This window comes from Cohnella sp. CFH 77786 (genome assembly GCF_019400745.1).
In the GTDB taxonomy this organism is placed as follows: Bacteria; Bacillota; Bacilli; order Paenibacillales; family Paenibacillaceae; genus Cohnella.
Window position 1 is genome coordinate 1 of record NZ_WJIB01000001.1, and the last position, 115343, is coordinate 115343.

Annotated in this window: 111 protein-coding genes (1 of these 111 running past the window's edge); 4 read left to right on the forward strand and 107 right to left on the reverse strand. The window is 58.5% G+C overall.

Translation table 11 applies throughout. The features are described 5' to 3' along the window. Positions 1 to 292 precede the first annotated feature (292 nt). From GE107_RS00005 to GE107_RS00160, 33 genes are all read right to left on the reverse strand, one after another. Positions 293 to 613: a hypothetical protein gene (locus GE107_RS00005; RefSeq protein WP_219637353.1), complete on the reverse strand. Its 321-nt coding sequence runs from the start codon at positions 611 to 613 to the stop codon at positions 293 to 295. Positions 614 to 898: 285 nt separating this feature from the next. Beyond that, positions 899 to 2476, reverse strand: a complete 1578-nt coding sequence (locus tag GE107_RS00010) for a helix-turn-helix domain-containing protein (protein ID WP_219637354.1) — start codon at positions 2474 to 2476, stop codon at positions 899 to 901. Continuing rightward, positions 2473 to 4230 (reverse strand): sensor histidine kinase, encoded by a 1758-nt coding sequence (locus GE107_RS00015; RefSeq protein WP_219637355.1) that lies wholly within the window; start codon positions 4228 to 4230, stop codon positions 2473 to 2475. The genes GE107_RS00010 and GE107_RS00015 overlap by 4 nt, the downstream gene beginning before the upstream one ends. Before the next feature lie 22 nt (positions 4231 to 4252). Then, a complete protein-coding gene (locus GE107_RS00020) occupies positions 4253 to 5581 on the reverse strand; it encodes an extracellular solute-binding protein (protein ID WP_219637976.1) in 1329 nt (442 codons plus the stop codon). A gap of 137 nt (positions 5582 to 5718) precedes the next feature. Then, positions 5719 to 7071 carry an extracellular solute-binding protein gene (locus GE107_RS00025; RefSeq protein WP_219637356.1) on the reverse strand — a complete coding sequence of 451 codons (1353 nt, stop codon included), beginning with the start codon at positions 7069 to 7071 and terminating at the stop codon, positions 5719 to 5721. A 41-nt stretch (positions 7072 to 7112) separates the two neighbouring features. Next, positions 7113 to 7943: a carbohydrate ABC transporter permease gene (locus tag GE107_RS00030; RefSeq protein ID WP_219637357.1), complete on the reverse strand. Its 831-nt coding sequence runs from the start codon at positions 7941 to 7943 to the stop codon at positions 7113 to 7115. Continuing rightward, entirely contained in the window at positions 7940 to 8833 is an 894-nt protein-coding gene (locus GE107_RS00035; protein ID WP_219637358.1) for a carbohydrate ABC transporter permease, read from the reverse strand. Before GE107_RS00035 ends, GE107_RS00030 begins: the two co-directional genes overlap by 4 nt. Before the next feature lie 777 nt (positions 8834 to 9610). Beyond that, positions 9611 to 9880: a class I SAM-dependent methyltransferase gene (locus tag GE107_RS26940; protein WP_370636222.1), complete on the reverse strand. Its 270-nt coding sequence runs from the start codon at positions 9878 to 9880 to the stop codon at positions 9611 to 9613. Between the two features lie 343 nt (positions 9881 to 10223). Continuing rightward, entirely contained in the window at positions 10224 to 10754 is a 531-nt protein-coding gene (locus tag GE107_RS00045) for an AAA family ATPase (RefSeq protein WP_219637360.1), read from the reverse strand. Between the two features lie 222 nt (positions 10755 to 10976). After that, complete coding sequence (locus GE107_RS00050) at positions 10977 to 11381, reverse strand: hypothetical protein (protein WP_219637361.1); 405 nt, start codon at positions 11379 to 11381, stop codon at positions 10977 to 10979. 121 nt (positions 11382 to 11502) lie between these two features. Further along, positions 11503 to 12282 (reverse strand): DUF3891 family protein, encoded by a 780-nt coding sequence (locus GE107_RS00055; RefSeq protein WP_219637362.1) that lies wholly within the window; start codon positions 12280 to 12282, stop codon positions 11503 to 11505. Positions 12283 to 12294: 12 nt separating this feature from the next. After that, positions 12295 to 13275, reverse strand: a complete 981-nt coding sequence (locus GE107_RS00060; RefSeq protein WP_219637363.1) for an MBL fold metallo-hydrolase — start codon at positions 13273 to 13275, stop codon at positions 12295 to 12297. Further along, positions 13268 to 13786, reverse strand: coding sequence for a GNAT family N-acetyltransferase (locus GE107_RS00065; protein WP_219637364.1), 519 nt, complete (start codon positions 13784 to 13786; stop codon positions 13268 to 13270). The genes GE107_RS00060 and GE107_RS00065 overlap by 8 nt, the downstream gene beginning before the upstream one ends. A 14-nt stretch (positions 13787 to 13800) precedes the next feature. After that, positions 13801 to 14424, reverse strand: a complete 624-nt coding sequence (locus GE107_RS00070) for a LysE/ArgO family amino acid transporter (RefSeq protein ID WP_219637365.1) — start codon at positions 14422 to 14424, stop codon at positions 13801 to 13803. Between the two features lie 19 nt (positions 14425 to 14443). Further along, positions 14444 to 15049: a LysE/ArgO family amino acid transporter gene (locus GE107_RS00075; RefSeq protein WP_219637366.1), complete on the reverse strand. Its 606-nt coding sequence runs from the start codon at positions 15047 to 15049 to the stop codon at positions 14444 to 14446. Between the two features lie 129 nt (positions 15050 to 15178). Then, complete coding sequence (locus GE107_RS00080; protein WP_219637367.1) at positions 15179 to 16738, reverse strand: amino acid permease; 1560 nt, start codon at positions 16736 to 16738, stop codon at positions 15179 to 15181. A gap of 44 nt (positions 16739 to 16782) precedes the next feature. Then, on the reverse strand, positions 16783 to 16911 hold the full coding sequence (locus GE107_RS26280) for a hypothetical protein (RefSeq protein WP_255570149.1): 129 nt from the start codon (positions 16909 to 16911) through the stop codon (positions 16783 to 16785). A gap of 48 nt (positions 16912 to 16959) precedes the next feature. Further along, complete coding sequence (gene eutC, locus GE107_RS00085) at positions 16960 to 17814, reverse strand: ethanolamine ammonia-lyase subunit EutC (RefSeq protein WP_219637977.1); 855 nt, start codon at positions 17812 to 17814, stop codon at positions 16960 to 16962. Between the two features lie 66 nt (positions 17815 to 17880). Beyond that, a complete protein-coding gene (locus GE107_RS00090; protein ID WP_219637368.1) occupies positions 17881 to 19242 on the reverse strand; it encodes an ethanolamine ammonia-lyase subunit EutB in 1362 nt (453 codons plus the stop codon). Further along, the gene (locus GE107_RS00095; RefSeq protein WP_219637369.1) at positions 19239 to 20774 is read right to left on the reverse strand and encodes an ethanolamine ammonia-lyase reactivating factor EutA; all 1536 of its coding nucleotides are present in this window, start codon (positions 20772 to 20774) and stop codon (positions 19239 to 19241) included. The genes GE107_RS00090 and GE107_RS00095 overlap by 4 nt, the downstream gene beginning before the upstream one ends. Next, a complete protein-coding gene (locus GE107_RS00100; protein ID WP_219637370.1) occupies positions 20747 to 21352 on the reverse strand; it encodes an ANTAR domain-containing response regulator in 606 nt (201 codons plus the stop codon). Before GE107_RS00100 ends, GE107_RS00095 begins: the two co-directional genes overlap by 28 nt. Then, positions 21349 to 22827: a sensor histidine kinase gene (locus GE107_RS00105; protein WP_219637371.1), complete on the reverse strand. Its 1479-nt coding sequence runs from the start codon at positions 22825 to 22827 to the stop codon at positions 21349 to 21351. The genes GE107_RS00100 and GE107_RS00105 overlap by 4 nt, the downstream gene beginning before the upstream one ends. Positions 22828 to 22882: 55 nt before the next feature. Beyond that, positions 22883 to 23362 carry a EutP/PduV family microcompartment system protein gene (locus GE107_RS00110; RefSeq protein ID WP_219637372.1) on the reverse strand — a complete coding sequence of 160 codons (480 nt, stop codon included), beginning with the start codon at positions 23360 to 23362 and terminating at the stop codon, positions 22883 to 22885. Between the two features lie 3 nt (positions 23363 to 23365). Then, positions 23366 to 23707, reverse strand: a complete 342-nt coding sequence (locus tag GE107_RS00115; protein ID WP_219637373.1) for a BMC domain-containing protein — start codon at positions 23705 to 23707, stop codon at positions 23366 to 23368. A gap of 24 nt (positions 23708 to 23731) precedes the next feature. Then, positions 23732 to 24010 carry a EutN/CcmL family microcompartment protein gene (locus GE107_RS00120; RefSeq protein WP_219637374.1) on the reverse strand — a complete coding sequence of 93 codons (279 nt, stop codon included), beginning with the start codon at positions 24008 to 24010 and terminating at the stop codon, positions 23732 to 23734. Positions 24011 to 24017: 7 nt separating this feature from the next. Then, positions 24018 to 24878, reverse strand: a complete 861-nt coding sequence (locus GE107_RS00125; RefSeq protein WP_219637375.1) for a hypothetical protein — start codon at positions 24876 to 24878, stop codon at positions 24018 to 24020. A 16-nt stretch (positions 24879 to 24894) separates the two neighbouring features. Next, entirely contained in the window at positions 24895 to 25671 is a 777-nt protein-coding gene (pduL, locus tag GE107_RS00130; protein ID WP_219637376.1) for a phosphate propanoyltransferase, read from the reverse strand. Positions 25672 to 25679: 8 nt separating this feature from the next. Next, the gene (gene eutM / locus GE107_RS00135; RefSeq protein ID WP_123040136.1) at positions 25680 to 25967 is read right to left on the reverse strand and encodes an ethanolamine utilization microcompartment protein EutM; all 288 of its coding nucleotides are present in this window, start codon (positions 25965 to 25967) and stop codon (positions 25680 to 25682) included. An 18-nt stretch (positions 25968 to 25985) separates the two neighbouring features. Beyond that, positions 25986 to 27479: an acetaldehyde dehydrogenase (acetylating) gene (locus tag GE107_RS00140; RefSeq protein WP_219637377.1), complete on the reverse strand. Its 1494-nt coding sequence runs from the start codon at positions 27477 to 27479 to the stop codon at positions 25986 to 25988. Positions 27480 to 27497: 18 nt separating this feature from the next. Continuing rightward, positions 27498 to 27968: a BMC domain-containing protein gene (locus GE107_RS26905; RefSeq protein WP_219637378.1), complete on the reverse strand. Its 471-nt coding sequence runs from the start codon at positions 27966 to 27968 to the stop codon at positions 27498 to 27500. A gap of 20 nt (positions 27969 to 27988) precedes the next feature. Beyond that, a complete protein-coding gene (gene eutL, locus GE107_RS00150; protein ID WP_219637379.1) occupies positions 27989 to 28645 on the reverse strand; it encodes an ethanolamine utilization microcompartment protein EutL in 657 nt (218 codons plus the stop codon). Positions 28646 to 28877: 232 nt separating this feature from the next. Next, the gene (locus tag GE107_RS00155; RefSeq protein WP_219637380.1) at positions 28878 to 31355 is read right to left on the reverse strand and encodes a DsrE/DsrF/DrsH-like family protein; all 2478 of its coding nucleotides are present in this window, start codon (positions 31353 to 31355) and stop codon (positions 28878 to 28880) included. Beyond that, entirely contained in the window at positions 31352 to 31642 is a 291-nt protein-coding gene (locus GE107_RS00160) for an ArsR/SmtB family transcription factor (protein ID WP_219637381.1), read from the reverse strand. The genes GE107_RS00155 and GE107_RS00160 overlap by 4 nt, the downstream gene beginning before the upstream one ends. 299 nt (positions 31643 to 31941) lie before the next feature. On the opposite strand from GE107_RS00160, the gene GE107_RS00165 reads away from it, so the two are divergent. Then, complete coding sequence (locus tag GE107_RS00165; RefSeq protein WP_219637382.1) at positions 31942 to 33258, forward strand: MFS transporter; 1317 nt, start codon at positions 31942 to 31944, stop codon at positions 33256 to 33258. 16 nt (positions 33259 to 33274) lie between these two features. Beyond that, a complete protein-coding gene (locus GE107_RS00170; RefSeq protein ID WP_255570068.1) occupies positions 33275 to 34180 on the forward strand; it encodes a polysaccharide deacetylase family protein in 906 nt (301 codons plus the stop codon). A gap of 81 nt (positions 34181 to 34261) precedes the next feature. On the opposite strand, the gene GE107_RS00175 is transcribed toward GE107_RS00170, so the two are convergent. The 5 genes from GE107_RS00175 to GE107_RS00195 form a co-directional block, all read right to left on the reverse strand. Then, a complete protein-coding gene (locus GE107_RS00175) occupies positions 34262 to 34828 on the reverse strand; it encodes a GNAT family N-acetyltransferase (RefSeq protein ID WP_219637384.1) in 567 nt (188 codons plus the stop codon). Between the two features lie 50 nt (positions 34829 to 34878). Beyond that, entirely contained in the window at positions 34879 to 35301 is a 423-nt protein-coding gene (gene fosB, locus GE107_RS00180; protein ID WP_219637385.1) for a metallothiol transferase FosB, read from the reverse strand. A gap of 10 nt (positions 35302 to 35311) precedes the next feature. Next, a complete protein-coding gene (locus tag GE107_RS00185) occupies positions 35312 to 35929 on the reverse strand; it encodes an NUDIX hydrolase (RefSeq protein WP_219637386.1) in 618 nt (205 codons plus the stop codon). Then, positions 35929 to 36324: a hypothetical protein gene (locus GE107_RS00190; protein ID WP_219637387.1), complete on the reverse strand. Its 396-nt coding sequence runs from the start codon at positions 36322 to 36324 to the stop codon at positions 35929 to 35931. The genes GE107_RS00185 and GE107_RS00190 overlap by 1 nt, the downstream gene beginning before the upstream one ends. A gap of 211 nt (positions 36325 to 36535) precedes the next feature. Beyond that, positions 36536 to 36892, reverse strand: coding sequence for a hypothetical protein (locus tag GE107_RS00195; protein ID WP_219637388.1), 357 nt, complete (start codon positions 36890 to 36892; stop codon positions 36536 to 36538). Positions 36893 to 37294: 402 nt separating this feature from the next. Between GE107_RS00195 and GE107_RS00200 the strand changes: the two genes are divergently transcribed. Further along, positions 37295 to 38521, forward strand: a complete 1227-nt coding sequence (locus GE107_RS00200) for an MFS transporter (RefSeq protein WP_255570069.1) — start codon at positions 37295 to 37297, stop codon at positions 38519 to 38521. Here the strand turns inward: GE107_RS00200 and GE107_RS00205 are convergent. Together GE107_RS00205 and GE107_RS00210 are read right to left on the reverse strand one after the other, a co-directional pair. After that, complete coding sequence (locus GE107_RS00205; protein ID WP_219637389.1) at positions 38492 to 40219, reverse strand: ATP-binding cassette domain-containing protein; 1728 nt, start codon at positions 40217 to 40219, stop codon at positions 38492 to 38494. The two genes, GE107_RS00200 and GE107_RS00205, sit on opposite strands and share 30 nt — an antisense overlap. Further along, complete coding sequence (locus GE107_RS00210) at positions 40188 to 41057, reverse strand: energy-coupling factor ABC transporter ATP-binding protein (protein ID WP_255570107.1); 870 nt, start codon at positions 41055 to 41057, stop codon at positions 40188 to 40190. Before GE107_RS00210 ends, GE107_RS00205 begins: the two co-directional genes overlap by 32 nt. A 102-nt stretch (positions 41058 to 41159) precedes the next feature. Between GE107_RS00210 and GE107_RS00215 the strand changes: the two genes are divergently transcribed. After that, positions 41160 to 41798, forward strand: a complete 639-nt coding sequence (locus GE107_RS00215) for a biotin transporter BioY (RefSeq protein ID WP_219637391.1) — start codon at positions 41160 to 41162, stop codon at positions 41796 to 41798. Positions 41799 to 42285: 487 nt separating this feature from the next. Here the strand turns inward: GE107_RS00215 and GE107_RS00220 are convergent, their stop codons facing one another. From GE107_RS00220 to GE107_RS00550, 67 genes are all read right to left on the reverse strand, one after another. Beyond that, positions 42286 to 43449, reverse strand: coding sequence for an iron-containing alcohol dehydrogenase (locus GE107_RS00220; RefSeq protein WP_219637392.1), 1164 nt, complete (start codon positions 43447 to 43449; stop codon positions 42286 to 42288). 227 nt (positions 43450 to 43676) lie between these two features. After that, on the reverse strand, positions 43677 to 44159 hold the full coding sequence (locus tag GE107_RS00225; RefSeq protein ID WP_219637393.1) for a YlbF/YmcA family competence regulator: 483 nt from the start codon (positions 44157 to 44159) through the stop codon (positions 43677 to 43679). Positions 44160 to 44187: 28 nt separating this feature from the next. Next, entirely contained in the window at positions 44188 to 45747 is a 1560-nt protein-coding gene (gene miaB / locus GE107_RS00230) for a tRNA (N6-isopentenyl adenosine(37)-C2)-methylthiotransferase MiaB (protein ID WP_219637394.1), read from the reverse strand. 170 nt (positions 45748 to 45917) lie between these two features. Further along, positions 45918 to 46496 carry a phosphate propanoyltransferase gene (pduL, locus tag GE107_RS00235; protein WP_219637395.1) on the reverse strand — a complete coding sequence of 193 codons (579 nt, stop codon included), beginning with the start codon at positions 46494 to 46496 and terminating at the stop codon, positions 45918 to 45920. Between the two features lie 90 nt (positions 46497 to 46586). Further along, positions 46587 to 47453 carry a 2-oxoacid:ferredoxin oxidoreductase subunit beta gene (locus tag GE107_RS00240; RefSeq protein WP_219637396.1) on the reverse strand — a complete coding sequence of 289 codons (867 nt, stop codon included), beginning with the start codon at positions 47451 to 47453 and terminating at the stop codon, positions 46587 to 46589. Position 47454: 1 nt separating this feature from the next. Then, a complete protein-coding gene (locus GE107_RS00245; protein ID WP_219637397.1) occupies positions 47455 to 49191 on the reverse strand; it encodes a 2-oxoacid:acceptor oxidoreductase subunit alpha in 1737 nt (578 codons plus the stop codon). Between the two features lie 184 nt (positions 49192 to 49375). After that, positions 49376 to 50311 carry a dipeptidase gene (locus GE107_RS00250; protein WP_219637398.1) on the reverse strand — a complete coding sequence of 312 codons (936 nt, stop codon included), beginning with the start codon at positions 50309 to 50311 and terminating at the stop codon, positions 49376 to 49378. Between the two features lie 153 nt (positions 50312 to 50464). Beyond that, positions 50465 to 50725, reverse strand: a complete 261-nt coding sequence (locus GE107_RS00255; protein ID WP_007430104.1) for a stage V sporulation protein S — start codon at positions 50723 to 50725, stop codon at positions 50465 to 50467. 167 nt (positions 50726 to 50892) lie between these two features. Beyond that, positions 50893 to 51687 carry a TIGR00282 family metallophosphoesterase gene (locus tag GE107_RS00260; protein ID WP_219637399.1) on the reverse strand — a complete coding sequence of 265 codons (795 nt, stop codon included), beginning with the start codon at positions 51685 to 51687 and terminating at the stop codon, positions 50893 to 50895. 164 nt (positions 51688 to 51851) lie between these two features. After that, positions 51852 to 53417, reverse strand: coding sequence for a ribonuclease Y (gene rny / locus GE107_RS00265; RefSeq protein ID WP_255570110.1), 1566 nt, complete (start codon positions 53415 to 53417; stop codon positions 51852 to 51854). A 272-nt stretch (positions 53418 to 53689) separates the two neighbouring features. Next, the gene (locus GE107_RS26945) at positions 53690 to 54619 is read right to left on the reverse strand and encodes a regulatory protein RecX (RefSeq protein ID WP_219637401.1); all 930 of its coding nucleotides are present in this window, start codon (positions 54617 to 54619) and stop codon (positions 53690 to 53692) included. A 62-nt stretch (positions 54620 to 54681) separates the two neighbouring features. Continuing rightward, complete coding sequence (recA, locus tag GE107_RS00275; protein ID WP_219637402.1) at positions 54682 to 55734, reverse strand: recombinase RecA; 1053 nt, start codon at positions 55732 to 55734, stop codon at positions 54682 to 54684. Between the two features lie 365 nt (positions 55735 to 56099). Beyond that, on the reverse strand, positions 56100 to 57353 hold the full coding sequence (locus tag GE107_RS00280; RefSeq protein ID WP_219637979.1) for a competence/damage-inducible protein A: 1254 nt from the start codon (positions 57351 to 57353) through the stop codon (positions 56100 to 56102). 2 nt (positions 57354 to 57355) lie between these two features. After that, entirely contained in the window at positions 57356 to 57985 is a 630-nt protein-coding gene (gene pgsA / locus GE107_RS00285) for a CDP-diacylglycerol--glycerol-3-phosphate 3-phosphatidyltransferase (RefSeq protein WP_219637403.1), read from the reverse strand. Beyond that, positions 57982 to 59310, reverse strand: a complete 1329-nt coding sequence (rimO, locus tag GE107_RS00290; protein WP_219637404.1) for a 30S ribosomal protein S12 methylthiotransferase RimO — start codon at positions 59308 to 59310, stop codon at positions 57982 to 57984. The genes pgsA and rimO overlap by 4 nt, the downstream gene beginning before the upstream one ends. A gap of 143 nt (positions 59311 to 59453) precedes the next feature. Next, positions 59454 to 59945, reverse strand: coding sequence for a YajQ family cyclic di-GMP-binding protein (locus GE107_RS00295; protein WP_219637405.1), 492 nt, complete (start codon positions 59943 to 59945; stop codon positions 59454 to 59456). A 140-nt stretch (positions 59946 to 60085) separates the two neighbouring features. Further along, a complete protein-coding gene (locus GE107_RS00300; protein ID WP_219637406.1) occupies positions 60086 to 60949 on the reverse strand; it encodes a helix-turn-helix domain-containing protein in 864 nt (287 codons plus the stop codon). A 181-nt stretch (positions 60950 to 61130) separates the two neighbouring features. Further along, complete coding sequence (locus GE107_RS00305) at positions 61131 to 61901, reverse strand: DUF3388 domain-containing protein (RefSeq protein WP_219637407.1); 771 nt, start codon at positions 61899 to 61901, stop codon at positions 61131 to 61133. A gap of 245 nt (positions 61902 to 62146) precedes the next feature. Beyond that, positions 62147 to 62401: a DUF3243 domain-containing protein gene (locus GE107_RS00310; RefSeq protein ID WP_219637408.1), complete on the reverse strand. Its 255-nt coding sequence runs from the start codon at positions 62399 to 62401 to the stop codon at positions 62147 to 62149. A 98-nt stretch (positions 62402 to 62499) separates the two neighbouring features. Then, on the reverse strand, positions 62500 to 63234 hold the full coding sequence (gene ymfI / locus GE107_RS00315; RefSeq protein ID WP_219637409.1) for an elongation factor P 5-aminopentanone reductase: 735 nt from the start codon (positions 63232 to 63234) through the stop codon (positions 62500 to 62502). Then, positions 63231 to 64517: an EF-P 5-aminopentanol modification-associated protein YfmH gene (gene yfmH / locus GE107_RS00320; RefSeq protein WP_219637410.1), complete on the reverse strand. Its 1287-nt coding sequence runs from the start codon at positions 64515 to 64517 to the stop codon at positions 63231 to 63233. Before yfmH ends, ymfI begins: the two co-directional genes overlap by 4 nt. 25 nt (positions 64518 to 64542) lie before the next feature. Next, positions 64543 to 65829 (reverse strand): EF-P 5-aminopentanol modification-associated protein YfmF, encoded by a 1287-nt coding sequence (yfmF, locus tag GE107_RS00325; protein ID WP_219637411.1) that lies wholly within the window; start codon positions 65827 to 65829, stop codon positions 64543 to 64545. Positions 65830 to 66168: 339 nt separating this feature from the next. Then, positions 66169 to 66936, reverse strand: a complete 768-nt coding sequence (sleB, locus tag GE107_RS00330; protein ID WP_219637412.1) for a spore cortex-lytic enzyme — start codon at positions 66934 to 66936, stop codon at positions 66169 to 66171. A gap of 94 nt (positions 66937 to 67030) precedes the next feature. Further along, positions 67031 to 69697, reverse strand: a complete 2667-nt coding sequence (locus tag GE107_RS00335; protein ID WP_219637413.1) for a DNA translocase FtsK — start codon at positions 69695 to 69697, stop codon at positions 67031 to 67033. A 38-nt stretch (positions 69698 to 69735) separates the two neighbouring features. Continuing rightward, a complete protein-coding gene (locus tag GE107_RS00340; RefSeq protein WP_219637414.1) occupies positions 69736 to 70008 on the reverse strand; it encodes a YlzJ-like family protein in 273 nt (90 codons plus the stop codon). After that, complete coding sequence (locus tag GE107_RS00345; protein WP_219637980.1) at positions 70005 to 70745, reverse strand: ClpP family protease; 741 nt, start codon at positions 70743 to 70745, stop codon at positions 70005 to 70007. The genes GE107_RS00340 and GE107_RS00345 overlap by 4 nt, the downstream gene beginning before the upstream one ends. Before the next feature lie 143 nt (positions 70746 to 70888). Beyond that, positions 70889 to 72568: a ribonuclease J gene (locus GE107_RS00350; RefSeq protein WP_219637415.1), complete on the reverse strand. Its 1680-nt coding sequence runs from the start codon at positions 72566 to 72568 to the stop codon at positions 70889 to 70891. Between the two features lie 287 nt (positions 72569 to 72855). Continuing rightward, on the reverse strand, positions 72856 to 73731 hold the full coding sequence (dapA, locus tag GE107_RS00355; protein WP_219637416.1) for a 4-hydroxy-tetrahydrodipicolinate synthase: 876 nt from the start codon (positions 73729 to 73731) through the stop codon (positions 72856 to 72858). Next, positions 73728 to 74975: an aspartate kinase gene (gene dapG, locus GE107_RS00360; RefSeq protein WP_219637417.1), complete on the reverse strand. Its 1248-nt coding sequence runs from the start codon at positions 74973 to 74975 to the stop codon at positions 73728 to 73730. Before dapG ends, dapA begins: the two co-directional genes overlap by 4 nt. 17 nt (positions 74976 to 74992) lie before the next feature. Continuing rightward, the gene (locus GE107_RS00365) at positions 74993 to 76033 is read right to left on the reverse strand and encodes an aspartate-semialdehyde dehydrogenase (RefSeq protein ID WP_219637418.1); all 1041 of its coding nucleotides are present in this window, start codon (positions 76031 to 76033) and stop codon (positions 74993 to 74995) included. Positions 76034 to 76068: 35 nt separating this feature from the next. Continuing rightward, positions 76069 to 76665: a dipicolinate synthase subunit B gene (locus GE107_RS00370; RefSeq protein ID WP_219637419.1), complete on the reverse strand. Its 597-nt coding sequence runs from the start codon at positions 76663 to 76665 to the stop codon at positions 76069 to 76071. Continuing rightward, a complete protein-coding gene (gene dpsA, locus GE107_RS00375; RefSeq protein ID WP_219637420.1) occupies positions 76662 to 77561 on the reverse strand; it encodes a dipicolinate synthase subunit DpsA in 900 nt (299 codons plus the stop codon). Before dpsA ends, GE107_RS00370 begins: the two co-directional genes overlap by 4 nt. Positions 77562 to 78079: 518 nt before the next feature. After that, positions 78080 to 78961 (reverse strand): EamA family transporter RarD, encoded by an 882-nt coding sequence (gene rarD / locus GE107_RS00380; protein WP_219637421.1) that lies wholly within the window; start codon positions 78959 to 78961, stop codon positions 78080 to 78082. A 51-nt stretch (positions 78962 to 79012) separates the two neighbouring features. Further along, a complete protein-coding gene (dut, locus tag GE107_RS00385) occupies positions 79013 to 79456 on the reverse strand; it encodes a dUTP diphosphatase (protein ID WP_219637422.1) in 444 nt (147 codons plus the stop codon). Beyond that, entirely contained in the window at positions 79419 to 80699 is a 1281-nt protein-coding gene (locus GE107_RS00390) for a M16 family metallopeptidase (RefSeq protein ID WP_219637423.1), read from the reverse strand. The genes dut and GE107_RS00390 overlap by 38 nt, the downstream gene beginning before the upstream one ends. A 336-nt stretch (positions 80700 to 81035) precedes the next feature. Continuing rightward, positions 81036 to 82037, reverse strand: coding sequence for a polysaccharide deacetylase family protein (locus tag GE107_RS00395; RefSeq protein WP_219637424.1), 1002 nt, complete (start codon positions 82035 to 82037; stop codon positions 81036 to 81038). 142 nt (positions 82038 to 82179) lie between these two features. Then, positions 82180 to 84279, reverse strand: a complete 2100-nt coding sequence (pnp, locus tag GE107_RS00400; protein ID WP_219637425.1) for a polyribonucleotide nucleotidyltransferase — start codon at positions 84277 to 84279, stop codon at positions 82180 to 82182. A gap of 252 nt (positions 84280 to 84531) precedes the next feature. Continuing rightward, positions 84532 to 84801: a 30S ribosomal protein S15 gene (rpsO, locus tag GE107_RS00405; RefSeq protein ID WP_219637426.1), complete on the reverse strand. Its 270-nt coding sequence runs from the start codon at positions 84799 to 84801 to the stop codon at positions 84532 to 84534. Positions 84802 to 84950: 149 nt separating this feature from the next. After that, complete coding sequence (locus tag GE107_RS00410; RefSeq protein WP_219637427.1) at positions 84951 to 85946, reverse strand: bifunctional riboflavin kinase/FAD synthetase; 996 nt, start codon at positions 85944 to 85946, stop codon at positions 84951 to 84953. A gap of 29 nt (positions 85947 to 85975) precedes the next feature. Then, positions 85976 to 86926, reverse strand: a complete 951-nt coding sequence (gene truB, locus GE107_RS00415) for a tRNA pseudouridine(55) synthase TruB (protein ID WP_219637428.1) — start codon at positions 86924 to 86926, stop codon at positions 85976 to 85978. After that, a complete protein-coding gene (locus GE107_RS00420) occupies positions 86923 to 87903 on the reverse strand; it encodes a DHH family phosphoesterase (RefSeq protein WP_219637429.1) in 981 nt (326 codons plus the stop codon). Before GE107_RS00420 ends, truB begins: the two co-directional genes overlap by 4 nt. Before the next feature lie 59 nt (positions 87904 to 87962). Then, positions 87963 to 88319: a 30S ribosome-binding factor RbfA gene (rbfA, locus tag GE107_RS00425; protein WP_219637430.1), complete on the reverse strand. Its 357-nt coding sequence runs from the start codon at positions 88317 to 88319 to the stop codon at positions 87963 to 87965. A 33-nt stretch (positions 88320 to 88352) separates the two neighbouring features. Further along, entirely contained in the window at positions 88353 to 91373 is a 3021-nt protein-coding gene (gene infB, locus GE107_RS00430; RefSeq protein ID WP_219637431.1) for a translation initiation factor IF-2, read from the reverse strand. Further along, positions 91366 to 91695 carry a L7Ae/L30e/S12e/Gadd45 family ribosomal protein gene (locus tag GE107_RS00435; RefSeq protein WP_219637432.1) on the reverse strand — a complete coding sequence of 110 codons (330 nt, stop codon included), beginning with the start codon at positions 91693 to 91695 and terminating at the stop codon, positions 91366 to 91368. Before GE107_RS00435 ends, infB begins: the two co-directional genes overlap by 8 nt. Then, positions 91682 to 92002, reverse strand: coding sequence for an RNase P modulator RnpM (rnpM, locus tag GE107_RS00440; protein ID WP_219637433.1), 321 nt, complete (start codon positions 92000 to 92002; stop codon positions 91682 to 91684). The genes GE107_RS00435 and rnpM overlap by 14 nt, the downstream gene beginning before the upstream one ends. Before the next feature lie 44 nt (positions 92003 to 92046). Continuing rightward, positions 92047 to 93144, reverse strand: a complete 1098-nt coding sequence (gene nusA, locus GE107_RS00445) for a transcription termination factor NusA (protein WP_219637434.1) — start codon at positions 93142 to 93144, stop codon at positions 92047 to 92049. A gap of 26 nt (positions 93145 to 93170) precedes the next feature. Then, entirely contained in the window at positions 93171 to 93632 is a 462-nt protein-coding gene (gene rimP, locus GE107_RS00450; RefSeq protein ID WP_219637435.1) for a ribosome maturation factor RimP, read from the reverse strand. A 208-nt stretch (positions 93633 to 93840) separates the two neighbouring features. Continuing rightward, positions 93841 to 98169, reverse strand: a complete 4329-nt coding sequence (locus tag GE107_RS00455; RefSeq protein ID WP_219637436.1) for a PolC-type DNA polymerase III — start codon at positions 98167 to 98169, stop codon at positions 93841 to 93843. A 353-nt stretch (positions 98170 to 98522) separates the two neighbouring features. Further along, positions 98523 to 99971 carry a proline--tRNA ligase gene (proS, locus tag GE107_RS00460; protein ID WP_219637437.1) on the reverse strand — a complete coding sequence of 483 codons (1449 nt, stop codon included), beginning with the start codon at positions 99969 to 99971 and terminating at the stop codon, positions 98523 to 98525. 27 nt (positions 99972 to 99998) lie between these two features. Beyond that, positions 99999 to 101258 carry an RIP metalloprotease RseP gene (gene rseP / locus GE107_RS00465; protein ID WP_219637438.1) on the reverse strand — a complete coding sequence of 420 codons (1260 nt, stop codon included), beginning with the start codon at positions 101256 to 101258 and terminating at the stop codon, positions 99999 to 100001. 96 nt (positions 101259 to 101354) lie between these two features. Further along, positions 101355 to 102500 (reverse strand): 1-deoxy-D-xylulose-5-phosphate reductoisomerase, encoded by a 1146-nt coding sequence (locus tag GE107_RS00470; RefSeq protein WP_219637439.1) that lies wholly within the window; start codon positions 102498 to 102500, stop codon positions 101355 to 101357. Between the two features lie 153 nt (positions 102501 to 102653). Beyond that, complete coding sequence (locus GE107_RS00475) at positions 102654 to 103457, reverse strand: phosphatidate cytidylyltransferase (protein WP_219637440.1); 804 nt, start codon at positions 103455 to 103457, stop codon at positions 102654 to 102656. Between the two features lie 4 nt (positions 103458 to 103461). Next, positions 103462 to 104271: an undecaprenyl pyrophosphate synthase gene (locus GE107_RS00480; protein ID WP_219637441.1), complete on the reverse strand. Its 810-nt coding sequence runs from the start codon at positions 104269 to 104271 to the stop codon at positions 103462 to 103464. Positions 104272 to 104392: 121 nt separating this feature from the next. Beyond that, positions 104393 to 104947 (reverse strand): ribosome recycling factor, encoded by a 555-nt coding sequence (gene frr / locus GE107_RS00485; protein ID WP_219637442.1) that lies wholly within the window; start codon positions 104945 to 104947, stop codon positions 104393 to 104395. Continuing rightward, positions 104947 to 105675, reverse strand: coding sequence for a UMP kinase (gene pyrH, locus GE107_RS00490; protein WP_219637443.1), 729 nt, complete (start codon positions 105673 to 105675; stop codon positions 104947 to 104949). The genes frr and pyrH overlap by 1 nt, the downstream gene beginning before the upstream one ends. A gap of 72 nt (positions 105676 to 105747) precedes the next feature. Beyond that, positions 105748 to 106398, reverse strand: coding sequence for a translation elongation factor Ts (tsf, locus tag GE107_RS00495; protein WP_219637444.1), 651 nt, complete (start codon positions 106396 to 106398; stop codon positions 105748 to 105750). Positions 106399 to 106592: 194 nt separating this feature from the next. Continuing rightward, positions 106593 to 107291, reverse strand: coding sequence for a 30S ribosomal protein S2 (rpsB, locus tag GE107_RS00500; RefSeq protein ID WP_219637445.1), 699 nt, complete (start codon positions 107289 to 107291; stop codon positions 106593 to 106595). A 1248-nt stretch (positions 107292 to 108539) separates the two neighbouring features. Next, positions 108540 to 109106 (reverse strand): hypothetical protein, encoded by a 567-nt coding sequence (locus tag GE107_RS00505; protein WP_219637446.1) that lies wholly within the window; start codon positions 109104 to 109106, stop codon positions 108540 to 108542. Beyond that, on the reverse strand, positions 109099 to 109701 hold the full coding sequence (locus tag GE107_RS00510) for a hypothetical protein (RefSeq protein ID WP_219637447.1): 603 nt from the start codon (positions 109699 to 109701) through the stop codon (positions 109099 to 109101). The genes GE107_RS00505 and GE107_RS00510 overlap by 8 nt, the downstream gene beginning before the upstream one ends. A gap of 33 nt (positions 109702 to 109734) precedes the next feature. Then, positions 109735 to 110058, reverse strand: a complete 324-nt coding sequence (locus tag GE107_RS00515; RefSeq protein ID WP_219637448.1) for a hypothetical protein — start codon at positions 110056 to 110058, stop codon at positions 109735 to 109737. A 31-nt stretch (positions 110059 to 110089) separates the two neighbouring features. Then, entirely contained in the window at positions 110090 to 111505 is a 1416-nt protein-coding gene (locus GE107_RS00520; protein ID WP_255570070.1) for a flagellar assembly protein A, read from the reverse strand. Positions 111506 to 111521: 16 nt separating this feature from the next. Then, positions 111522 to 112310: a FliA/WhiG family RNA polymerase sigma factor gene (locus tag GE107_RS00525; RefSeq protein ID WP_219637450.1), complete on the reverse strand. Its 789-nt coding sequence runs from the start codon at positions 112308 to 112310 to the stop codon at positions 111522 to 111524. Positions 112311 to 112322: 12 nt separating this feature from the next. Continuing rightward, the gene (locus GE107_RS00530) at positions 112323 to 112736 is read right to left on the reverse strand and encodes a hypothetical protein (RefSeq protein ID WP_219637451.1); all 414 of its coding nucleotides are present in this window, start codon (positions 112734 to 112736) and stop codon (positions 112323 to 112325) included. A gap of 1 nt (position 112737) precedes the next feature. Continuing rightward, the gene (locus tag GE107_RS00535) at positions 112738 to 113232 is read right to left on the reverse strand and encodes a chemotaxis protein CheD (RefSeq protein ID WP_219637452.1); all 495 of its coding nucleotides are present in this window, start codon (positions 113230 to 113232) and stop codon (positions 112738 to 112740) included. Next, the gene (locus GE107_RS00540) at positions 113229 to 113852 is read right to left on the reverse strand and encodes a chemotaxis protein CheC (protein WP_219637453.1); all 624 of its coding nucleotides are present in this window, start codon (positions 113850 to 113852) and stop codon (positions 113229 to 113231) included. The genes GE107_RS00535 and GE107_RS00540 overlap by 4 nt, the downstream gene beginning before the upstream one ends. Further along, on the reverse strand, positions 113849 to 114316 hold the full coding sequence (locus GE107_RS00545) for a chemotaxis protein CheW (protein ID WP_219637454.1): 468 nt from the start codon (positions 114314 to 114316) through the stop codon (positions 113849 to 113851). Before GE107_RS00545 ends, GE107_RS00540 begins: the two co-directional genes overlap by 4 nt. A gap of 30 nt (positions 114317 to 114346) precedes the next feature. Next, on the reverse strand, positions 114347 to 115343 hold the 3' portion of the coding sequence (locus tag GE107_RS00550) for a chemotaxis protein CheW (RefSeq protein ID WP_219637455.1). Its footprint extends 1070 nt past the window's final position; 997 of the gene's 2067 nt are visible here — the last part of the coding sequence; the start codon falls outside the window, past its right edge; it ends in the stop codon at positions 114347 to 114349.

Here is a 115343-nt window from a genome sequence, read left to right on the forward strand (position 1 = left end):
CAAACCTGCAAAAGTTGCCATAGTTGCTACTTCTAACAAGCTTCTGCGGCTCATTTACGGCATTTGGCGCAACCAAGAGATATTCTGCGCTGAATAACATCAAATTTATAGGGATATTTTACCACAAGCGTACTTCGGCAAGTAGGCTTATTTCGGTATACCCTATTTTGTTCTTATGAATGATTTGGACTTTCTCATTGACTTTGATTAGCTGGTTTAGCTGATGCTTCCGGCCTCTTCGAATTACTTGAAATTTTTTTAACTCCCTTTGATCCTGAGATAATCCTTTCGATTAGAAATCATAAGGATCTACGGTTTCAAAATCTTCTGGAGTCAATTGATCTCTTTCTCTTAACATCTTCAAGAAGTTTTTAATGGTATCTTGAAGAGCTTGTTCAATTGTTGAACCTTGCCCTACTCCACCTTCTTGCCCGAACTGACTCTTTAACTGCAAGTTGGTAAAGCCGTAAAACATTCCATTTGTGTCTTCATAAATCTTAATTTTAAATTTTGCCCATGGTGTTAAATTAAGCTCCCATATATTAAACTCAGCAACACATTTTTCGATTCTTGCAATACCTTCGATTTTTATGTCTTTCCAAAGATAATCCATTTCATCACCTATTAAATGTCTTTAATTGAGATCTCCCTACGAGCATTCCAACATATCTTTCGAGCTCTAGATTTTTCAATATTTGCTCTTGAACCCGGAAGTTTCAGCTAACTTCTTATTCGTGAACTTGTTCGCGAATCCCTCTTCCCCTTGTTATTCCCGAACCTTCTGAAACCCTGGCTAAAAAAATCAAACAAAATCAAAATAAATAAAGCATCGCCCCCCCTCCCCCGATTTATGAGTACGATAGCGGGCCACAACAAAAAGGAGATGGCGACCTGCTCGCTATCTCCCTTTCCTGACTCTCCCGGCTTCCTCGCGATACTCGCTGGGCGTTTTACCTGCATATTTCTTGAACATTTGCCCGAAATATTTGACGTCCTCGTAGCCGACCATCGCGGCCACCTCGCTGATTTTCGCGGGGGAAGAAAGCAGGATTTCCGCCGCGCGCTCCATCTTCTTCTTAACGACGTAATCGACGAACCGCATGCCCGTTTCCTTCTTGAACAAGTCGCTCAGATGGCTCGGATGCACATGCACGTGTTTAGCCACTTGCTGCAGCCCGATATCCTCGCCGAGCATTTCCTCGATGTATGCCAGAGCTTTGCGCACATGCGACGTTTGACCTCCCGCAAGTTTGCCGTGATACAGCTCCATTGCGGAGTACAAATGCTGGAAAAGCAACTCCCCCGGCGCCGTCACCAGTTTATGCGGCACCGCTATCGGCTGGTCTTCCAACGCAGAGCTTTGCCCAGTCGCGACCAACACGCGTTCCAGCCAGCGATGTGCAGCGATCGCGACGGATTGGAGCGCGGCTTCGAACGTACGCGGAGTCGCTTCTGCATCCTCTAGCAGTTGTCTCACGTATTGCTGCACCCATGCGTTCAAACGAACCGGATCGTTCTCCAGCAAGATCGCCGACAGCTCCTTCTCCTCTTCGGCCGAGCAGACGGATTTGCCGCCCCTGCGGCTTCGGATGTCTTCGAAGCTCCAATGCGATTGCTTCAACAACGGTTTATACGTGAACGCGATATCGGCCGCTTCATACGATTCGTTCAGCTTGCGGGGATGATCGACGTCGGTGCCGGCGACGACGATCAGCCTGCACTTAAGCAGCCGTTCGATTTTGTGGAACGCCGGCCGGAAATGTTCCCGTCCCGTGATCGGAGCTTCCGAGTGCAAAGCCGCCACAATCCGCCGGTCTTGAACAAAGCCGATGCCTGGCAGCGTATCCTTCATGGCATTATCGACCGCGAACAGAAGCAACGATTCTTCTCTCGCGGCAGGTCCCCATCCTTCGGCGGCCACCAGGACGACGCGCCAGACCAGGGCTCGCTTCGCTCCGTCCCCCGCAAGACAAGTGAACCACTCGGGCAGCTCGGCGCCTGCGTCTCCGCCCGGTCCTACCTCTCCCTCCACGATCCATCGCTCGAACCGGCGCAAGTATTCCTCGCGTTTTTTCCGCTCCTGAGAGGTGAACGAAGCGTGACGTTCCTCGATCCGCTTCTTTACCTTGAGCACGGCTTTAATGATTTCTTCGGGCCGGCTCGTCTTCAGCAAGTAGTCGCTCACATTCTGCCGAATCGCTTGCTGTGCGTAACTAAAATCGTCATAGCCGGACAGGATGATCACTTCAAGCTGCGGGAGCAGCTTCATCGCCTCTTCCGCAAGCTGCAGTCCGCTCCTGCCTGTCATTCGGATATCGGTCAGCATCATATCGGGCTGTTCCGCCGCCAGCCGCTCGAGCGCTTCCTCCGCGGATGCCGCCGGGGAAAGCAGCGTAATGCCGAGCTCGTGCCAATCGATGACGGTGGCCAGTCCCGTGCGAATGATGACTTCGTCATCCACGATCATGAGTTTCATTCGGGTCCCTCCAATATCGGGATGGAGAAGGAAATCCGGGTGCCGGCGTTCGGCCGACTGTCGATCTGCAGGCACGATTGCGGTCCGTAATGAAGCCGCAGCCGTTCGTTGACGTTTCGAAGCCCGTAGCCGGAAGCGCCCCCGTCAATCCCGGCCGGGTCGGGGCTGCGCAAGCTATCCCTGATTTGCTCCAGCCGTTCATCGGACATGCCGGCTCCGTCGTCGAGAATGAGAAATTGCATGTCGTTTCCCCGCCGTTCCAAATAAATCGCGATCGTACCTTTACCCGTTTTTTTCTGAATGCCGTGAATCATCGCGTTTTCGAGCAACGGCTGAAGCAGCAGCTTCAGCATGTATTTGTCCGACAGCTCCGGATCGATGATATATTCGACTTCGAATTGGTCCGGAAAACGGAGCGCCTGGATTTGCGTATAGTTGTGTATGTGCGCGAGTTCCTGCCGCACGGGACAGTAATCTCTGCCCTTGTTCAAGCTGAATTGCAGAAAATCGCTCAGAGCCCCCACCATTTCCGCGATGCGCTTCTCATCGGACATCAGCGCCATCCAATGGACGGAGGACAACGTATTGTATAGAAAATGCGGGTTGATTTGCGCTTGTAGCGCCCGAATGTCCGCTTCTTTTTTTCGCGTTTCGTTACGGATCAACTGTTCTTTCAATTGTTTGATGTGCCGGCCCAGCTTGTTGTAGCTCTCGCTCAATTGGCCGATCTCGTCGTGCGACGAAGGATGATATAAGGGCATCGGCTCGTCGGGATTGATTTTGCTAAGAAGACGCGACAGCACTTTAAGCGGATTGGTTACGCGCTGAATGACGAACAGAATAAGTCCCGTGTTCATCAGAATGGAGATGACGACAGCCGCCGCCGTTAATTGCAGGATATACGTGTTCTGTGTCCGTTTCAGGTCGTCGGGCGCCAGGCCCGCGAGCGTCCAGCCCGTCGTAGGCTCCGGGTAGAGAATCCCGTCCTTCCGTTCCGCATTTTGTCCGTAATGGAACAACGCGTATTTTCCCGTGATCGCCGGACGCGTTAATCCCGGAAACACCTCGTGAACGTTCCTGGACAACCAAGATCTCTCCGTTGACGACAGGATGCTTCCACCCTCATCGAACAGCAACACCTGCCCCTTTCCTTCGCCGAATCGCGGCTCCTTCCAGAACTCCGCGATGGCCGATTCCTCCAGACTGATGACCAACCAACCGATATCCTCGAACGTATAAATGCTTCGCATAGGGCGAATCAATGAGATGACCCGGTGTTTCCCGGCGTAATTGGTGATGTCGTACAATCCGGTCCATCTTTTTTCCTTCACTTGGGCGATGTCCACCTGCTCGCCAAGTGTCGATTCGTAGATATTCGTGGTGGATAAGACCGGATTGAACCGCCGGGGATAAATCGTGATATTGGAAATGTAGTTCTTGGAGCTGATCAAATCGCCCATGAAGCTGAGGATGCGGGTTTTGGCCTGTTCGCTCACCGCCGTCGTGCTCAAATAAAGCTGGATGTCGCTCTGGCCGGTCAACAGAATCGAAAGACTCTCCACGTCGGAAATGACGAACCGGAGCTTTCGCTGCATCTGCCCCATCGTGTCGATACTCGACTGCTCCAGCTTCTGCTCGGTTATGTCCGTCGACATCGCATACGTGAAAACGCCGAGCAGGGAAAGCGGAAGCAAGGTCGATACCAGCATCAAAAGCGAAAGCTTCCGCTGCAGCGAAGCCGCGATCCACCTCATCTCCTTGTCCCCTCCTGCTGCGTTATCTGCGAATGGCCGCCGCTTGCGTATCCTGCAGCTGTTGCGCGACTTTATACACATTGCCGCCCAGCAGAACTTCCTGGAGCCCGCTGTTGATCGACTCCACCGCGGGCAAGCTTAGGTTCGCGTCGTAAACGGGACTCATCCGGACGTTGCCCATAAGCTCATAGAGTTCAAGAAACAAGGGATGAGCGCGCTCCTTATCGGGCTCCATTCGGTAACTGACCAGCGTGCTGCTGGCCAGCGTCGCGGCTTGGCCTTCCGGACCAGCCAAGGCGTAGAACAGCTCCATGGCTGCTTCTTTCCCAGCGCCCTCCAGATTCTTGTTTACGCCAAGTCCCGTGCCGACGACTCCCGATACCGAACGGGGGTCTCCTCTTCCTCCCGGTATCGACGGCATGATGGCCAAGTGCGTATGCGCGAGCGCCTCCTTCGGCATGTTCTGGACGAGATAGGAAGTCGCCCACCCGCCGTTGAAGAACATCGCCGCTTTCCCGTCGATAAACAGCTGCATCATTTGATGTTCGTCCAGCAACTGAAAGTCGGTTGGAAAAGCGCCTGCCTTGCCGAAATCCTGCAGCAGCTTAAGCGCCTGGATGAATTGGGGATCGGTGAACTTGGCCCTATCCTGATTCACCGCTTTCAGAAACCACTCCGAACCCGTGATCCGGTCGGCCAACGTGCTGAAGATCGTGGACTGCACGACCCAATTCGCTTTGTTCCCCAAGGCGATCGGAATGACACGATGCTCGTTGAAGATGCGGACGGCCGCAAGCAGTTCCTCCCACGTTTGAGGCACTTTCACGAGATAGCGGTCGAACAGGGCTTGATTGTAATAGAGAATGGACGTCGGGGCCAAGTTCATCGGAACGGAGTAAATCTGGCCGTCCACGGTGTATCCGTCGAAAGCGTGCGGAATGAACCCGTCCCGCCATTGCGGCTTGCTGTCCAGGTAACCGCCGATCGGCTGCAGCAAGCCGCCTTTGACGAAATCCCGCGTCATCGACTCCGGCCACATGACGAATAAGTCGGGCATTTCGTCGGAGGCGGCAAGCGTTCGCAGCCGAACCCTCAAGACGTCCGTAGGCAAGCCGATGTCCTGAAGTTCAATTTCGGGATGGGCGGATCGGAATTCGTCCAGGATCGCCCGCATCGCTATCGCCTTGGCATCCAATCCAGTCCAATTATGCATGAGCGTCAAGCGGACTGGATTCGCATGGTCCCCATCATTCCGAGCGACACTGGAATTCCCGATGCCGCAGCCGGCCAGAGGAACGACAAGCATCGCCACGATCAGGACAACCCAAACCGCAACGCGCCGCGTTCCCATGTCCATGCCCCCCGCTCCTGAATCTTTTTAATCATTTTATCTAGAGATCGGCTCAAGTACAATCTTGCGAACGGGCGGCGCATAGGAAACGGGAATGAAGCCACCGGGAACGGTTCGTTCCGGTGGCCCGCCCTTGCTTACGGATTTTTCGCCGCGATTTGTTGACCGAGCTCGTTCAGTTTTTCATAAGCATCTTCGATCGAGGTTTTGCCGAACATGACGCCTTCCATGGTCGACTTGTACGTATCGACCCATTCCGTGAAGCCTTGCGCGATCGGATAGAACGGCAGCGCCTTCTCCAAGGCCATGTCGTACACTTTTTTGCCCAGCAGGTCTTTGGGCTCCATCGTGGGCTCCAGCGTTTTGTAGATTGCCGGATTGATCGGAATGCCGCGGGTCATCTTGAGCGCCTGCCCGGCTTCCGGATCGGTGATGAACCATTTCAGGAACGCCTTGGCCTCTTCCTTGTTCTCCGAATTCGCGCTCACGCTCAGGAAAATCGTCGACTGCGCCCAGCCGCCCCCGGCCACGCCGGTCGGAACGCCGACGACGTCAATTTGATCTGGCATCATCGAATAGAGGGCGGCTACGGAACCCGTCGTCGCTCCGCCGGTCATCACGATGCCGGTCGCCATCGGGTCGGCGTTCGGATCGTTCGGGACGAAAGAGAGAGATTTGTCGGCCGGAGGCACGGCTTGTTCTTTGCGCAGCTGCTCGAAAGTCGTATGGTATTTCATGAACAGATCTTTGTCGAGCGTGAACGTTTTGCCGTTGTCGCTCATGAGCGGTTTTGCTCCGTTCGCGGTTTGGTACCAGTTGTACCAATCCCACAAGTTGGTTGAATCGCCGATTCCGTACTTGCCTTTCGGAAGCTTGGCTCTCGCTTCGCGGGCGAAAGCGAAATAATCGTCCCACGTCCAATTCTTCTGCGGAAGCTTGATTCCGGCGGCTTCCAGAGCCGGTTTGTTGAAGGCGATGCCTTGCGCGTTCTGGCTCAGCGGGATGCCGTACAGCTTGCCGCCGATTTTTAGATTTTCGAGGACGGACGGATCTACGATGCCGGACAAATCAAGATCGGACAGATCCTCGAGCACTCCCTTGGCGGCATAATCCTGAATGTAGGCGGCGTCCATCTGCAGGACATCCGGGACCGTCTTGGACGCCGCAAGGGCGGGAAGCTTCTGCCAGTAACCGTCCCAGGCCATGTAATCCGGCGTGAAAGTAATGCTCGGATGCTGCTTCGTATAAATCTCGAGCGCCTTGAGCGTCGCTTCGTGACGGGCATCCGGCCCCCACCACATGATGCCTAACTTTTTGGCCTCGCCCGTTTTCTCCGCGTTTCCGCTCGGGCTGGCCGAACTGCCGCTTCCAGCCGGCGAATTCGAAGATGAATTGTCTCCGCCGCTCTTGCCGCCGCCTCCGCAAGCCGAGAGCGTCAGCATTAGAGCGATCATGAGAAGCATTAAACCTTTGAGCCCTTTTCTTTTCATCGTGTTTGCCCCTTTCGTTTTTTGGACTGCCTGAATTTCGGTTATCCTTTTAAACCTGTTGTGGCGATACCCTCGACAAAATGCTTCTGCGCGAGGAAGAACAGGACGACCGACGGGAGGACGGACAGCAGGGACATGGCGAGCAGCTGGCCCCACTGAATTTCGAACTGGTCGATGAACATCCGCAGCGCGAGCGCGACGGTGAATTTCTCGACCGAGCTCAAGTAGAGAATTTGCGCGAAGAAATCGTCCCAGCTCCAGACGAAGGTGAAGATCGCGACCGTGACGAGCGCCGGCTTGATCAGCGGGAATACGATCCTCAGGAAAATGCCGTACACGGAGGATCCGTCAATCGTCGCCGCTTCGTCCAAATCCCGGGGAATGCCGCGGATGAATTGCACGATCAGGAAGACGAAGAAGGCGCCGCCGCCGAAGAAATGCGGCAGGACGAGCGGAACGTAGCTGTCCACCAGCCCGATCGAATTGTACAGAATGTACTGCGGGATGATCGTGACCTGCGTCGGCAGCATCATGGTCAGCAGCAGAATCGCGAACCACATGCCCCGCAATTTGAAGTTCACCCTTGCGAACCCGTAGGCAACGAGCGCAGCCGTAACGACGCCGCCGAACACGTTTCCGATTTCCATCAGAAGCGTATTGGCGAAGAAGTGCGTGAATGAATACTGGGCCGAGAAGTTCCAGCCTTCCGAGTAATTGCTCCACATCGGAGCCGAGGGCCAGATGGCGGGCAATCTCATTTCATCCAGAGGCTTCAGCGAGGCGCCTACCCACCAGATGACCGGATAGATCATGATCAAGGAGAAAACGGTAAGGAACAGATGGCTTGACCATCTCGGACGAATCAGGGTCATCTGTCTCTACCTCCTTCGGTTTCGTAGAACACCCAGTATCGCGAAGCCAAGAAGTTGAGCGCCGTCAGCGCCGCCACGATCACGAGCAGAATCCAGGCCAATGCGGAAGCGTAACCCATTTGGAAATGCTTAAACGCTTTCTCGTAGAGGAACATTGCGTACATATAAGTGGATTGCACCGGCCCTCCCTTCGTGATGATGAAAGCTGCGGTGAACATTTGAAACGAGTTGATGATCCCCAGCACGAGGTTGAAGAACATGACCGGAGACAGCATCGGCAGCGTGATGTGGAAAAACTTGCGGATTCTGCCCGCGCCATCTACGGCGGAAGCCTCGTACAGCTCTTGCGGGATCTGCTTCAGCCCCGCCAGGAAGATGACCATCGTCGAGCCGAACTGCCACGTACCCAGCAGGATCAGCGTTCCGAGCGACGTATCCGGGTTGGAAATCCAGCCAGTGCCTTCGATGCCGAACCAGGCCAGAATCCCGTTGATGTAGCCGTCTGCGCCGAACATGTTGCGCCACAGCACGGAGACGGCGATGCTGCCGCCGATCAGCGACGGAAAATAAATCATCGTTCGGTAGAAGTTCATGCCCCGCAAATTTTTGGCCAGCAACATCGCGACCATCAGCGAGAAAAACAATTTCAGCGGCACGGAAACCAGCACGAAAGTGAACGTGACGGTTAACGACTTCTGGAACACGTCGTCGCCGGAGAAGATTTTCCGGTAATTGTCCATTCCCGTCCACACCGGATCGGCCAGCATGGAATAGTCGGTGAACGACAGATAGAACGACTGGGCGATCGGCCATAACGTCAGCAGCAGAAACCCGAGTAACCAAGGGGATATGAACAGATATCCCGCCAAGTTCCTCTCTTTGTATGCCATATATCTCTCCCCTCTCCATCGGATGATTGCTTGATAGACCTAACTATAATTGAGATCGCTTTCAAGGAGCAGGTGAATAATCCAGGGTCCAGGGTAGAATTTCTTATGATCCCTGCCGAAAATATGAAAAGACCGTCCACCGCGATCTCGACCCTCACCAAGCGGGGCGGCGCGGGCAAGAAATAAAAAAAAGAACCGCTGACGACGGCTCTTCGAACGATTTTGGTAAAGCCATTGGCGAAGTATTCGTTATTTATCAGATTATCATTGACTTGATCACTTCTTTTTTATTATCTGATTGATTTTATTCATTAACCATGCAGTAAGAAAAGAAATCTGCAAGGATACTATTATTCCGACAACTAATAATAAGCCTTCATCATTTGAGGGTTGAATAATCCAAGAAAATATTAAAAATAATATTATTGAACTGAAGACTGAAACCAATAACCAACCAATTGTCTTTGATTTAAGTTTTGATCTCATCATTTAACCTCACCAGCATTGATTTCTGATAACATTCCCAGTCAGCTTCCATGATTATACATCGGACGACCAAGGGCCACAGCGTGCACCGGCTTCTTCGATTCAGTTTTCATTTCTTCTTGCTAGATATATATAAAACTCCAAGTCCTCGTACCGTTTGTATGTCTTCATATCATTAATATTTATTTTCATTTTATTGCATATACTCTGAAAATTACTTGCTTTATTGTATTTCTCAAAATCCATATAGAAAAGGAGCCCTTCATTCTTTAATAGTCTCTGACATTGTTTTCATGTCTCCCCATAATTGCCGATTTGGTTCATTGTTGATCCGATTATAGTAATTAAATCGAAACTCTTATCGTCTATTGAATTGCTTAAGAAATCACAACAAACTACTTCTGAAGGATTATTATGTCCCTCTCTCAGCTGTCTATATTGAAATAGATCACAAATCTCCCTATCAATATCAATGCTTGTTAAATGACCATATCCATTTAGTTCATATCCAAGAAAGTCGTCCCAATCCCCGGTGCCGATACCAATATTACATACACTCATTCCTGGCTTCAGAACAATGTTTGATTGAAAATAATCTTTTGTTTCAAATTCTGTATATAACGACAACGGCGATAGATTCCATTTTCCGGCTTCTGGGTCCCGAAGTGATAGGTAATATTCAAATTACTTCATATCATCCATTAATTTTGTCCTCGCTTTTTTGGTTTTCGGTGTATGTCATATAACGTCTTTTGTATTCACGACGCGACCCGGCCTTAGATAACTCTTATCTTAGGCCGGGTCGTGTGTTGTCTGAATTCCACGATTATACATCTGACAACCAAGGGGCGAAAGCCTCCGCAGCGTGAATGCAGTGTTTATACGACGGAACCTCTTCTTCGAATTATCTTACAATGTATTTATCGTTCTTCACGATTTCTTCGATAATTTCTGATAATTGTTCTTCTTTATATAGATGTGTGTATAGCTTGTATCTATCCATTAATTCTACTTCGTTCTCAAACTCCGTTAACAAAATCAAACTACGATCTCCCATTCGAAACTCTACTGGTCTTAATTGATCCCTGAATATTATTGTTTCTTTATCTACCAACAATACGACATATACAATTCTGATATCTCTATCAATCAATTCCTGTGAAAGCCATTGCACTTCTTTTGGAAATGCCACATAGTCGATTATTACATCGTATTCATAGTCTAATAAATTCTTTGTTATGCTTAGAATATTCTTCCAAGTCAAATCTAGCGTATCTTTGTCAAGCCAAGGTTTCCCTCGCCCATTAACAGGAATAAGACTTACATCATCTCCTGATATATAAGCACTTCTATTTAATTCTTTAACCAGTCTTTGAGATGTTGTAGATTTCCCAACACCGGCAGGTCCTGAGATTATATATACTGTATTTTTCATTTTGGTCCTCTTTTATTTGGATTTAGGTTCTGTCGTATAACGTCTCTCGTATTCACGAACCCGAGAACCATAAGCCCCAACGGGGCGGCCGCGACGCGGTTAGGTTCGCAGGGTTGTCCGCCTGGATCATCTTCCTTGAAATTCCTCAGGCGGACCGAGCAGCCAACAGGCTGTGATGCGTGAATATGATGTTAGCTGAAGTTAATGTCTTCTTCGAATTGCCTACAAAATTCTTCTTCTCTTTAGAAAATCTTCTCCTTCTTTTTCAAACCAGTCTAGAAAGCTATTATCGATGTGATCATGGTTTAATGTCCCCATATAATCTGTACCCGATTTCATTGAAAAATAATCTGACTCGATAGAGTAAATGTTGAAATAAACATGGTCTTGATCTTCAACTCTGACGATACCTTTCATTGCTTTAATCATTCCGTCTTTATCCATATAGCTAAATGTTCTGTTAGATTCGATTATATAGAACGGAAATTCCAGGGGAGTCTCCACAATTGTTTGAATTACCCGAAGCTCATTCGGTATTGAATTAAAGTAATCCGTTGCTTTTTGCTCATCCTTGAAAATCCCAGAGACCCAAGAACTACGTTCATCTGATGCTTCTATGATATACACTTAGAGTTCTCCTTTATTTTTTCAATCACATTAATTTCAGCACTGACTGAATCAGCAAACTGCTTGTTGATCATAGTCGATATTCCGGATTTCTCACCTTTATTGAAGTTCATCTCTATCCCTAAACCTGTTCCCCAATAAACTCTATCTCCTGCTCTGTCCAATTCGTCTCACTGTATGCTTCCTGCAAACCAACCTGCCGGATTAAGGACTTTGAAACCCTCTTCTGCTGCAGTTTTGCCATGAAGCTCCCCTTGAACGGCCAAGGGCCCATCCGAATCTCCTTCTGACTAACCCAACTCGCGACCAATTTCGCTAGTCCGGCCGGAACCAGTGTCTCCGATTTCCCGAACCCGCCGGCATACCATGGATGCTCCTCGCTCTTGGTCGCTCCGGGCTTGTTCAAACACACGTACAGCGAAATATCGTCGCACAGCTGCAACAACCCGAAATGCCTTCTAACGACCTCATCCGTCGGCATCGCGATTCGATGCTTAATCTGCTTCTGCCGCTCGCGCTCCAATTCCAGAAACCGCACAATATCCGTCTGGTCCGCAGTTGCAGAGGTCATGAACGAGCAATAATGAATGCTGCACAACAGCGCCGCGTACTCGTTCATCTCCTGCACTTCGTCGATTCCAAGTTTATAGTGAGCCAACTTGGGAACCAACGGATAGTCCATGAACGTGAAGGGAAACGAACTCCGGTCGTTCCAGAGAGGAACGTCGTCCAGCCGGATCCATCCCCTGTCGTGCTCGTAGATCGCCGTCAGCACATCGGAGAAATACGTATCGTCCACGAAATAATGATCCGCAAAATGCTTCGCCACATCCCCGGATAATCGAGCGTGATCGTGCTGGGTCACCATCAAGAAATCGTCGTCGGTTTCGCGGACGATCATTCCCCAATCACCTCAGCCTTGAACGCTTTCTTCCCGCTGCTTGGACAACTCCCGGATCCGTTTCAGATTGTTCTTGAAATCGAACCGGAAAAGCCAATCGTCGTACTTCTCCGGGATCGTCACGCCATCCAGATTCTCGTCGTTCGGATCCAGCCCGGATGCCAAACCGATCGCAAACCGCAGATACTCCCGCACCTCGCGCAGCGTATCGATCGAACAAGGTTCGCCGTGACCGGGAATGATCGCGTCGATCTCCAGCTCCGCCTCAATGCGGTCAAGGATTTTCAGCCACTCCCACGGGTTGGCGTGACTCATCGTCGGGTGGAAGCCCGAGAGCACCAGGTCCCCGATCACCACCAGCTTCTCCGCCGGCAGATACAGGAACGCGTCGCTGTCCGAGTGGCCGCCCCCGAAAGTCATGAGCCGCGCGGACCGTTTGCTGCCGTGAACCCACATCTCCTCGTCGAACGTCAACCCAGGCAGCGTCAACCGAAACTCCGGCAGCGTACGGACGTACTCGCGTTCGGCCATGACTTCCCAACGCATTTCTTGCCGGATCTTCTCGTCTTCCTCTTGCTCGATATCCTTTTCCCATTGATCGATCATCCCGATCAACTCATCCGTTTTGGACCGATGTTGGGCCAGTCGATCCGCTACCGAACCAGCCAAGACTTCGCGGATTTTGCCCGTGGCGATGAACTGAGCTTCCGGCGCGAACATCTGGTTGCCGTTGACGTGATCCCCGTGAAAATGCGTGTTGAAGACATAAGCAACCGGTCGCCCCGTCAACTGCTCCGCAGCCTGCCGCAAATCCCGAGCCGCCTGCAGGCTGAGCGTCGTATCGACGACCAGCGTCGCGTCCCCCAGGTCCACGATGGCCGCATTGCCCAGCGAGCCGGAACCGGGCACGCAGATTGCCGCATAGACGCCCTCCGCCACTTCCTTCAACCGAAAATACGCAGAACCCGCGAACGCTTCAACCGTTTTACTCATGATCCGCATCCATCCTCTCCAATAGGGACTTCTCCATTTCGATAACGACGATCTTGCGCAAGCTCGGATGTTCGACGGTTTTGTATCCGCCGTTCGGCGCGAATCCGATCCGGATATAGAACAGCAGCGCCCTCGTATTCGGATTGTGGCAATACAGCTTCAGCCGATCCGCCCCCAGCTTCACCCGGGCCTGCTCCATCATGGCCTGCAGCAAAAATTCCGCCGCGCCCCCGCGGCCCCGCCACGACGGCGCAACGATGACGTTGCCGAGCCAGCATGACTTCTCTTCTTCATTCCAGTCGTACAAATTGGCGTAAGCGGCCACCTTGCCGGATTCGGCGTCGCACACGACGGTCGGATGAAACCGTTCCGATGCCGTCTGCCAAATCTGTTCCGGCGTCAGCGGATACGAGGCTTTCGGGCTGACATAGAACAACTCCTCCGCGCTCTGCGGAAATGAACAAATCGCCTCCAAATCGTCCGGGGCTAACGAACGATAAACCAGTTCCATCGCGCTATAACCTCCTATTCGCCACCCGCCTGCAAGAGTTCATAGAGATTCCAAAGTCCGTACCCGAGAAGTACTGCTCCGGATACATAATTAAACCCCCGCATTGCCTTCAGACTCACCATTCGGCGCAGCAGCCCTACCGTTGAACTAAGCAGCAGCCACCACAAAGCGGATCCGGCGAATACGCCCAAGACAAGCAGCATCGCGGACGCCTCGCTTCCGGCATTCCGCTTCATCCCGGCAAAGATGCCGACGAATGAAACGATGGTCATCGGATTGGTCAGCGTCAGAAACAGCGTAGTGAAATAGGTACCGGCGTAGGGGCTCGTCCCTCCGGATTCGATTTCTCCTTCTCTCTTCACGGGAGCCGTAATCGTACGATAGGCCAAGTAAACCAGGAAAACGGCACCCGCCGCTTGTATCCATGCGGATTGCCGCACGAGAATCTGCGTCACGAACGTCAGCCCCAGAACGGCGACCGCCCCGTAAATTCCGTCTGCCGTCGCAGCGCCGAGTCCGCACAAGAAGCCGTTTAGCTTGCCGCGGCTAAGCGTCGTACGGATGCACAATAGTCCGATCGGTCCGACCGGCGCCGCGATGGACAAACCCATGATGACCCCTTGCATCCACGCCGCCATGATCTACTTTCCCCCAAACCTACAGCGTCACCACCAAATATACTGCCGCAGCCCACATGACGAGCGCGGACACCTTGTTCAGCGCGCCGACCAGCTTGCCCGTCGGATCCTTGCTTCCCACGAAATGGCCGAGCGCGGCGAGCAGGAAAAACCACATCCACGAAACCGCCATGCAAGCGCCCGTGAAGGCAACTTTCTCGTAACCGCTATATTGGATCGAGCTCGTTCCGATCACGCCGATCGTGTCCAGGATCGCATGCGGATTCAGAATCGAGATCATCATCGTGTAGCTGATCAATCGAAGCGTCGAGGCGCCGCTATGTCCGTTGCTCTTATTCGTATCCGGCTTCGCCTTCCACGACATATACCCCATGTAGAGAAGGAACAGAGTGCCCAGCACGACCAGCACCGTTTTCATCCAGACGAAATTGAGCACCACGACGGAAACGCCGGAAACCGCCAACGTTATGAGCAGCATGTCGCATAATCCGGCCGCGGCGGCGATCGGGACGGCGCGCCCGAACCGGCGGACGGCGCCTTGCGAGAAAACGAAGAAGTTCTGAACCCCAAGGGGGATAATCAATCCGAATGCGAGAATAAAACCGTGTACGAATGCTGCGGCCATGTTGTCTCCTTTGCCGTCTATTAGCTCCGATGAAGCTCTCTCTATCATACCATATAGTGGAAACGCAACAATAGAAAGAACCGCCGTTCAAGAACGGCGGCCCCGGCCAACAAGGCGCAATCACTCGGATTATGCTTGGAACGGCATGCCGCCGCCCGAGGATTTTCCTTCGAGCTCTCTCTCCCGCTTCAGGATTTCTTCCATCGAAGTACCCAGCGCCGCCTGCGGACCGGGGAAATGGTTCTTGTAATACGCGAAATCCATGATGATGAGCAGCACGATCATGCCGGCCAAGGCGTACCCGGCGATTTCGTTCGGCGGAATGACCATGACCACGCAGATGAACGCGATCCACAGCAGCGAAACGATGGCGATGAAGTTGCTGTATTTGCCGAGGTGCCACGGGCCGCGGTGCTTATTCTGGAATCTCCCTTGGGACGTGGCGATCAGCTTGAGCAGGATCGGAATGCCGTAAGCGACGTAGAGACCGACGACGCTGACCGCGGTCAAGAAGGCAATCGTCGTGTAAGCCGCGTCCGGATTCGCCGTTTTGATCAGATAATCGATGAAAGCGAGCAGGAACGACAAGACGATCGACAGCCAGATCGCTTTGGCGGGCGTGCGGTATTTCTTCGAGATTTCGGCCCAGTGGCGACTGCCCGGCATGCCTTTGTCGCGGGAGAAAGCATACATCATCCGGGAGAAGGACGTGATGGACGACAACCCGCAGAACCACATGGCGAGCGTGACGAGCCACAGGATCACTTTGCCGAAGGTGCCGCCGAGCGCTTCGCTGATGACGTAGATGAAGGCGTTGTCCGCGCCGGTCGCGGCTCCCGCGTCCTTGATGGACAAGGTGACGAAAGCCAGCATGACGAAGCCGAAAACGAAGGAGTAAGCGACGGAAGTGAAAATGCCCCAAGGCGCGCGAACGCGGGGGTTGACGGTTTCTTCGATCGTATGGGCGGAGGCGTCGAATCCGGTGAAGGTCCATTGCGCCTGCAGGAGGCCGATCAGGAACGCGAACATGTACGGTTTGTCGGAGAACGTCTGGCCGACGTCGAACAGATAGCTCACGGGGTTCAGGCCGCCCTTGGTGAAGAGGGCCAGCGTCACGACCAGCACCGCAACGATGGCGATATGGTACCAGGCCGAGAAGTCGTTCAGGCGCGCCACGATTTTGATGCCGATGTGGTTGAAGATGCCGTGCGTGATCAAAATGACGGTGAAGGCGATGAGCGTCGTGGTCAGCGTAGAGTGGTAGCCGAAGACGCTGCCGAGCAGCGGATCCGCGAACAGCGCCACCGAATAATCGATGCCGGCGACGATCCCGATCTGGCCGATCAGGTTGATCCAGGCCGTGTACCAGCCCCAGCGTTTGTTTTTCAAGATAGCCGCCCAATGGTACAAGGCGCCCGCGGTCGGGATCGCCGAAGCGAGCTCAGCCATCGAAGCGGCGACGAACATGACGAACAGCGCCACGAGCGGCCAACCGAAGCCCATCATGCCCGGTCCTCCGTATGTAAGTCCATGGCCGTACAAGGATACGGCGCCCGTCAGGATCGAGATAATCGAGAACGAGATGGCGAAGTTGGAGAACCCGCCCATGCTGCGCATCAATTCCTGCGCGTAACCGAATTTGTTCAAGTCTTGTTTGTCCTTGTCAGGGTGAAGTTGCATCCCGCTCATCGGTTGACCTCCTCATCGTAAAGTGGAGCGATCCAATCGGAAACTCACTTGCCAAGGAAGCTTTCGTACTTGCTCTCGTCGAAATTGCGAACGTTGCTGCCCGCGACTTTCACGACGAATACCGCAAACAAACAGGTTACCGCGAGCAATGCGATGCCCAGCGCCAGTTCCACTCCGCTCACCTCCTTCGGTACGCCTGGCGTCCGCCCCTTGACCGCCGGCTACAATTCCAGATTGACGCCGCTCGTCCTCTGCTCGAGCATTTTTTTCAGAACCGTGCCGATGTAAGCGCCCGCCTCGACGGGAGGCGTTCCCCCGCGGTGAATGTTGGAAATGACGGTGCGGTCGCTCTCGACCGTCCCCCGGCGGGGCCGGTAGCACATATAGGCGCTCATGGATTGGGAGGTGACGAGGCCGGGTCTCTCCCCGATCAGCAACACGAGCACCTCAGGCTGCAGAATGTCGCCGATAGGGTCCATCACCGCCACGCGGCCGCCCCGGACGAAGAACGGAGTGCCGGCGCTGAGCCCATAAGCTTGCAGCGAGTCCATGAGCGAAGGGTAGACGTCCCTCAGGTTGGCCTCCACCGCGTTGGCGCTTAAGCCGTCGGACACGACGACCTGAACTTGAGGCTTCGCCGCGCAGCGGCTGCGGATCCGCTCAACGCCTTCGTCGGTCACGATCCGCCCCATGTCCGGCCTCTTCAAATAATTCTCCGTGTTTCCGAACCGCGTCTCGACGGTAAACAACCCGAATTCGTCCAACAGCGACGAATCCACCGTGCCGTATACCGAATCGATAGCCGCGGCATGGTCGCAGCGGAAACGGAGAACCTCCTTCGTCAAGGGCCGGGTCCCGCACCTCCAGACGCCGATTCGCGCCGGGGTGCTGGCCAGCAGCTCGCCCAGCCCTTCCTCCCACTTCGGATCCGGCACATGGGCGATACGTTCGCCGTCCGTGATCGATTCGGCGACCTCCGGCAGCGCGGCGGCGATATCGGGCATTGGATTCGCCGTTTTCGCCGTCTGGGCGGTGGCGGCATTGGACGGGGCGAGCTTACGTTCCAGCTCGGCCATGACTCGATCCACTAACTGATCGATCGGGATAACGGGATTCAAACCGAACTTCCTCCCTTCGCGCGCTCACATGAAAATGGTCGGGTCCCCGGCGATTTTCGTGAGACGGCCGTTCTCCATGATGCCCATGCGCTCCAGCCATTGCTCGAAAGCCGGCGCCGGACGAAGCCTCATCGTCTCCCGAAGCGTGGCGATATCGTGGTAGCTGGTCGATTGGTAATTCAGCATGCAATCGTCCGCCATCGGGACGCCGATGATGTAGTTGACGCCCGCCGCGGCGAGCAGGACGGCCAGATTGTCCATGTCGTTCTGGTCCGCTTTCATATGGTTCGTATAGCAGACGTCGACGCCCATCGGGAGCTGCTGCAGCTTGCCCATGAAATGGTCCTCGAGTCCGGCGCGGATGACCTGTTTGCTGTCGTACAAGTATTCCGGCCCGATGAAGCCGACCACGGTGTTCACGATAAACGGCTTGTACTTGCGGGCCAGCCCGTAGCACCGGGATTCCAGCGTCACCTGGTCGATGCCGTGATGCGCTTCGGCGGAGAGCTCGGAGCCTTGGCCGGTCTCGAAATACCACAGGTTCGGCCCCGTTCCCGTGCCCTCCCGCCGGATCAGCTCATCCGCTTCGTCCAGCAGCCGCACGTCGATGCCGAACGCCGCATTGCCGTCCTGACTGCCGGCGAGGCTCTGGAATACCATGTCCGCGGGCGCGCCGCTCCGGATCGCCTTCATTTGCGTTTTGATATGCGCCAGCACGCAGTTCTGCGTCGGAATCCGCCACTTGTCCATGATCTCCTTGGTGGTCGCCAGGATCGCCTTGACGCTGTCCGCGGAATCGATGACCGGGTTGATCCCGATCACCGCGTCCCCGATCCCGTAGCTGAGCGCTTCGTACAGGGAAGCCGTCATGCCCGGAATGCTGTCGGTCGGGTGGTTCGGCTGCGCCCGCCCGGCCAGGATGCCCCGCTGGCCGATCGTGATGTTGCAATGCGTCGTAACCTCGATTTTGGATGCGGCCTGGACCAGGTCGAGGTTCGTCATCAGCTTGGCGACGGCCGCGACCATCTCGCTGTTCAAGCCGCGGCTGATGCGGCGGATCTCCTCGTTGCCCGTGCTTTGCGCCAGCAGATATTCGCGCAGCTCGGCGACCGTCCAGTTGCGGACTTCCGCGAATATTTTCTCGTTTACCGCCTCTTCGATGACCCGGGACACTTCATCGGTTTCCGGCGGCAGCAGCGGATGCTCGCGGATATCCCCGAGCGTCAGGTCGGCCAGCACCAGCTTGGCCGCCATCCGCTCCTTGGCGTCCTCCGCCGCGATTCCCGCGAGCTGGTCTCCCGATTTCTCCTCGTTGGCCTTGGCCATGACTTCTTTCAAATCCTTGAATTGAAACGTTCTGCCGAATGCCGCGGCGGCCAGCTTCAACCGTCCGTCACCTCCTCTCCCCTGTGGAAAGCCAGCGTTTTGACGACCACGGGCACCATCGTCCCGGAGATCGGTTCGCCCAGATCGACGTAATCGCCCAGGTCGACCCGGATTTGATCGATGCAGATCACCTTGGGAGAAGGGCCGAAACGCCGTTCCAACGCTTGCCCCAGCGCTTTGGCGACATCCTCTCCGCAGATCGCGGCGAAAACGCGATTGCCGGGAAAAGACCTCTTGTAGCTTCCCGCGATTGCTTCCGCCAGACGCTGGATCTCCGCGTAACCCGCCTGCTGCAGACCGGAGATCGCCAGCGCGAACGGCGGGGAAGCTTCACTGCCGAACAGGCTGGCCCCTTCCCTCATCGTCCTCTCCAGCAAGTCTTCCAACGATTCGGAACGCTGGAGCATTGCCGGGGCGAGATCGACCTTCATCACGGGCAAATTGCGGATCGGCAGCAGCCCGGCGTCAAGAAACACGGTTGCCCCGCTGATCTCCGTGGTCTGCATGCCCGCGCCGATCACGGTGGCGCGCACCGTCTGCGCCGGTCGTCCGAGCCGGATGGCCGGATAGGACCCGGCTTGCTCCTTCAGCGAATGGGCGAGCAGCGGACCGATGTCGCCATGGACGGCCGCCTCCTCGACGTTCGAGGGTTTGGGGCTATCCATGAGCTGCCCGATGCCGCCCGAGATCGTCCACTCCTCCAGTACCGGCATCGGCTCCAGCGGCGCGCCGAGCAACAGCGCCGCAACGGACTCACGGCTGGCTGCCGCCTTCCCCGCCAGGCAATCGAGCATGTCGCGGCTCATCGCCAGGCAAAGCTCTTGCAGAAGGTCGAAGCTCGCTTTCCGTCCCGGTTCGAGCCGATATCCGCAGGCGTTCAGCCATGGCCTGAGCGAAGGGGATACCCCTTCTACGGTGCCGAAGGCGTCTAAGCGGATCAGCCTTCCGCCGACGTGGAAGGTTACGGTCCCGGCCGGCTTGCCCCGGCGGAAAACGGCCGCGTTCGCGGTTCCCCCGCCGACGTCGATGTTCGCGACGGCCTCCCGCGCGGCGCGCGAGCGATCGTCCGCGCCGGCGCCTTTGCCGGCTAGAAGCCCCTCCAAATCGGGACCCGCCGTCGCCACCACGAAATCGCCGGACCGCTCGGCGAGCAGGTGCAGGATTTGCCGCGCGTTTTTCTTGTTCGCCGTCTCTCCGGTGATGATCACCGCGCCGGATTTCAACTCCGCCGGTCGGATGCCGGCAGCTTCGTATTCCCGCTCGAGAATCCGCCAGATCCGCTCCGCGTCCACTTCGTCGCCGGTTCGCAGGGGCGTCTCGTAAATCGGACTCTGGTAGGCAAGCAGCCGTTCCGTAATGCCGTACCGGGGCAAGCTGAGCGCGCCGGAGGTGCGGGCCAGCTTCAAGCGGCTCACGATCATCTTGGTCGTGCTCGTGCCGATGTCGATCCCGACGCTCGTGATCCAGCGGTCTTCCGCCGACGCCGGCGGCTGCGTGCCCTTCGTTACCCGTTCTTCCGTTTGCCGAACCATCGCTCCGCTCCGTCCTCCAGGATGCTTCTCGCCATGCTGGGAATCGGAATCCGCTGCGCCATGCTGGTCTCCCGCAGCTTGCGGTACGCTTCATCCTCGCCCAGCAGCAAGTCCCGCATGAGGACTCCCTTCGCCCTCTCGACCATTTTGCGATCCTCGACCGATTGCTTGAGCGCCTCCAGGTCCTTCTTCAGCGACTCCAGCTTCTCCCGCTGACCAAGCGCGATTTCCACGGCGGGAATCAGATCCGCCTCCGACACCGGCTTAACCAGATAGGCGGACACCCCCGCTTCCCGCGCGTCCTGCACGAGTTCCCGCTGACTGTAGGCGGTAAGCAGCAGAATCGCCGCGTTCTGGTCCTGCAGGCTGCGAATGATCCGGGATGCCTTGATTCCGTTCATGACCGGCATCTTCACGTCCATGATGACGAGATCGGGCTTGAGCCGCGCCACGAGCTCGATGGCTTGCTCGCCGTTCTTGGCTTCCCCCGGCACCCGGTAACCCTCTTCCTCCAGCATCTCGCGGATGTCCATCCGGATGATCGGGTCGTCATCCACGACGACAATCGAATGGCTCATGGCCGATCGACCTCCTTGTGCCCTTTCTCCCGAAACGGGAAAGCGATCTGAACGCGGGTTCCGGCTGCGTCGGAACGGATCGTCATCGCACCGCCCAAGTTATCGGTGACGAGCGTCTCCACGATCCGCAGGCCGAGCCGGTTCCGCCCGGGCGCACCCGTTTCGGTATCCGCAACGAAACATGCTCCCGCTTCCTCCATGCCGCACCCGTTGTCCGAAACGATCAAGCTGGCCAGTTGGCCGTCGCAGCCGAACGTAATCGTGATCTCCCCGGTTTCCCTGTCCGCGAAAGCATGTTTGACGCCGTTATGGATCAGTTCGTTAACCGCGAGCGCGAGCGTCGTCGCCGCATCCGAAGGGAGGTCGAGCTCGCTGCCGTTTAAACGGACGCGGATCGACTGATCCGGCTTCGAGGTCGACGATATCGCGTTTCGGGCAATCCGTTCGGCGACGTCGCGGAAAGGAATCGTGTCCGTGCCTTCGTGAGCGAGCATCTCGTGGATTACGGCGATGCTGTTGATGCGGTTGATGCTGTCCCGGTAAACCTCCGCCACTTCGGCGTGTTTCGTCCGCCTCATCTGAAGCCGGAGCAGGCTGGATACGGTTTGAAGGTTGTTTTTGACCCGGTGGTGGATCTCCTTGATGACGGCGGATTGGATGAGAATCTGTTTCTCCTTCTCGATCAAATCCGAAATATCGTGGACGAGCATCAGCCCCCCGACCGCCCGCTGCTCCCGGTACAAGGATACCGCCTTCAGCACGAGCACGGTGTTTCCGAACCGGATCTCCTCGCTGACCACGCTTCCCTGACGGATGAAGCTGCCGGGTTCCAGACGGCCCGAAAACAATTCGCCCAACGCGCGGCCTTCCGCCGGACCGGTCTGTCCGATTCCTTCAAGCATTCCGCGAGCCTGAGGATTCGTATAAGTCACGATTTCCTTGTCGTCGAACAAAATAATGCCTTCGTGCATGAGCGACTGCATGCTGCCTTCCGACATGGCGACCGTGAGCAGCGTGCGGCTCAGCTGTTCGTTCGATTCCAACAGCCTCTCCACGTTCCGCTCCTGCTCGACCTTCTCGGAGATGTCCTGCTCCATGATCAGGACGCCGATCACCTTGCCGGCAGGGGAGCGGATCGGCACCACGTTCTGCTGAATGGCGATCTGCTCCTGGGAGATGCCCCGCGATCCGACGACCGGCTGGCCCGACACGAGCGAGAACAGCACGGCCGGCTCGTTGCGCGCGTACGCGAGCTGTCCGACGACCGATGTTCGGTAGAGCGAAGGAAAGGTTGCCGGGTGGGCTTGCGCCACGACGAGGGCCGCGCTCTTGTCGGCCGTCGGGCAGTCGATGAAGACGTCGGATTGCGAGACGTCCGCGATGAGCTGCAGGCAGCGCGCCAAATCCTCGATGTAACGCGTTTCTTCAAACGTCAGAACCGTTCCGGACGTGCACAATTCCGCGATCGTTGCCATGGCCAATCCTCCGTTGGCGTTGTCTACTCTCGCTTCCATTGTCACACAATTCGGACTATTCGTGATCCCCTTCTCTCGTATTTCCCTTATTTTTGTGATCTTGCACAAGGGAAAGCAGCTTTTCTCTCAATTCCCCGATCCCTTCCGACGTTTCGGAGGACGTCAGGAAGATATCCGCCGCCGGCAACGATTGCCTGAGCAAAGCAATCGCGCGCGGCACGTCCGCCTTGGGATGGTCGGTTTTCGTCACCGCGCCGAGCGCCGGCACCGGAAAACCGCTCGCGAACCCCGGCGGGAAATAATTGCGTTGGCGCGTGGCGTCGTGCACCATCAGAACGGCGGCCGCTTCGTGCGACGTGGCCATCAGCGAACGGTAATACAGCGGATTCTCGCTGTATTCGCCGGGCGTATCGATCATCCAATCGCGGTAGACGAGGCTTTGCGTTTTGGCCGCGGGCTTCTTCTCCCCGAACAGCGCCTTCACCAAGGTCGATTTCCCTGCCCCGACGGCTCCGATGATCATGATCTTCTTCATCCGTCAAGACCTCGTCAGGCGAGCAGTGGAGAACTGCAGCTTCTCTTGCAGAAAAACGTTCACCGCTTCGATCGCCGTCTCGACGGCGGCGACTTCCCCAACGATGACCAAGGAACCCGTGAAGCGGTCCAGGTAGCCGATCCCGACACCGGCGGCCTTCGTCGCGATGTCGGCGGCGATGATCGCCGTTTCCGTCGGCGTAAGCGTAAGGATGCCGAGGGCGCTCGCTTCCTCGATGCCGAGCTTCGTATAGAGAATCGGATCGGGATTGGCAATGACGTGCGCCAGCGTCAGCTGCTTGCCGGGCACGTACTCCTGGATCACCCTCTGTTTCTCCTGCTCCATGCGCGCGTCTCCTTTTAGGCCGTCCTATTCGGTCTGCTCGCCGATCTCGTAGCTGTCGACGATGCCGACGATCATCGCGTCCACCGGCACCTGTTTGCCGCTGAACAAGATGCGGGCCGGGCTTCCCCGGGAAACGATGACCTTCTCCCCGACGCCCGCGCCGATCCGGTCGGCCGCGATGACCGTCTGGCCTTCTTCTCGGCCCGTGAAATCCAATTGACGGACGATCATGAGCTTGAGGTTGTCCATGCCTTCCTCTTTCTGGGTGGCCCATACGCTCCCGATGACTTTGCCTAAAAACACGAAATGATCACCTCTCGTCCGCCACATGGACCGTGATGCCTTTCTCTCTGAGCAGATCCTTCGCCAGGGGCGTCAGAATCGTGCCATGCCCGACCGTCAGCCGAGTGAATGCCTTCTCCTTGAGCCGCCGCTCCACCCATTCCGCCGCAACGAGCCTCCCTTCGAACCGAAGCTCGGATTCCGTCTCCGCCGTCACCAAGGTAGACGCCGGCTTCTCCGCACCTTCCGCCGCCTGCTCCGCGTTTGCCGCGGACGTCCCCCACTCGCGAACCGCCATCTCCGCCAGCTGCGCCCGCGGCCCGAACCGAGCCCCGTACATCGCAAGCTCGTGCCTGTAGTAATCGAACAGATTGCGGTACGGCTTCGGAAGCGTCAACGTCTTCAGCGTGCGCCGGTCCGCCCGTTTCAGTCCGGACGCATCCTCGCCGATGAGCACCGGTTTGCCCGTTACGAGAGCGGCGAAGATGACCTCCGACAGAACGGTTCCCCGGATGGCGAGAGACGCCCTTCCCATGCTGTCCAAATCGATTTCCGGGATGACGATGCCGTCGTATTCGAGCGGAACCTCGATCGGCGCAGGGGCGAATTCGTCGACCGCGATCACCTTGCCCGGGCCCCCGCTTTCGATGCGGTGTTTGCCAAGCCAAGCCGACGTATCGCCGTCCAGGAACAGGAGGTCGAACGCGATGCCTCCGTTCCGGAGGGTGATGAAATCGTCGGAATACGCCTCGTGCGCGGTGCTGTCGGCGAAGACGTAGAGCACTTTGGGCGGTTCGGGCGGCGCGGTCCCCGTTGCCGTCAACCCTGAGCCGATGAGCTCGCGAACGATTTCGCGCGCGATCGATTCGGCCAATCGTTTGATTTCCATTCGATGGCTGCCTCCTTCAGGCACCCCGGATTTCCCCGTTCTTGCCGATCATGCGGACGGTGTCCCCCGTTCGCAACGAAGCGGCATTCGCTTCGTCCGTATCCAGATGCAAGTCGAGGGAGTAAGCGGGACTCACCCGGACGACCACGTCCGCGAACCATACCGGACGGTCCCCGGACGTCCGGACGATGATGCTGTCCCCGCTTGCGACCCGGAAGCGCGACGCGTCTTCGGGCGACATGTGGACATGGTTCTTCGCGACGATTAACCCTTCGTTCAGCACGACCGTGCCACGCGCGCCGACGATCGTTACGCCTGGCGTTCCTTGCAGGCGGCCGGACAACCGGACCGGCGGCTGGATCCCCAGCGCATACCCGTCCGTCCGGGAAATCTCGACTTGCGAAGCGCCCCGGGAAGGTCCGAGAATGCGAACGCCGGGGAGATAACCTTTCGGACCGACGAGCGTAACGGTCTCCATGGCGGCGAACTGGCCCCGCTGCGAGAGCTCGCGGTGCGGCGTCAGCGCATAACCGGGACCGAACAGCGCTTCCGCATGCTCCGGAGAGAGATGGACATGCCGGGCCGATACCCCGACGGGAATGCCTAGGTCCTCATCGGAATCGAACGGGCGAGCATTCGCCGCACGACTCGGAGTCCGTTTCACTTCGATGCCGCGGCTTCTCAGAAAGTCTGCCGCAGCCGGCGTCAATTTGTCGTCCTCCGCGACCGGCAGCGGATTCGGAATGCCGCCGGCCAGCCGGGCGCGAAGCTGCGTTTCCGTGATCAGCGCCATAGGCGCCCTTAACCTTCAAGCTTCGGAAGAATGAATTCGATATCCCCGTGCGGACGCGGGATGACGTGGACGGAGACGAGTTCGCCCACTTTCTCCGCCGCCGCGGCTCCCGCGTCGGTTGCCGCCTTGACGGCGCCGACGTCTCCGCGGACCATGACCGTGACGAGGCCGCCGCCCACATGGACCTTGCCGATCAGCTTGACGTTGGCCGCCTTGACCATCGCGTCCGCTGCCTCGATCGATCCCACCAGTCCTTTCGTTTCCACCATGCCCAATGCCGCGAGTTCTCCTGCCATTGATGATTCCTCCTCTGATTATTTAAACTGCAATTCCGTAAGAACGCTCTGCACGATCTTAAGCACTTCCTCGCGGGTAATGCCAAGCTTGCCTTGATCCTGCAGCGTCTGAAGCGCTTTGTCCGCCGCGGAATGCACGGCTTCCGCCTCCGCCGGCGTTTCCATTTCCCGGATGCCGAACGCGACCCTCTTGATATTCAGCAGATGCTGCGGCCCGATATTGTCCGACGTAATGTTGTTGCCGAACGAACCGCAACCCAGTGTCATGGAGGGCTGGATTCCCGTCGTGGCGCCGATGCCGCCGAACGTCGTGCCCGAATTGACGACGATGCGCGACGCCGGCTTCTCCAGCCCGAACGCCTCGATGACCGGCAGTTCCTCGCAATGGATGCCCAGCGTATGCCCGAGTCCGCCGAGTTCCAGCAGCTCGACGCATCGGCGGCAGCCTTCCTGCCAATCGCTCACCGTGTACAGCGCGAGCAGCGGACTCAGCTTCTCCACCGACCAAGGATAATCCAGACCGACTTCCGATTCTTCCGCGACGAGCGCCCGTGCGTCCGGCGGTACGGAGACGCCTGCCATTCCTGCGATCGCTTGCGGCGACTTGCCGACGATCTTCGGATTCAGCCCTTTGCCCGCCATGATGACCGAAGCGACCTTGCGCTTTTCCTCCTCATTCAGGAAGTGGGCGCCCTGTCGCTTCAATTCCTCCGCCAGGCGTGCCTTAACCTCACGGTCGACGACAATGGCCTGTTCGGAAGCGCAAATCGTGCCCCAGTCGAACATCTTGCTCTGGAGAATGAGCCGAACCGCCTTGGCGAGGTCCGCGCTTCGGTGAACGTACGCCGGGACGTTGCCCGGTCCGACGCCGTAAGCGGGTTTGCCCGAGCTGTAGGCGGCCTTGACCATCGCCGTTCCGCCGGTGGCGAGAATGAGGTCCGTCAGCTTGTGTTTCATCAGCTCGCCGCTCGCCTCGATCGAAGGCTGGGAGAGGCATTGGATGAGCCCGGGAGGCGCGCCCGCCTTCTCCGCCGCCTGCCGCATGATCTTCGCTGTCTCCAGGCAGCAGCGGACCGCTCCGGGATGCGGGCTGATGACGATGGCGTTGCGGGCTTTCAAAGCGATCAAGCATTTGAAAATGACGGTGGACGTCGGATTCGTCGAGGGGATGATGGCGGCCACGATGCCGACGGGCTGGGCGACTTCCCACACCCGGCGGTCTTCGTCCCGGCGAATGATGCCGACGGTCGGCATGTCCTTGATCGACCCGTAGACCTCCCGCGCGACGAACAGGTTCTTCGCCTTTTTATCCGCGGGTTTGCCATATCCCGTCTCTTCCGAAGCCATGGCGCCGAGGCGCTCGGCTTCCGCTTCCGCCGCCTCCGCCATCGACCTCACGATCGCATCGACCTGCGCCTGCGTCATCCGCTCCAGTTGCTTTTGCCCCGCCTTCGCTTCGTGGAGGCAATTTCTGACCTCCTGAATCGATTGCAGGTCGGAGTCCAGCTTCATGCCCTATCTTCACCCCCATTACTCTTGCTTCTCCTTCAGCAGACGAAGCAGCTCCGCCCTGCCTGCGGTGCTGATCTGCCTTCCCAGGAGCGGAAAACCGGGCGTGCTGCGCGCCAATCTGCGCAGTTCCTGTACCGGCAGGGCGTCCAAATCCGGCATTCCGCTCCCGGCCATGTTGCCGCGAGCCGATGCCGGCGCCGTCCCCCCCGGATCGGGCCGAATCATCGCGTCGATTCCCGCATCCGGGCGAGGAATCACATGCGCCGAGATCAGCTTGCCGACCCGGCGTGCGGCCTCCGATCCCGCTTCCACCGCCGCCTTCACGGAAGCGACGTCGCCCCGGATGTAGACCGTCACGAGTCCGGCGTCCGCTTTGTCATAGGCGGTAACCCGGACATCCGCGGTTTTCGCCGCCGCGTCCGCGGCCGCGACGAGGGCGGGCACGCCCCACGTCTCGATCATGCCTAGCGCGGATTGCTGGGCATCCATCTTCGCTCACCCGCTTCCTATTAGCGTAACTTTCTCGGTTCCGCCGCCACGCTCCGAACCGCGTCGGCGAACGCCTCTGCCGCCGCGGCGCAAGCCGACTGGCTGCCGGTCAGCAAGCCTCCGGCGAAGTTCGTTTCCGTCGGAGGGCCGTAGAACCGGCAAAGCCGGACGTCCGCGGCCTTCAGCGCCGCGTCCATGCCGTACACCGCTTCCAGCGGAGGCGCGATCAGGTAGGCAAGCGGTTCTCCTTCCCGAATTCCGGCTGTTTTGGACAGATACGAACCGGTTCGCGAAACGGTGTGCGCATAATACGCGTGCGTAGCTTCAGCGTTCAAAGCGTAGAAGCACGCCCCGTTCTCCATCAGCGCGATCGCCGCCTCAAGTCCGCTCTGCACTTCGGCAGGCGACTCTCCCCCCAGGATACCGATGAATTCGCCGGACAGAGGTCCGGATGCGTGCGCCGAGCCGGCATAGAACGACTTGGCGTATACGACCTCCACCGCCGCCTTCTTCGTCGCTTCGTCGACGGCGGTGTAGCCGACGTCGTCGATGCTCGAGGTAAGCAACCCCAGGCTGCGGATGCCCGGCCCCAATTCCAATTCCCTCGCCAGCGCCGCGTCCACGTTCGGAATGACGCGAACCGCGAGCGGCACGGCGCGGATCGGCTGCACCCCCACTCCCTTCACCTCGCTAACGGTTTCGACGGAACGCAAAAAGACGCCAAGGCTCGGAGAGCGGATATCCCGCTCCCGTTACCAAAGGCGTCATTGCCTTCATGTCTATGATTTTTTGCTGCTGCCTCTAATGTAAACGATCGAACGTTTTTTTGCAAGCGCTATCAACTATCGCCAAACCTGCGGCAGCTAAGCTGGAGACTGTTGCCAAATCCAAACCGCAGGAATCAAGATCTTAAATAAACAGATTAATGCCGGATTGATCCGCCTTGCCGAGATAGTAGCCGACACCGCCGATTTTGACCCCGTCGATCAGTTCTTCCTTCCGAATCCCCATCACGTCCATGGACATTTGGCAGGCGACCATTTCGACGCCTTGCCGGATCGCGGTCTCCATCAATTCCTCCAGCGAAGAAATATGGCTGCCTTTCATGACGCCCCGGATCATTTTGCTGCCCAGGCCCATCATGTTCATCTTGGATAGAGGAAGTTTTCGGCTGCCGCGAGGCATCATGGCCCCGAACATTCGGCCGATCCAACTTTTCGACACCGGTATTTTCTCCGGCTTCCGGATCACGTTCAGCCCCCAGAAGGTGAAGAACATGGTCACTTTTTTTCCGCTGGCTGCCGCTCCGTTGGCAATGATGAAGGAAGCGATGGCTTTGTCCAGTTCGCCGCTGAACACGATCATGGAGCTGCCGTCCGAACGGGTTGTTGCCGGGCCGGAAGCGGAAGGCTCAACCGGGGAACCTTTTCTTAAATAAGCCTCAATCATCCCGCTTTGCGTCTTGCCTGCATGGATCACTTCATTGCCGGACATTTGTGCCCAAGCCTGAATATCTTCATAAAACCCGGGATCGGAGGCGATCACGCGCAATACCTGACCTTTAGCCAATGGATCGATTTTTTGTTTTACCTCAATAAGCGGCCCCGGGCAGGACAAGCCGCAAGCATCCAGTTCGACATCGGCACGAATGACTCGCTCTTGCTGCTCAATTCCCGCAGCCGCTTGTTGACGGTAGTTATCTATCATCGCTGAAGCCGGCAACCTCGCCTTGCAGCCTGATGGCTCGTAGGTTGCCATTTTATACGTTTTGTAACCGCCGCTCAAATTCCGAACCCGATAACCCTTCTGTTGTAGAATTCGGGATGCGGTGTATCCTCTTAAACCGACTTGGCAATATACCCAAATCTCTTTATGAGGATCCAATTCACTCAAGCGTCCCCTGAGTTCGTCAACGGGGATGAGGAGGGAGCCGGGAATGTGGCCGTTTCGGTGCTCGATCTCCGAACGAACGTCCACCAGCATGATTTTATCCGGGTCAAGGGATTGCAAATCCCGGGGCAAGAAAACTTGCGTTCGCCCGGCAAGAATGTTTTCCGCCGTATAGCCGGCCATATTGACCGGATCTTTGGCTGAGGAATAGGGCGGCGCATAGGAAAGCTCGAGCTCGGTCAGGTCATTCACCGTCCCCCGCAAGCGAATAACGGCCGCGATATCATCAATGCGCTTGTCCACGCCGTCGGATCCCACGGCTTGAGCGCCCAACACGGTGCCCGCAGCATCAAAAAGCAGCTTGATCGTAAGGGGGGCGGCCCCTGGATAATAAGAAGCATGGGAACTTGGATGCACGTAAGTGACATGATAAGGAATACCCAAACGCTGCAGGGTCTTCTCGTTATTGCCGGTGGCGGCTCCCGTCAGGCCGAAAACTTTAATGATCGATGTTCCTTGCGAACCCTTATAGACCGTACCCAAGCCGCAAACGTTATCCGCCGCGATCCGTCCTTGTTTGTTGGCTGGACCGGCCAAAGGGATCGCGGTCTTGTTTCCGTTCACGAAGTCGACGACTTCCACCGCATCGCCAACGGCAAACACGCCTTCGAGATTCGTCTCCAGCTTATCGTTCACGACGATGTGGCCTTTGGGAGTGAGTTCCAGTCCGCTGCCTCTTAAAAAGGCGGTATCGGGCGCAACGCCAATCGCCAGAATCGCCATGTCGCCCGACAAGGTTGTTCCGCTGGCTAATTCAACCTGGATTTGTTCCCCCGTTTCCTTGAAAGATTGAGCATGGTCCCAGAAAAGAAGGTTCACGCCATGTTGTTCCAATTCTTGGGCCAGAACATGGGACATCTCGATATCGAACGGCGTGAGCAGCTGCAGCCCGGATTGGACCAAGGTGACATCGAGTCCGGCTTGTTTGAGATTTTCGGCCATTTCCACTCCGATGAATCCGCCGCCGATCACGATCGCCGATTTCGTATTCGATCCGATGACCCGATCTTTCATGCGGTCTGTGTCAGCAAGGTTACGCAAGGTATAGATTTTGGAGCTTTCAATCCCGGGTAAGGCAGGTCGAATCGGCTTCGCTCCCGGCGACAAAATGAGATAATCGTAACTCTCGTCGTAAACCCCGCGCTCTTTGCTGCTCACTCGCACGGTTTTGGAGATGGGATCAACGCGAGTTACTTCGCTCTCTGTCCGGATATCGAGATTAAAGCGCTTTTGCATCGCTTCCGGCGTCTGAACGAGCAATTTGGACCGGTCTTTGATGGAATCTCCAATATAATAAGGCAACCCGCAATTGGCAAAAGAAATGTACTCGTCTCTCTCAAACATCACGATGTGCGCTTCTTCATCCAATCGGCGCAGCCTTGCAGCGGCCGAAGCGCCCCCGGCGACACCGCCGACGATTAACACTTTCTTCCTCATGCTTCATCCTCCCCGAAGAAAATCTTGATGATTCCTTTCACTCTGTCGTCAGCGATCGTGTAGTAGACTTCGAGTCCGTTGCGTTCCGTCGTGACGATCCCGAAGCTGCGAAGCTTTTGCAAATGCTGCGACACCGTAGATTGCGGAAGCTCCAGGCATTCCTGCATGTATCCGACGTTGCAATGTCCTTTTTTGAGAAGTCCTTTGACGATGCACAGACGAACCGGATGAGCGAGGGCCTTCAATATATCGGAGGCCTCGTGGAACGGTTTAAAATTGTTATCCATATCAGGGCCACCTCAAATAATGAATTTGTTTATCGCTATATTACGATATTGCGATTAAAATTGCAAATCATAGGTCAGGGTACTCATTGCTTGCCTTATGAAGGAATACACTCTATTGTAAGGGTTTTCAACGTCACGCACCTGATAGTAACTTCAGCCTGCTCCGCTTCCCTGCCGGAGATAAGGAGCACATTGCCGGGGAATAGTCGAAAAAAAAGGAAATGATGGAAGTCGGTCGAATTGGTAATCCGGAAGCGTTGTACCCAAGATAATCATCCCGATCCGTGGAGGTTCGTTCCATGAACAAGAGGCTTCTGAATTCGCCGATAACTTACGCGTTCGGCATGTTCGCCATGATGGTTCCCAGCCATGCGTTTTCCGCGTTCCTGCAGTTTTACTACGTGGACGTGTTAGGATTGACCGCGGGCTTGTTCGCGATCGGCAAGACGATTTACTCGATATGGGATGCGGTCAACAATCCGATGATGGGATATTGGTCCGACCGGACGAATACCCGATACGGCCGGCGGAAACCTTGGATCGCCGTCGCGATTCCGCTTTTCGTCGCTTCCTTTATTTTTTCTTTCTCTCCGCCGGCCGGCCTGGGGCAAACCGGCCTCTTCATCTGGCTGGTGGCCGGATTCTTGCTGTTTGAAGGGATTGCGACCATCTTATGGGTCAACTACGGGGCGCTGTTTCCGGAGCTGTTCAAAGGGGATCGGCTGAGGGCGAAAGCTTCGGCGGTCCAGCAGGGCTTTCAAATCCTGGCGATTCTGCTCGCGAGCGTCCTGGGTCCGATGATTTATGAAGCGCTAGGCTACGGGAAAATGTCGATCATCTTGTCCTTGATCTTTGCGTTGTTCATGATCCTTCTGCTGGTTTCGGTCCGGGAAGACGAAGAGGCCCGCAAAGTTCCTCCGCTCAAATTCACGGATGCGTTCCGGGAAACTTTGAAAAACAAAGAATTTTGGATTTTCAACATTGCCAATTCGTTCGCCCAGACGGTCAATGGGTTGCTTGGAGCGATGATTCCGTTCTACGCGAAGTATGTCCTTCACATTCCCGGCACGCAAGTTTCGGTTCTTCTGGCGTCCGTCTTCGTTCCCGTGATCCCGCTCGTTGCGGTATGGTATATGATCGTGCGGAAATTCGGCGGACTCATAAGCTGGCGTTTCTCGTTTCTGGTGTACGGCTTATCCGCCATTCCCCTCTGGTTCGGGACGAATCTCGGAAGCGGCATTGCGGCCGGAATCGTCGTCGGGTTCGGATTGGCCGGTTTTCTGGTAACCCCTGCGGTGCTGAGCGGCCAAATCGTCGACCGCGATGCCGAAAGAACGGGACGCAGGCGGGAAGGCATTTACTCCGCCGTCGGGGGGTTCATTACGCGTTCCAGCGGACTGATCTCCGCCGTCGCGTTCTGGATCGTCGGGATGATGTACGGCTACGTGAACGGGGACAATCCGGGTCCGAATCCGGAAACGGCTTTCCGGGTGCTCATTTGCGTCGTCCCGATTTGTTTGCTGGCTATATCCTTCTTCATCTCCTTACTCTTGAAGGATGACTTGTCCAGCTCCGCGAAAAATCAGGATCGGAAACCGGGATTGCCGATCGCCTAACGAGGAGGTCCCCTTTTTGAAATATTTGATCTTGAACTGCGACGACTTCGGCCAAAGCCCAGCCATGAACCAAGCCATCATGCATCTCCTCGAGGAACGGAAGGTGTCGTCCGCCACGATCATGACCCCGGCTCCCGCATTCGAGGAGGCTGCAGCCTGGTGCCGGAAGAACAAGGACGTTCCGATCGGGCTGCATCTCACCTTTACGAGCGAATTTGCCGTTCTGCGATGGCCCAGCTTGACCGGTCACCCTTCGCTTCACGACGGCAGCGGGAACCTGCCGATGACGGTGAAGGAATTCGAAACCCGGGCGGACGCCGGCGCGGTCAAGGCGGAGATGCTGGCGCAGCTTGAGGCGGTCGGCAAAGCCGGAATCGAAGTCACTCATGCGGACAACCACATGGGCAGCTTGTACGGCTTGGAAACGGGACGCAGCTTCCTGCCGGCCGTACTGTGGTTCTGTTCAAGAAGGGGTTTGCCCTTCCGGCTTTTCCGATACGTGGACCCCGGCGACCGGTTTCTCGCCTCCATACCGAACGTCCATAAAACGGTCGGCAAAGTCGTAGCGCTGGCCGATACGCTGGGCGTCTGCGTACCCGACTACCTGCTCAGCCATCCTTTCGTCATCGAAGAAGGGGAAACGTACGAGTCATTCAAGCGATCGCTGATCGACAAGCTGTACCGGCTGCCGGAAGGGGTCGTGGAAACCTACGTTCACCCGGGCGCCGAGGATCCGTGGATGCTTCGGAACATCCCCCACTGGGAGAAGCGGGTGTGGGAATACAAGCTGATGCTGGACGGCGATTTCGCCTACGCGCTTCGGGACGCCGGCGTGACGCTCACGGATTACCGGTACGTGCGGGCGAATTTAAGGAGGCCGAGACTGAAGTCCGCGGCCTCCTTATTGAGATCCCTGTTCTGACAGCAGCTGCCGGATCTTCCGATGGAAGCCTTCCGGCAGCTGCTCCCATTCCGCGCAGCGGCAGAGGACCGACGACGGCCCTCAGGTCTTCGACGAAGCCCGTTTCCTCTGCTCCCACTCTTCTCTCAAAATGCTCATTTGGATGACGTCCCAATACTTCCCTTCGCGGAAAAGGCTTTTTCTCCGGCGGCCTTCTTCGAGGAAACCGCACTTCAAATAGCATCGGTACGCTCGCAGGTTGAACTCGTATACGTCAAGATCGAGACGGTTCAGGTTCATCGAATGGAACGCGAAACGCTGGAGGAGACCGATCGCTTCGCTCCCGTAGCCTTGATCCAGGCAATCCTTTCTGCCGATGACGATGCCGAGGGAGGCCGACCGGTTCTTCCAGTCGATCCGGTGAAGATCGATTTGCCCGATGTAATCGAGCGAATCCTTGAAACTGATGACGAACCCCTTATTGTCGGCCGATTTGTTCTCCACCATCATGTTCAAATAGGATTCCGTGTCGTGAACGGTTTGCGGATATTGAAACAGATCGTGCAGCGTGCCCGTGATTTCGGCATCGTTCACCCACTGCCGGATATGCGGCATATCGTCAAGCCGATAATCTCTCAGGGTAATGCGTTCTCCGTGCAAATAAGCCATCCTTCGCGCCCCCCTCTCCTTTTGCGAAAACGATGTATCGCAGGACGATCTCATTCCGTATGGAAAACCATATGATCCTTAGCGGACCGGTAGTAGTCCAACCTATCTTGCAAGCTCCCCGTGTGGAATTCGAACAGATGCCCGTCCGGATCCCGGAAATAGATCGAACGCTTATCCCTTTCATCCCGGGGCCGCCCCGGCAAAATCTCCGCTTGCGCTTGCTTCAGCCGATCCAACAGCGGCTGGTAATCTTCGTCCGAGATCGTGAACGCGATATGGGTGTAGCTTCTGACTGCCCGGCTGCGGTCTATATCCTCCTGATTCAACGCAAGCCACAATCCGTTCAAATCGAAATAGGCGAGTTTCCTCCCCCGGACGAGCAGCTTCGCGCCGAAAACTTCACGGTAAAACGCGATGGACCGATCCAAATCCGACACCGAGAAACAGAAGTGGTTAATGCCCTGAATGTTCATGTCATTCTCCTTAATCCAGCCAAACCTCCCTGTCGTTTGAGCGTGCGGCTTCGAACAGCCAATGGATCTGCCGTTCCGTGTTGCGTTCGGTCGACAGTTCGGGAAGCTCGTCCGCTCCGAAGAAACCGACCTGCAGCGTTTCCATGCCCGTTTGGATTTCTCCGCCCGCGATCTCGCAGAGAATGAACATTTTGTAAACATGCCAAGGCGACGGAGGGTGTTCGTGGAATTTCTTGTCCATCACCCCGAGCAGACGAACAGGCGTCACGTCCAGTCCGGCCTCTTCCTTCACTTCCTTGACGACGACTTCTTTGGGCGAGAGCCCGACATCCGCCCATCCGCCGGGCAGCGCCCAAGCGCCATCGATCCGTTCCCGGACAAGCAGAATTTTTCCGTCCCGGAAGACGACGCCCCGGACGTCCGTTTTCGGAGTCGCATAACCCGTTTCTCCCGCGAACAGCGTCTTGATCTTGTCGGTTTCGACGTCCGTATATTCCGAGAGGATTTCGACGCTCAGCTCCCTGAGCAGCTGGAAACGCTCCAGGTCGTACGGATCCCTCGAATATTCCAGCCCGGCCTGGCTGATCGCCTGAATCTGCTTGGCCCACTCCAACCATTTCAACTGCATCAGGACATCCTCCGTTTCTTTCTTCTCCAGATCCACCCTGAAACCGCGATCAACAGGAAACTTCCGGCTCCCCACCAAACGGCCGGCGGCGTTCGGGTTTCGAGCAGGGTACCCGGATTCAGGCCATTCCCGTCGGCGAATTTGATGCCAGCACCCAACAACCGGATGTCCCGGTCAGCTTGATCGACCGGCACGTTGCCGCTGCATAAATTCGTCTGAAGCATTTCCCGCGCCTGGTAAGCGTAAACCAAATAGCTTCGGTTTTTAGAGAACTCGAATCCGCATGAAGCGGAAGGTCCGGCATAGCTGTAGACAGTCATTTTGCGAGAGTTGACGCCTTTCCAAGCCGTTTCCACCTCGAACAGGTACTTGCGGACGCGGCCGGCCGATTTCATTGCTTCGCGTGCCGCCGATTTGCTTCACCTTGCCCGCGAAAACGGCGGATGAACGCTCCAACCGATCCCGGACATCGCTGCCGGCGCAACTGCAGGCGTACGCCCTCTCTTGCGGAAACGCAAAGAGCCCGGCGAACACGACGGAGAACAATATCCACCCGATTCCGAGACTTCTCATTCCGACCTCCACCCGTTTGACGTTCCTTATCGGTCAGAGCCGCTCGGTAAACTTGCGGACAAGCTGTTCCTCCGAGAGAGACCGCAGCTCCTCCGCCTTCGCCGTGACTTCGTGAGTCAGCTTATCCAAGTCGTAGCGGCCGAAAAACGTCATGAAGAAGGTACGCACCAGCGGATTTCCTTTGCGATAGGCGCGCAAAATCAACGTTTCCGCCTTCCCGTCCCACGTCAGACGAACGTGGCCGGACGGACAGCCGAAAACGGTGTACCTCGTTCCGTGAACGTGCGGGTGGTAGTCCTGCTTGGTGATGGTATACCCCTGGGGCTCCAGGCGTGACTTCACTTCTCGCTCGATGAGCTCGAACGTTTGCTGCGGCTCGAATGAATGCATGGATGACCTCTCTTCTACGACGACTAGCGGTTTCTTTCCATTTTACCAAATATATCCGCCCAAGTCCCCGCCAGTTTGCTCCGCATAGCCACAATTTTGTATGTAAACAAACAAGGTAAATGCTTCCGAACGATTTGCCGATCATGAAATATTTCCAGACGAATACGGTTCGGTTATCTTCATAATGGCGAATTGGCGCATTCGGTCTTTCGTCTTCCTGCTCTTGCTTGGTATGATGGGTGTGGCCTATCGAAAATGGCATTTTGTCTGGTTCGCGAACGGCAGGTGGTGACTGATTTTCAACACCGACGCGATTTAGGTTTATTTTACGTTAATTCGGCTGGATCAATGGTATTAAAGCTATTTAACGTTGATTCCGGGCGGGGCGGGGAGATACCGATCATGCAATCTGAAATGGGAAAAACGGCGGGGACCGAAACGCGGACGCGGCATGGAAACCGGCTGCTTCTGTTAAGCGCGGCAACGATTCTGTACTGGGCTTCCATGTATATTTACGTTCCGATTCTCGGCCCGTATTTGGAATTCCGGGGGATCCCGGTCGCCCTGATCGGCTTCATCCTCGGCAGCTATGGCTTGACGCAGATCGCGGTCCGGTTGCCGTTAGGTCTCTATTCGGACGCGATGCGGCGGCGGAAACCGTTTCTCATTGCAGGCATGCTGGCCGGCGCGGCCAGCTGCGCCCTGTTCCTGCTGCCGGGTACTTGGGGAGGTCCGCTCGCCGGCCGGCTCATCGCCGGACTGTGCGCATCCGCGTGGGTGCCGTTCACGGTTCTGTACGCGTCCTTCTATCCGGCCAACCGGACCGGCCAGGCGATGGGGACCCTGCAATTCTTGACCGTTACCGGCCAGCTCGCCGGCATGCTCGGCAGCGGCTGGCTTGCCCATTGGGGCGGGTATGACACGGCGTTCCAAGCGGGGATCGTCCTGGCGGCTGCAGGACTTCTTGTCGTGCTCGGGATCCGCGAACCGGCATCGGACGCCGTGCCGGCTGGGCATACGGATGCACATTCGCTTCGCAGCCGGGTTTTCCGATCCGCCGGCTTGTGGCAAGTCTCTTCGCTTTCCTTGTTGGCCCATGGGATTCTGTTTATTACGATGTTCGGGTTTACCCCGCTGCAAGCGGTACAGATGGGAGCCGGAGAGGCGCAGCTGACCGGAATCGTCGCGGCTTTCATGATTCCCCATGCGGCCGTTTCTCTCGTTGCGGGACGTTATCTGGCGCCGAAATTCGGCACAAAAGGCCTCATCCTGTCCGGGTTCCTGCTCACGGGACTATTTACCGCGGCCATCCCATACTCCCATTCACTCGGCGGACTGGCCGTCACGCAAGGGCTGAATGGAGCCGCCCAAGCGCTCTATTTCCCGCTGCTGCTCGGCATGGCGATTCAGGATTTTCCGCCGGTGCTGCGCGCTTCCGCGATGGGGTTGTACCAGTCCGTTTACTCGGTCGGCATGTTCCTCGGTCCTTATTTGGCCGGCGGGTTGAACGCGCTCGGCGGGCTTGCGGCCGGATTCTGGTTCGGAGGCCTGCTTGGCCTTACGGCTGCGGTTCTCTCGGCGGTCTTCTTCCGTACCGCGTCAGTCCGCAAGCCACAGCATAACCGCTAGCGCGGCCGCCCCCGCCGCGAAAGCCGTATCCCGCCATCGCCACTGAAGCCGCGAGCCGCGCGTCGGTTGCACGTCCCCGCGCACGCCGCGGCTTTCCAAAGCGATGGCCGCATCGTCGGCCAGCCGGAAGAGCGCGAGCATCAGCGGCAGCGTGATGCCCCGGAGCCTTCGGAACCAGCTCCGCGGGGAGGCTCCGGTCACCTTGCCCCGCGACACGAAGATCCTTCCGAAACGCTCCCATTCCGCGAGCAGAACGGGAACGAAGCGGACGGTCAACGTGACGGTGAGCACGACCCGCTGCCAGAAAGCCGATACGCGGCCTTGCCGGATCGCAAGCTGCTCCAGCGCCCTTCGCAGCGATAACGGAGTCATGACGAGCGGAACCCCGAGTCCGATCAGCAGGACGGCCAGCGTTCTCGCGAAAGGGAACAGCGTGTCCGTGAACACCTCGAAATCCCAGCCGACCGGACCTCCGTTCGCCGGAGTGAAGTCCAGGGCCGCCCAAGCGGCCAATGCCGTTCCGAAATAGACAAAGCCGAGGATCATCCCTTTCCACCGGACGAGAGGGATTCTCGCGACCGTCAGCACGAGTCCGACGATAGCAGCCCCCGCCAACAATCCTCTCCAGGTCGACAGCGAAAACAGGCCAGCGGACAGAAGCGCGTACCCGAGCCAAATCGCGCGGGGGTCGTATCTCGTCAGAGGGTGCAGGTGTGATCGGGGCTCCCTTATCCTTCTGTCTGAAGTTCCCGTTACGGGTTGACCGGGTATCTCAACCCCACGGTTTCCCCCGGCCTCCGATCCGACGACCAGCGCTTCGGCCGCGTCAGCCGGTTTCCACCACCGCTCTAAACCTCCTCCGCCAGCCATCCAGGCCATGCGGACGATCCGCATCCATGCCGGAACCTCCAAACCAACGCTTACCAGCATGTCCGGATTCGCGATCAGTTCCTCCGGCCTGCAATCCGCGATTTCACCCGACGGATGAAGCAGCAGAATCCGATCGGCAAGCGGAAGCGCCCAATCGGAATCGTGAGAGACGAGCAAGATTCCGCGGCCTTCCCGCTTCAATGCGGACAGATGATCGGCCAGCTTCCGATGGCCTTCCCGGTCCAGTCCGGCCGTCGGTTCGTCCAATAGCAGCCAAGGCGCGGGGGTCGCGAACAAGGCGGCAAGCGCGGCACGGCGCCTCTCCCCGCCGCTCATGCGGTAGGGGTCCTTCGGCAGCCACGACGAGTCCCAACCTACCGCTTCCAACGCCCGCGACGTCAATGATGCGGCGTCCAAGGACGGTTCCTTCGCGTAAGGCCGGAGCGAGTACCGAATCTCCTCCTCCAGCGACCGCAGGAAGAGCCCTTGTTCGGGCGACTGCCCGGCATACCCGCAGCGCGAGAGCGCCTTCGGGTTCAAACGCGCTTTGCCCGTCCATTTCCCGCGGATCCAGAGCGGCTCAGCTCCGTAATGTACCGTCATGCCTTCGGGTTCCCGCAAGCCTGCCGTCTTCTCGAGGAACACCGTCTTGCCGGCTCCGTTAGGGCCGATTACGAGCGTCAGCGTGCCGGGCACAAGCGTAAGGGAGAGCGCGGAGGCGCGGCCGTCCTCCTCGCCGTCTAGACCGCGAAGCCCGCCGATCGTCAGCGGAACCGGATTTCCCCCCGACCCTGCTTCAACGAGCGTCTCCCGCTCCACTCCGCGCATGTCCCCACACCTCTCGCCATTCTCGCTCCGTAACCGGTAGAGGATCGGATAACCGCCCTCTTTTTTTCAACTCTGCCGCGAGCGCCGCCAAATACGGCAGCCGAAGTCCGCATGCTTCGCAAGGGGAGGGGTTCCCCGGACTTCCGTAAAAAAACGTCCGGCTGTCCCCGTCGAATCGGATCCGGCCTCCCTCCATCGCCACGGTGCGTTCTTCCGGTTCCAGCTCGTCCAGTCTCTGCGTGACCCAGACGATCGCCGTACCCTGTTTCTGCATCCTCTTGGCCATCTGCTTCACCATTCTCCGGTTGGCATCATCGAGCATCGAAGTCGCTTCGTCGAAAACGATGAGCGGACAATCGGCCGCCGAAGCCGCCGCGGCGGCGGCAAGCTGCCTTTGCCCGCCGGACAGCCTCTCCCACCGCGTATCCGCCAGTTCTTTCAATCCTGCTTCGGATAGCGCACGTTCGATCATGTCGGGCATACGCTCCGGCGGCACCTGCCGCCATTCCAGAGCGAACTGCACTTCTTCGCGGGGCGTTTCTCCGAATAGCTGGGCTTCCGGTCGCTGAAGCACGACGGGCGACGCTACGTCTCCCGCGAATCCACGCTCGATCGTGCCGACGCTCCCATCCGCATGCAGACCCGCGAGCAAGCGGGCCAGCGTGGACTTGCCGCTTCCGTTGACGCCGACGACGTTGACCCACGCTCCGGCGCGGATCGTAAGCTCGATCTCCTCTACGAGCGGAACGGCTTCGCCGGATTCTAACGTAACATACACCGATACGTTCCGCAGTCTCATCGATTCATCCTCGTTGCCGCAGACGGTCGTCATCGCCATTTTCACTTAAACCCTCTTCCCAAATCCTTCATTCCCATGCTACAATCCCATCTGTTAACCTATAATTGAAAAATAGGTTAACATTCGAAAGGAGATTTGACAATGACCAAGCCAAACCCCGCAACACCCGCCCCCTCCCGTTCCGGCTCATCCGCGGCAGACGCAAGCCGATGGATCAGGGGCATCGTATTCGTCGCCCTGTTCGCCGCCTTGTTCATCGCGGCCAGCTTCGTGAAATCGTCCCCCGGAGCGGCGGTCCCGTATTCCCTTCAAACGTTCGCGATCATGCTCGCCGGCGGGCTGCTCGGGGCCGCATACGGTTTCTGGAGCATCTTCCTGGTCGTCGCCCTGACCACGGTCGGGCTGCCCCTCATGAACGGTCCGGGCGGATTCGCCCAAGTATTCGGTCCGACGGGCGGGTTCATCTGGATGTTTCCCGTCTCCGCGCTGTTGATCGGCTGGGCCAGCGACCGGCTGTTCTCGGGGCGGAGCAAGCTGAACGCCGCCGGGTACATCTTGCTGCTTCTCGCCATGCTCGCCTTCGGCGTGCTGCTCGTCTATGTTACCGGCGTCCCTTGGCTGGCACATGTATCCGATAAGCTCGATTTGGCGGGCGCGATCCGAGTCGGCATGATCCCGTTCCTTCCGGCCGACACCGTCAAAGCGGTCGCCGCAACCGCGATCGTCGCGGCCCTTCGGCCTTCTCTGCCCGCCGTACGTCCCGTCAAAAGAAAACCGTAAAGCCGAAAGGGGCCCCAAGGCCCCTTTTTTCGATATCCTGTGGGATACCCACGAGTGTGACATCAATCATCGCCTAGTGGTGAAAACAAATGACTTATAGTTCCACCAAAATGGCGGGCGAGCGGCTGAGTTAAGGTACAAAATGCCTTTATTCCGCCAAAATGGCGGGCGAGCAGCTGAATTAAGGTACAAAATGCCTTTATTCCGCCGAAATGTCGGATGCGCTACCGAGTTAAGGTACAAAATGCCTTTATTCCGCCGAATTGGCGGGAGAACTACCGAATTAAGGTACAAAATGCCTTTATTCCGCCAAAATGGTGGACATGCTACCGAGTTAAGGAACAAAATGCCTTTATTCCGCCAAAATGGCGGGCATGATACCGAGTTAAGGAACAAAATGCCTTAATTCCACTAAAATGGCGGGCGAGCGGCTGAGTTAAGGTACAAAATGCCTTATATCCCACCCCGACCCTTCCACGAATACAACTTATAATGCCTTGCGGTAAATCTCCGCGACATCCTCCAGCGTTAACGTCACGTAGCGCCCCCTCGGTCCGGCAGCAGTCGCTTTGCCGGCCATGATCACGAGCTTCGAATCGTCGATGCCGTAATCGCCAAGCCGGGTCGGCGCGCCGATCTGCCTCCAGAACTCCCTCAGCTCCTCAATGCCTTCCCTTCCGACCTCAAGCGTGTTCTTGCCGTCCGGATCCACGCCGAAGACGTTGACGGCCAGTTGGGCGAACCTCTCCGGGTGCTTCTCCACCGCCAAGTCCATCCAATGCGGGAACAGGATCGCGAGACCGCCGCCATGCGGGATATCGTAAACCGCGGACACCGCGTGCTCCATGTCGTGGTTGGCCCAGTCTCCGGTCACGCCCATCGAGAGCACTCCGTTTAACGCCATCGTCCCGCAATAGAGAATCGTTTCCCGCAGCTCGACGTTTTCCAAATCCTGCATCAGCTCGGGAGCGGTGCGGACGATCGCCCGAAGGATCGCTTCGCAGAAGCCGTCCTGCACCGGAGTCATGGCATCGTGGTGAAAATATTGTTCGAACACATGGGACATCATGTCCACGATTCCGTATACCGTCTGGTCCTTAGGGACCGATGCCGTGTAAGCGGGGTCCAGGATCGAAAACCGCGGATACACGTGATAGCTGCTCCAGCCGAGCTTCTCTTGCGTCTCCTCGTTCGTGATGACCGAATTGGTATTCATCTCCGATCCGGTGGCGGCCAGCGTCAGCACCGTGCCGAGCGGCAGCGCCCCCTGGGCGGAACGCTTGCGGCTGACGACGTCCCAAAAGTCCCCTTCGTACACGGCGGCCGCCGCGATCGCCTTGCCGCAGTCGAGCACGCTTCCGCCGCCGACCGCGAGCACCCAATCGATGCCGTTCTCCCGGCATAGCTCGGCGCCCTTGCGCACCGTGGAGATCCGCGGATTCGGATCCACGCCGGACAGCTCCCAGACTTCCGCCCCTGCTTCCCGCAGCGCCTTCATCACGTCGTCGTACACGCCGTTGCGTTTGATGCTGCCGCCGCCGTACAACAGCAGCACCCGTTTGCCCAGTTTGTTCGCTTCGGCGGTCAGTTGGCGGATCTCTCCCTGGCCGAAGATCAGCTTCGTCGGATTCTCGAAAACGAACGATTTCACGGCAATCTCCCTCTCTTTCCCGCTTTCCGGCGGACTCCGTTATACTATCGTCTCCCGTATCCTATCACACGCGAAACCGCAACTCAAATTCGGCAAAGGCGAAGCCGCATATCCCCAGTAAAACGGCTATGCCGTCCTATTCGGACGGCATAGCCGTTTATCGAAGCGATTCGGAAAAGTATCGCGGATATTGAATTTGCTGAATCCCGGGGATATGCGGCTGCGATTTATTCGCCGTATCCGTCTGCAGGCGCTTGCGGCGGCTCAGCGGCTTCCATATCGATCTTCTCCGCCACCGTGTCGCGGATAATCGAGACGATCGACTGCAGCAAATAATTCACGTCGACTTGGCTCTGCTGGAACTGCTGGACGACCGGCATTTCGTCCAACTCGTCCTGCAGCGCGTCGATTTCCTTCTGGATTTTCTCCACCATCTGCTCGTTCTTGAACGTCGTTTCGAAGGCGACCAGCTCTTTCTGCTTCTTCTTCATCTGGGCGATCAGACCTTGAACCTTCTCGTTGGCCTGGATGAGCTTCTCGGCGCGCTGGAACAGGCTGACCTCTTCCGTCGTCGTGATCAGATGAGCGAGCTCGCGGGCCCTGGCCAAAATATCTTCCCGCACGATCAATTCGCGGTTATCGAATTTCGGAATACCGCATCCGTCCCCATGCTCGTGAAGGTGATCGTGGTCATGCGCATGTGCATTCATTTAAGGAAACTCCTCCCGTTAACCGGCGTTACACAGCCGCTTCCGCCGCCGTTTCGCCGACAATCGCTTCCGCGCGGATATACCAGGTCTGCGGCGTCGTGACGCGTACCTTCACGAATTCCCCGATCAATTCCTTCGGTCCTTCGAAGTGGATCAGCTTGTTCGAACGCGTCCGGCCCGACAGAACGCCTGCCTTCGTCTTGCTCTCGCCTTCGACGAGCACTTCGACTTCCTCTCCGGCCAATTCCATGTTGCTCTCAAGCGACAATTCGGCGATCAGCTCGTTCAGCCGGAGCAAGCGTTTCTGCTTCGCTTCGTACGGCACGTCGTCCGCCATGTCGGCGGCCGGCGTTCCCTCGCGCGGCGAGTAGATAAACGTGAACGCGGACGCGAACTTCGCCTCGCGCACGAGCGACAGCGTCTCCTCGAACTGCTCCTCCGTCTCGCCGGGGAAGCCGACGATGATGTCGGTCGTCAGCACGGCGTTCGGGATCGCGGCGCGGATTTTCCGCACCAGCTCCAGGAATTGCTCGCGGTTGTACTTGCGGCTCATCCGCTTGAGCACCTCCGAGCTGCCCGATTGCACCGGCAAGTGGATGTGTTCCACCAAGTTGCCGCCTTTGGCCAGCACTTCGATCAGATGGTCGTCGAAATCCCTCGGGTGCGAAGTCGTGAAGCGGACGCGCGGGATGTCGATTTTACGGATGTCGTCCATCAGATCGCCGAAACGGTAGTTCCGGTCGGTGAAATCTTTGCCGTAGGCGTTCACGTTCTGACCGAGCAGCGTGATCTCCTTGAAGCCCTGGCGCGCCAGCTCGCGGACCTCGGCGATGACGTCCTCCGGAAGGCGGCTGCGCTCCTTGCCCCGCGTGTACGGAACGATGCAATACGTGCAGAACTTGTCGCATCCGTACATGATGTTCACCCAAGCGCGCAGCCCTTCCCGCTTCTTCGGCAGGTTCTCGATGATGTCGCCTTCCTTGGACCACACCTCGACGACCATTTCCTTGCCGAAATGCGATTCCTGCAGCAGGTGCGGCAACCGGTGGATGTTATGCGTGCCGAAAATGAGGTCGACGAACGCATGCTTCTGCATGATCCGGTTCACGACGGAGGCTTCCTGGGACATGCAGCCGCAGACGCCGAGAATGAGCTCCGGCTTCTCCGTCTTCAGCGTCTTCAGGTGCCCGAGCTCGCCGAACACCTTGTCTTCCGCGTTCTCGCGGATCGCGCACGTGTTGAGCAGGATGACGTCCGCTTCGGTGCGCTCTTCCGTGGCGGCATAGCCCATTTCTTCGAACAGTCCGCGCATCACTTCGGTATCGTGCTCGTTCATCTGGCAGCCGTACGTATAAATCAAATATTTTTTGCCAGTCCCGAGGTTTCTCAGATGTTCCGGCACGGCGTCTTCATAGTGCACTTGGATCTGTTCCTTGCCGCGCTGTTTCTCTTGCCGGTAATCCGGCTCCGAAACGATATGGATATCCCGTCCGTTCAGACGGATCGTTCGTCCGCTTTCATCCTCGGAAATGACCTTGGCGCCGGAGAAGTCAAAATATTTGCTGTAGTCTTTGTTCTCTTTGGCCACAACCATTTCCTCCTTCTACTAGGGAGTTTGACGTCTAATCGGGAGTTTGCGAGAGCAAACTCTCCCCGCTTATAGCGTCGGGCTCGGCCAAGCGGCAGACGCCCGCAAATGTCAATCCCACGTATTATACCATGAAGACGCGGGGTCTGCCATTGGGGAAAGGATGACGGTTATGCCAAAATCTCGCCGAAATCGCCGGTGGAAACGCCCGCCGCATTCCCTTCGTCCGTATCGATATGCATGTCGAGCGCGAAATGTTCGGAAACCCGTGCCAGTACGTTGTCGAAAATGACGCCGCGCTCGCCGCCCACCCGCACCTGCAGCCGCTGCTTGTCCCGGATGCCCCACTTGTCCGCGTCGGAGGTGTGAAAATGGATGTGGCGCGCGGCGACGATAACGCCTTTGTCCACCGTGACCTCGCCGGCCGGTCCGACGATCCGGACGCCGGGCGTGCCCTCGATGTTCCCGGATTCCCGGACCGGGGCGTCGATGCCGAGCGCGAAGGCGTCGGTGCGCGATATTTCCAACTGCGTGAGGTTACGGGCCGGTCCGAGAATTCGGACTTTGGAAAACGAACCTTTGGGGCCGTAAACGGCCACCGTCTCGTTCGCGGCGTACTGGTTCGGTTGGGACAGCGGCTTGAATTCCGTTAAACTGGCCCCCGGTCCGAACAGCGCTTCTACATGTTCCTGCGTAAGGTGAATGTGGCGCGCGGAGACGCCGATCGGCACTTTTTTCGTATCGTCCATCTGTTCCGTCCTCCTTCTTTCTCCCATTGTAACGCAAGAGGCGCGCGGGTCCAAACCCCGCGCGCCTCTACAAGGCCGGCCGATCGTCGATTATTTGAATTCGGTCAACAATTTGTCGAAATCGGCACGGGACAGCTCCAGCTTCTGCTTCGCGAGTCCTTGCTCCTTGAAGCCGACGGCCAGGTCTTCATACGACTTGCGGTTTTTGTCCTGGTAGATCAGGCCCGTGAGCATTCCGTTCGTCTCCATGATTTTGTTCATGGCCGCGACGCGGTTCGACGGATCGTAATCCGGGAACTGCTCGAGGTTGACGATGTTCTCCTTGAACCAGTCGTACGTGTTCACTTTGTTGAACGTGACGCAGGGGCTGAACACGTTGATCAGCGAGAAGCCTTGGTGCTTGATGCCTTCTTCGATCAGGGAGGTCAGCTGCTTCAGGTCGCTGGAGAACGACTGCGCGACGAACGTCGCTCCCGCGGACAGGGCGATCTCGAGCGGAGACAGCGTGGACTCGATCGAGCCTTCCGGCGTCGATTTCGTCTTGAAGCCTTCGGCGCTGCGCGGGGACGTTTGCCCTTTGGTCAGGCCGTAAATCTGGTTGTCCATGACGATGTACGTGATGTTAAGGTTGCGGCGGATCGCATGGACCGTATGGCCCATGCCGATCGCGAAGCCGTCGCCGTCGCCGCCGGAGGCGATGACCGTGAGCTCGCGGTTGGCCAGCTTGACGCCTTGCGCGATCGGAAGCGCGCGGCCGTGGATGCCGTGCAGCCCGTACGCGTTAATGTAACCGGAGATCCGGCCGGAGCAGCCGATACCGGAGATGACGGCTACCTCTTCCGGCTCGAGGCCTACGTTAGCCGCCGCACGCTGAATCGCCGCCTGTACGGAGAAGTCGCCGCAGCCCGGGCACCAGTTCGGCTTGACGTTATTGCGAAACTCTTTGAATGTCGCCATTTTAGTTCAGCTCCTTGCAGGCTTTGTAGACTTCCGAAGGCAGGAACGGCGTACCGTCGTATTTCAGGACGTTCTCGATCTTGTCGTGATAGCCGATGTTCTGCTTGATGAGGTTAGCCAGCTGTCCGGTTGCGTTGTTCTCGAGAACGACGACTTTCTTCGCCGACTTCAGATGCGGTTCAAGCTGTTCGCTCGGGAACGGGAACATTTGGCGAACGGTGACGTGGCCGGTTTTGACGCCGTCTTTGCTCAAGCGTTCGCGGGCTTCCTCGATCGTGCCGCCGGTCGATCCCATGGCGACGATCAGGATGTCGGCCGCCGGCTCCTCCGCATGGACCTTCACGGCGTTCGTGATGCGCAGCGACTTGATTTTGCCGAGGCGTTTGTCCATCATTTTCTCGCGGTTCAGCGCGTTTTCCGACGGACGGCCTTCCTGGTCGTGCTCAACGCCCGTAACGTGGTGGATGCCATACTTCATGCCGGGCAGGACGCGCGGCGAAACGCCGTCTTCCGTGAACTCGTAGCGCTTGAACATCCGGTGCTCTTCAAGCGGCGGCAGTTCGCCTTCGATCAATTTGCCGCGGTTGATCTTGATCGAATCGTAGTCCAGCATGTCGCAGGATTGCTTCCCGAGGGAAAGCTGCAGGTCGGTCGCGACGATGACCGGAATCTGGTATTGCTCCGCCAGGTTAAACGCTTCGATCATGTCGTAGAAGCATTCTTCGATCGTGCTCGGCGCGATGACCAGTTTCGGGATTTCGCCGTGCGTGCCGTAGATGAGCGCGTTGATATCGGATTGCTCCTGCTTGGTCGGCAGGCCCGTGGACGGACCGCCGCGCTGCGTGTCGATGATGACGAGCGGCGTCTCGGTCATGCCGGACAAGCCGATCGCTTCCATCATCAGCGCAAGACCCGGACCCGCGGACGCGGTCATCGTGCGCACGCCGCCGTAGTTGGCGCCGATCGCCATCGTGACGGCCGCGATTTCGTCTTCGGTCTGTACGACCGTGCCGCCGAATTTAGGCAGCTTCTTGATCAAATATTCCATGATTTCGGAGGCTGGCGTGATCGGGTAAGCGGACATGAGCCGGCAGCCTGCCGCGATCGAACCGAGCGCCATCGCTTCGTTGCCGATCATGAACAGCTTCTGCACGCCGTCGGCCGGCTCGAGCTTGAACTCTTCAAGCGGTCCTCCGGCTTGCTCCAGGACGAACTCGGAGCCGCGGCGCACCGCTTCGATGTTCTTCTCGACGATGGCAGGTCCCTTGCGTCCGAACTCTTCTTCCACCGCTTTGTTGAACACTTCGATCGGCAGGCCGAGCAGCGCCCAGGACGCGCCGGATGCCACCATGTTCTTCATGAGCGAAGTGCCGAGCTCTTCCGCGATCGCCGTAATCGGTACCGCGAACAGACGCGCCTGGATGCCTTCCGGAAGCGTCGGGGAGAATTTGGCGTCGGCGACGACGACGCCTCCGGGACGCAGCTCGCCCGCGTTCAGGTCGATGCTCTCCTGGTCGAACGCGACCAGAATGTCCAAGTCGTCGGAAATCGCGCGGATCGGTTTCGTACTGATACGGATTTTGTTGTTCGTATGTCCGCCCTTGATCCGCGAGGAAAAGTGCCGGTACCCGTACAGGTAGTATCCCAGCCGGTTCAGCGCGGTGGAGAAAATCCGGTCGGTACTCTCCACGCCTTCCCCTTGCTGGCCGCCAATTTTCCATGACAGTTGACTGATCACAATGTCCATCTCCTTAATCTTCGTGTGACGATTTTTCGACAATGGAATCATTATAAATTTTTTACATTGACCAAATAAATTTTATGATTCGCTCTTCCAAATTGCAAGCTATAATAACCGAAATGAAAGATAGTTCTTTTCGATGGAATCAATGCCAAGATGAGAACGATGTAAGGCGAAAAATTCAGTTTGGGAGATTTTTTGCGAAAAACCGCCTTGCGTTTCCCCCCATAAACCCGCGGACCTGCTCTTCCGGATAACGTTTGAGCAGCGCGTTCGCGAGCGCCGGATACTGCCCGGGATTCGCCAGACCGCGCACGTGGCGTTCGACTCCGTCAAAATCCGATCCGAAGGCGACATGGCGTGCCCCCGCCAGAGAGCAGACGTATTCGACATGCCGCAGGATGTCGTCGATCCGGGCGGGCTCTTGGGCGGTGAGGAACCAGGGCACGAACGTGACCCCCATGATGCCGTCAACCGCGGCCAGCGCCCGGATCTGCTCGTCGGTCAAGTTCCTGGCTTGGGAAGTAAGCGCCCGGGCGTTCGAATGGGAGGCGAAAAAAGGCCGGCTCGCGAGATCCGCCAAATCCCAGAACCCCCGGTCGGACAAGTGGGATACATCCAACAGGATACCCAAAGCCTCGCACTCCGCAACCAGCTGTTTCCCGGCTTTCGTAAGCCCCCCTCCCCGAGGTTCGGTCGCGCCGTCGCAAGCCCAATTGGCATGGTTCCAAGTCGGCCCGAGCAAACGGAGCCCGAGACGATGCAGCAGCCGAAGCGCCCATAGGTTCCCTTGCAAGCCGTCGGCGCCTTCGAGCGAGAGCAACGCGCCGATTTTGCCGGGGAACGCGGCCGTGTCCAAATCGGATGAACGGGTTACGGGACGCAATTCCGGGTGGGAAAGCACGCCGCTCCAATACAACTCTGCGGCGCGGAATACGGACTCCGGGTTTTTGGGCAACGAGTCGGGCAGGTAAAGCGCGAAAACTTGCAGGGCTACGCCGCCCTCTTTCAGTCTCTCAACGGTGACGTCGAGCCGGTCGTCCGGCTGCAGCAGGCTAAGTCCGGGATGCTGTAGCATTTTGCTGATCACGTCGCAGTGAAGATCGGCCGTATACATCCGGATCCCTCCTCGCTTGGTCCCCCAAAACAAAGTCCTCCATCCGCACAAAAAAAACCCGCCGCGCGTCTTCGGGATTCGGCAACGCGGCACGGGGCTGCGGCCGGCATCAAGAACGCTGGCAGGTCGGCGGCTATTCGATTCCGTTTCTTTTTAGCGGGGCTCTACGATCAGCTTGATGGCTGTGCGATCCTCCCCGTCGATGACGATATCCGTGAAAGCCGGGATGCAAATCAGGTCTACCCCGCTCGGGGCGACAAACCCGCGTGCGATCGCCACGGCTTTAATCGCCTGGTTCAAAGCGCCGGCTCCGATCGCCTGAAGTTCGGCGTTTCCTCGTTCGCGTAGGACGCCCGCCAGTGCGCCTGCAACGGAGTTTGGATTGGATTTTGCGGAAACTTTCAAAACGTCCATGTCCAGTACCTCCTCTAGGGACAACCGGTCGCCATGCGGGCATGATCGGACCGACTGCAACGGAATCAAAGGATAGGCTCACTATCGGATACTATTCGGTGAGCCGTGCGAAAATTCCTTCTTTCCCGGAGGGAGGAACGGTTTAAATTGCAGAAATTTTTAGAATATTAGCTGGCAATCCAAGAATCCTCATCCGTGCGGATCAATTGAACCTTCTGCGCATGGCCGGTCGCCTCGTCGATTTCGACGAATACGCCGCTCAAGATCCATTTACCTTCGCTCACGACGAAGCGGGAAGGCATGCCGGTCAGAAACCGGCGAAGAACGCCCTCTCTCTCCATGCCCAGCACGCCGTCGCGAGGTCCCGTCATCCCGGCGTCCGTGACGTATCCCGTTCCCTCAGGCAGGATCCGATTGTCGTTCGTCTGGACGTGCGTGTGCGTGCCGACGACGAGGGAAGCGCGACCGTCCAAATACCAGCCCATCGCGATTTTCTCGCTCGTCGCCTCGGCGTGGAAGTCCACCAGCACGTTTTTGGTCCGCTTGCGCAGCTCGGGGAGCAGCTCGTCCGCGGCACGGAACGGGCAATCCGACGGCGGCAGGAACGTCCGGCCGATCAGGTTGACGACGGCGAGCTCCTTGCCGTTCCCCTTGACGATCATCGCGCCCCTGCCGGGCGTGCCCGGAGGCAGGTTCGCGGGTCGGACGATGCGGGACTCGTCGTCGATGAAATCGAAGATTTCCCGGTTGTCCCACGTATGGTTGCCCATCGTGATCCCGTGGACCCCCCAGTCGTATAGATCGCGGGCGATGGCGGCATTGATGCCTCGGCCGCCCGCGGCGTTTTCTCCATTGGCGATAATGATATGTGGACGGTATTTCTCCTCGATCCAAGGCAGCAGCCGTTTGACGGTTTCCCGTCCGACGTTGCCGACGATATCGCCGATAAACACGACGCGCATGACGTAATATCCCCTTCCCTTAGTTTAGTCCCCCAAAAGTGACGCGAAGCTTCGAAGCTTATTCCGATTCCTTTTGGGGGAGCCCCCGGATAAAGCGGCTAAGTAAAAGGAAAAGTGGCTGCATCTGCCGCAGCCACTTTTCAGCATTCCCTGCATTCCAGGTTTTATTTCGCGTACTCGACCGCGCGCGTTTCCCGGATCACGGTAACTTTGATATGACCCGGATAGTCCAGCTCGCTCTCGATTTTCTTCGTGATGTCGCGTGCCAAACGGAACGCTTCCGTATCGTCGATCTTCTCCGGCTGCACCATGACGCGAACCTCACGGCCCGCTTGAATGGCGTACGATTTCTCCACGCCCTCGAACGATTCGGAAATGTCCTCGAGCTTCTCGAGCCGTTTGATGTACGTCTCGAGCGTCTCGCGGCGCGCGCCTGGACGGGCCGCGCTCAGCGCGTCGGCAGCGCCGACGAGCATGGCGATGACCGAAGTCGCTTCCACGTCGCCATGGTGGGAGTGGATACTGTTGATGACGACCGGATGCTCTTTGTACTTTTTGCCCAATTCCACGCCGATCTCGACATGCGAGCCTTCCACTTCGTGGTCGAGCGCTTTGCCGATATCGTGCAGCAAGCCGGCGCGTTTGGCAAGCGAAACGTCTTCTCCCAGCTCCGCGGCCATCAGTCCGGTCAGATAAGCCACTTCCATCGAGTGCTTCAGCACGTTCTGGCCGTAACTTGTCCGGAACTTCAGGCGGCCCAGGATTTTGATCAAATCCGGATGAAGACCGTGCACGCCGACCTCGAAGGTTGCCTGCTCGCCATACTCCCGAATCCTCTCGTCCACTTCCTTGCGGGATTTCTCCACCATTTCCTCGATGCGGGCGGGATGAATGCGTCCGTCCGCCACCAGTTTCTCCAGCGAAGTTCTCGCGATTTCGCGGCGAATCGGATCGAATCCCGACAGGATAACCGCTTCCGGCGTGTCGTCGATGATGAGGTCGATCCCCGTCAGCGTCTCCAACGCGCGGATGTTGCGGCCTTCGCGGCCGATGATGCGGCCTTTCATTTCTTCGTTCGGCAGCGAAACGACGGAAACCGTGGTCTCCGCCACGTGATCCGCCGCGCAGCGCTGGATAGCGAGAGAAATGATGTCGCGTGCCTTCTTGTCGGCTTCTTGTTTCGCTTCTTGCTCGATATCCTTGATCATTTGCGCGGTTTCGATGCGCACTTCCTGTTCGACCGTCGACAAAATGAGCTGCTTCGCTTCTTCCGTCGTCAGGTTGGAAATGCGTTCGAGTTCCGCCACTTGACGCTTATGCAGGATTTCGATTTGTTCCTGGGATTCTTCGACTCGTTTCTCTTTGTTGGCGACCTGCTCCTCTTTGCGTTCCAACGCTTCAAGTTTCCGATCCAGCGACTCTTCCTTCTGCAGCAGCCGCCTTTCCAGGCGTTGAATTTCGTTTCGGCGTTCGCGAATGTCGCGTTCCGCTTCGTTACGGAGCTTATGCACCTCGTCTTTGGCTTCCAGCACCGTTTCTTTCCGAATCGCTTCCGCGTCTTTCTTCGCGCTTTCGACGATTCGGCGGGCTTCCTCATTGGCGCTGGAAATTTTCGCTTCCGCAATGGATTTGCGTACGACATAACCGATCCCAAAGAAAAGCGCGCCAACAACGAGAACGATCAAGACCCAGATCCAGGTGTCCACGATGGTCTCACCTCCTCGTTGCATCACCAAGGCAAACGCTTGGGATACTTATGAAATTGTGGGTTGCCGGTTTCCAAACCGTTTACTTTCCATGTTGGCAAAGCAGTAAAAAGGGTCGAAAAAACGCGTTCCGAATCATTTTTTGGAAGGAAAAACGATTCGGGATGGGAAGATGGAATACAGACTCATTGTAGCTTTAGCCAAAATGAGTTGTCAAGCAAGCGCGGAGAACCGGAAGCGGCTTCCCGTCGGCTCGTCCGGTCCAACCGTCGCTTGCGGTCCGCGAATGCGGACGTCTACCAATCCCCGCCGCCGATATCGTCCTCTTGCTGCGCATCCGCTTCCGCTAAAACGCGATTCAACGCCGATCGGACGACGCCGTTCGGGTAGCCTCTCCTCAATAGAAATGCGGTCAGCTTCATCTTCCGCTCGCGAAGCTCGCCCTTCCACTGCGGCCACTTCTTGCGGGCCAGCGCGAATGCCGCCTCCAGTTCCACGTTCGCGTCCAGTTCGCCGAGCGCCTTGTCCGCATCTTCCTTCGCTACCCCGCGCTGCAGCAGCTCCTGGCGGATGAGCCTCCGGCCTTTGCGCTGTCCGGCCGCGCGCTGTTCCGTGTACCGCCTGGCATACGCGGAATCGTCAAGCATGCGGCGAGACTGCAGACGTTTCAGGCAGCTTTGGATCACGTCCGCGGGATATCCCTTTCGCTTCAGCGCATCCGAGAGCTCCTTGCTCGTACGCGCTTTGCGTTCCAATATCGAAAGCGCTGCGCGGTAAGCTTCTTCCTGCGCTTCTTTCCGCCGCAGCGTTTCCCACTCTTCGGCCGATAACCGCCGTCCCTTGAGCAAACGCATTTCGACGAGCGTGTCTTCGTGAACCGTCACGACGGTTTCCCCGCGATCGGCAGCAGCCGCTTGCACCGCATCAGCCATCCAGGCATCGACTTCGGCATGCCAATCTCCGGGAACCGCGGCGGGCGGGTTTGGCTCTGGATCCGGTTCCGCCGCCTGATACGTGCCCGAATCCTCGTCCGCTTCCCGTTCTCCGTGCAAACGAATCGCGATCCGGTACATGCCCGGCTGCTTCGGAAACGTCTCGACCGAGATCACTTCCGCTTCCGCAACGTTGCGGATCCATTCCGAACCGGATTCTTCGCCAATATGCCGATCTCGCTCCCGTTTGCCGCCCGCCGTTCTGCTTACCTTTCCCTTCCCGTATTCCTTCACCGGTAATCAACCCCGCTTCTAAACAAAAAAGCGGCAGGGACGCTGCCGCGATTCCGCATTGCTTATTCATCGAATTCCAAATCGTCTTCATCGTCGGCCGCCGCGAACGCAGCCGGCTTCGCGTTCGCGGCCTCGCTCAAGGTCGCTTCGCGGATTTGCTTCTCGATCTGCCAGGAGATTTCGGCGTTGTCCTTCAGGAACTGCTTGGCGTTCTCGCGTCCTTGGCCCAGCCGTTCGCCGTTGAAGGAGAACCACGCGCCGCTCTTCTGGACGATATCCATCTCGACGCCGATGTCGATGATGCTGCCTTCCTTGGAAATGCCTTCGCCGTACATGATATCGACTTCCGCCTGCTTGAACGGTGGCGCCACCTTGTTCTTCACGATCTTGATGCGGGTCCGGTTGCCGACGACGTCGTTGCCTTGCTTCAAAGATTCGACGCGGCGGACGTCCAAGCGAACGCTGGCATAGAACTTGAGCGCGCGTCCGCCGGGGGTTGTCTCCGGGTTGCCGAACATCACGCCGACTTTCTCCCGCAGCTGGTTGATGAAAATCGCGATCGCCTTCGACTTGCTGATGGCGCCGGACAGCTTGCGCATGGCCTGGGACATCAGCCGCGCCTGCAAGCCGACGAAGGAATCGCCCATATCCCCCTCGATCTCGGCTTTCGGCACGAGCGCCGCGACGGAATCCACGACGATGATGTCGACCGCCCCGCTCCGTACGAGCGCCTCCGCGATCTCCAGCGCCTGTTCCCCGGTGTCCGGCTGGGAGAGCAGCAATTCGTCGATGTTGACGCCCAGCTTGCTGGCGTACAGCGGATCGAGCGCATGCTCGGCGTCGATGAATGCCGCCTGCCCGCCGGCGCGCTGTACTTCGGCGATCGCATGCAGGGCGACCGTCGTCTTGCCGGAAGACTCCGGTCCGTAGACTTCGATAATTCTTCCGCGCGGGAATCCGCCGATTCCGAGCGCGATGTCCAGTGCAATCGAGCCGCTCGAACACGTCTCTACTTGCATTTGGGTGTTCTCTCCGAGCTTCATGATAGAGCCTTTACCGAACTGCTTCTCGATCTGGCGAAGAGCCATCTCCAATGCGGCGCGACGATCCGACAACACACCCACATCCTTATCCTCTTTAATAATTTCATCATAGCCGTTTTCCTATCGTTTGCCAAGCATTTTAAGAACATTTGTTCGATTATTCTGCGAAAAAGAACCGCAGCAAAGTATTCTTCGCTACGGTTCTTCCGCAACTTTCAACAAAACTTTACCATACTCCCGGATCGTTGACAACCCTTTGGGTGAAAATTTTCGTCCCGGCGGGACATAATGAGGCCAGGTTGGTGATTCGCCAATATCCCGCCCGCCAGGCGATTGAACGGAACTCAGTTCCGCTATTCCGCCGATATCCCGCCTGCCAAGCGATCAGTTCCGCTATTCGCCTATATTCCGCCTATTACAGCCGCGTGCCCATGCCGTCACTCCCGACCCGTCAGCGCCAGCCACAGCCGGTACAGCGCGCGCTTCGACGCGCGCAGGCGAATGCCTTCCCTGTCGCCGGACAGCTGCAGCTTCTCCGTCCGGGCCGGCTTGCCCCGCTCCGCCAATCCGACGTATACGAGCCCGACGGGCTTGCCTTCCGACGCCGCGGGACCGGCGACTCCGGTCACGGAGACGCCGAAGTCGGCGTCCAACGCGGCCCGGGCGCCTTCCGCCATCGCGGCCGCCGTTTCCGCGCTTACCGCTCCCGGCGCGCCATCGCCTTCAAGCAGCGCAGCCGGCACGCCGAGCAACCCCTGTTTGACCGCGTTCGTATAGCTCACCACGCCGCCCAGAAACGCTTCCGAGCTGCCCGGCACCGACGTCACCATCTCCGCCGCCATCCCTCCGGTACAGCTTTCCGCCAGCGCCAAGGTGGCGTGTCTCGCAAGCAACAGCCGCACGACCGCGGTTTCGAGCGCGATATCCTCTTCGGCGTACAGGAACCGATCCGTCCGTCGGCGTATCTCCGCCAGCGTCGACTCCATTTTCCGCGACGCTTCCTCGGCCGAAGACGCTTTGGTCGACACGCGCACCGCAACTTCCCCTTCCTTCGCGTACGGCGCGAGGGTCGGATCCGTTTGCTCCCTGACCAGGTCGATCAGCAAATCTTCGAGCGCGGACTCGCCGATTCCCGCAAAACGGAGCATCACCGAGTGAAGCGTGTCCGCCGCACCTATCAGCCCCTTCAACCACGCCGATGCGTCTTCCTCGAACATCGGCTTCATTTCCCTTGGCGGTCCGGGCATCAGCAAGTAATGCGTTCCTTCCGCGGAAAGGGCGTTGCCGACCGCCAGTCCGGTGCTGTTGCGCAGCGGCGTCGCGCCCTCCACCAGCATGGCCTGCTTGCGGTTGCTCTCGATCATCGCGGCTCCGCGCCCGGCGAACATGTCCGAGATCTTCCGCATCGTCGGCTCGTGGATGTGCATGCCGCGCCCGAGATAGGCCGCCACCGCGTCCCGGGTCAAATCGTCCATCGTCGGGCCCAGCCCGCCTGTAAACACGAGCAAATCCGCCCGAGTCCGCGCCAACTTGATCGTTTCGATAAGCCGGTCCATGTTGTCGCCGACCACGGTCTGATAATAAACGTCAATGCCCAGCTCCGCCAAACCCCGGGACAGAAACTGGGCATTCGTATTGACGATTTGACCGAGGAGCAGCTCCGTGCCGACCGACACGATTTCCGCTCTCATGCTCATGCGTTCCGGCGCACCTCTTTCTCAGCCGGTCCGGACGGGCCCGCCGGGGGATCCGAAACCGGAATGAGATTTTTGTTTTTGACGAAGTAATCGACCCCGGAATACACCGTGATCAAGACGGCCGCCCAAACCGCGATCAGGTCGATGGGGACGTTGATGAAGTTGAACGGAAAATTGTTGATCAAGAGCACGATGATCATCGCGATCTGGATCGCGGTTTTCCACTTGCCCCATTGGCTCGCGGCCACGACGGTTCCTTCCAGCAGCGCCACCTGGCGCAGGCCGGTTACGGCCCATTCGCGGCTGATGATGATGATGGCAACCCAGGCGCCGAGTTTGCCCATTTCGACGAGCGAAATCAACACCGCGGCCATGAGCAGCTTGTCGGCCAGAGGATCGAGCAGTTTGCCGAGGTTGGTGACGATTTTGCGTTTGCGGGCGATGTAGCCGTCCAAGCCGTCGGTGCTGGCTGCGATAATGAACAGCAGCAAGGCCACGACCTGGTTGTAAGAAATCGAATAGTCGCCGATGACGAGAATGCCCAAGTCCAAACGGACCAGCAGCACGAAGGTGATGATCGGGACGATGAAAATACGGGCCAGGGTAATCTTGTTGGCTAAATTCACGCGATTCCCTCCCCTGACAAATCGTATTCGTAAGCGTGCGTAATGCGAACGCGCCGGATTTCCCCGATTTCCGAGCGGCAGCCGGTAATGTAGACTTCGCCGTCGATTTCGGGCGCGTCGAATTGGCTGCGGCCGACGTAGACATCGCTTCGGCCGTCATAGCGCTCCACCAGGACTTCCAGCACCTTGCCGACGTATTTCGCGGAATTCTCTTGGGCGACCTGGCGCTGGATTTCCATCAGGAGGTTCGCTCGGGTTTCTTTTATCTCTTCCGGCAGCTGGTCCGGCAAGCGGCTCGCCGGCGTATCTTCCTCCTGCGAGTACGTGAACACGCCCAGTCGGTCGAATTTCATTTCCCGCACGAAATCGCACAGCTTGGCGAAATCCTCTTCCGTCTCGCCGGGAAATCCGACGATCATCGAAGTCCGCAACGCCACGTCCGGAATGCGCGCGCGGATTTTGGAGACGAGCTCGCGTACGTCCCGCTGGCGGCCCGGCCGGCGCATCCGCTTCAGGATCGCATCCTCGCTGTGCTGCAGCGGCATGTCGATATATTTGCAGATTTTCGGATTCGAGGCGATCGTTTCGATCAATTCGTCCGTGAAGAAACCCGGATACGCATAGTGAAGGCGCACCCATTCGATTCCTTCGACTTCGGAGACCCGGTTCAGGAGCTCCGGCAGCTTGAAGCCCTCATAGAGATCCGTCCCGTAATTGGTCGAATCCTGGGCGATCAGGCTGACTTCCTTCACGCCTTGCGCCGCCAAGCTGGCCACTTCGGCTACGATCGATTCCACCGACCGGCTTCGGAATTTGCCCCGCATGATCGGAATGCTGCAGAACGTGCAGGCATTATCGCAGCCTTCGGCGATTTTCACGTAAGCGGTATGGCGCGGCGTCGACAGAAGGCGCGGCATGTTCTCTTCATAAGTAAAGACGGGGTTGCCCACGTATACCGGTTTGCGTCCGCGCAGCGCCTCGTCGATGATATCGTTGATCTTGTGAAAATCCCCGGTGCCGACGATTCCGTCGATTTCCGGCATTTCTTCCATCAATTCCTGCTTATAGCGCTGCGTAAGGCATCCGGATACGATCAAGGCCTTCAGCCGTGCCGTTTCCTTAAGCTCCGCCAGATTCAGGATCGTACCAACCGACTCTTCCTTGGCGGCGTCGATGAAACCGCACGTATTCACGATCACGACCGTGGCGTCTTCCGGCTTCTCCACGAGGGTATACCCCCGCTGGTGAATCAGGCCCGACATGATCTCCGAATCGACCAAATTTTTCTCGCAGCCGAGCGTGACGACGCTGACTTTCTCCGGCATCGGTGACTTCCCCCAAACGTTCGTCCATTCTTGTCCCCAACAGTATAATCCAAGCCCCTATACGTGTCAAAAGGCGCCATGACCGACGTTTCGCGGGATTTCCCATCTTCTGGAGCGCCTGGTGACGAATAGACGATGGTTGCTTAGCGATAGTTGGTAAATTGCAGCTCCAACGAGAGATCGGCACCCCGCAGCAGGGACATGGCGGCTTGCAGATCGTCTTTGCTTTTGCCCGTCACGCGAATCTGATCTCCTTGGATCTGGCTTTTCACCTTCAGTTTGGAGTCGCGGATGAGGATGTTGATTTTTTTGGCGTTCTCCTGATCCACGCCTTGGCGGAGCTTAATGTTCTGCTTCACCGTACCGCCGGAGGCCGGCTCGATCTTGCCGTAATCGAGATTGCGGATCGGCACGCCCCGTTTGAGCAGCTTCGTCTGCAGGATGTCGATGACGCTCTTCAGCTTGTAATCGTCATCCGAGCGGACGACGATCTCTTCCTTCTCCAGTTCGATGCTGCTCTTGCTGCCTTTGAAATCGAAACGGGTTTCGATTTCTTTCATCGCTTGCGTGATCGCGTTTTTGACCTCTTCCATGTCGACTTTCGATACCACGTCAAAAGAATATTCCGATGCCAAGGGACCGACTTCCTTTCCGACTGTGCCTATTTTTCCTACATTATAGCATGGGGCGCCTGCCACCCAAAATCCAGCCTTCTCATTCAATAATAAAGACCCTCCGAAGAGGGCCATACCGCCGTAAGAGCCGAATCGCCTAATCACTGGGCGGCAGCCGGAGTGAAAATGTAGCGCACCCGGTTCGCCTTATCCCCGTCGTCGAAAAGCGTTCCGTCGATCGTGATTTTGGCGTTATCCGCCCGCCCGATATTAACGTACAAGGGCCCCGTCATATCGAAATACAAAGTCTGTGGCGTATCGGCGGCTTTGATCATTTTGCTGAAAAGGGATTTACCGGTTCTGCTCTTCTCGTTCACATCGATCCAGCAGTCTCCCGTCACTTCAATTTGCAGTTTGTGCGCACCCCCTGGGGCTACGTCGATGTAACGCATCGTTTTCGTCGCTTTTGTCTCGGTAAACGTAACCGGAGTCGCGCTCGGCGTCGGGCTCGCGGATTCCGTCGGCGTCACGCTCGGCGAAGCGGAAGGCGAAGGAGTGACTTCGGAAGGCGTCGGCGAAGCGATTTCCGTCGTGATCGGACCGTTGTTCACTTCGTTCGGCTTCTTGTCCGCGTTTTGCTGCAAGTAAATATAGATGACGGCCACGATCAAGATCGGAAACAGCCAGAGAAGCAGCGTAACCGAAACTTTGCCCCAGCGGTCGTTGTGCTGGGCGCTGCGCCGGCTCTTCTTTATCATGGGCTCGACGGGCGCGGATTCGGGCGAGGCGGGCTTCGGAAGCTCCTTGTGGTAAAGGCGAAGCACTTCTTCGGCGTCAAGCCCGACCGTTTCGGCGTAGGTTTTGACGAAGGCGCGCACGTAGAACGATCCGGGCAGCACTTTGTAATCGCCGGACTCGATCGCTTCCAGGTATCTTTTGCGGATCTTGGTGGCTTCCTGGACGTCGTCCAGCGTATAGCCGCGCTGCTCCCGCGCTTTGCGCAGCAAGGCTCCCAAATCGGACATGACTTTCACCTCCTGTGGATTCTGCGATGAAGCGTAGTGCGGCGGGAGTTCGAGCGGGGAGAGTTTGACGAAGTCAAACCCCCTATTACACGTCAAACTCCCTATGTAGCGGTGAGCGTTTGAGCGGGGAGAGTTTGACGAAGTAAAACTCCCTATTACACGCCAAACTCCCTATGTAAGATCAAAAATCGTCGCCCAACCCGGCCGTCGTGAAGTTCTCGTATGTGATTTCTTCATCCGGCGTATTGCGCAGCTCGACGATGCAATCGAACAGATCGTAGTCGTATTCCGACTCCCGCATGAAAATGTCGGGATGCTCGATCACCTTGGTGGAAGGCATCGCCATGATCTCTTTCAGCAAATTGTAATGCTTCTCGTTGGAGCGGATCGTGCTCACGATGCCGTCGATGATGAACACGTTGTTCGGGTTCATCTCCTCGTCCGACAATTGGCTCCTCACCGTCTGCCGCAGGAGCGTGGAGGACACGAACGTCCATCGCTTGTTCGAGCAAACGCTTCCGGCGATGATCGACTCCGTCTTGCCCACGCGAGGCATTCCGCGCAGGCCGATCGTCTGGTTGCCTTCCCGTTTGAACAGCTCTCCGAGAAAATCGACCAACAGCCCCAGCTCGTCCCGGGTGAACCGGAACGTCTTGCGGTCGTCCGAGTCCCTCTCGATGTATCGGCCGTGCCGCACGGCAAGAATATCCGTCAGCCGGGTCGGGCGAAGCTTGTTGACGGTAATGTTCTCCACCTTGGTGAGCATTTTGCCGAGCAGCTCGATTTTTTCCTCGTCATCGGTCTGCAGGAGCATGCCCCTCGCCCGGTCTTCCACGCCGTTGATCGTAAGGATATTCACGCCCAGCATGCCGAGCAGCGAAGCGATGTCTCCGAGCAGCCCAGGGCGGTTTTTATGAATTTTGTATTCCATGTACCATTGTTTCGGTTCCATTGACGCACCTCATCCGATGAACGGAAGAACATTTGATTTTCCTTGATTCTATTTTATTCTACAACGCTCCCCATTCTCCTGCAAAATAAAAAGAAACGATTGCGCCTAAAGTCCTAATACGGTCCCCCTAAACCTTGCGATTGACAGAAAGCCTCCCGAAGGAGGCTTTCGAAGGATCCCGCCAAAAGCCGAATCCCAGACGGGAAGGAATCCGTTTTGTTCGAGGCTCTCGTTTTCGAACGACGTTACTCGTTCCGTTCGGCCAGCTTCACCATAAGACTAGCCATCGCTTGGCGTTCGGATTCGTCGCCAACGTCCCACAATTCCTTCAGGACGCGCTCCTCGTCGTTTTTCGGATCGACCTTGTTCTCGAGGAACTCCCCGATTTCATAAGCCAGCTTCTTGATCGTATCCTCTCCAACGCCCATGCTTTTGGCGGCTGCCACGCGGTCGCCCAAAAACTTCTTCCAGGTTTCGAAATTGTGCAGTACGGTCGACATCGAGCTTAAGCCTCCTTCGCTATTCAGGTCAGCCTACATCTCCCGCCAATACGCGCGGGAAACCAGCTTGACTTTACTATACCCTCGCTAAGGCAGGCTTATGCCGACCAACCGCCGTTGATGCCGAGCACTTGCCCCGTCATGTAGCCCGCTTCGTCCGACGTGAGGAATCGGATCAAATCCGCGACTTCGTCCGGCTGTCCAAGACGACCGAGCGGAATGTCGCGGCAAATCGCAAGGCGGTCTTCTTCGGTAAGCCCGGCCAGCATGTCGGTCTCGATCGCCCCCGGCGCGACGGCGTTCACCGTGACGCCGGACGAAGCAAGCTCCTTGGCCATCGACTTGGCGAAGGCGTTCAATCCGCCTTTGGCGGCCGCATATGCGGCTTCCCCCGAGGCGCCGATGACGCCCCAGATGCTGGACATGTAAATAATTCGTCCCCATCGTCTCCATGCCATCCCGGGAGCAAACAACCGGGTCAGCCGGTAAGCGGCTTTCAAATGAACCCCCATGATTTCGTCCCATGCGTCTTCCCCGCAATCCTCGAGCAGTCCGTAGAACGCCGTTCCGGCACTGTGCACGAGAATATCGGGGGACATTTCCAGGGCCTCCAGGCGATCTTTCAGCGCCAGCAGAGACTCGCCGTCGCGGACGTCCGCGCGGATCGGCTCCGCCCGCACGCCGAGTTCGCGGCATTGGGCGGCCACACGCTGAGCGGCTTCTTCGGACGCGTAATAGGGTATGGCCACGTCGGCTCCGCCCGCGGCCAATCGGCGGGCGGCCGCGGCTCCGATGCCGCGGGAGCCGCCCGTGACGAGCGCGCGCCTATTCAAGCCGTACCGCTCCTGACGATGGAAACGGCGAACCGTTCCTTCGACGCGTGTTCCCGGAGTCTTGCATTGACCTCCTCCGCCGTCAAGCTCTCGATCAGCTCGACGACGCGAAACAGATCCCCGCCCTTGTGCCGGTAGCGCGTAAACTCGCCCGCGATCGCTTCCGGGCTGTTCATCATGCGCAGGAAGGTGCCGATCCGCTTGCGGCGGGTCCGTTCGATCACGCCGGCGTCGATGCCCCGCTCCGCGGCTTCGTACAAGGCACCGCACACCCTGTTTTTCAGCTCTTCGGGATCGCGCGTCTCTCCTCCGATGACGGAGAACGCGAATCCCGGTCCCGTATTGTACTCGTGCCCGAAATTGTCGGAGATCAAGTTGTCGTCGTACAGCTGTTGATACAGCGGCGAACTGGCACCCAGGAGCGCTTCCAGCATCAGCTTGCTCGCCAGCTCCCGGCGAATCGTCTCTTCCCCGTTCGCGGGTCCGGGTTCTTCCTTGAAGCCGAACAGGCATTTCGGCAGCGAAACCGGCAGCGCGATCCGGCGGACTTCCTCCCTTACCTCCGAGGGCTCTTCTTCGAAGAAGCGGACGATTTCGCCGCTTGGCTTAAACGACTTGGCGGCCTGGTTGTTGCGCACGAGAGCCATCGTCGCCTCGGGATCGATCCCGCCGACGACGAACAGCGTCATGTTCGACGGGTGATAGAACGTATGGTAGCAGTCGTACAGCATTTCCTTCGTGATCGAACGGACGGAATCGGCCGTCCCCGCGATGTCGATATGCACGGGATGGCGGCGGTAGAGCGCCTCGATGAGGCCGAAATACACCCGCCAGTCCGGATTGTCGCGGTACATGTCGATCTCCTGGACGATGATCCCTTTCTCCTTCTCGACGTTCTCGTCCGTGAAATATGGATTCTGTACGAAATCAAGAAGGGTCTCCAGATTTTCGGGAATTTGGCGGGTAGCGGAGAACAGGTACACGGTGCGATCGAAGCTCGTAAACGCGTTCGCGGACGCCCCCTGGGCGGCGAAACGGGAGAAGATGTCTCCTTCCGGTTCCTCGAACATCTTGTGCTCGAGAAAATGCGCGATTCCGTCCGGCACGCTGATCTCTTCGCGTCCCGGAGGACGGAAGCGGTTGTCGATCGACCCGTAACGCGTCGTGAACGTGGCATACGTCTTGGTAAACCCGGGTTTCGGCAGCAGGTAAACCTCCAGGCCGTTATCCAGCTTCTCGTGCCACAACGTCTCCTGCAGCTTCGGATACTCCAGCTTCTCCATTAAGCCTTCACCTCCGATCGATAACTCATATGGCGGCCTCGTCTTTGCGATCCCGAAGGAAATAGATCGTGTCCAGCTTGACGCCGCTCGCGGCGGCCACGATCTGATCCGGCGTCACGGCCTCCAAATCGGCGATAAACGATTCCGCGGTCCGTTCCTTGCCGGATACGATCGCGTTGTAATCGAAGCCGATCCGCTCGAACGCGGAATCCTGGATTTCCCGAAGCTGGTTGGAGAGCATCGCCTTCGTGCGGCCCAGATCCTCATCGCCGAATTCGCCCCGCTCCATCGCGGCCAGCTGATCCAGGATGATCCGGACGGCTTTGTCGTAATTCGGGATTTCAATGCCCGATTGGATCGTCATGAGGCCCTTGTGGCCGTCGAGACGCGAAGAAGCGTAGTACGCCAGGCTCGCTTTCTCCCTGACGTTAACGAACAATTTGGAATGGGGAAACGCGCCGAGCAATCCGTTATACAGAAGCAGCGCGGGATAATCGTCGCGGCCGTAGGCGGAGCCGACGCGCAGCCCCAAGTTCAGCTTGCCTTGACCTACGTCCAGCCGTTCTACGATGGTCTGGACTTGTTGCCGGGCCGGATGCAGGACGGTCGGCACATAACCGGAGGGCGTTCCGGACGGCAGACGGAAAGCTTCCGCGGCATACTTCTCGACCTCTTCCAAGCTCGTGTCTCCCGCGACGTACAAATCGAAAGCGGCCTGCCCGAGCCAATCCTGATAATTCCGGAAGAGCGAAGCGGCATCGATGCTGTCCAAATCCTCCTTGCGTCCCATCGCCGGAAGCCGATAGGGCTCCCCCCGGCACAACTCCTCGGTGCATCGTTCCGAAGCATATCGGATTTTGTCGTTGATGACGGCCTCGATGCGTTTGGCCACCGTCGATTTCTCGGCTTCCACGTAACGGGAGCGGAACCGCCCCTCCTCCAGTGCCGGAGCCGTCACGACCTCGCCAAGGAAACGCAGCGCTTCCCGCAGCAAGGAGTCGTCCGAAGACACGAAACGGTCGTTGATCATGTCCACGCGAAATTGGACGACATGGTTGTCGCCCCTCTTGTACAGATCGAATCCGAATCCCGCTCCGTACAATTCGTCGAGCCGCTCCCGGAACGCGATCGTTTCGGGGTAGCTTTGCGTGCCCCTGCGCAGCACGAAAGGGGTGAGCGCCGCCTTGGTCACCCCGGATTCGGTCAGAGGAACGCCCGCGAACAGCGACACCGCGAACGTTTTGAAGCGTTTCGTCGGCAGCACGTGCAGGCGAAGCCGCCCCAACGCGCCGCGTTCAAATCCTTCCGGCATGGTCACTCAAGCCCCTTCTGCGTTTAGTCGCTTCCCTCAATCCATGCGCTTATGCGCAGTCAGCCCCATTCTAACCGATGGGACAAAGGGGAAGCAAATGCTGCAAGTAAAAACGACTTCGTCGTCCTTTTGAACAGAGAAAGTCGTTTTTATCGGAGTGATAATAGAAATACTTCTGTCGATGCATTTCGGAGATGAGTGACCGCTTATGGTGGAAGTTTTTCTAGGTACAGAAAGTTTGTACTTTCCGTAGAACGAATTCGCATTTTACTTTCTGTAACGTTTAGAAAAGCAAAGCAAATTTGATACATTCTGAATCACGATAACCGGGGCGACGCGTCACCGGCAGAAAATGTGCTTGCCGATCGTTTTATATTGCGGGCGGGTCCAAATCCACTTGGAGGTAGCGGTCTCCGGGTTGAAGTAATACAGGCAGCCGTCGGTCGGATCCCAGCCGCTGAGCGCGTCCTTGACCGCTTTCATGGCGGAGGCGTTCGGCGTCAGCCAAATTTGGCCATCCGCCACCGCCGTGAAGGCGCCGGGCTGAAAGATGACGCCGGTCGGCGTATTCGGGAATTCCTCGTCGCGCACCCGGTTGAGGATGACGGCGGCCACAGCCACTTGCCCTTCGTAGGGCTCCCCGCGGGATTCGCCGTAAACGGCGTTGGCCATCATTTTGATGTCTTTGTCCGTAAAGCCGTAATGGTTGGAAGCCGGCAGCGACTCCGCGCGCGACGTTCCTCCGCCTCCGACTTGTCCGGCGCTCGGGGGCAAGTCGGCTGCCGTAGGCTTCCAATCCTTCGTCGCTTTCCAGAGCTTCAGCTTCGTCTTCGGACCGACAACGCCGTCGGCCTTCATGCCGAATTTCCATTGGAACCATTTGACGGCGTTCAGCGTGGTCGCCCCGAATTGGCCGTCGACTTTGCCGTCGAAATAACCGAGATATTTCAGCCTGCCTTGCAGCTCGTAAATGTCTTTGCCGGAGGCCCCTTGCTTCAATATCGTCGTTCCGAACGTTTCCCGGCTGCTTTCCCCGTGCTCCAGTTTGAACAGGGCCAACAAGCCGACCACGAGGCAGAACGTCAAAATCACGAGACGATACCTCACCTTGAGCTCACGCCTTTCTCATTCAACATGGGTTGTCGCCCGTTAGTATGAGAAAGGAGAAAGGCTCTTATACCCAGTACGCGGCATTTGCCCGTCAGGAAGGGATCCTCTGCTGGTATTGCTCGAGCGACATGAGCACTTCCCGCGGCTTGCTGCCTTCGTAAGGACCGACGATGCCTTTGGCCTCCATCGTGTCGATCAATCGGGCCGCCCGGGTATACCCGATCCTCATCCGGCGCTGGAGCAGGGACACGGATGCCTGCTTCGCCTCCAGGATGATTTGCACCGCTTGGTCGAACAGCTCGTCCACGTACTCGTCTCCCTCATCCGGCTCCGAATCGTCGATTTCGGGCACGAGCTCCTCGTTATATTCCGCTTCGGCCTGCGCGCGCGCGTGATTCACGACCGATTCCACCTCGCTGTCGGACAGGAAAGCACCCTGCACGCGGATCGGCTTGGACGCGCCCATCGGCAGGAACAGCATGTCTCCGCGGCCGAGCAGCTTCTCCGCGCCGACCATGTCCAGAATCGTCCTCGAATCCACCTGCGACGACACGCCGAAGGCGATGCGGCTCGGAATGTTCGCTTTGATGACGCCGGTGATGACGTCGACCGAAGGGCGCTGCGTCGCGATGATCAGATGGATGCCCGCAGCGCGGGCCATCTGCGCGAGTCGCGTTATCGCGTCTTCGACGTCGCCTGCCGCGACCATCATCAGGTCGGCGAGCTCGTCCACGATGACGACGATGTAAGGCAGCACGGCATCCGGGTTGTCCCCGCTCAGCATGAGCGCGTTGTAGCCTTCGATGTTGCGGGTCGCCGATTTCGAGAATTTCTCGTAGCGCTTTTCCATCTCCACGACGATTTTCTTGAGGGCGAGCGAAGCCCGCCTCGGATCGGTCACGACCGGCGCGAGCAAATGCGGAATGCCGTTGTACACGTTCAATTCGACCATCTTGGGGTCGATCATGAGGAACTTGACCTCGTCCGGCTTCGCTTTGTACAGCACGCTGGTGATAATGCCGTTGATGCACACCGACTTGCCCGAGCCGGTCGCCCCCGCGACCAGCAGGTGGGGCATTTTGGCCAGATTGCCGATGATGGGCTGACCGGAAATGTCCCGGCCGAACGCGACGGTGAGCTTGGACGGCGCTTCCTGGAACGCCTGCGTCTCTACGACTTCGCGCAGGGTGACGACGCTGACCTCGTTATTGGGCACCTCGATCCCGATGGCGGACTTGCCCGGAATGGGCGCCTCCATGCGGATATCCTTCGCCGCGAGCGCGAGCGCGATATCGTCCGTGAGGCTGACGATCCGGCTTACCTTCACGCCGACGTCCGGCTGCAATTCGTACCGGGTGACGGCCGGTCCCCGGGCCACGTCCAGCACCTTCGCGCGCACGCCGAAGCTTTCCAGCGTCGCTTCCAGCTTGCGAGCCGTGTCCAAGTAATCGTTCGGGTTGCCGGATTTGCTTCCGGCAGCCGGTTTGTTCAGCAAGGAAACGCCCGGCAGCCGGTACGGCTTCGGCTTTTTCGCGGCAGCTTTGGCCGGCGCCGATGCCACGGCTGCATCGCCGGCGGGACCGGCTTTCTCTTCGGCTTCTTCCCCTTGGGGCGTGTCCGTGTCTTCGCCCTCGTCTTCCTCGTTCCATGGAGCTGCCGTAGCCTGTGACTGCACGGTGAAATCCGTGAACCTCGGAGCCGCCGAGGTTCCTTGTTCGGGCGCGGCGGGAGCGGCAGCTCCGGATGCGTCGCGGGCTTCGGAGACACCTGCCGGAGGCATCGCCGTGCGGGCGTTAGGCTGCGGTTTCGCGGCGGCCGGAGCGCCGTTCCACTCCGCCTCTTCTTCGTCGTCCCACGTTTCGTCACGGGGCTCCTCCGCTCCCCGTTCCGGTTTGCCGTGGAACAGTTGGAAAAACAGAGGCGTTTTCCGCGGCTGAGCCGCGTTCGGCAGCTCGTCCATGCCATCGTCCTCCGGAAGCGGATCGGGAACGGCCGGATGCTCGCGTTTGCCGGAAGACGCTACGGGAACGGCTTTCGCCGACTGCAGCTTGCGTCCGGGAGACAGTCGGGCCGCCAACAGCGGCATGATGCGCATCAGGAACAGGCGGATGGATTGTCCCATTTCCACATAGGAGCGGTTCGTGATGAGCAGGAGCGAGATCGCGAACTGTATGTACATGATGAATTTGGCCCCGTAATAACCGAACATCCAATAGAACAGAGAGTATTGGACGGCGCCGAGCATGCCGCCTCCGATATCTTTCTCCCAAGGCTTAAGATCCGCCCGCGCCGCGACGGCGGTCTCGCCGTCCTCCGGCTCGGCCGGCTCTTCCGATCCGGAAGGGTTCAGGACTTGTCCGCTCAGCGCGGATCCCATCTGCCGGATGATATTGGGCGCGCTGACCGAATCCATCGGGGCGAGCCGGCTTTGCGCGAACGAAATCGTGCTCATGAGCGTACAAGCGAGACAGAACAACAGGAATCCGGACCTTCTGGGGGTCCATCCCCTCGGCCATTGCCGTTTCATCATGACGTAGAGACCGATCCAAATGCCGAGCAGGGCCATCAAAAAATAAAACTTGCCGAGCACAAGGCTGGATAAGCTGGTAAGCGCCCATGCGCCGCGGCCTTCGCCGTAGAACGTGATGACGGAGATGGTGATGAGCAGGATGCCGTAGATTTCGTATTTCAGATTGGCTCCGAACGAGGCCCGTTTCTTTTTTCTTCTGGCCAAGCATGCCACCTCCCGGTTCAACATTATACCACAGTCGGCGGGAGGTTGGCAGACGCGGAAACTTACGGCAAATAGGTCGGGACTTCCGGACCTTCCTTGTCCGGATTGGCCTGCGCGGGTTCCGCCGCGTAGCAGACCGTCTGGCCCGGGGAGAACTCCGGCTGCAGGTAGCAGTCGAGCGGCGCGTTCAGCAGCCTCTCGATCCTTCCGATTCCCGGCGCGACCGGGACGACCCGCATCGTGACGCCGCGGATCGTCAGGTCGAGAAAAGGTCCCGGCTCCCGGTTCCAACCGTCGAATACGAGCTCCAGCGGCATCGGCGTATAGAAGCTCATTGGACGACCGCCCCTTGCGTCGTTTTGCGTTCGGCGATCAGCCCGTTCAAATGGCGAAGGGCGTCCCCGAGCCCGCCGACCTCGTCGATGAGTCCGTGTTTCACCGCGTCCGAGCCGATCACCGTCGTACCGATGTCCCGGGTCAGCTCGCCCGTTTTGAACATGAGCTCCTTGAACGTCTCTTCCCCGATCTTCGAATGCCGGGTCACGAAACGGACGACGCGCTCCTGCATTTTCTCCAGGTATTCGAAGGTTTGGGGCACGCCGATGATCAAGCCGCTCAGCCGGATCGGATGGATCGTCATCGTCGCCGTCTCCGCGATGAAGGTGTAATCGGCCGACACGGCGATCGGCACGCCGATCGAATGGCCGCCCCCCAGCACGATGGCCACCTTGGGCTTGGACATGGAGGAAATCATTTCGGCAATCGCCAGCCCGGCCTCCACGTCTCCGCCCACCGTATTCAGCACCATCAGCAGCCCTTCGATTTTCGGATTCTGCTCGGCTGCCACCAGTTGGGGAATGACATGCTCGTACTTCGTCGTCTTGTTCTGCGGCGGGAGCATCAGGTGCCCTTCGATCTGCCCGATGATCGTCAAGCAGAAGACGTTGCTCTCCGTTGCCGGCACGACCGTCTGCCCGAGCTGCACCACCGATTCCACCGCCGCCGAAACTTTGCGCTCGTCGCCCGGATGCAAGCCCGGGCCAGGCTGGTCGCCGGGTTTTTCCATGTTCATGGGACCGATCACTGGATCTCCTCCTTTGGCCATTCATGGCAGGCTTATTATGAGCCAAGGAACAGAAAAAAACCGTTTCCTTCCGTCGGAGACGGTCGAAAACGGTTTTGGCGAGTGTTGGCGGTGCATGCGATCGCTAATCCCTATACTTCCATAATGATTGGCAGGATCATCGGTCTTCTTTTTGTTTGTTCGTACAGGAAACGGCCGAGCGCGTCCTTGACGTTCGTCTTCAGCGACGCCCACTCGTTCACGTTTTCATTCATCAATTTATGCAGGGTGCCGGTTACGATGCGGTTCGCTTCTTCGAGCAGCCCTTCGGATTCCCGCACGTACACGAAACCGCGCGAGATGATGTCCGGTCCGGACAGGATCGTGCCGTCCTGCTTGCTCAGCGTGACGACGACGACCAGGATGCCGTCTTGGGACAGCAGCTTCCGGTCGCGGAGAACGATGTTCCCCACGTCGCCGACGCCGAGTCCGTCGATCAGCACGTTGCCCGCCGGCACTTTGCCGGCTTTGCGGCCGACGCCGTTCTGGAATTCGACGACATCGCCGTTGTCGACCAGGAAAATCTTGTCCTTCTCGATCCCGACGGCCTCGCCAAGGAGACCGTGATGGCGGAGCATCCGGTATTCGCCGTGGATCGGGATGAAATATTCCGGGCGGATCAGGTTGAGCATCAGCTTGAGCTCCTCCTGGCTGCCGTGTCCCGAAACGTGCACTCCGGACACCGACCCGGGTCCGTAGATCACGCTTGCGCCGAGGCGCATCAGCTCATCCACCGTGCGGCCGACGTAGCGCTCGTTCCCCGGAATCGGGGTCGCCGCGATGACGACGGTGTCCCCCGGCAAAATATCGACCTTGCGGTGCGTGGAACGAGCCATGCGGGTAAGCGCGGACATCGGCTCCCCTTGGCTTCCCGTGGACAGGATGACGACGCGGTCGGCCGGAAGCTTGTTCACCTCTTCCGGTTCGATCAGCATGCCTTCCGGAATGTTCAGGTAGCCGAGCTCGGAAGCGATCGTCACCACGTTCACCATGCTGCGACCGATGACGGCCATCTTGCGCCGGGTTTCCAAGGCCGCGTTGATGACCTGCTGGATCCGGTGAACGTTCGAGGCGAACGTCGCCACGACGACGCGCTGTTTGGCGCGCCGGAAAATCTCTTCGAATTCCTTGCCGATGTTGCTCTCGGACGGGGTGAAACCCGGGCGTTCCGCGTTCGTGCTGTCGGACAGCAGGCACAGGACGCCGCGGCTGCCGATTTCGGCCATCCGCTGCAAATCGGCGTATTGCTCGTTCACGGGCGTGTGGTCGAATTTGAAGTCACCCGTATGGACGACGATGCCTTCCGGCGTCTCGAGGCAAACGCCCACCGAATCCGGAATGCTGTGGTTTGTCCGGAAAAAGCTCGCTTTGATCGTGCCGAGCGTAAGAACGGAGTCTGCGTTGATCAGATGGCGTTTCGTGTCTCCGAGCAGTCCCGCTTCCTTCAGCTTGTTCTCGATCAGTCCGAGCGTCAGCTTCGTTCCGTACACCGGGACGTTCAAATGCTTCAGCACGTAAGGCAACCCACCGATGTGGTCCTCATGTCCGTGCGTGACCAGAATGCCTCTCACTTTTTCGCGGTTATCCGTCAGGTACGTGATATCCGGAATGACGACGTCGATGCCGAGCATTTCCTCTTCCGGGAATTTCAGTCCCGCGTCCACGACGACGATGTCGTTCGCGTACTGGATGCAGTACATGTTCTTCCCGATCTCGCCGACGCCGCCGAGGGCGAAAATCAGCAATTTGTCTTGGTTGTTCTTCTTGGACAAGTCTAGTACCTCCATATCATTTCGACGATCCCAACCATATGAAATTGTCAAGTTGCAAATATTGGCCGCACCCAATCACTCGGAACCATTATACATGAAGCGAAAGACCAATTACAAGGCTGCTCCCGCAATCGCCCGGATTGCCGCTCCGTTACGGTTAATGTCCCCATCCCGCCGCCAAAGAAACCGTGCCCAGGATATTTCCGCGCGCCGTTCGGCATGACGGAACGGCGCCGGAGAACGAAAAAACCGATGCCCGAGGCACCGGTTTGATAGGGGTGAACGGTTTAGCCGACCAGCTTGCGGATGAACGCGGCTTCCTCTTCCGTCACGTCCGCAAGAGGTAAACGGACTCCGCCTACGGGCAGGCCGCGGAGCGTCAGCGCGTATTTGACCGCGACCGGGTTCGGCACCGGATGCGGACAATTGAACAACCCCTTGAACACGGGGTACAGCTCCTGATTGATTCGGATCGCTTCCTCGACGCGTCCGGCTTTGAACGAGGCGATCAGGTCCTTCATTCGCGGACCGACGAGATGGCTCGCGACGCTGATGATGCCGTGTCCTCCCACGGAGAGCGCGGGAAGCGTGACCCCGTCGTCGCCGGAATAGAGAATGAAGCCTTCCGGAGCTTCCTTCACGATTTCCGTCATTTGCTCCAGGGACGCGCATTCCTTCGTGGCGACGATATTCGGGATCTGGGCGAGCCGAAGCGTCGTTTCGACCGAAATGCTGGTCACGGTGCGCGACGGCACGTTGTAGAGGATGATCGGCAGCGTCGTCGCCTCCGCGATCGTCCGGAAATGCCGGTATACGCCCTCTTGGGTCGGTTTGTTGTAATAAGGAGTCACGAGGAGCGCGCCGTCGACGCCGATCTCCTGGGCCGCCTTCGTCAAATGGACCGAATGGGCCGTCTCGTTGCTCCCCGTGCCCGCGATGACTTTGCAACGGCCGGCAACGTGTTTCACCGCGAATCGAAACAGGCTGATTTTCTCGTCATCCGTGAGCGTCGGAGATTCTCCGGTCGTGCCGGATACGACGATGGCGTCGGATTGCTGTTCTTCGATCAGGTAATCGATGAGCTTGCCCGTCATCTCCCAGTCGATCTCGAGCTTCTCGTTGAACGGAGTAATCATGGCTGTGATCAATTGTCCGAAATTCATCTGTCTATATCCTCCTCGAGTAAAGACGTCGTTAGATGCAACCCGAACGCGGCATGCAGCGCTTCGAGCGCGTCCGCCATTTCGGCTTCGGAAACCAGAACCCAGATGGTGGTATTGGAGTCCGCGGACTGCAGAATCGATATTTGCCGGTTGGTCAGAGCTTCCACGATTTTGGCCATCACGCCGGGCTCTCCGTTCATGCCGCCGCCTATGACCGACAGCTTGGCGCAATTCTGCCGCACGCGCGGCTCGAATCCGAGTTCGCGAAGCAGCCGGACCGCCTCCGAAGTATCCGTTTCCTTCACGGTGTAGTGAACGCCGCTCGGCATGACGTTAATGAGATCGACGCTGATTCCGTTGGCCGCCATCGCGCGAAACACGCGAAGCTGCAGATCGTACGGCGCGTTATCCAACGTCACGCTGAGCTGCGTCACGCCGTGGAAATGCGCGAGCCCGGTCACCGTGCGGTCGATCCATCCGGGCTGGCGGCGGACGGCTTCCGCATACGTCACGAGCGTGCCTTCCCCGTCGGAGAAAGTCGACCGGACACGGATAGGAATGCCGGCTTTCATCGCGATCTCGACCGCGCGGGGATGGATGACTTTGGCCCCGTTGCTCGCCATGTTGCTGATTTCTTCATAACTCACCACGGGCAGAGGCCGTGCATCTCGGACGATCCGGGGATCCGCGGTCAAGATACCGTCCACGTCGGTGAAGATATCGACCATGGCCGCCCGCAAGGCGGCTCCCAGCGCCGTGGCGGACGTATCGCTTCCTCCTCGTCCGAGCGTGGTGATTTCCCCGTCTTCGGTTCGGCCTTGGAATCCGGCCACCACGACGACCTTCCCCGATTCCAGATGGGAGAGAATGGCGGACGGATTCACGTCCAGAATATGCGCCGAACCGAACCTGGAATCGGTGACGATGCCGGCTTGGCCCCCGGTGAGCGCCACGGCGGGAATTCCCTCGGCGTTCAGGAGGCTGGTCAAGGCAGAAGCCGATATAATCTCCCCGCAGGAGAGAAGCAGATCCTTCTCGCGGGCCGGCAAGCTGTTGCCATTCTGGCGGATCAAATCCAAGAGCGTATCGGTTGCGTAAGGTTCGCCTCGCCTGCCCATCGCCGAAACCACGACGACAAGTCCGCGGCCCGTTTTCCTTTCCCGAACAATATGACGGAGGACGTGGCGGCGGGCTTGCTCATCCGACACCGACGTTCCTCCGAATTTTTGGACGGTAACGATCATATGGAATTCCTCCGCTCTTACGCTTGCGGAATGGCGATATATTCGGCGATTTGCACCGCGTTCCAGGCTGCTCCCTTAAGCAGATTGTCGGATACGATCCACAGGTTCAAAGCGCGCGGATTCGACAGGTCCCGGCGAACCCGGCCGACGAAAACGTCGTTCTTCCCGGCAGCAGCGGCGGCCAGCGGGTAAAGCTGCCGTTCCGGGTCATCCATGAGGGTGACGCCCGGAGCGTCCGCCAGCAGCGCTTTGACTTCGCCGATGTCGAAATCTTGCTTCATCTCGACGTAGACGGATTCGGAATGTCCGTACACGACCGGGATGCGCACGCAGGTTGCCGTCACTTCGATCGAATCGTCGCCCATGATCTTTTTCGTTTCCTTGATCATCTTCATCTCTTCCAGGGTAAAGCCGTTGTCCTGGAATTTGTCGATTTGCGGGATGGCGTTGAATGCGATCTGGTGCTTGACGGGCAGCGAGCCGACGGGAAGAATGTCCGGCTTGGGATCGCCCCCGTCCAGAACTTCGCGGCTCTGGCGCAGCATCTCTTGGATCGCCTTCGCGCCGGCGCCGGATACCGCTTGGTACGTCGAGACGATGATCCGGGAAATGCCGAACCGGTCGTAGAGCGGTTTCAGCGCCGCTACCATCTGGATCGTGGAGCAGTTCGGATTCGCGATAATGCCTTTGTGGCCGCTGATCTTGTCGATATTCACTTCCGGCACGACAAGCGGCGTCTCCGGGTCCATCCGGTAAGCGTTCGTGTTATCGATGCATACCGCGCCGTGTTCAACGGCATGCGGAATCAAAGCGCGGCTAACGTCTCCGCCGGCGCTGAACAACGCGATTTCCACGCCTTTGAAGCTGTCCGGAGTCGCTTCTTCGACCGTCAGCTCCTGACCCTTGAACGGGATCTTGGTGCCGGCGGAACGGGCGGAAGACAGCAGTTTCAAGGATTTGAGCGGAAAATCGCGTTCTGCGAGCAGTCTGAGAATCTGTTCCCCGACGGCGCCCGTTGCCCCCACTACGGCGACGTTAAACAACCTTTGATCGGACAATGTCGTCTCCCTCTCTCCTATGTTTACGGCAATTCTCAAGCATATTGAAAACGCTCGATGAGCAACGGTTGCAGCTGTTTGCCTTGCAGCGCTTGTTCGCAGGTATCCATGACGAGATCCATGCGGGCGACGAGCGAATTCGGCTTGCCTTGCGGATTGTCCTGTCCGAACGGCACGAAGTAAATATGCTTGGCGACAAGCAATTTGGCGATGTTCGCCGCGTTCAGTCCGAGCCCGTCGTTGGTCGAGATCGCGAGCACGAGCGGCCGGCCGTTGCGCATTTGCGCCTTGGCGGCCATGAGCACCGGGCTGTCGGTCATCGCATTGGCAAGCTTGCTCGTCGTATTCCCCGTGCAAGGTGCGATAACGAGTACGTCGATCCGCTTGGAAGGACCCAGCGGCTCGGCGTCCACGATGGTGGAAACGAGTTCGTTTCCGGTGATTTCCCGAAGCTGGGTCTGCCAATGCTCCGAGGTGCCGAAGCGGGTATCGGTCGTCATGATCGTATGGGATACGATCGGAATAACGTTGGCGCCGGCATCCACGAAGCGCTTAATATTCGGCATCACTTCCGGCAGCGTGCAATGCGAACCGGACAGCGCATAGCCGACGGTGATTCCCTGCCAATTCATGACGCACTCCCCCGTTGCCCTCTGTCTTCCAGGATGACCTGGGTCAGACTGTTGGCGATAATGCGACCTGCCGTCTTAGGCGCCACGATACCGGGCAAACCCGGCGCGAGAAGCGCCTTGATTCCCCTCTTCTCGGCGAAGCGGAAATCGGTTCCGCCGGGCTTCGAAGCAAGGTCGATAATACAGGCGCGCAAAGGGAGTTGGGCGATCACTTGTGCTGTGACTATCATAGTCGGTATCGTATTAAAAAGCAAGTCGATATTCCCCGATTGCCGCGCCAAATCAGCGATGTAGAAAGGTTTGAATCCCATCTCGAAGGCCCGCGCGAACGAATCCTCCCGGCGGACTCCCGCCTTGATTCTCGCCCCCATTCCCTGAAGCGTTCTGGCGAGCGTCATGCCGGAGCGTCCGAGTCCGAGCACCATGCAGTTGGAGCCGTGGATCGTGATGTCGGTATTCTGGATGGCCATCATGATGGCGCCTTCCGCCGTCGGAATGGAATTGTAGATGGCCACGTCGTCCCGCTCGAACAATTCCACCAGCTGCAGTCCATGCTTCTCGCATAGATTCCTCAAATAAGGCTTCGCCATGCCGGCCACGACTTTCGCGGACTTGGGCAGTACCGAGACATGGGCGTCGGTCAGCGTCAGTTCCCTCTCGGTGAACAGGGCGGAGATGGTTCCGTCGTCTTCCGTACCGACAGCAGGGAGCAGCAGGGCATCGGCATCCGCGAGAATCTCCGGAGACCAGTCCGCTTTGACGACGCCGGTGAACGGCATGTCGAGCCGGTCGAATCCCGAAATCGTGACCGTGGCGTCGAGTTCGGTCAGCCGCCGGATCACCTCAAGCTGCCTGGCGTCCCCGCCGGCGAGAACGACGTGCACTCCCGTAAGCATGAGGGGTCGGTCCCTCCCTTCCGTATGCTTGCAAGCATATAGCACATCGTATGCAAGGGCCTAGTTCCGGGTGCCATTCCAGCTTCGCGCGCGAGGCAGGAACGGCACGGCACGCATCGATCGATTTCGTCTTCCTCTGGTTAGAGCAAAGGCACCATATGGCCGGCTGAACGTGGAAAAAGGGAGAAAACGGGGAGGGGCCGGGGATTTCTTCGGATATTTCATGTAACTCTGACGGGATTCGAGGCTGCGGAGGGGGATTTACTCGAATTTTTCGTGTAACTATGACGGGAAACGGGACTTCGGAGGGGATTTATTCGAAAATATCATGTAACTCTGGCGGAATACGGGACTACGGATAGGATTTACTCGATAATTTCGTGTAACGCTACCGAGATTCGGGGCTGCGGCGGGGACATTCGAGGCGGTGCCGGCCAAACCTTCCGTGAAACATTCAGCATCGATTTAAGCCGCCAAGCCTCGCCGTTCACCCGCGATCCCGCGGTACCGTATTACCCTCATCCCGCACGGGCAGGCTTGGCTGCCGGACGGTAGGACGAGGACATATAGACGGCGATCGCCACCCAGATCAGCATGAAAACCAGAATCAGCAACGGCGAGAATGCCTCATGGAAGACAAATGCGCTAAGCGCGAACTGGATCGTCGGCCCGATATACTGGACAAATCCGAGCGTGGACAAGGGGAGACGGGACGCCGCCTTCGCGAACCAGAGCAACGGGAGCGCGGTCACCGCCCCGGACAAGAGCAGCAGTACGAAATGCCCCGCCGGCAAGTCCCAAGCGGAATCGAGCCGTTGCCCCGTCAAGTAGACCAAATACGCGGCCGCAACGGGAAGCACGAACGCCGTTTCCCCGAGCAGACCGGCCGTGGCGTCGTAACCCGCCCTCTTTTTGGCCAGGCCGTAGAACCCGAACGTAACAGCAAGCGACAAGGAAATCCAAGGCACGCGTCCGTAATCGACCGCGGCGAGCAGGACCGCGATTCCCGCCATGGCGACGGCCGCCCATTGACCGCGGTTCGGCTTCTCGCCCAGAAACAGCACGCCTAATACGACGTTGAACAGCGGCGTGATATAGTAACCGAGGCTCGTTTCCTTAACGTGACCGTGAATGACCGCCCAAATGAAAATAAGCCAGTTGGCGCTGATCAGCAAGCTGCTGACCCCGAGCAGCGCGGCTGTCCTGGAGGTGCGGAACAAACGGAAGAAATCGCCGATCCGCCGCTGCCAGATCCACAAGACCAAGACGAAGACGAACGACCAAACGACGCGGTGGGCAAGAATTTCGTTCGCCGGCAGCGTCTCGAACGCTTTCCAGTAGAGCGGAAATACTCCCCAGGCCACATAAGCCAAAACGGCGTAAAAAAGTCCTGTTCTCATGCCAACCATATTAGCACTTGGTTTGGCACTCGTCCAGGACTCCGTTATGGATTATTTCCCCGTATGTCCGAATCCGCCTGCGCCCCGAACCGTGTCCGGCAGCTCGGCGACTTCGGCCAGCGTCACTTGCGGCACGAGCTGGAACACGATTTGGGCGATGCGTTCCCCCCGTTCGATCGTAAACGGCTCGCCGCCCAAATTGATCAGCAGAACCTTCACCTCGCCGCGGTAGTCGGCATCGATCGTGCCCGGCGTGTTCAAACAAGTAACCCCATGTTTATAAGCGAGTCCGCTGCGCGGTCGAACCTGAGCTTCAAGCTCGCGGGGCATCGCCATCGCGAAGCCCGTCGGAACGAGCGCCCTCGCACCCGGAGCCAGCACCAGAGGCTCGGCTACCGCCGCGTGGACGTCGAACCCGGCCGCCCACTCCGACATCCGCTTCGGCAGCGGGATGTCCTCATTCCCCGGAAGCCGCTTCAATTGAACTGGATACAACGAACTCCCTCCCTATCCCCGACAACACTTTCTCTTGCGCGCCGACCAGCGCGATCGCGCACGGCGCTTCCATGATCCGGTTCATCATCCCGTTCACGTCTTCCATCGTCACGCTGTCGATCCGCTCCAGCATCTCGTCGAGCGTGTAGTGCCGCCCCAGCATCAGCTCGTTTTTGCCAAGCCGGTTCATGCGGCTGCTCGTGCTCTCCAGGCTGAGGATCAAGTTCCCCTTAAGCTGCTCTTTGCCCCGGTACAGCTCCGCTTCGCTCAGTCCGTTCTGCTTCACTTCGTCCAGCACTTCCATCGTAAGCTCGTATACGTCCTTCGTCTGCTTCGGCGCGGTTCCCGCATAAACGGTGAACAGGCCGCTGTCCGCATAGGAAGTATGGTACGAGTAGACGGAGTACGCCATTCCGCGCTTCTCGCGGATTTCCTGGAACAGCCTGGAACTCATGCCTCCACCTATCGTGTTATTGAGCAGGATCATCGCGTACAGCTTCGGATCCGAGATGGAACAGCCCGAAAACGTCAGGCACAGATGGTTCTGCTCCGTCTTCTTACGGTGGAACAGGCTGCCCGAACGGAACCGCGGAGTCTCCAGAACGCCTTCCGACCCCGTCACGTCAAACCGGCCGAAATGCTTCTCGATCAGCTCCAGCACTTCTTCGCCGACGTTGCCGGCGATGCTGATCACAGTATTGTCCGTCCGGTACCTCTGGCCCATATATCTGCGCAAATCCTGCGGCCCCATCGGTCCCAGCCGGTCGGCCGTTCCCAGAATGGAATAGGCGAGCGGATGGTCGCCGTATGCCGCGCGCGAAGCCAGATCGTGCACCGTGTCGTCCGGCGTGTCCTCGTACATCGAGATTTCCTCGAGGATCACGTTCTTCTCTTTGGCCAGTTCCGTATCGGCCATCTGCGATTCGAAGAACATATCCGCCAGCACGTCGACGGCGATCGGCAAATGCTGGTCCAGCACCTTCGCGTAATAGCAGGTATATTCCTTGGACGTGAACGCGTTTACGTTGCCGCCGATCCCGTCGAACCGGTCGGCGATTTCCTTGGCCGAATGGCGGTTGGTTCCTTTGAACAGCATGTGTTCGACGAAATGGGAAATCCCGTTATCTTCCGGGGATTCGTTGCGGGAGCCGGTTTTGACCCAGATGCCGAACGATACCGAACGGCAGGTCGGGATCGGTTCGATCATGACGCGCAATCCGTTCTTCAATTGATATTTGTTCACCCGATTTCCCCCTCTTATAGGGAGTTTGACGAAGTCAAACTCTCACCGCTTATAGGGAGTTTGGCAAAGCCAAACTCTCACCTCTTTATAGGGAGTTTGACGTGTAATCGGGAGTTTGACGGAGTCAAACTCTCACCACTCAAACTCTCACCGCTTATAGGGAGTTTGACGTGTAATCGGGAGTTTGACGGAGTCAAACTCTCACCGCTCAAACTCTCCCCGCTCAAACTCTCCCCGTGCAAATTCTCCCCGCTCAAACTCCCGCCGCTTCAAAGAATGAATCCACTATACCAAATTCCGACAACGGCCACAACAGAGACACGTCCCGGGCCCGTCTCAGAACCGGGGAGTCAACAACGGCTCGACCCTCTTGGAGGACAACGTTTCCGTGACGGTTCCCAAGCGGTAGCCTTTCGCCCGGATCGACGCGATCATGCCCTTCAAGGCATCCCTTGAAGCGGAGGTCGGGTGCATCAGCACGAGCTGTCCCGGGCCGATCCGCCTGGCGATCTTGTCCACCACTGCCGAAGCCGGAGGATTTCTCCAGTCCAGCGTGTCCAGGGTCCACAGCACCGTCCGGAGACCGAACTCCCCTGCCGCTTTGACCGTCCGGGCGTCGTAGTCGCCGGAAGGCGGCGCGAACCACCGATTGCGGACCCCCAGCTTCTTCAGCAGCTCTTCCGTTCGCCCGATTTCCCTTCGTTGGCGGGCCATGTCGAGCGCGCTCATGTTCGGGTGGGTGTACGCATGGTTGGACAGCTCGTGGCCCCTGTTCAGGATGTTCTTCGCGGTTTCCATATGGCGGGAGAGCCAGGATCCGTCCAGGAAGAACGTCGCTTTGACGTTTTCCGCATCCAGCGTTTCCAACATCGAGGGCAGATATTCGTCTCCCCATGCCACGTTGATCATGAGCGCCACCATGGGCTTGGCCGGATTGCCCCGGTAAATCGGCTGCAAGGGAAGGTCGTCCAGTCCGACGGCGGGCGGAATGTCGCGGTACACCCACGGAAAATCCGCCGAATCCGGCAGCAGGCCGAGCGACTTCGCCTTGACGTAAGTGGCTGCCGCATCGACCGCGCGCCCGTCGTATCCCGGGATCGCCTTCCAGACCCGGTCGTTGACGGCGTTCGAAGGCTCGATCCGGCGCTTGGCCGCCTCCTGCTCCACCCACTCGCGGAGAGACGGGACGCGGTCTTCGCCGCGGAAGGCCACGATGCCGGAATCGCGGTGTTTCACGGCTTGTACGAACGGCGCGAGCGGACCGTAAGCGCCGGCGATCCACACCGCGGACAAACAGGCCAGCAGGGCCGCCAGCCCTCCGGGAGATTTCATCCTCATGGCAGGAACACCCCGTCTCGTCCGATTTTCTCCCGTATCCTATGCGAAAAAAAACAAAAAGAGACCTTCACAGTCTCTTTTGGCTTCTCGTATGCTAAACCGCGGCCGTCCCAACGGGGTCGACACGGCTTTAACCCGTCCGTTATACGGACACTTCTTCCGTGCCGAGCAGCGCCTTGCGGGACAAGTTGATCCGGCCCATGTTGTCGATTTCGGTGACCTTCACGACGATCTGATCGCCGATGCTCACGACGTCCTCGACCTTCGCGACCCGTTCGTTCGCCAGCTGCGAAATGTGGACCAAACCGTCCTTGTTCGGCAGGATTTCGACGAACGCGCCGAACTTCTCGATCCGTTTGACCGTGCCGGTGTAAATTTCCCCGACCTGGACTTCCTTCACGATGCCTTCGATGATTCTCTGCGCTTTCCGGTTGGCCTCTTCGTCGGTCGAGGAGATGTAAACCGAGCCGTCCTGCTCGATGTCGATTTTGACCCCGGTGTCCTCGATGATCTTGTTGATGATTTTGCCGCCGGATCCGATGACGTCGCGGATTTTGTCCGGGTGGATCTTCATCGAAATGATCTTCGGCGCATACGGGCTGAGCGACTTGCGCGGCTCTTTCATCGTCTCGAGCATCTTGTCCAGGATGAACATCCGGCCCGCCTTCGCCTGATCCAGCGCTTGCGTGAGAATATCGCGGTCGATGCCGTCGATCTTGATGTCCATCTGGATCGCCGTAACGCCAGCCGAGGTTCCCGCGACTTTGAAGTCCATATCCCCGAGGTGGTCTTCCATTCCTTGAATGTCCGTCAAAATCGAGAAATGGTCCCCATCCTTGATGAGTCCCATCGCCACGCCCGCCACCGGGGCCTTGATCGGAACCCCCGCGTCCATCATGGCCAGCGTGCTCGCGCAAATGCTCGCCTGGGAAGTGGAACCGTTGGACTCCAGCACCTCGGATACGAGACGAATCGTATACGGAAACTCCGCCTCGGAAGGAATGACCTTCAGCAGGGCGCGTTCTCCGAGCGCTCCGTGGCCGATTTCGCGGCGTCCCGGCGGACGCAGGGGCCGCGCTTCGCCGACGGAAAACGGCGGGAAGTTGTAATGGTGCATGAACCGTTTGGACTCTTCGAGGCCGATGCCGTCTAGAATCTGCACGTCTCCCAAAGCGCCGAGGGTACATACGCTAAGCGCCTGGGTCTGGCCGCGGGTGAACAACCCGGAACCGTGCGTCCGGGGCAGCAGGCCGACGTCGGACGTGATCGGACGGATTTCGTCCAATGCGCGTCCGTCCGGACGGACCTTGTCGTGGGTGATGAGCCGGCGCACTTCGTTTTTGACGATGTCGTACAGCACTTCTTTGACGTCGGCGAGCTTCTCCGGCGTCTCGGCATAGACCGTCTCGAAATGTTCGACCGTCTCCGCGTTGATCGCGTCGATGGCGTCCTGCCGGGCGTGCTTCTCCGGAATGCGGACCGCTTCGACCAAGCGGGCTTGCGCGTAGGCTTGTACATCCGATTCGACCGCCGGATCCACGGAGTGAAGCTGAACCTCCATCTTCGGAGCGCCGGCCTTGGCGACCAGCTCGTCGATCGTGGCGACGATTTTCTTGATTTCCTCGTGGCCGTACATGATCGCTTCGAGCATATCGGCTTCCGGCACTTCGTCGGCCTCCGCCTCGACCATCATGATGGCTTCACGGGTACCCGCCACGACGACGTACAGGTCGCTCTTCTCTTCCTGCTCGACCGTCGGATTAATGATGAATTGTCCGTCCACCCGTCCGACGATGACGCCTCCGATCGGCCCGTTAAACGGGACGTTGGAGATGGAGAGCGCCGCAGAAGTGCCGATCATCGCGGCGATTTCGGGAGAGCAGTCCTGATCGACGCTCATGACGAGGTTGACGATCTGAACGTCGTTCCGGAAGCCTTCCGGAAACAGCGGCCGGATCGGCCGGTCGGTCAGGCGGCTGGCGAGAATCGCTTTCTCGCTCGGGCGTCCTTCCCGCTTGATGAATCCGCCCGGAATTTTCCCTACGGCATACAGCCGCTCTTCATAGTTGACGGTCAGCGGAAAAAAGTCCAGGTCCTTCGGACCCGGGGAAGCCGTAACCGTCGACAGGACGACCGTGTCCCCGTAACGGACGACGACCGCTCCGTTCGCCTGTTTGGCCAGGCGTCCCGTCTCCAGCTCGAACGGCCTTCCGCCGAGCTGCATTGACACGCGGTGTTCCATGCATAAACCTCCTTCATTTAGACCTATGTACATTCGACACTGTTCCCATTATTTCCTGCCGGCATCTTCGTTAGGCATGAAAACGCGATCGGAAAACGGCCTGAACCCGAAATCATCCCCGAAAGCGACGTTTCCTGGTTCCCCGCTTCCGATGGCAAAGGGGGGGCCCTGGAGATATAAAAAGCAACCCAGGACCGTTCGGGACGGAAACGTCCCGAGCGATTCGGCCAGGTTGCTTGGCGGGTCACGGAATTAGCGGCGCAAGCCGAGTTTCTCGATCAGGGCGCTGTACCGTTCAACGTCTTTGTTCTTCAAGTACGCCAGCAGCTTACGGCGCTGACCGACCATCTTGAGCAGACCGCGGCGGGAGTGGTGGTCCTTCTTGTGTTCCCGCAGGTGGGTCGTCAAGTTGTTGATGTTTTCCGTAAGGATAGCGATCTGGACTTCCGGGGAACCGGTGTCCGAAGCGTGCGTCTTGTGCTGTTCGATCAGCTCTTGTTTACGCTCTTGAGTGAGTGCCATCCTGTTTCACCTCCTTCGTTGGAATCGCCGTTAGCCTCGCCGCCGACGGTGAGATCGGGCGGCCAAGCCAAGGTTCTGGCTGCGCGCGAACGCGCAACGTGATTTAGTATAGCACACCCGGCCATGGAGTTACAATGCAACCGCGAAAATTATTGTTCCCTCAGCCGGTCAAGAATCGACCGCGCGCGATCCGAGTCTTGGGCGATCTGAGCGACCAGCTCGTCTACGGAGCCGAACTTCCGTTCGTCCCTCAGGTATTCACGGAACGTCAGCTCGATCGGCCGACCGTACAAATCCCCCGAGAAGCCGAACAAGTGCGCTTCCAGCTTCAACTCGCCCATGGGGGCTTCGAAGGTGGGCCTGTATCCGACGTTGAGCACCGCGTCATGCGTTTCCTCAACTTCCCCCCGGCCGCCGACGACTCCGGCCGTGACGGCATAGACGCCGACGCGCGGGATGACGTAAGGCTGCTCCGGCAGTACGTTGGCCGTCGGAAAGCCGAGCAGCCGGCCCCGGGCTTGTCCGTGCACGACCGTCCCTCTCAAAGAGTAAGGCCGGCCCAAGAGCCGGGCGGCGATGTCGCAGCGACCTTCGGCGAGTTCCTCGCGGATCCGCGTGCTGCTGACCTTGTCTCCGCCGCCCTCCACAGGCTCCGCCACCGCCACCTCGATGGCGCCTTCCCCGCATCTGCGCAGCGTATCGGAATTGCCCTCCCCCATGTGACCAAAAGAAAAGTCGAAGCCGACGACGGCCGTCCGGACATCGAGAGGGAGAAGCAGCTCCCGGACGAACTTCTCCGCGGTGATTTCCGCGAACGCGCGGTCGAACCGGATGACGTAGGCGGCTTCCGCCCCCAGCGATTCGAGAAGCTTCAGCTTGTCCTCCAGGGGCGTAAGAACCGTCCGGTATTGATCGCCCTGCCCCAATACGGCTCTCGGATGGGGGTCGAACGTCATCACCGCAGGCGTCTGGCCGCGCTCGCGCCCCTGGGCGACCGCGCGGCGGATGACTTCCGCGTGCCCCAGATGGACACCGTCGAAAAATCCGATGGCGATCGACAATCCCCCCGCTTTGCGGGCTCCCGCCGGAAGCGACGATCCGTCTCCGACCGCCTCTGCTGTCAATTCGTATCTCTCCACTGCCATTCCCCTTTGCAAACCGTGGCTGCGACCGGTTAATTCCCGTCTTGGTCGTGCTCCGCGGGCGGAAACACCTTCACGGCGCGCAGCCATCCGGAGTCCTCTTCCAGTTCGAAAATGCCGAGAAACCCTCCGCCGGGCCGGTCCACCAGCCACAATCCCGCTCCCTCCGGCACGGGATTCAAGCGGGAAGCCCGAATCGGCTTGCCTTGTACCGCGTGCAGGGATTCGGGCATCGGTGCCGAAGTTCTCGGAAGATGGGTGAGCAAGCGGTCGGCGGGAACGATCCGGTCCCGGAGCGTCCCTTCACGGACCAGCTCCGGAATGTCCTCGAGCGTCACGCATTGCTCGCGCCTCAGTCCCGCGCTCTCGGTACGGACGAGCGATGCCATCACTGCGGGAACGCCGAGTCTTCGTCCTATATCTACGCACAACGTCCGGATATATGTCCCTTTCGAGCAGCGGACCGAAAACCGGATCTCCGGCCGGGAGATCCCCGCGGTGACGTTCAGAATGTCGATCGCGTGAATCGTCGCTCTTCTCGGTTTGCGCTCGACGGCAATCCCTTGCCGGGCAAGCTCGTACAGACGTTTGCCGTTCACCTTGACGGCGGAAACCATCGGAGGGATTTGCTCGATCTCGCCTAAGAAGGAGAGTACCGCTTCCTTCATCCGTTCCTCCGTCAAATGGGAAACGTCCGCTTCTTCGGTGACGGTTCCTTGCAGGTCTTCCGTGTCGGTCGCGATTCCGAAACGGAGGGTCGCTTCGTACGTTTTCGGCATTTCCTGCAAATATTCCACGAACCGGGTCGCCCGGCCGACGCACAGCGGGAGCACGCCCGTCACCGCCGGATCCAGCGTGCCCGTATGGCCGATCCGTCTGACGCCAAGAAGGCGGCGGGCTTTGGCCACGACGTCGTGAGAGGTCCAGCCGGCCGGTTTCCAGACCGCCAGCACTCCGTCCGCCGCAACGGTCGTTCCTTTCATGGGGCCTCCAGCTCTTTTCGTAAATACGCGATCACTTGCTCCATCGCTTCGGCCAGCGGAACCGTCAGCCGGCAGCCGGCGGCGCGGACGTGCCCGCCTCCGCCGAAATGCTTGGCCGCTTCCGCCACGTTGACCCGGCCGGCCGAACGCATGCTGACCTTCACCGATTTCGCGCCGTTTTCCTTGAACAGGACTCCGACCTCTACCCCTTCGATGTTCCGCGGATAATTGACGAGACCTTCCAGGTCTTCGTTGGATGCGCCGGTTTCCTCCAAATCCTCGGAGGTCACCCAAATCCAGCCGATCCGCTGGTCATCGCTAAACGCGAGCCGGGAAAGCCCGCGCTGGATCATCCGCATCTGCCCCATGGACATGCGTTCGAGGAGCTCCTCGGCCAGCATCGGTCCCGGCGCCCCGGCTTCCAGCAAACGGGAGGCCGCCTCCATCACGAACGGGCTCGTATTGGAATAGCGGAACCCGCCCGTATCCGTCAGAAGCCCCGTGTATAAGGCGGAGGCGATGTCGGCATCCAAGGAAAACCCCATGTGGACGGCCAATTCGTACAGGATCTCGGCCGTCGCCGCCGCATCGAAACGGAGCAGGTTCACGGAGCCGTACGCATCGTTCGTCGGGTGGTGATCGATGTTGAGGAGATCGTATCCGTCCTCGAACCATCGCTGCGCCGGTCCGACCCGGGCGAAGTCGGCGCAGTCCACCGCGATGACGTGCCGGAATTTCCGCTCCGGTTCGCCGTCCCCGCATCCCATGATGTCGCCGCTTTTCCATAGGAATCGCAGGCGCGAGGGTACGGGCCCTTCGTTCATCATGGCGAATGTCTTGCCCAGCCGGTGCAGCATCCAACCGATCGCGACGGTGGAGCTGATGGCATCCCCATCCGGCTGCACATGGGACACGACGAGAAAATCGTCACGTTCCCTCAGAAAATCCGCCGCTTGCGTGAGTTTCGCTTCCCACATCCGTTTCCCCCCAAGCGTCTATTAGGAATTCCTGCAATTGGCAAATAAACCGGGACGCGTCAAGGCTGACGCGTTTCCCGGTTGATTTGCTGCAGCAGCGATTCGATATGGCTGCCGTATTCGATGGAACTGTCGAACCGGAATTCGATTTCCGGCGTATGGCGAAGCCGGACGCGCCGGCCGAGCTCCGTACGGAGAAACCCTTTCGCCCGGCCGATCGCGTGAAGCGTCGCTTCCTTCTGTTCTTCGCTGCCCAGTATGCTGAGATACACGCGGGCGAGCGACAAATCGCCGGTCACGTCCACTCCGGTCACGGTGATGAATCCGATGCGCGGATCCTTCAGTTCGGTCTGGATGATACCGCTGATTTCTTTTTTGATCTGTTCCCCGACCCTGCCCGTTCGGAATTTGGCCATGCCGTATCACCTCGCCTAAGTTCGCTCTCTCGGTTAGCGCTCGACGGACTCCATGACGAACGCTTCGATGATGTCGCCCTGCTGGAGATCGTTGAACTTCTCCAACGTGATGCCGCATTCGTAGCCTTCGCTGACTTCGCGGGCGTCGTCCTTGAACCGTTTGAGCGAATCGATTTTGCCTTCGTATACGACGGATCCGCCGCGGATCAAGCGGGCTTCCGCATTGCGCGAGATTTTGCCGTCGGTGACCATGCAGCCGGCGATCGTGCCGACCTTGCTGACCTTGAACGTCTCGCGGACTTCCGCATGGCCGATGACCGTTTCTTTGTAAACCGGATCGAGCATGCCCTTCATCGCGCTCTCGATCTCTTCGATCACTTTGTAAATGATGCGGTGCAGGCGGACGTCGACCTTCTCCTGCTCCGCGGCGGCTGCCGCGCGGCCATCGGCGATGACGTTGAAGCCTACCACGATCGCCGAAGAGGCCGCAGCCAGATGAATGTCGGATTCCGTGATCGCGCCTACGCCGCTGTGGATCGTTTTGACGCGGACGCCTTCGACCTCGATTTTCTCGAGCGAGCCTTTGAGCGCCTCCAGGGACCCTTGCACGTCGGCTTTCAGGATGACGTTGAGGTCTTTGATCTCGCCTTCCTTGATCTTGCTGAACAGATCGTCCAGCGTCACCTTGGAGTTCGACTTCATCGTTTCCTGGCGCGTCTTGATCGCGCGTTTGTCGGCGATTTCGCGGGCTTTCCGCTCGTCTTCGAACACCATGAACGGGTCGCCGGCTTGCGGCACCTCCGTCAGGCCGGTGATTTCGACCGGGGTCGAAGGGCCGGCTTCCTTGATCCGGCGACCGCGGTCGTTAGTCATCGCGCGGACGCGGCCGAAGCAGTCGCCCGCCACGAAGGCGTCGCCAACCTTGAGCGTGCCGTTCTGCACGAGGACGCGGGCAACCGGGCCTTTGCCTTTGTCGAGCTCGGCTTCGAGAACGGTGCCGCGGGCGCGTTTGTCCACGACGGCCTTATAGTCGTTCACTTCGGCGACGAGCAGGATCATTTCCAGCAACTCGTCGAGATTCAGGCGCTGCTTGGCGGAAATTTCGACGAAAATCGTATCGCCGCCCCACGATTCCTGAACGAGCCCGTACTCGGTAAGCTCCTGCTTGACCCGGTCCGGGTTGGCTTCCGGCTTGTCGATCTTGTTGACCGCCACGATGATCGGCACATTCGCCGCTTTGGCGTGGTTGATCGCTTCGACGGTCGTCGGCATGACGCCGTCGTCGGCCGCCACGACGAGAATCGTGATATCCGTCACTTGGGCGCCGCGGGAACGCATGACCGTGAACGCTTCGTGGCCCGGCGTGTCGAGGAACGTGATTTTCTTGCCGTTCGTCTCGACTTGGTATGCGCCGATGTGCTGGGTAATGCCTCCGGCTTCCCCCGCCGCGACCTTCGTTTCCCGGATGGCGTCGAGCAGCGTCGTCTTGCCGTGGTCGACGTGGCCCATGATCGTGACGACCGGGGCGCGCGTTTCCAGAGCGTCCGGATCGTCATTCTCTTCCACCGTTTCGAAGTTGGTGTCCTCGACGACGATTTTCACTTCCGTCTCGACGCCGTATTCGCCGGCGACGAGCAGGACGGTATCCAAGTCGAGCTCCTGGTTGATGGTCACCAACGTTCCCATCATCAGCAGCTTTTTAATGACTTCCGACGCATCCTTATGCAACAGTTTGGCCAATTCGCCGACGGTCATTTCGCCGCGGACGATGACTTTTTTCGGCGTGTTGTCGATCTTCTCGCGCTGAGGCTGGTTGCCGCGGCCCTTGGCGTTTTTGCCGCCTTTGCCTTTGCCGCCCCGGAAACCGCCGCGTCCTTCGTCAAACCGCTTGCCGAAATCGTTGTCCTTGCGCTTGGCATCGCGGCCAAATCCGCCGTCGCGGCCCTTGCCGGCATCCGGACGGCCGCCGCGGTTGTTGTCGCCCGGCCGGCCGCCGCGCGCCGGAGCTGCCGCTGCGGGCGCCGGCGCGCGGGCAGCGCCGCCGAATCCGCCGCCGCCTTGGCCTTGCGGGCGTCCTCCGCCAAAGCTGCCGCCTTGGCCCTGCGGACGGTTAAACCCGCCGCCTTGACCGCCTTGGCCCTGCGGTCGGCCGCCATCGCGGTTAAACCCGCCGCCTTGACCGCCTTGGCCCTGCGGTCGGCCGCCATCGCGGTTGAACCCGCCGCCTTGACCGCCGCCGCCTTGCGGACGGCCGCCGTCGCGGTTAAATCCACCGCCTTGGCCTTGCGGACGGTTGCCTTGATATCCGCCTCCCTGGCCGCCTTGACCCTGCGGGCGGCCTCCGTCGCGGTTGAATCCGCCGCCCTGACCGCCGCCTTGCGGACGGCCGCCATCGCGGTTATATCCGCCGCCTTGACCGCCGCCGCCTTGCGGACGGCCCCCGTCGCGGTTATACCCGCCGCCCTGACCGCCGCCGCCTTGCGGACGGCTTCCGTCGCGGTTATACCCGCCGCCCTGACCGCCGCCTTGCGGACGGCCTCCGTCGCGGTTATTTCCACCGCCCTGACCGCCGCCTTGCGGACGGCCTCCGTCGCGGTGATGCCCGCCGCCGTGGCTTCCCTGGCCTTGCGGGCGTCCGCCGCCCTGACCCTCCGGGCCCGCCGCCGCGGGACGCGGAGCGGGTGCCGCCGCGCCTGCGCCCGCGTTTGCCGGAGCGGGAGCGGAAGCCTGCACCGCCGGGCGGGATGCTTGCTCCTCCGCCCTGCGCTGCGGCTGTCCGGCCGCGCCAGCGGCTGCGGGCGCTCCCGCCGGCTTCGGAGCGGCCTGCTTGGCCGCCGTCTGCGCCATTTTGGCCGCCGCATTGGCTTTGACGTCGCGGAAGAACTTCTCGACGGCCTCCACCATGCCGTCCTCCATTACGCTCATGTGATTGTTGACCGGCTTGTTCTGCCTTTTGAGAATCGTAATGATTTCCTTGCTGCTCATGTTGAGCGATTTGGCATATTCGTAAACGCGAAGCTTATCCTTGTTGTCGTTCGTATCTTGTTTACTCAATATTCTCCACCTCCGAATGTTGAACCCAGCCGTCCGCGATCATGTCGGCGAACCCCTGATCCGTCACGGCGAACATGACGCGCTCAGGCTTGCCGACGGCCCCGCCCAGCTCGAAGCGGGTAAACCCGACCACGAGCGGAACGTTGTAGCTGCCGCACTTGTCCGCGAGCTTCTTCCCCGTATTGTCCGACGCGTCCTTCGCCAGCACGACGAGCTTGGCCTCGCCGGCGCGGACGGCCTTAAGCACCGTTTCTTCCCCGGAAACCAGCTTCCCCGCCCGCATGGCGAGACCGAGACGCGACAACGCCTTATTCGTCGTCATCGTCGTCACCCGCCAGCTGCTTGCCCGCGTGGAACTCGTCTTCCACTTTTATGAAATCCTGCTCCAGCCGGTCGTAGATCTCGGCGGACACGGGCACCTTGAGCGCCCGTTCGAACGCTTTCGATTTCTTGGCCAGTTTGAAGCAGCTTACCTTGCCGTGCAAATAAGCGCCGCGCCCCGGCTTTTTGCCGGTGAGGTCGATCTGGATGTCCCCTTGCGGCGAACGGACGATGCGAATGAGTTCCTTTTTCGACATCATTTCCTGGCAGGCGACGCATTTGCGCTGCGGTATTTTCCGCGGTCTCAAGGTTGTTCCCCCCTCCCGGCCCCGCGCGGGCGCGGCGGCCGAATCTAGTCGATGGACACGCTGTCCTGGTGCATGGTCGCGCCCTGCGTTTTGGGGCGGCCGTATTCCTGCTCGGCCTGGGTCTCGCTCTTGATGTCGATTTTCCAGCCGGTCAGCTTGGCCGCGAGTCTCGCATTCTGCCCCTTGATCCCGATCGCGAGCGACAGTTGATAGTCCGGCACGATGACGCGCGCCATCTTCTCGGCCTCGAAGACGATGACTTCGAGCACTTTGGACGGGCTCAGCGCGTTCGCGACGTACTCTTCCACGGACTCGGACCAACGGACGATATCGATTTTCTCGCCTTTCAGCTCCGTGACGATCGTCTGCACGCGGGCTCCCTTGGGTCCGACGCAGGAACCGACGGGGTCCACTTCTTCATTGCGGGAGTGCACGGCGATTTTGGACCGGAAGCCCGCTTCCCGCGCCACCGATCGGATCTCGACGGTGCCGTCGAAAATCTCGGGAACCTCGAGCTCGAACAGCCGTTTCAGCAGACCCGGGTGGGTACGGGACAAAATGATCTGCGGCCCCTTGCTCGTGTTTTCGACTTTCGTGATGTAGGATTTGACCCGGTCGCCCTGCTTGAACTTGTCGGTCGGCATGAGTTCGGTCAGCGGCAGCGCCGCCTCCACTTTGCCGAGATCGATGTACAGGTTGCGAAGATCCATGCGCTGGATGATACCGGTGACGATATCCTGCTCCTTGTCCACGAAAGCGTGGTAGATGAGGCCGCGCTCGGCTTCGCGGATCCGCTGGGTGACGACCTGCTTCGCCGTCTGGGCCGCGATCCGTCCGAAGTCGCGAGGCGTGACTTCGATCTCCGCGATGTCTTCCAACTGATAGTGGGGATTGATGCTGCGAGCCGCTTCGAGCGAGATCTCCAAACGGGGATCCAGGACTTCCTCCACGATCGTTTTGCGGGCGTAAACCTTGATTTGGCCGGTCGTACGGTTGATGTCGACGCGCACGTTCTGCGCCGTGTTGAAATTTCTCTTGTAGCTGGAGATGAGTGCCGCTTCGATGGCTTCGATCAGGACATCCTTGGCGATGCCCTTCTCTCGCTCGATTTCGGACAGCGCTTCGATAAACTCCATGCTCATGTCGGGATGACCCCTCCTTCGGTGAATTAGAATACGATGGCCAGGCGAGCCGAGGCCACTTTATCGTAAGGGATGGCAACTTTCCGGCGGCCGATGGCGACCGTCATCGCCTTGCCGTCGAAGTCTTCCAGCCTTCCTTCGAATTCTTTGGCGCCGTCTACCGGTTCGTACGTCGTCACGAACACGTGCTTGCCGACGGCTTTGGCCACGTCCTCGGGCTTCTTCAGCGGACGTTCGGCTCCGGGCGAGCTGACTTCGAGAAAATACGCCTCTTCGATGGGATCCAGCTCGTCGAGCTTCGCGCTCACGAACTCGGAAATGCGGCCGCAATCGTCGATGTCGATGCCGCCCTCCTTGTCCACGAACAGCCGCAGGAAACGGTTGCTCCCTTCTTTGACGTACTCTACGTCCACCAATTGGAATCCATTGTCCTCCAAATACGGAGTCGCGAATTTTTCCACAATGGATTTGATACTCGTTGCGCTCAATTGCCCAACCTCCCGTGCTTCCAAATGGATTCGTCGCTGCATCGCAAACCGAAATCGCCCATGGCAAAACGGAAAGAGTGGGTTTCCCCACTCTTCTGCAGACAGTGATATCCACATGATTACCAAAATTAGTTTAGCATATTCCGGTCTTTCTGGCAACGGAATTTTTCCTCTATTTTTGCTTTGCTTTCGAGCCGGTTCTCCGAGATCAGAACAGCATCAGCTGGTTGCTCTCCGGCAGCCCGCGGAAGCATCCCATGCCGTTCAGCAGCTCGACGATCGTCTTGCTCGCCTTGGAGCGTTGCTGGAAATCCTCGATGGAGAGGAAGTCGCCGTCCGCGCGGGAAGCCGCGATGTTGCGCGCCGCGTTCTCGCCGATGCCCGCGACCGCCGAGAACGGCGGAATGAGGGAATCGCCGTCCACGATGAAGCGGGTGGCGTCGGAACGGTACAGGTCCAGCGGTTTCACCTTGAAGCCGCGCGCCGTCATCTCCAGCCCCATTTCGAGGATCGAGATCATGTTTTTCTCTTTCGTCGTCGCTTGGAACCCTTTGTTTTCGATGTCGACGAGCGTTTTGAGAATCGCGTCGTAGCCTTGGCAGAACAGCTCCACGTCGAAATCCGCCGCCCGGACGGAGAAATACGTCGCATAAAATTCGATCGGATAATACAGCTTGAAGTAGGCCGTCCGTACGGCCGAGATAACGTAGGCCGACGCGTGCGCCTTCGGGAACATGTACTCGATTTTCAAGCAGGAGTCGATGTACCACTGCGGCACCCCGGAGCGCTTCATTTCGTCGATCCACTCCGGCGTCAGTCCCTTGCCCTTCCGCACGCTTTCGGTGATTTTGAACGCCAGCGACGCATCCATTCCTCCCTTATAAATGAGGAAAAGCATGATGTCGTCGCGGCAGCCGATGACCGTCTTGATCGTGCAGGTGCCGTTCTTGATCAGCTCCTGCGCGTTGCCAAGCCAGACCCCCGTGCCGTGGGACAAGCCCGAGATCTGCAGCAGGTCGGCGAAGGAGGAAGGCTTCGTTTCCTCGAGCATCTGGCGAACGAAGCGCGTTCCCATCTCCGGCACCCCGTACGTGGCCACCGGGGTACGGATCTGTTCGGGCGTAACGCCGAGCGCTACCACCGAGTTGAAGAGGCTCATAACCTTCGGATCGTTCATCGGAATCGTCGTCGGATCGACTCCGGTCAAGTCCTGCAGCATCCGCATCATCGTCGGATCGTCGTGCCCGAGAATATCGAGCTTGAGCAGGTTCTCGTCGAAGGCGTGGTAGTCGAAATGGGTCGTTTTCCACTCCGAGCTCGTGTCGTCGGCAGGGTACTGGACCGGGGTGATGTCCTCGACCTCGATATAGTCAGGCACGACGACGATGCCGCCGGGATGCTGTCCGGACGAACGCTTCACGCCCGTGACGCCGAGCGCGATCCGGTTCAGCTCCGCGCCCCGCCACGATTTGCCGTGGTCCTCCTGGTACTTCTTCGCGTAGCCGAAACCCGTTTTCTCCGCGACCGTGCCGATCGTGCCCGCGCGGAACACGCTCTTCTCGCCGAACAGCACCTTCGTGTAATTGTGGGCGTGCGGCTGGTATTCGCCCGAGAAGTTGAGGTCGATATCGGGAACCTTGTCGCCCTTGAACCCGAGGAACGTCTCGAACGGAATGTCCTGACCGTCGCCCTTCATAACGTTCCCGCAATCCGGGCAGGGCTTGTCCTTCAGATCGAAGCCGCTGGGCACGCTGCCGTCGGTGATGAACTCGCTGCGCTTGCATGAGGGATTGCGGCACAGGTAGTGCGCGGGCAGCGGATTCACCTCCGAGATCCCCAGAAACATCGCGACGACGGACGACCCGACGGACCCCCGCGAGCCGACCAGATAGCCGTCCGCATTCGACTTTTTCACGAGCCGTTCGGAGATCAGGTAGTTCGCCGAGAAGCCGTACTGGATAATCGGCTTAAGCTCTTTCTCGAGCCGGGCGGTGACGATTTCCGGGATCGGATCGCCGTACATCCGGCGGGCCGTCTCATAGCATTTGTTCCGGATTTCCTCGTCGGCCCCGTCGATGATCGGCGAGAACAGGCCGTTGTCGGTCGGGCCGCCCTTCTTCGGAAACATTTCGAACGGTTCGAACCGGTCCGCCAGCTCCGACGTATTCCTCACGACCACTTCGTACGCTTTCTCTTTGCCCAGGAACGCGAAACATTCGAGCATCTCGTTCGTGGTGCGGAAATGCGCGTCCGGCTTGCGTTGGTCCTTGAGCGGGCTGAAGCCGGTGATGCCATGGATCGTGACGTCGCGGAACAGCTTCTCCCGAGGCGTCAAGTAGTGGACGTTGCCCGTGGCGACGACCGGCTTGCCGAGCTTCTCTCCGATCCGGCAAATTTTGCGCAGCGCCTCCTCCAGCTCCGCCCGGCTGCCGACCAGGCCCTTGTCCAGCAAGTGCATGTAGAAATCGAGCGGTTGGATCTCCAGGACGTCGTAGAATGCCGCCACATCTTCCGCTTCCTCGAGCGATTTGTTCAGCACCGTTTCGAAAAATTCGCCTTTCTCGCAGCCTGACATCACGAGAAGCCCTTCGCGCAGCTCGACCAGCTTGCTTCTCGGGATGCAAGCGACCCGGTTGAAAAAATCCGTGTGCGACAGGGAGATCAGCTTGAACAGATTTTTCTTGCCGACCGCGTTCAGCGCATAGATGCCGCAGTGGAACGGCCTCGTCGTCTTCCATCCGTTGACGTTCACTTCGTTCAGCTGGTGCAGCTCCGCAACGCCGCGTGTCTGGGCGTCCTTGATGAGCCCGTTCAGGATACCTCCGAGCGCGATCGTGTCGTCGATGGCCCGGTGGTGGTTTTCGAGCGAAACCTTGTACAGGTCCGCCAGCGTATTGAGGCGGTGATTCTTCATCGTCGGATGCAGGAATCGGGCCAACTCCAGCGTGTCGAGCACCGAATTGGCGACCGGCGGGAACCCGTGTTGCTTGCAGGCTTCCTGGATGAAGCCGATATCGAACCTCGCGTTGTGCGCGACCAGAACGGAATCCTGGACGAACTCAAGGAACTCGCGAAGCTTCGGCGCCAGCTCGGGTGCGTCCTTCACCATCTCGTCGCCTATGCCCGTGAGCTGCTGGATGTTGTAGGGAATGGGCTCATGCGGATTGATGAACGTTTCGAACCGCCCGATCTCCTGCCCATCCTTCATCTTGACGCCGGCCAGCTCGATGATTTTGTTCGCCGTCACGGACAGGCCCGTGGTCTCGATGTCGAATACGACGTAAGTGGCGTCCGGCAGGCTCTCTTCCCTTGGGTTCAGCACCATCGGCACGGCATCGTTGACGACGTTCGCCTCTACCCCGAACAACACCTTCATGCCGTGCTTCTTGCCGGCCTTGACCGCGTCGGGATAACATTGGACGTTGCTGTGGTCGGTAATCGCGATCGCCTTGTGCCCCCACTTGGCCGCGGTTTTGATATACGCGTCGACGGGAGTGACGGCGTCCATCGCGCTCATCGTCGTATGCAAATGGAACTCTACGCGTTTCTCCTCGGCTTCGTCCTTCGGCTCCGGGGGGGCGGACACTTCCTTCAGGTCGCTCGGCATCATGACGAGCTCGGGCGGATTCATGAACCGGTCGTATTCCACGCGGCCTCTCAGCTTCAGCCATTTGCCGTTCGCGAGCAGCCCGAGCACTTTGTTGTCGTCTTTCGTTTTGCCGAACACCTTGACGCCGATGGAATCGGTGAAATCGGTCACGTTGAACTGATAAAGCGTGCTGCCCGTGCGCAACTCCTTGACCTCGAGGCCGAAAACGGTGCCTTGGACCGTCACCTTTTTCTCTTCTTCCTGGACCTGCTGGATCGGCACCGGCTCGTCCTTGATCTCGTAGCCGTGCTGCAGCACTTCCGGCGCGTCTCCGGCAGGCGGCGCTTCCGTCTGGACGGTCGCCATCAGCTGCTGGACCGCTTGGCCGTTCTCCTCCCGGATTTTCTGCTGGAATTCGTCGTAGACCTCCTGCCTCGACTCCCCCACGGCCAGCTTCACGCGGCAAGAACGCCCGAAACGATCCTCGAAAAACCGGACGGCGTGCGCGTCGACGGACTTTCGCTGGGCGAGGCCAAGCGACATCTCGTCCAGCAAATACAGCGTAAGCAAGCCGTTCTCCGCCTCGATCCGCGCCTTGGCCAGCCACCCGTTGACCGACACGAATTCCCGCTGCATCCATTCCACGAACACCGGCCAATACTCTTCGAGGACGGTAGACGTCGGTACCGCGTCCTCGTAGGCGAGGCGGACGACGATGTCCGCCAGGTGGCCGAGCTTCGCTTTCATTTTTTCGATCCAGCCTATGTATATCGACGCCGGTAGAGGCGTGCTTTTGACGATATGAAACTTCCATTCCTTGCGGGCTTTGCTTACCTCGACCTTGTCGATGTAGCCGTCCGAGAAATATTCCGAGACCCAGGCAGCCGGAATTTCCGCCTGCTGGAGCAGCAATTCGAACCGTTTGCGTCCATCCGCGGCTTGATGCATATGTACCTGCCTCCCAGCTTCAGAAAAAGCAAAAGCTTCCGCGAATGACGGCGCCCTTCCCGTGCTCCGGGCCGGTTCAGCCTTCTTCCATTCGGAAGCTGCTCAGTTGTCTATTATTTTATCGTAAGAGAATCGAAAAGGGAAGGTCGGTTCATGCGTTTCTAGAATCGAAGACGCTATTTCGGAAGGTGAGCGAAACAACGTGAGGATTCGTATCCCTGCGACGCTATTTCGCCAGGTGTAACCGTGTCCGTGTGACGCTATTACGGCGGATGACTTGTTCCCGCCGACAGAAAAAAATCCCCATAGCGGTGCACCAGTCCAACCGCTACGGGGATTTCATGTTCCCTAAATCAATACGCTCTCGCGAACACGACCGTGTGTTTGGAGGGATCCCCGCAAACGAGGCACTTGTTCTTCGTCTCGGCCGGTTCGAACGGAATGTTGCGGCTCGTCGCGCCGCTCTCTTCCTTCACCTGCTTCTCGCAGGCTTCCGAGCCGCACCAGCCGGCAAGCGCGAAGCCGCGGTGCTCCTCGAGCTTCGATTTCAACTCGTCCAGCGTGTCTGCGGAGAAGAAATGCTCTTCGCGGAACTGAAGCGCGCGCCGGTACATCTCCTGGTGCACCTGTTCGAGCATTGCCTTCACTTCATCCGCCAGGTTCTCCAGGGGCACTTGCTTTTTCTCGCCGCTTACGCGGGAGACGAGGACGCAGACGCCGTTCTCGAGGTCCCGCGGTCCAAGCTCCAGACGGATCGGGATGCCGCGCATCTCGTACTCGTTGAACTTCCAGCCCGGCGAAACGTCGGAACGGTCGTCCACTCGGACACGGACGCCGGCTTTCTTCAGCTCGGCGAACAGCTCGTCGGTCTTGGCGATGACTTGGTCCCGAGTCTTCGGAGGGCCGATCGGGATCATGATGACTTGCGTCGGGGCCACCTTGGGCGGAAGCACGAGTCCTCTGTCGTCGCCATGCACCATGATCAGCGAACCGATCAAGCGGGTGCTGACGCCCCAGGACGTCGTATGGCAATATTCCTGCGTGTTCTCGCGGCTTAAGTACTTGATGTCGAACGCGACCGCGAAATTCGTTCCCAGGTAGTGGGACGTCCCGGCTTGGACCGCGCGACCGTCGCGCATCATCGCTTCGATGGAGTATGTGTCTACGGCGCCGGCAAATTTCTCGGAAGGCGTCTTCTGGCCTTTGATGACCGGAATCGCAAGCACGTTCTCGACGAAATCGGTATAGACGTCCAGCATCTGCATCGTCTCGCGCCGCGCGTCCGCTTCGTCCTCATGCGCCGTATGGCCTTCCTGCCACAGGAACTCGCTCGTGCGCAGGAACGGCAAGGTGCGTTTCTCCCAACGGACAACGTTCGCCCATTGGTTGATCAGCAGAGGAAGATCGCGATAGGAGTTGATCCACTTCGAATACATATGGCCGATCATCGTCTCCGAAGTGGGACGGATCGCCAGTCGCTCCTCCAGCTTCTCGCCGCCCGCTTCGGTCACCCAAGGAAGCTCCGGATTAAAGCCTTCGACGTGCTCCTTTTCCTTTTGGAAGAAGCTCTCCGGAATGAACAACGGGAAATACGCGTTGCGGTGTCCCGTGTCCTTAAAGCGTTGGTCCAGCTCCCGCTGCATGTTCTCCCAAAGCTCGTAGCCGTCCGGACGGAACACGATGCAGCCCCGGACCGGGGAATAGTCCATCAGCTCGGCTTTTTTGATGACGTCGATATACCAACGGGAAAAATCCTCTCCCTGAGGCGTAATTTCCGTAACGAATCCTTTATCCTTCGACATATCGGTTCTCCAACCCCTGATAACGGCTTATTTTCTGACCAAACCCAAAATATCGTTATACGTTACGACCACCATAAGCAGCATCAGCATCGCGAATCCGATGAAGTGGACCATGCTTTCCCGGTTCGGATCGATGGGACGGCCGCGCACGGCTTCCAGTCCGAGGAACATCAGGCGGCTTCCGTCCAGCGCCGGAATCGGCAGCAGATTGAAGATGCCGAGGTACAGGCTGAGAATGGCGGCCCAATTCGTGAGATAGGGAAGCCCTTGCCGCGCGATGTCCAATGTGACCTTGGTCGTGCCGACCGGACCGCTCATGTCCTTGAGTCCGACCTCGCCGAAGACGATTTTCCGGAATCCGTCGAAAATGACGTTCGTCCAATGCGCCATCGATTGGCCCGCCATGGAGATGCTTTCGCCGATGCCCGGCGACCGTTTCTCCGGCCCCGGGTAGATGCCGACTTTGCCGTCGGACCCCGGCGTCACGGTTAAAGGCACCTCGGCTCCGCCGCGGCCCACGACCCACTTCATCGGTTTGCCTGCGGAGTCCCCGATCAGCTTGACGAAGGAATCGACATCGCCGCCGATCGCCTGGCCGTTCACCGATTGGATCCAGTCCCCATTCTTGAGTCCGGCTTCAGACGCCGGGGAAGCGTCGACGACTCTGTAAATGATCACCTTGGTCGGATGCTCGGCGGGAATGCCCGACATCTGGATCGCGATTCCGAACAGCACGAATGCCAGAATGAAGTTCATCACCGGTCCCGCGAAGATCGCGAGCGCCCGCTTGCCTACCGGTTTGCTTCCGAACTGGCGGTCGACCGGCGCGATTTGCGTTTCCCGGCCCCGCGCCACCATCAAGGCTTGCGGATGGACATTGAGCCGCATCGTCTCTCCGTCCACGTCGAGCCGAACGTGCAAATCCCGCTCCAGATCGATCGATTTCACTTCTCCGCGAAGCACGTTCGAGCGTTCGTCGAGACGGTCGAGATAAATCCGGGTGACCTTATCGTCCTTGAGCTTGACGGCAACCGTCTGGCCCGGCTGGACGTCCACCACTTCCGGGTCCTCCCCGGCCATGCGGACGAAGCCCCCGATCGGCAGCAGCCGGATCGTGTAGCGGGTTTCTCCGCGCTTCACCGAGAACAGCTTCGGTCCGAATCCGATCGCGAATTCCCGAACGAGGATCCCGGCCCTGCGGGCGAAATAGAAGTGTCCCCATTCGTGCAGGGATACGAGCAAAAAGAACATGAGAACGGTCGCGAGTACGACCTGTAAGGTTTGCATGCCATCAACTCCCGTCGTCGCCGCGAACGGCTGTCCTTAGATTAACATTATTCTCCGAGCCGTTACAAGAGAATACGGACGGGACGACTTTCGGTGTCATCGATGCCAAGACGCGGCTTCTCTGCGTGCCCAGCGATCGGTTTCCAGGATTGTCTCGAGATCCGGGACCGACACCGGGTGATGACGCCCGAGCGCTTCCTCAATGATGTCTTCGATGGCGAGGAAAGGGATCTCGCCCTTCAAGAAACGGGCCACCGCCGCTTCGTTGGCCGCGTTGAAGACCGCCGGCGCCGTGCCGCCGGTTCTTCCCGCTTCGTAGGCCAACCGCATGCAGGGATAACGCGTGAAATCCATCGGCCGGAAATGCAGCGTGCCTCTAGCCAACAAATCCAGCGGTGAGGCTGGCGATGGACGCCTCTCCGGATAAGTAAGCGCGTACTGAATCGGCACCCGCATGTCGGGGTTGCCAAGCTGCGCCATCACGCTCGTGTCCTCGAATTCCACCATCGAGTGGACGATGCTCTCGGGATGGATCATGACGTCGATCCGGTCGTACGGCACGCCGAACAGCCAGTGGGCTTCGATCACTTCGAGCCCTTTGTTTGCCATGGTGGCCGAATCGATCGTGATTTTGGAGCCCATGCTCCAATTCGGATGCTTCAAGGCCTCCTCTACCGTTACGCCTTCGAGCTGCTCCCTCGTCCTGTCGCGGAAGCTGCCGCCTGACGCCGTGAGGATAAGCCGCTTCAGCGCTTTGCGGTCCTCTCCGTTCAGACATTGGAACAACGCCGAGTGCTCGCTGTCCACCGGCAGAAGCCGGACGTCTTTGGCGGCCGCGCGGGCCATGACGAGGTGGCCGGCCGTCACGAGCGTTTCCTTGTTCGCCAGTCCGATCGCCGCGCCGGCGTCGATGGCTGCAAGCGTGGAGGTGAGGCCGAGGCTGCCGACCAGCGCGCAAACCACGAAATCCGCGCTTGCATTCGCGGCGACCTCGATCAGCCCTTCCTCCCCATGGACGACCCGCGTTCCGGCCGGAAGGCGGTGGCGGATCCGCTCGGCGAGCTCCTTCGAGGAGACCGAAACGAGCTTGGGGCGGAAAGCTTCGGCTTGTTCGAGAAGCAGATCCGCATTCCTCCCGGCGGCCAGCCCGACGACCTCATAAGCCTCGGGATCGCGTGAAATCACGTCCAGCGTCTGCGTTCCGATGGATCCCGTGCTCCCGAGGACGGCGATTTTCTTCAAGATCGGCGACCTCCCAACCACTTTACTTTTATGTAATCTTATCCATCAATCGATCAACCCGCTGTCGTCAGCAGTCCAAGCAAATGGACGATCGGGAATACGATCAGCCAGCTGTCGTCAGCAGTCCAAGCAAATGGACGATCGGGAATACGATCAGCCAGCTGTCGTCAGCAGTCCAAGCAAATGGACGATCGGGAATACGATCAGCCAGCTGTCCGTACGGTCCAGGATGCCCCCGTGTCCGGGCAGCAGCTGCCCGGAATCCTTCACGCCCCGCAATCTCTTATACGCGGATTGGACCAAGTCCCCAAGCTGTCCGCACACGGCAGCCACCGCCCCGATCGCGGCCGCTTGCCCGTATCCGAGCCATTCCGGCTTCCACCAAGCGAACGCGAGCCCGGCTGCGACGGCAAGCACGAGTCCGCCGACCGATCCTTCGACCGTTTTGTTCGGGCTGATCGCCGGCCATAGCTTCGTTCTGCCTATCGATTTGCCGACGAAATAAGCGCCTGCGTCCGATGACCAGATACAGACGAACGTGACCGCCGACCAGAAAATACCGTGCTCCAGCTCCCGGGTCGCCAGCATGTAATGGAATCCCGTTCCGACATATATCGCTCCCACGAACAGCAAAGCGGCATGATCCAGGCTCGTTTCGTTTTTGCTGAACACCGTGGCGGCCAGAAGCAGAAACATCAGAATCCAGGCTACGGTTTCGAACGAGGGCAATGAGATCGCCCAACCGTCCGGCAGCCTTGTCAAGGTGAGCAGGAAAACGGCCGCGAACGCCGCCGCTACGTCCCATCTGGACCGGGCTTGTCCGTTCAGCTTGACGTATTCCGCGAATCCGATCATCGCCATAACGAGAAGCAGCCCGGCATAAAACCAGCCCCCGAGCAAGAGAAGACCGGCGAAAACGGCGCCCGCCACCACACCGGTCACGATGCGTTGAACCATGAGGTCACAGTCCTCCGTAACGGCGCGCGCGCCGCTGATATTCGCGGACGGCGTCGTATAAATGTCGTTCGGTGAATTCCGGCCAGTAGACGTCGGTAAACCAGAATTCGCTGTAGGCCAGCTGCCATAACATGAAATTGCTCAGCCGCAGTTCCCCGCTCGTCCGGATCAACAGATCGGGGTCGGGCAGTCCGCTTGACAGCAGTCGGCTTTCGAAACTCTCTTCGGTAATCGATTCGGGGTCAAGCGCCCCGCTGGCCGCTTCGCGGGCCATGATCCGGGCGGCTTCGAGCATCTCCATGCGGCTTCCGTAATTGAGCGCGAAATTCAGGATAAGTCCGGTATTGCTCTCCGTCCGGCGGACCGCCTCTTCCACGGCGGCCAGCGTATGCTCCGGAAGCCCTTCCAGGTGGCCCATCATACGTACTTGAACGTTATTTTCGATCAGCTCCGACAGCTCGATCGAGAGAAACTCCTGCGGCAGCTTCATCAGGAATTCCACTTCGGCTTTGGGCCTTTTCCAATTCTCCGTGGAGAAGGCATACAACGTCAACACCTTGACCCCGATGCGGTCGGCCGCTTTCGCGATCCGTTTAACCGCCTTCATGCCGTTATGGTGGCCCGCGATGCGGGGCAGACCTCGCGATTTCGCCCAACGTCCGTTGCCGTCCATAATGACCGCCACGTGCCGGGGAATGTTGTCGCCCGCCGGCAAGGCATCCCCATCCGGGTCCGGGCCGGTTCCCGTGGTGCCGGCCTGGCCGGCGGCGCCGGTCCTGAGCCTGCGGAGCCAACCTCCGATTAGGCCGCTCATGGTCGTTCCCCCTTCGAAAGTGCCTGCCTGACAACCGACCGCGGCTAACGCCGCTGGGTAACGATTGCAGTGTACAAAAGAGAATAAACCCCACCTGACGGAGGGGCCAACACCCGGGCGTTTACACTTCCATGATTTCCTTTTCTTTGGCGGCCAATATTTTGTCCACTTCGGCCACGTAACGGTCGGTCAGTTTCTGGACATCGTCCTGGTGACGTCTCGACTCGTCTTCGGAAATCTCGTCTTTTTCCTTCTTCTTGATATCGTCGTTGGCGTCGCGGCGGATGTTGCGGATCGCCACTTTGGCCTCCTCGCCGAACTTCTTCGTCTCTTTGGCGAGTTCTTTACGGCGTTCTTCCGTGAGCGGCGGGATGACGATCCGGATGATCGACCCGTCGTTCGCGGGGTTCAGCCCGAGATCCGATTTCAGGATCGCTTTCTCGATCGCGGCCAGCGCGGATTTGTCCCACGGCTGGATGACCAGCGTGCGGGAGTCCGGCGTCGTAATCGAACCGAGCTGATTAATCGGAGTCGGCGTTCCGTAATACTCGGCCGATAAGCGTTCGAGTACGGCCGGGGATGCGCGTCCCGCGCGAAGCGTGGACAAATCGCGTTTCAAGGCGGCCAGCGCCTTTTCCATCCGTTCTTCCGCGTCTTTTTTGATCGATTGCGGCACTAGTTTACACTCCCTTTTACGATCGTGCCGATTTTCTCGCCCATGACGGCACGTTTAATGTTTCCTTTCTCGGTAATCGCGAATACGATAAGCGGAATATTGTTGTCCATACACAAAGAAGAAGCCGTGGAATCCATGACGCCCAGATTTTTGTTCAGCACGTCCATATAGGTCAACTGCTCGTACTTCTCGGCGCTGGCGTCCTTGAAAGGGTCGGCGCTGTAGACGCCGTCCACCTTGTTCTTGGCCATCAGGATAACTTCCGCCTCGATCTCGGCGGCGCGCAGCGCGGCCGTCGTGTCGGTCGAGAAGAACGGATTACCGGTGCCGGCGGCGAAGATCACGACGCGGCCCTTCTCCAGATGCCGAATCGCCCGGCGGCGGATGTAAGGCTCCGCGATCTGCTGCATGGCGATCGACGTCTGGACCCGGCTGGGCACGTTCATTTGCTCGAGCGCGTCCTGCAGGGCCAGGGAGTTCATCACCGTGGCCAGCATGCCCATGTAATCCGCCGTCGCGCGGTCGATGCCCTTCTGGCTGCCGGCGATGCCCCGCCAGATGTTGCCTCCGCCGCAGACGATCGCGACTTCGACGCCGAGTTCGATGACTTCCTTCACTTGCTCCGCTATCGACAGGATGGTCGTCGCGTCGATCCCGTATCCGTTCGGGCCGGACAACGACTCGCCGCTCACTTTGAGCACCACGCGTTTAAATACGGGACGTTCCAAATCCGTTACCTCCATCGTGTCGTGGTTTAAAAAAGAGGGAACACAGCGTGTTCCCGGGTCGGCGGTAGCTTATTACAGCTTCGCCTGGGCCATGACCTCTTCGACGAAGTTGTCCACTTTTTTCTCCAGGCCTTCGCCCAGTTCGAAGCGGGCAAAACGGCGGATGGAAATTTTCTCTCCGATGGCGGCGATTTTTTCGTTCAGCAGCGTCGTGATCGTTTTGTCCGGATCTTTGACGAACGCTTGCTCCATCAGACAGTTTTCTTCATAGTACTTGTTCATGCGGCCTTCGACCATTTTGTCTACGATTTTCTCCGGTTTGCCTTCGTTCAGCGCTTGGTTGCGGAGAATTTCGCGTTCCTTGTCCAGCTCTTCCTGGGAAACTTCCTCGCGGGACAGGAATTTCGGGTTCGCCGCGGCGATTTGCATGGCGATGTCCTTGACGAACGTGCGGAACTGCTCGGTTTTGGCCACGAAGTCGGTTTCGCAGTTGACTTCGACCAGTACGCCGATCCGGCCGCCGCCATGGATGTAAGACTCGACGATGCCTTCCGTGGCGATGCGGTCGCCCTTCTTCGCGGCTGCCGCCAGACCTTTCTCGCGGAGCAGCTCAGCGGCTTTCGTCAAATCTCCGTTCGCTTCCTCCAGCGCTTTCTTGCAATCGAGCATGCCCGCTCCCGTTCTTTCGCGAAGCGTTTTAACGTCTGCTGCATTGATAGCCAAGTGGATTCCCTCCTGATATTCTCGCTCCATATGTAGCATGCCGTTCGGCACGCCGAGCGACCCTTATGTTTTTAAAAAAAGGGCGGTGAGAAGGTTCGCTTCTGACCACCCTAACCTATTCCCCCAAAAGTGACGAATGCCTTCGAAGCATATTCCGATTACTTTTGGGGGAAACCCCGAATGAAAGCTATGCCTTAAGCCGTCGTTTCTTCGCCTTGATGCGCTTCTACGATAGCGTCGGCCATCTTGGCCGTGAGCAGCTTGACGGCGCGGATCGCGTCGTCGTTGCCCGGGATCACGTAGTCGATCTCGTCAGGGTCGCAGTTCGTATCGACGATGCCGACGATCGGGATGCCCAGCTTGCGGGCTTCGGCTACGGCGATGCGCTCTTTGCGCGGATCGATGATGAACAGGGCGTCCGGAAGCTTGCGCATGTTCTTGATGCCGCCCAGGAATTTCTCGAGGCGCTCTTTCTCCTTGCGGAGGATGATGACTTCCTTCTTCGGCAGGACGTCGAACGTACCGTCTTCTTCCCACTTGTTCAACTGATGCAAACGGTCCGTGCGCTTCTGGATCGTGGCGAAGTTGGTCAGCGTGCCGCCGAGCCAGCGTTGGTTGATGTAATACATGCCGCAGCGTTCCGCTTCGTCTTTCACGGAATCCTGCGCTTGTTTCTTCGTGCCGACGAACAGCATCGTGCCGCCGTTCTCCGCGAGTTGGCGTACGAAGTTGTAAGCCTCGTCGACTTTCTTGACCGTCTTCTGAAGGTCGATAATGTAAATGCCGTTCCGCTCGGTAAAGATGTACTTGTCCATTTTCGGGTTCCAACGACGGGTTTGGTGACCGAAGTGTACCCCAGCTTCGAGAAGCTGTTTCATGGAAATAACTGCCATCTTTCCTGCACCTCCTGATAAAATGGTTTTGTAGGTGAATCTCCGCCGCCGCTCGCATCTTTCGCCAAAACTTCCCGTGCAGGCAAGCCAAACGAAGTTTGGCGTCGCTCCATTCGAGGAGAAGGGTGATGACTCCCGTCTGAGAATGGAGGCTTAAGGAAGCACCGTTGACGAAATTGAACGGCGTGTGTTTTTTCACACCGACAGATACTATAACATATTCGATTGCCCGGTGCAATGCCTTGATGGGAGCATTGTCGAATCTCACCCGAAGGGGACTTCGGGAGGATGAGTTTTGCTCCTTATGACGATCAGACCGTCTTCGGGAGCTCTCGCATCGCATTTCTGGCTCCGTAAGACGCTCGGACCGTCTTACGTGCTTTCTGGAAAGTAAGCATAAATTCATTCAAATAAGTAGAACACAAAGATTGATCCATAGATGTATTCCGGATGGGCATAGCCCATGCGCAGGCGCGGGAGCAGGAACTTAGACTTCGCTCTTCCGTCCGCACGTTAGCTCCTCTAAAGGGCTTATCTTTCCCTTCACAGCTGAGTACCCGCACGTTAAGCTCCTCTCGCGAGCTTATCCCTTCCTACGCAGCCCCATGCGCCCACGTTAAGCTCCTCTCGCGAGCTTATCTCTTCCTCTGCAGCCCCATGCGCCACGTTAAGTTCCTCTCGCGAGCTTATCCCTTCCTACGCAGCCCCATGCGCCCACGTTAAGCTCCTCTCGCGAGCTTATCTCTTCCTCTGCAGCCCCATGCGCCACGTTAAGCTCCTCTCGCGAGCTTATCTCTTTCCTCCGCAGCCCCATGCGCCACGTTAAGTTCCTCTCGCGAGCTTATCTCTTCCGCAGCCCCATGCGCCCACGTTAAGCTCCTCTCGCGAGCTTATCTCTTCCTCCGCAGCCCCATGCGCCACGTTAAGCTCCTCTCGCGAGCTTATCTCTTCCTCCGCAGCCCCATGCGCCTACGTTAAGCTCCTCTCGCGAGCTTATCTCTTCCGCAGCCCCATGCGCCACGTTAAGTTCCTCTCGCGAGCTTATCTCTTCCGCAGCCCCATGCGCCCACGTTAAGCTCCTCTCGCGAGCATATCTTTCCCTTCACAGCAGAGTACCCGCACGCTAAGCTCCTCTCGCGAGCCTATCTCATCATGGTGTAAAAACGGCTCTCAAGTAAAAAAGCCTGCTGAGCGCGCTCAACAGGCAGATCATCGATACGGTCCAGGTGAACGTCCTCCGACTGGCCGTCAATCTTTCTTGCGGGTCAACTCCGCCATGATCTCCTCGTAAGTCGGATGGCCCGTGAACGTCGCGGTCCCGACTTCCATCTTCCGGCTGATCGAACGGGCCGCTTCCGTGAAATCCCCGGCGTCTTCGATAAGTCCGAGCGCCTTCAAGCTGAGCGCCACGGTCCTCAAACTCATCCCGCGGTTGACATAGAAGGCCACAACGCGTCCGCCTCCCCCGTCCGGAGAAGTCTGGCCCGGCTGCGCAGGCGATGCCGACGCTTCTCCTCCCGGCTGCGTGGAAGCCCCGTCCCCCGGCTGCTTGGCGGCACTGCCGGGCTTCAAGGCGCTTTCTCCCCCGCTTCCTCCCGGTGACGCAGAGGGGGTCGCGGACGGAAGCTGCCGTTTCGTTTCTTCGACCGCCTTGGCCACCTCTTCGTCCAACTGCTCCTGAGTGTAAGTTTTCGGCCCCTCCGCCACCATCAGCGCTTGTTCTTGTGACCGCGCGAAGAGGATCAGCTGAAGCATCGAGGCCCCCAGCATGATGCCGATGCCGAAGCCCATGAGCCATTTCCGGTGTTTACGCAAGCTGCTCTTCCTCCCGCCGCGCCAGTTGCAAAATCAATTGAACCTCGCCTTTGTTCATGCCTGCCGACTTCGCGATCTGCTCGACGGATCTTCCTCTCTCGTGCAAGGCTAACAGTTCCGCGTAACGGACCCGGATGGAAGCGGATCGGTCTGCCGCATCAAGCGAAGGACCGGCATCGGCGGAATCCTCTGTTCCCGGAGGTTCCCCGGGAGCAACGGCAGCTGCAGCTTCCGGTTGTCCGACGGACGACTCCGACGGCTGCGATGCGGCCGCGGCCGACTGCGATGCGGCTGACTGCGATGCTGCCGTCTGCGATGCCGCTGCGGCGCTCTGTTCGGCGACCGCTTTCATCTGCCGCTCGAGAACCGCGATTTGCTTGACAAGCCCTCTGACCGTCTCGTCCTGCTCTTGCTTGAATTTGGCCACGGCATCCAACAGCTCGCGGTTTTCCGTCTCCAAGTCCTCCAGCAGCCGGTCGTATGCCGGATCGGCCCCTCCGTCCGCGCTCTCTACCCGGGACCGTCCGGACGACAGCCATGCATAACCGAAGACGGCAAGCCCAAACAGCACGACGCTTAACCACGGACTCATCATCGTATCACATGATCCCCTTTCCCGGCCGCGATGTCATCCCATGAAGTCGATGTGTTTCCCTTTGAACGGATGCCCGGGGCGACTATCCTGCTCCGGCTCCCGCTCCGTTCCGCCGGTTCGTTTCTTCCCTCTGGATTGCGGTCTGCCTTGCCCCCCGGGCTGCCGGTCCTTGATCTCTCCTCTGGCGGAAGATTCCGCTTTCGCCATCCGGGCGGCCTGCTGTTCCGAGGCTTTCACGGATTGCTGAGCCAGCATGCCTTGTTCGGCGATGCCCCGATGCTGCTGCTGCTGCGCCAGCGGAGACAGCTCCGCCGTGCGCGGAATCGAGGTTTGCAGGTCGATCGATTTGTAGCTCACGGCAATCCTCCTCCGGGGATGAACTCCCGAATCAGTTGAAGGGCACCATCGCGATGTCCCCGTCCATGAACCGGAAAGAGACGCGCTGAACGCTGTCTTTCACGAACCGTGTATACCGTCCGACAACGATTTTGGTGCCTCCATAAATCGTATGGGTAACGTCGACGCGCGACGCCGTGGCATCCTCGAGCGTTTTTTCGATTTCCAAGACCCTTTCCTTGGCAAGCCGCATCTCTTCCGCCGCTTGCTTCTTGGTCGCGCCGAGTTTCACGCGCAGCGCCAGCTTGTCCGGCGCGAGCGTGCCGACGGCCGCCATTTGGTCCAGCAGCGAGAGCGCTTTTTCCGTTTTGTCGAGGCTCTCCGCCAAGGCGCGAAGCTGCTGCCTCAAATCCAGCAGTTCCTGGCGGAGTTCCGGTTTGACGCCGACTTCGATGATGGTCGCGGTCGACATGGTATTGCCGATGACGCGCGCCGTCACTTTCTCTCCGGCCTGGACGAGACCGCCGACGAGCAGCCCTTTGGCACCGATGCATTCGACGTTGCGCCCGGCTCGGATGTTCGAATGCATGATGCTCTGGCTGACCATGATGTCTTCTCCGGCAAGGACGTTGCCGTCCAGAATGAACGAGCATTTGACGTTTCGCCCGGCTTTAACGTAGCCTTTGTTGCTTCCAATGATGCCGCCCGAAATGTCGATCGAGCCCTCGGATTCGACCTCCGCGCCTTCGATCCCGCCGGTGACGCGGATATCGCCGGAAGCCTTGACCCTGAAACCGGTTAAAATATTGCCGCGCACCACGACCGTCCCGACAAAATCGATGTTGCCGATGTTGTAATCGACATCGCCGTTGACCTCGTACACGGGGAAAACGTTCAGCTTCTCCTTCTCCGTCTTCGTGACCAAACCGTCAATCGCCGCGTACATCGCCGTTTTTTCCGGATTGACAACGACGTTTTTGCCGATTTTGAACATGACTTCCTTGCCTTCCTTGCAGGGAACGTCATCCCCGGTCACCGCTTTCCCGGGTTGGCCGGGAATGGGAGGCACGCGTTCCGCGATCAGTTGCCCTGCCTTGACGTTGGCGAGCTGACCCACTTGCCGGAAGTCGACGCTGCCATCCTCACGCTCGGACGGTCGGTTGTTTCCGGAATCCTCCAGATCGTAGAGGATGCGGATGGAGCCGTCGATTCCATTCACCGGGGGAATGCCAAGGGCGACGGCGTTCTGGCTGAAGAAGAAATCCTGGGGTCTTTGCGCGATCAAGCGCAACAGATCCTGCTGCACCCCGAACTTCACCCCCTGGGAAGCCAGGAAAGTCGTAAGTTCCTCTGGCGTCAGATTCACTTCGCCTTCCACGCGCCGGAAGATCAAATAGGCTTGCATTTTATCATCGGAAACCGTTACCTGCAGTAAGTCTTGGAGTTGTGTCGTTTCATGGCCGGCCAAGCGCATCGCCTCCTACTTATCCGTTGTGAAGCAGTTGCTCCTTCTGTTTCGCCAGAGCGCCCCGAAGCCTCAAAATCGCTTTGGAATGCAGCTGGGAAATCCGGGATGGGGACAGAGACATCACCTCGGCGATTTCGCTGAGCGAAAGGTCCTCGTAATAGAACAGGGAGACGACCGTTCGCTCCTTTTCCGTCAGCCGTTCCAAGCCTTGCATAAGCGTTTCCTTCAAGTACGTCTCATGCACTTTGGATTCCGGATTCTTCGCCTTATCGTCAACCAAAAGCGATAACCGGGTCTCGGATTCTTCCTCCCGAATCGGGTCTTCAAGGGAACACACGGCAGCAACGGCAACTTCTTGAAGCATCTGCCCGAATTCTTTCATCGATATGTTCAGGTAGCCGCATACTTCTTCGTCCGTCGCGGAACGCAGATGCTTCTGCTCCAGTACGGCATATGCGTCTTCCATTTTTTTCGCTTTGTCACGAACGGAACGCGGCACCCAATCCCCATGGCGCAGCCCGTCGATAATCGCCCCGCGAATGCGCCAGGAAGCGTAGGTTTCGAATTGGAGTCCCCGCTGGTAATCGAATTTCTCGATGGCGTCGATCAATCCCATGACGCCATGGCTGGACAAATCGTCCTTCGTCACGTTTTTGGGCAAAGACGCAGCCATCCGGCTGGACACATACTCCACAAGCGGCAAATAATGCTCGATCAGCAGCTTTCTGGCGTCCGGATCGCCGGCTTCTTTCCAGCGCAGCCACAAGTCCTGATGGGACAACCTGGACCTCGATTGATCGACCATTTTTGCTTCACCTTACCTTTCGTCGGTCAGACGGCGAATCGCCTGAACCACTTCCTCCGGGTCGGGATTGTCCAGCGAAACGAGCCGTTTGGGCTGCAAGGGCTGGAATCCGAGCACCGGGTTCTCTTTGCCGCCTGTCCAATTTTCCTTCATCATTTCGCTTAACGCCTCTTCCTCGCCCGGTGTGACCAGGTCGAGGACGCTGCCCCGGTCCTCCATGGGCACGGATTCGCTGTCGGGACGGGACGGCGGAAGCGCCGAAGCCAGCAAGAAACGAACGGCAAAAGCGATCAAGGCGAACGCAAGAAATGCGTAAACGCATCGGATGAACGTGATCGTGATCGGGTTGTTCCCGAGCGAGAACACGAAGGTAAGCAGCGCGCCAAATCCGCCGAAAACGGCATTCCAACGCCAGGAACCGATCATGCTAAATCTCCTTTACACCGAATTGAACGCTCCGGATGACATAAATTCCGGTCCCGCTGTCCAATTCCACCGTCCTGCCGTAATTCGCGCCCGTATCCTCGGCTAGGAGCGGGATCCGCAGCGCCTCCAGCGCCTGCTTGGTCGATTCCACGTTTCGGGGGCCGATCCGCATCGAGTCGCTTCCTCCCGCGAACGCGAACATTTGGGCTCCTCCGGCCATTTTCGCCGCCAGACGCCTCGGATCGGCTCCGGCGGCCTCCATCCGGCGGACCAGCTCCGGGACCGCGGTATCCGCGTATTTCGCCAGATTAGGCTGGCCTTCCCTGGCGATCTCGGAAGACGGCAGCATAATATGCGCCATGCCGGCAATTTTCAAGAACGGATCGTAGAGCGTAACGCCGACGCAGGAACCGAGACCGGTCGTCCTGAGGAGCGCGCCGCCGCTTGCGACGTTCAGATCGGCCATTCCGACTTTGACGATCGTCGATTCGGTCATTCCACCGGCACCCCTAAAGCCCGGAACAGCTTGTTGAACGACTCCGGATCCGGAATGAGGAAGAAATGCCCTTCCGCTTCTTGTTTCCCTTCCAAAAACGTCGTGTCGATCAATAGCGCGTCATCGCCCATCGTTCCGAATTGAAGCAAGCCGAAGCTGAGAATCGCCCCGGCCATGTCGACCGCGATGGAGGGCACGGAAGGCGACATGTAAAGGCCGGTCAAATCGCCGAGCGAGGACAAGTACGAGCCGGCGAGGATGTTGCCGATTTCGCACAGGGCGGAAAGCTCAAGCTCGGAATATTCGCCCTCCCCGGCGGCGGAATCGAAGGAAAGCAGACCTTGCAGCAGGCGCCGCGCCGAATCGCGGGTGATGATGAAAAACATATTGCCGGGAGCGTCGCCGTCGACCCGGAGAAAGATCGCGACAACGATCGCTTCCGATCCGCCCACCCGATTCGCGATTTCCTCGAAGGGAAGCAGGCTGACCGTCGGCACCGCCATGTCGACGGGTTTGTCGAGCAGCCGGGATAACGCGGTTGCCGCGTTGCCTGCACCGATATTGCCGACTTCCCGAAGCACGTCCATCTTGAAGTCGGCATCGTGCTGGAACAGCGTCATGACTCGCTCCCGAACCGTTCCAGCTGGATGATTTCCGAACGGTTGAGGACTTCCGCGAGATGCAGCAGAATGAGCAGACGGTCTTCCCCGACTTTCGCCACCCCGCTCAAATATTTCGCTTTGATGCCGCCGACCACTTCCGGCGGATTCTCGATCGTATCGCTCATCACGTCCAGAACGTCATTCGCCGAATCGACGATGAATCCGACTTCAAGGTCGTTCGCCGATACGATGATGATCCGGGAGTTCTCCGTCGGCTCCGTCTCGGGAAGCCCGAATCGTCCGCGAAGGTCGATGACCGGGACGACGACGCCCCTCAGGTTCATGACGCCTTTGACGAACGGCGGGGTCTTGGGTACACGGGTGATCGGAGCCATTCGTTCGATCGTTTTGACCTTGTCGACTTCAATGCCGTATTCTTCGTTCGCCAGCGTGAAGACGATGACTTTCAGCTCTTCTGCCATGCGTATTCCTCCTCGTGTGGGCTTCCGCTTTTATTTGATCAACGCGTTGGGGTCGACGATCAGGGCCACTTGTCCGTCGCCGAGAATGGTCGCGCCGGAAACGAGATCCAGGTTGGTCAAATACTTGCCGAGCGTCTTGAGCACGATCTCGCTTTGTCCGATGAATTCGTCGACCAATACGGCGGCCAGCTTGTCGCCCTTGCGGACGACGAGCATTTCCGTCTCCGTCTCCCCGTCGTCGCGGTAATGCGGCGATTCCACCAGCTCCGCCAAGGAAACGACGGGCACGATCGTATTCCGGTATTCGACGATCCGAGTGCCGTGCAGCGTTCGGATGTCCTCGCGTTTGACCGATGCCGTCTCCACGATGGAGGAAAGCGGGAACGCGTATTTCTCCGGTCCGAGCTTGATCAGCATGGCCGAAATGATGGAGAGCGTTAGCGGCAGCTGGATCGAGAACTTGGTGCCTTTGCCGAACGTCGAGGTTACGGATACGTGGCCGCCGAGCGACTCGATTTTGGATTTCACCACGTCGAGGCCGACACCCCTGCCCGAGATGTCGGACACTTTGTCCGCGGTGCTGAAACCCGCCGCGAAAAGCAGCATATTGACCTCGTCGTCGCTCAGCGATTTGGCCGCCTCGGCCGTCAGGACGCCGCGTTTGATCGCGGTTTCCAGCACCTTCGGACGATTGATGCCGCGTCCGTCGTCTTCGATCTCGATGAACACGTGGTTGCCGCTGTGATAGGCGCGCAGATGGATCGTTCCGGTCTCCGGCTTGCCGGCCTGAGTCCGGTCCGCGATCGGCTCCACGCCGTGATCGACGGAGTTGCGGATCAAGTGGACGAGCGGGTCGCCGATTTCGTCGATGACCGTCCGGTCCAATTCCGTCTCCGCGCCGGTGATGACGAGGTCGACTTTCTTGTCCAGAGATTTGGCCAAGTCGCGCACCATTCGAGGAAACCGGTTAAAGACGCTGTCCACGGGAACCATTCGAAGCTTCAGCACGATATTCTGCAAGTCGGAG

What these genes read in the sequence shown, in the direction of transcription:
- GE107_RS00005 (WP_219637353.1), bottom strand. Translation starts at nt 613, where the DNA reads ATGGATTATCTTTGGAAAGACATAAAAATCGAAGGTATTGCAAGAATC.
- GE107_RS00010 (WP_219637354.1), bottom strand. Translation starts at nt 2,476, where the DNA reads ATGAAACTCATGATCGTGGATGACGAAGTCATCATTCGCACGGGACTG.
- GE107_RS00015 (WP_219637355.1), bottom strand. Translation starts at nt 4,230, where the DNA reads ATGAGGTGGATCGCGGCTTCGCTGCAGCGGAAGCTTTCGCTTTTGATG.
- GE107_RS00020 (WP_219637976.1), bottom strand. Translation starts at nt 5,581, where the DNA reads ATGGGAACGCGGCGCGTTGCGGTTTGGGTTGTCCTGATCGTGGCGATG.
- GE107_RS00025 (WP_219637356.1), bottom strand. Translation starts at nt 7,071, where the DNA reads ATGAAAAGAAAAGGGCTCAAAGGTTTAATGCTTCTCATGATCGCTCTA.
- GE107_RS00030 (WP_219637357.1), bottom strand. Translation starts at nt 7,943, where the DNA reads ATGACCCTGATTCGTCCGAGATGGTCAAGCCATCTGTTCCTTACCGTT.
- GE107_RS00035 (WP_219637358.1), bottom strand. Translation starts at nt 8,833, where the DNA reads ATGGCATACAAAGAGAGGAACTTGGCGGGATATCTGTTCATATCCCCT.
- GE107_RS26940 (WP_370636222.1), bottom strand. Translation starts at nt 9,880, where the DNA reads ATGAGTGTATGTAATATTGGTATCGGCACCGGGGATTGGGACGACTTT.
- GE107_RS00045 (WP_219637360.1), bottom strand. Translation starts at nt 10,754, where the DNA reads ATGAAAAATACAGTATATATAATCTCAGGACCTGCCGGTGTTGGGAAA.
- GE107_RS00055 (WP_219637362.1), bottom strand. Translation starts at nt 12,282, where the DNA reads ATGATCGTCCGCGAAACCGACGACGATTTCTTGATGGTGACCCAGCAC.
- GE107_RS00060 (WP_219637363.1), bottom strand. Translation starts at nt 13,275, where the DNA reads ATGAGTAAAACGGTTGAAGCGTTCGCGGGTTCTGCGTATTTTCGGTTG.
- GE107_RS00065 (WP_219637364.1), bottom strand. Translation starts at nt 13,786, where the DNA reads ATGGAACTGGTTTATCGTTCGTTAGCCCCGGACGATTTGGAGGCGATT.
- GE107_RS00070 (WP_219637365.1), bottom strand. Translation starts at nt 14,424, where the DNA reads ATGGCGGCGTGGATGCAAGGGGTCATCATGGGTTTGTCCATCGCGGCG.
- GE107_RS00075 (WP_219637366.1), bottom strand. Translation starts at nt 15,049, where the DNA reads ATGGCCGCAGCATTCGTACACGGTTTTATTCTCGCATTCGGATTGATT.
- GE107_RS00080 (WP_219637367.1), bottom strand. Translation starts at nt 16,738, where the DNA reads ATGAGCGGGATGCAACTTCACCCTGACAAGGACAAACAAGACTTGAAC.
- eutC (WP_219637977.1), bottom strand. Translation starts at nt 17,814, where the DNA reads ATGGCCGAGCTGGAACGTAAGCTCGCCCCGTCCAATGCCGCCACCGCC.
- GE107_RS00095 (WP_219637369.1), bottom strand. Translation starts at nt 20,774, where the DNA reads ATGGTTCGGCAAACGGAAGAACGGGTAACGAAGGGCACGCAGCCGCCG.
- GE107_RS00100 (WP_219637370.1), bottom strand. Translation starts at nt 21,352, where the DNA reads ATGAGCCATTCGATTGTCGTCGTGGATGACGACCCGATCATCCGGATG.
- GE107_RS00105 (WP_219637371.1), bottom strand. Translation starts at nt 22,827, where the DNA reads ATGGCAACGATCGCGGAATTGTGCACGTCCGGAACGGTTCTGACGTTT.
- GE107_RS00110 (WP_219637372.1), bottom strand. Translation starts at nt 23,362, where the DNA reads ATGAAGAAGATCATGATCATCGGAGCCGTCGGGGCAGGGAAATCGACC.
- GE107_RS00115 (WP_219637373.1), bottom strand. Translation starts at nt 23,707, where the DNA reads ATGGAGCAGGAGAAACAGAGGGTGATCCAGGAGTACGTGCCCGGCAAG.
- GE107_RS00125 (WP_219637375.1), bottom strand. Translation starts at nt 24,878, where the DNA reads ATGGAAATCAAACGATTGGCCGAATCGATCGCGCGCGAAATCGTTCGC.
- pduL (WP_219637376.1), bottom strand. Translation starts at nt 25,671, where the DNA reads ATGGCGCTGATCACGGAAACGCAGCTTCGCGCCCGGCTGGCCGGCGGC.
- eutM (WP_123040136.1), bottom strand. Translation starts at nt 25,967, where the DNA reads ATGGCAGGAGAACTCGCGGCATTGGGCATGGTGGAAACGAAAGGACTG.
- GE107_RS00140 (WP_219637377.1), bottom strand. Translation starts at nt 27,479, where the DNA reads ATGAAGCTGGACTCCGACCTGCAATCGATTCAGGAGGTCAGAAATTGC.
- GE107_RS26905 (WP_219637378.1), bottom strand. Translation starts at nt 27,968, where the DNA reads ATGGATGCCCAGCAATCCGCGCTAGGCATGATCGAGACGTGGGGCGTG.
- GE107_RS00155 (WP_219637380.1), bottom strand. Translation starts at nt 31,355, where the DNA reads ATGAGGAAGAAAGTGTTAATCGTCGGCGGTGTCGCCGGGGGCGCTTCG.
- GE107_RS00160 (WP_219637381.1), bottom strand. Translation starts at nt 31,642, where the DNA reads ATGGATAACAATTTTAAACCGTTCCACGAGGCCTCCGATATATTGAAG.
- GE107_RS00165 (WP_219637382.1), top strand. Translation starts at nt 31,942, where the DNA reads ATGAACAAGAGGCTTCTGAATTCGCCGATAACTTACGCGTTCGGCATG.
- GE107_RS00175 (WP_219637384.1), bottom strand. Translation starts at nt 34,828, where the DNA reads ATGGCTTATTTGCACGGAGAACGCATTACCCTGAGAGATTATCGGCTT.
- fosB (WP_219637385.1), bottom strand. Translation starts at nt 35,301, where the DNA reads ATGAACATTCAGGGCATTAACCACTTCTGTTTCTCGGTGTCGGATTTG.
- GE107_RS00185 (WP_219637386.1), bottom strand. Translation starts at nt 35,929, where the DNA reads ATGCAGTTGAAATGGTTGGAGTGGGCCAAGCAGATTCAGGCGATCAGC.
- GE107_RS00190 (WP_219637387.1), bottom strand. Translation starts at nt 36,324, where the DNA reads ATGAAATCGGCCGGCCGCGTCCGCAAGTACCTGTTCGAGGTGGAAACG.
- GE107_RS00195 (WP_219637388.1), bottom strand. Translation starts at nt 36,892, where the DNA reads ATGCATTCATTCGAGCCGCAGCAAACGTTCGAGCTCATCGAGCGAGAA.
- GE107_RS00200 (WP_255570069.1), top strand. Translation starts at nt 37,295, where the DNA reads ATGCAATCTGAAATGGGAAAAACGGCGGGGACCGAAACGCGGACGCGG.
- GE107_RS00205 (WP_219637389.1), bottom strand. Translation starts at nt 40,219, where the DNA reads ATGCGCGGAGTGGAGCGGGAGACGCTCGTTGAAGCAGGGTCGGGGGGA.
- GE107_RS00210 (WP_255570107.1), bottom strand. Translation starts at nt 41,057, where the DNA reads ATGGCGATGACGACCGTCTGCGGCAACGAGGATGAATCGATGAGACTG.
- GE107_RS00215 (WP_219637391.1), top strand. Translation starts at nt 41,160, where the DNA reads ATGACCAAGCCAAACCCCGCAACACCCGCCCCCTCCCGTTCCGGCTCA.
- GE107_RS00225 (WP_219637393.1), bottom strand. Translation starts at nt 44,159, where the DNA reads ATGAATGCACATGCGCATGACCACGATCACCTTCACGAGCATGGGGAC.
- pduL (WP_219637395.1), bottom strand. Translation starts at nt 46,496, where the DNA reads ATGGACGATACGAAAAAAGTGCCGATCGGCGTCTCCGCGCGCCACATT.
- GE107_RS00240 (WP_219637396.1), bottom strand. Translation starts at nt 47,453, where the DNA reads ATGGCGACATTCAAAGAGTTTCGCAATAACGTCAAGCCGAACTGGTGC.
- GE107_RS00250 (WP_219637398.1), bottom strand. Translation starts at nt 50,311, where the DNA reads ATGTATACGGCCGATCTTCACTGCGACGTGATCAGCAAAATGCTACAG.
- GE107_RS00255 (WP_007430104.1), bottom strand. Translation starts at nt 50,725, where the DNA reads ATGGACGTTTTGAAAGTTTCCGCAAAATCCAATCCAAACTCCGTTGCA.
- GE107_RS00260 (WP_219637399.1), bottom strand. Translation starts at nt 51,687, where the DNA reads ATGCGCGTCGTGTTTATCGGCGATATCGTCGGCAACGTCGGACGGGAA.
- rny (WP_255570110.1), bottom strand. Translation starts at nt 53,417, where the DNA reads ATGCAACGAGGAGGTGAGACCATCGTGGACACCTGGATCTGGGTCTTG.
- GE107_RS00280 (WP_219637979.1), bottom strand. Translation starts at nt 57,353, where the DNA reads ATGAGAGCGGAAATCGTGTCGGTCGGCACGGAGCTGCTCCTCGGTCAA.
- rimO (WP_219637404.1), bottom strand. Translation starts at nt 59,310, where the DNA reads ATGCCGGAGAAAGTCAGCGTCGTCACGCTCGGCTGCGAGAAAAATTTG.
- GE107_RS00300 (WP_219637406.1), bottom strand. Translation starts at nt 60,949, where the DNA reads ATGTCCGATTTGGGAGCCTTGCTGCGCAAAGCGCGGGAGCAGCGCGGC.
- GE107_RS00305 (WP_219637407.1), bottom strand. Translation starts at nt 61,901, where the DNA reads ATGGAACCGAAACAATGGTACATGGAATACAAAATTCATAAAAACCGC.
- GE107_RS00310 (WP_219637408.1), bottom strand. Translation starts at nt 62,401, where the DNA reads ATGTCGACCGTACTGCACAATTTCGAAACCTGGAAGAAGTTTTTGGGC.
- yfmH (WP_219637410.1), bottom strand. Translation starts at nt 64,517, where the DNA reads ATGGAGAAGCTGGAGTATCCGAAGCTGCAGGAGACGTTGTGGCACGAG.
- yfmF (WP_219637411.1), bottom strand. Translation starts at nt 65,829, where the DNA reads ATGCCGGAAGGATTTGAACGCGGCGCGTTGGGGCGGCTTCGCCTGCAC.
- GE107_RS00335 (WP_219637413.1), bottom strand. Translation starts at nt 69,697, where the DNA reads ATGTTGAACCGGGAGGTGGCATGCTTGGCCAGAAGAAAAAAGAAACGG.
- GE107_RS00340 (WP_219637414.1), bottom strand. Translation starts at nt 70,008, where the DNA reads ATGAGCTTCTATACGCCGATGCCGCTGGAGCTCGTATTCGACGGTTGG.
- GE107_RS00345 (WP_219637980.1), bottom strand. Translation starts at nt 70,745, where the DNA reads ATGAACATGGAAAAACCCGGCGACCAGCCTGGCCCGGGCTTGCATCCG.
- dapA (WP_219637416.1), bottom strand. Translation starts at nt 73,731, where the DNA reads ATGAATTTCGGACAATTGATCACAGCCATGATTACTCCGTTCAACGAG.
- dapG (WP_219637417.1), bottom strand. Translation starts at nt 74,975, where the DNA reads ATGATCGTTACCGTCCAAAAATTCGGAGGAACGTCGGTGTCGGATGAG.
- GE107_RS00370 (WP_219637419.1), bottom strand. Translation starts at nt 76,665, where the DNA reads ATGAATTGGCAGGGAATCACCGTCGGCTATGCGCTGTCCGGTTCGCAT.
- dpsA (WP_219637420.1), bottom strand. Translation starts at nt 77,561, where the DNA reads ATGCTTACGGGAGTGCACGTCGTTCTCGCCGGCGGGGACGCCAGGCAG.
- rarD (WP_219637421.1), bottom strand. Translation starts at nt 78,961, where the DNA reads ATGAGAACAGGACTTTTTTACGCCGTTTTGGCTTATGTGGCCTGGGGA.
- GE107_RS00395 (WP_219637424.1), bottom strand. Translation starts at nt 82,037, where the DNA reads ATGAGGATGAAATCTCCCGGAGGGCTGGCGGCCCTGCTGGCCTGTTTG.
- pnp (WP_219637425.1), bottom strand. Translation starts at nt 84,279, where the DNA reads ATGGAACACCGCGTGTCAATGCAGCTCGGCGGAAGGCCGTTCGAGCTG.
- rpsO (WP_219637426.1), bottom strand. Translation starts at nt 84,801, where the DNA reads ATGGCACTCACTCAAGAGCGTAAACAAGAGCTGATCGAACAGCACAAG.
- GE107_RS00410 (WP_219637427.1), bottom strand. Translation starts at nt 85,946, where the DNA reads ATGGCAGTGGAGAGATACGAATTGACAGCAGAGGCGGTCGGAGACGGA.
- truB (WP_219637428.1), bottom strand. Translation starts at nt 86,926, where the DNA reads ATGAAAGGAACGACCGTTGCGGCGGACGGAGTGCTGGCGGTCTGGAAA.
- GE107_RS00420 (WP_219637429.1), bottom strand. Translation starts at nt 87,903, where the DNA reads ATGTGGGAAGCGAAACTCACGCAAGCGGCGGATTTTCTGAGGGAACGT.
- rbfA (WP_219637430.1), bottom strand. Translation starts at nt 88,319, where the DNA reads ATGGCCAAATTCCGAACGGGCAGGGTCGGGGAACAGATCAAAAAAGAA.
- GE107_RS00435 (WP_219637432.1), bottom strand. Translation starts at nt 91,695, where the DNA reads ATGACGACGAATAAGGCGTTGTCGCGTCTCGGTCTCGCCATGCGGGCG.
- nusA (WP_219637434.1), bottom strand. Translation starts at nt 93,144, where the DNA reads ATGAGCATGGAGTTTATCGAAGCGCTGTCCGAAATCGAGCGAGAGAAG.
- GE107_RS00455 (WP_219637436.1), bottom strand. Translation starts at nt 98,169, where the DNA reads ATGCATCAAGCCGCGGATGGACGCAAACGGTTCGAATTGCTGCTCCAG.
- proS (WP_219637437.1), bottom strand. Translation starts at nt 99,971, where the DNA reads ATGTCGAAGGATAAAGGATTCGTTACGGAAATTACGCCTCAGGGAGAG.
- rseP (WP_219637438.1), bottom strand. Translation starts at nt 101,258, where the DNA reads ATGCAAACCTTACAGGTCGTACTCGCGACCGTTCTCATGTTCTTTTTG.
- GE107_RS00475 (WP_219637440.1), bottom strand. Translation starts at nt 103,457, where the DNA reads ATGGTTCAACGCATCGTGACCGGTGTGGTGGCGGGCGCCGTTTTCGCC.
- GE107_RS00480 (WP_219637441.1), bottom strand. Translation starts at nt 104,271, where the DNA reads ATGAGCGGCCTAATCGGAGGTTGGCTCCGCAGGCTCAGGACCGGCGCC.
- rpsB (WP_219637445.1), bottom strand. Translation starts at nt 107,291, where the DNA reads ATGGCAGTTATTTCCATGAAACAGCTTCTCGAAGCTGGGGTACACTTC.
- GE107_RS00510 (WP_219637447.1), bottom strand. Translation starts at nt 109,701, where the DNA reads ATGATGAGTCCGTGGTTAAGCGTCGTGCTGTTTGGGCTTGCCGTCTTC.
- GE107_RS00525 (WP_219637450.1), bottom strand. Translation starts at nt 112,310, where the DNA reads ATGGTCGATCAATCGAGGTCCAGGTTGTCCCATCAGGACTTGTGGCTG.
- GE107_RS00530 (WP_219637451.1), bottom strand. Translation starts at nt 112,736, where the DNA reads ATGATCGGTTCCTGGCGTTGGAATGCCGTTTTCGGCGGATTTGGCGCG.
- GE107_RS00535 (WP_219637452.1), bottom strand. Translation starts at nt 113,232, where the DNA reads ATGACCGAATCGACGATCGTCAAAGTCGGAATGGCCGATCTGAACGTC.
- GE107_RS00540 (WP_219637453.1), bottom strand. Translation starts at nt 113,852, where the DNA reads ATGACGCTGTTCCAGCACGATGCCGACTTCAAGATGGACGTGCTTCGG.
- GE107_RS00545 (WP_219637454.1), bottom strand. Translation starts at nt 114,316, where the DNA reads ATGGCAGAAGAGCTGAAAGTCATCGTCTTCACGCTGGCGAACGAAGAA.